Source organism: Mesorhizobium caraganae (assembly GCF_016836705.1).
In the GTDB taxonomy this organism is placed as follows: Bacteria; Pseudomonadota; Alphaproteobacteria; order Rhizobiales; family Rhizobiaceae; genus Mesorhizobium; species Mesorhizobium caraganae.
The window spans coordinates 1-97247 of record NZ_JAFCGY010000021.1 but is presented as its reverse complement, the minus strand read 5'-3'; the positions used below and the strand labels follow the sequence as shown (position 1 = coordinate 97247).

The 97247-nt window shown below is 63.7% G+C and carries 84 protein-coding genes and 1 pseudogene; 58 read left to right on the top strand and 27 right to left on the bottom strand.

All coding sequences use genetic code 11. The annotated features are described in order from the left end of the window. The 5 genes and pseudogenes from JQK88_RS26285 to JQK88_RS36445 form a co-directional block, all read left to right on the top strand. Nucleotides 1–1158 (top strand): hypothetical protein (locus JQK88_RS26285; protein WP_210388385.1); only part of this gene is annotated, 1158 nt, incomplete at its 5' end. A 55-nt stretch (nt 1159–1213) separates the two neighbouring features. Next, nucleotides 1214–1606 (top strand): hypothetical protein, encoded by a 393-nt coding sequence (locus JQK88_RS26280; RefSeq protein WP_203279918.1) that lies wholly within the window; start codon nt 1214–1216, stop codon nt 1604–1606. Between the two features lie 141 nt (nt 1607–1747). Further along, nucleotides 1748–4141: a peptidase domain-containing ABC transporter gene (locus JQK88_RS26275; protein ID WP_203279917.1), complete on the top strand. Its 2394-nt coding sequence runs from the start codon at nt 1748–1750 to the stop codon at nt 4139–4141. Next, on the top strand, nt 4138–5460 hold the full coding sequence (locus JQK88_RS26270; RefSeq protein ID WP_203279916.1) for an HlyD family type I secretion periplasmic adaptor subunit: 1323 nt from the start codon (nt 4138–4140) through the stop codon (nt 5458–5460). The genes JQK88_RS26275 and JQK88_RS26270 overlap by 4 nt, the downstream gene beginning before the upstream one ends. A gap of 58 nt (nt 5461–5518) precedes the next feature. Beyond that, nucleotides 5519–5656 (top strand): annotated as a pseudogene (locus JQK88_RS36445) (HlyD family type I secretion periplasmic adaptor subunit); the annotation flags it as partial. 71 nt (nt 5657–5727) lie between these two features. Here JQK88_RS36445 and JQK88_RS26265 read toward each other — a convergent pair. Then, nucleotides 5728–6375 carry a ThuA domain-containing protein gene (locus JQK88_RS26265; protein ID WP_203279915.1) on the bottom strand — a complete coding sequence of 216 codons (648 nt, stop codon included), beginning with the start codon at nt 6373–6375 and terminating at the stop codon, nt 5728–5730. A gap of 244 nt (nt 6376–6619) precedes the next feature. On the opposite strand from JQK88_RS26265, the gene JQK88_RS26260 reads away from it, so the two are divergent. Beyond that, nucleotides 6620–7276, top strand: a complete 657-nt coding sequence (locus JQK88_RS26260) for a YjbE family putative metal transport protein (RefSeq protein WP_203279914.1) — start codon at nt 6620–6622, stop codon at nt 7274–7276. 13 nt (nt 7277–7289) lie between these two features. Here JQK88_RS26260 and JQK88_RS26255 read toward each other — a convergent pair whose 3' ends face one another. Further along, on the bottom strand, nt 7290–8675 hold the full coding sequence (locus tag JQK88_RS26255; RefSeq protein ID WP_203279913.1) for an FAD-binding oxidoreductase: 1386 nt from the start codon (nt 8673–8675) through the stop codon (nt 7290–7292). 225 nt (nt 8676–8900) lie between these two features. On the opposite strand from JQK88_RS26255, the gene JQK88_RS26250 reads away from it, so the two are divergent. Beyond that, nucleotides 8901–9920 carry a LacI family DNA-binding transcriptional regulator gene (locus tag JQK88_RS26250; protein WP_203279912.1) on the top strand — a complete coding sequence of 340 codons (1020 nt, stop codon included), beginning with the start codon at nt 8901–8903 and terminating at the stop codon, nt 9918–9920. A gap of 92 nt (nt 9921–10012) precedes the next feature. Here the strand turns inward: JQK88_RS26250 and JQK88_RS26245 are convergent, their stop codons facing one another. Both JQK88_RS26245 and JQK88_RS26240 read right to left on the bottom strand, forming a co-directional pair. After that, nucleotides 10013–11161 carry a Gfo/Idh/MocA family protein gene (locus tag JQK88_RS26245; protein WP_203279911.1) on the bottom strand — a complete coding sequence of 383 codons (1149 nt, stop codon included), beginning with the start codon at nt 11159–11161 and terminating at the stop codon, nt 10013–10015. A gap of 267 nt (nt 11162–11428) precedes the next feature. Continuing rightward, nucleotides 11429–12190: a DeoR/GlpR family DNA-binding transcription regulator gene (locus JQK88_RS26240; protein ID WP_112566013.1), complete on the bottom strand. Its 762-nt coding sequence runs from the start codon at nt 12188–12190 to the stop codon at nt 11429–11431. A 162-nt stretch (nt 12191–12352) separates the two neighbouring features. Here JQK88_RS26240 and JQK88_RS26235 point away from each other — a divergent pair, with 162 nt between their 5' ends. From JQK88_RS26235 to JQK88_RS26190, 10 genes are all read left to right on the top strand, one after another. Continuing rightward, nucleotides 12353–13153: a class I fructose-bisphosphate aldolase gene (locus tag JQK88_RS26235; protein ID WP_203279910.1), complete on the top strand. Its 801-nt coding sequence runs from the start codon at nt 12353–12355 to the stop codon at nt 13151–13153. 3 nt (nt 13154–13156) lie between these two features. Continuing rightward, complete coding sequence (locus tag JQK88_RS26230; RefSeq protein ID WP_203279909.1) at nt 13157–14101, top strand: PfkB family carbohydrate kinase; 945 nt, start codon at nt 13157–13159, stop codon at nt 14099–14101. Between the two features lie 92 nt (nt 14102–14193). Next, nucleotides 14194–15339 (top strand): ABC transporter ATP-binding protein, encoded by a 1146-nt coding sequence (locus JQK88_RS26225; RefSeq protein ID WP_203279908.1) that lies wholly within the window; start codon nt 14194–14196, stop codon nt 15337–15339. A gap of 120 nt (nt 15340–15459) precedes the next feature. After that, nucleotides 15460–16707, top strand: coding sequence for an ABC transporter substrate-binding protein (locus JQK88_RS26220; protein ID WP_192256811.1), 1248 nt, complete (start codon nt 15460–15462; stop codon nt 16705–16707). Nucleotides 16708–16848: 141 nt separating this feature from the next. After that, a complete protein-coding gene (locus JQK88_RS26215) occupies nt 16849–17745 on the top strand; it encodes a carbohydrate ABC transporter permease (RefSeq protein ID WP_203279907.1) in 897 nt (298 codons plus the stop codon). 5 nt (nt 17746–17750) lie between these two features. Further along, nucleotides 17751–18593, top strand: coding sequence for a carbohydrate ABC transporter permease (locus tag JQK88_RS26210; RefSeq protein WP_112566025.1), 843 nt, complete (start codon nt 17751–17753; stop codon nt 18591–18593). Nucleotides 18594–18612: 19 nt separating this feature from the next. Beyond that, complete coding sequence (locus tag JQK88_RS26205; protein ID WP_192255955.1) at nt 18613–19434, top strand: sugar phosphate isomerase/epimerase family protein; 822 nt, start codon at nt 18613–18615, stop codon at nt 19432–19434. 4 nt (nt 19435–19438) lie between these two features. Further along, entirely contained in the window at nt 19439–20158 is a 720-nt protein-coding gene (locus JQK88_RS26200) for a ribulose-phosphate 3-epimerase (protein WP_192255953.1), read from the top strand. Next, the gene (locus JQK88_RS26195) at nt 20158–21162 is read left to right on the top strand and encodes an ROK family protein (RefSeq protein WP_203279906.1); all 1005 of its coding nucleotides are present in this window, start codon (nt 20158–20160) and stop codon (nt 21160–21162) included. Before JQK88_RS26200 ends, JQK88_RS26195 begins: the two co-directional genes overlap by 1 nt. Next, nucleotides 21162–21356 (top strand): hypothetical protein, encoded by a 195-nt coding sequence (locus tag JQK88_RS26190; protein WP_192256876.1) that lies wholly within the window; start codon nt 21162–21164, stop codon nt 21354–21356. Before JQK88_RS26195 ends, JQK88_RS26190 begins: the two co-directional genes overlap by 1 nt. 18 nt (nt 21357–21374) lie before the next feature. On the opposite strand, the gene JQK88_RS26185 is transcribed toward JQK88_RS26190, so the two are convergent. Both JQK88_RS26185 and JQK88_RS26180 read right to left on the bottom strand, forming a co-directional pair. Continuing rightward, nucleotides 21375–21653 carry a hypothetical protein gene (locus JQK88_RS26185; protein ID WP_192255949.1) on the bottom strand — a complete coding sequence of 93 codons (279 nt, stop codon included), beginning with the start codon at nt 21651–21653 and terminating at the stop codon, nt 21375–21377. A 94-nt stretch (nt 21654–21747) separates the two neighbouring features. Then, complete coding sequence (locus tag JQK88_RS26180; protein ID WP_192255947.1) at nt 21748–22665, bottom strand: LysR family transcriptional regulator; 918 nt, start codon at nt 22663–22665, stop codon at nt 21748–21750. A gap of 112 nt (nt 22666–22777) precedes the next feature. On the opposite strand from JQK88_RS26180, the gene JQK88_RS26175 reads away from it, so the two are divergent. Both JQK88_RS26175 and JQK88_RS26170 read left to right on the top strand, forming a co-directional pair. Continuing rightward, complete coding sequence (locus tag JQK88_RS26175) at nt 22778–23386, top strand: NAD(P)-dependent oxidoreductase (RefSeq protein ID WP_192255945.1); 609 nt, start codon at nt 22778–22780, stop codon at nt 23384–23386. 127 nt (nt 23387–23513) lie between these two features. Continuing rightward, nucleotides 23514–24245, top strand: coding sequence for an SDR family oxidoreductase (locus JQK88_RS26170; RefSeq protein WP_192255943.1), 732 nt, complete (start codon nt 23514–23516; stop codon nt 24243–24245). On the opposite strand, the gene JQK88_RS26165 is transcribed toward JQK88_RS26170, so the two are convergent. Continuing rightward, the gene (locus tag JQK88_RS26165) at nt 24196–25134 is read right to left on the bottom strand and encodes a LysR family transcriptional regulator (protein ID WP_192255941.1); all 939 of its coding nucleotides are present in this window, start codon (nt 25132–25134) and stop codon (nt 24196–24198) included. The two genes, JQK88_RS26170 and JQK88_RS26165, sit on opposite strands and share 50 nt — an antisense overlap. A gap of 224 nt (nt 25135–25358) precedes the next feature. On the opposite strand from JQK88_RS26165, the gene JQK88_RS26160 reads away from it, so the two are divergent. Beyond that, the gene (locus JQK88_RS26160) at nt 25359–26426 is read left to right on the top strand and encodes a pyridoxal phosphate-dependent aminotransferase (RefSeq protein WP_246750048.1); all 1068 of its coding nucleotides are present in this window, start codon (nt 25359–25361) and stop codon (nt 26424–26426) included. Between the two features lie 31 nt (nt 26427–26457). Continuing rightward, on the top strand, nt 26458–27363 hold the full coding sequence (locus JQK88_RS26155) for an allantoinase PuuE (protein WP_203279905.1): 906 nt from the start codon (nt 26458–26460) through the stop codon (nt 27361–27363). A 27-nt stretch (nt 27364–27390) separates the two neighbouring features. Here JQK88_RS26155 and JQK88_RS26150 read toward each other — a convergent pair whose 3' ends face one another. The 3 genes from JQK88_RS26150 to JQK88_RS26140 all read right to left on the bottom strand — a co-directional run bounded on the left by JQK88_RS26150 (nt 27391) and on the right by JQK88_RS26140 (nt 32650). Next, nucleotides 27391–29811, bottom strand: coding sequence for a GcvT family protein (locus JQK88_RS26150; RefSeq protein WP_203279904.1), 2421 nt, complete (start codon nt 29809–29811; stop codon nt 27391–27393). A 118-nt stretch (nt 29812–29929) separates the two neighbouring features. Beyond that, nucleotides 29930–31567, bottom strand: coding sequence for an ABC transporter substrate-binding protein (locus JQK88_RS26145; RefSeq protein WP_203279903.1), 1638 nt, complete (start codon nt 31565–31567; stop codon nt 29930–29932). 195 nt (nt 31568–31762) lie between these two features. After that, nucleotides 31763–32650, bottom strand: a complete 888-nt coding sequence (locus JQK88_RS26140; RefSeq protein WP_192255932.1) for a LysR substrate-binding domain-containing protein — start codon at nt 32648–32650, stop codon at nt 31763–31765. Between the two features lie 222 nt (nt 32651–32872). Here JQK88_RS26140 and JQK88_RS26135 point away from each other — a divergent pair, with 222 nt between their 5' ends. Genes JQK88_RS26135 through JQK88_RS26095 form a run of 9 tightly spaced genes read left to right on the top strand, consistent with a single transcriptional unit; the run spans nt 32873 to nt 44155 of the window. Continuing rightward, on the top strand, nt 32873–34237 hold the full coding sequence (locus JQK88_RS26135; RefSeq protein WP_312037325.1) for an MmgE/PrpD family protein: 1365 nt from the start codon (nt 32873–32875) through the stop codon (nt 34235–34237). 6 nt (nt 34238–34243) lie between these two features. Further along, nucleotides 34244–35485, top strand: coding sequence for an FAD-dependent oxidoreductase (locus tag JQK88_RS26130; RefSeq protein ID WP_203279902.1), 1242 nt, complete (start codon nt 34244–34246; stop codon nt 35483–35485). 40 nt (nt 35486–35525) lie between these two features. After that, nucleotides 35526–35771 carry a sarcosine oxidase subunit delta gene (locus JQK88_RS26125; protein WP_246750047.1) on the top strand — a complete coding sequence of 82 codons (246 nt, stop codon included), beginning with the start codon at nt 35526–35528 and terminating at the stop codon, nt 35769–35771. Then, entirely contained in the window at nt 35768–38620 is a 2853-nt protein-coding gene (locus tag JQK88_RS26120) for a 2Fe-2S iron-sulfur cluster-binding protein (protein WP_203279901.1), read from the top strand. The genes JQK88_RS26125 and JQK88_RS26120 overlap by 4 nt, the downstream gene beginning before the upstream one ends. Continuing rightward, nucleotides 38621–39202 (top strand): hypothetical protein, encoded by a 582-nt coding sequence (locus JQK88_RS26115; RefSeq protein WP_203279900.1) that lies wholly within the window; start codon nt 38621–38623, stop codon nt 39200–39202. 9 nt (nt 39203–39211) lie between these two features. Continuing rightward, the gene (locus JQK88_RS26110; protein ID WP_203279899.1) at nt 39212–40120 is read left to right on the top strand and encodes a dihydrodipicolinate synthase family protein; all 909 of its coding nucleotides are present in this window, start codon (nt 39212–39214) and stop codon (nt 40118–40120) included. A 10-nt stretch (nt 40121–40130) separates the two neighbouring features. Further along, a complete protein-coding gene (locus JQK88_RS26105; protein WP_203279898.1) occupies nt 40131–41099 on the top strand; it encodes a D-2-hydroxyacid dehydrogenase in 969 nt (322 codons plus the stop codon). A 19-nt stretch (nt 41100–41118) separates the two neighbouring features. After that, nucleotides 41119–42660 carry a trimethylamine methyltransferase family protein gene (locus tag JQK88_RS26100; protein WP_203279897.1) on the top strand — a complete coding sequence of 514 codons (1542 nt, stop codon included), beginning with the start codon at nt 41119–41121 and terminating at the stop codon, nt 42658–42660. Between the two features lie 4 nt (nt 42661–42664). Further along, the gene (locus tag JQK88_RS26095) at nt 42665–44155 is read left to right on the top strand and encodes an N-acyl-D-amino-acid deacylase family protein (protein WP_203279896.1); all 1491 of its coding nucleotides are present in this window, start codon (nt 42665–42667) and stop codon (nt 44153–44155) included. Here JQK88_RS26095 and JQK88_RS26090 read toward each other — a convergent pair. From JQK88_RS26090 to JQK88_RS26060, 7 genes are read right to left on the bottom strand one after another with little or no spacing between them, the layout of a single operon-like run. Beyond that, the gene (locus tag JQK88_RS26090; protein ID WP_203279895.1) at nt 44140–44799 is read right to left on the bottom strand and encodes a cysteine hydrolase family protein; all 660 of its coding nucleotides are present in this window, start codon (nt 44797–44799) and stop codon (nt 44140–44142) included. The genes JQK88_RS26095 and JQK88_RS26090 overlap by 16 nt on opposite strands. Next, on the bottom strand, nt 44796–46073 hold the full coding sequence (locus tag JQK88_RS26085; RefSeq protein WP_203279894.1) for a Zn-dependent hydrolase: 1278 nt from the start codon (nt 46071–46073) through the stop codon (nt 44796–44798). Before JQK88_RS26085 ends, JQK88_RS26090 begins: the two co-directional genes overlap by 4 nt. Continuing rightward, nucleotides 46070–47230 (bottom strand): NAD(P)/FAD-dependent oxidoreductase, encoded by a 1161-nt coding sequence (locus tag JQK88_RS26080; protein WP_203279893.1) that lies wholly within the window; start codon nt 47228–47230, stop codon nt 46070–46072. Before JQK88_RS26080 ends, JQK88_RS26085 begins: the two co-directional genes overlap by 4 nt. Beyond that, complete coding sequence (locus tag JQK88_RS26075; RefSeq protein WP_203279892.1) at nt 47227–48549, bottom strand: Coenzyme F420 hydrogenase/dehydrogenase, beta subunit C-terminal domain; 1323 nt, start codon at nt 48547–48549, stop codon at nt 47227–47229. Before JQK88_RS26075 ends, JQK88_RS26080 begins: the two co-directional genes overlap by 4 nt. Next, nucleotides 48542–49468, bottom strand: a complete 927-nt coding sequence (locus JQK88_RS26070; RefSeq protein ID WP_203279891.1) for a nitrilase-related carbon-nitrogen hydrolase — start codon at nt 49466–49468, stop codon at nt 48542–48544. Before JQK88_RS26070 ends, JQK88_RS26075 begins: the two co-directional genes overlap by 8 nt. Beyond that, complete coding sequence (gene hydA, locus JQK88_RS26065; protein ID WP_203279890.1) at nt 49453–50883, bottom strand: dihydropyrimidinase; 1431 nt, start codon at nt 50881–50883, stop codon at nt 49453–49455. The genes JQK88_RS26070 and hydA overlap by 16 nt, the downstream gene beginning before the upstream one ends. A 24-nt stretch (nt 50884–50907) precedes the next feature. Continuing rightward, nucleotides 50908–51258, bottom strand: coding sequence for a RidA family protein (locus JQK88_RS26060; RefSeq protein ID WP_112566108.1), 351 nt, complete (start codon nt 51256–51258; stop codon nt 50908–50910). A gap of 221 nt (nt 51259–51479) precedes the next feature. On the opposite strand from JQK88_RS26060, the gene JQK88_RS26055 reads away from it, so the two are divergent. From JQK88_RS26055 to JQK88_RS26010, 10 genes are all read left to right on the top strand, one after another. Continuing rightward, the gene (locus JQK88_RS26055) at nt 51480–52727 is read left to right on the top strand and encodes an MFS transporter (protein WP_203279889.1); all 1248 of its coding nucleotides are present in this window, start codon (nt 51480–51482) and stop codon (nt 52725–52727) included. Then, the gene (locus tag JQK88_RS26050; protein ID WP_192255906.1) at nt 52727–53488 is read left to right on the top strand and encodes an SDR family NAD(P)-dependent oxidoreductase; all 762 of its coding nucleotides are present in this window, start codon (nt 52727–52729) and stop codon (nt 53486–53488) included. Before JQK88_RS26055 ends, JQK88_RS26050 begins: the two co-directional genes overlap by 1 nt. Nucleotides 53489–53518: 30 nt before the next feature. After that, a complete protein-coding gene (locus tag JQK88_RS26045; protein WP_192255904.1) occupies nt 53519–54535 on the top strand; it encodes an NAD-dependent epimerase/dehydratase family protein in 1017 nt (338 codons plus the stop codon). Nucleotides 54536–54546: 11 nt separating this feature from the next. Next, the gene (locus tag JQK88_RS26040; protein WP_192255902.1) at nt 54547–55470 is read left to right on the top strand and encodes an allantoinase PuuE; all 924 of its coding nucleotides are present in this window, start codon (nt 54547–54549) and stop codon (nt 55468–55470) included. A gap of 2 nt (nt 55471–55472) precedes the next feature. Next, nucleotides 55473–56807, top strand: a complete 1335-nt coding sequence (locus JQK88_RS26035) for a dihydroorotase (RefSeq protein WP_203279888.1) — start codon at nt 55473–55475, stop codon at nt 56805–56807. Between the two features lie 9 nt (nt 56808–56816). Then, the gene (locus JQK88_RS26030; protein ID WP_203279887.1) at nt 56817–57590 is read left to right on the top strand and encodes an SDR family NAD(P)-dependent oxidoreductase; all 774 of its coding nucleotides are present in this window, start codon (nt 56817–56819) and stop codon (nt 57588–57590) included. Between the two features lie 212 nt (nt 57591–57802). Continuing rightward, nucleotides 57803–59665, top strand: a complete 1863-nt coding sequence (locus tag JQK88_RS26025) for an ABC transporter ATP-binding protein (protein ID WP_203279886.1) — start codon at nt 57803–57805, stop codon at nt 59663–59665. Then, a complete protein-coding gene (locus JQK88_RS26020) occupies nt 59665–61551 on the top strand; it encodes an ABC transporter ATP-binding protein (RefSeq protein ID WP_203279885.1) in 1887 nt (628 codons plus the stop codon). The genes JQK88_RS26025 and JQK88_RS26020 overlap by 1 nt, the downstream gene beginning before the upstream one ends. 258 nt (nt 61552–61809) lie before the next feature. Beyond that, nucleotides 61810–61974, top strand: a complete 165-nt coding sequence (locus JQK88_RS26015) for a DUF3309 family protein (RefSeq protein ID WP_112566134.1) — start codon at nt 61810–61812, stop codon at nt 61972–61974. A 94-nt stretch (nt 61975–62068) separates the two neighbouring features. Beyond that, the gene (locus JQK88_RS26010; protein WP_192255893.1) at nt 62069–63283 is read left to right on the top strand and encodes an NAD(P)/FAD-dependent oxidoreductase; all 1215 of its coding nucleotides are present in this window, start codon (nt 62069–62071) and stop codon (nt 63281–63283) included. Between the two features lie 92 nt (nt 63284–63375). Here JQK88_RS26010 and JQK88_RS26005 read toward each other — a convergent pair whose 3' ends face one another. Together JQK88_RS26005 and JQK88_RS26000 are read right to left on the bottom strand one after the other, a co-directional pair. Then, nucleotides 63376–63798, bottom strand: a complete 423-nt coding sequence (locus JQK88_RS26005) for a hypothetical protein (RefSeq protein ID WP_192255891.1) — start codon at nt 63796–63798, stop codon at nt 63376–63378. An 80-nt stretch (nt 63799–63878) separates the two neighbouring features. Beyond that, a complete protein-coding gene (locus tag JQK88_RS26000) occupies nt 63879–65075 on the bottom strand; it encodes a TCR/Tet family MFS transporter (protein ID WP_192255889.1) in 1197 nt (398 codons plus the stop codon). 163 nt (nt 65076–65238) lie between these two features. Between JQK88_RS26000 and JQK88_RS25995 the strand changes: the two genes are divergently transcribed. Beyond that, nucleotides 65239–65877: a TetR/AcrR family transcriptional regulator gene (locus JQK88_RS25995; protein ID WP_192255887.1), complete on the top strand. Its 639-nt coding sequence runs from the start codon at nt 65239–65241 to the stop codon at nt 65875–65877. Nucleotides 65878–65890: 13 nt separating this feature from the next. Here JQK88_RS25995 and JQK88_RS25990 read toward each other — a convergent pair whose 3' ends face one another. Both JQK88_RS25990 and JQK88_RS25985 read right to left on the bottom strand, forming a co-directional pair. Beyond that, complete coding sequence (locus tag JQK88_RS25990) at nt 65891–67057, bottom strand: MFS transporter (protein WP_192255885.1); 1167 nt, start codon at nt 67055–67057, stop codon at nt 65891–65893. A gap of 94 nt (nt 67058–67151) precedes the next feature. Continuing rightward, complete coding sequence (locus JQK88_RS25985; protein ID WP_192255883.1) at nt 67152–67382, bottom strand: DUF1127 domain-containing protein; 231 nt, start codon at nt 67380–67382, stop codon at nt 67152–67154. A 126-nt stretch (nt 67383–67508) separates the two neighbouring features. Here JQK88_RS25985 and JQK88_RS25980 point away from each other — a divergent pair, with 126 nt between their 5' ends. Next, nucleotides 67509–69026 (top strand): winged helix-turn-helix domain-containing tetratricopeptide repeat protein, encoded by a 1518-nt coding sequence (locus tag JQK88_RS25980; protein WP_246750046.1) that lies wholly within the window; start codon nt 67509–67511, stop codon nt 69024–69026. Between the two features lie 196 nt (nt 69027–69222). On the opposite strand, the gene JQK88_RS25975 is transcribed toward JQK88_RS25980, so the two are convergent. The 4 genes from JQK88_RS25975 to JQK88_RS25960 form a co-directional block, all read right to left on the bottom strand. Beyond that, on the bottom strand, nt 69223–70323 hold the full coding sequence (locus JQK88_RS25975) for an alcohol dehydrogenase family protein (protein ID WP_192255881.1): 1101 nt from the start codon (nt 70321–70323) through the stop codon (nt 69223–69225). A gap of 8 nt (nt 70324–70331) precedes the next feature. Then, on the bottom strand, nt 70332–71711 hold the full coding sequence (locus JQK88_RS25970; protein ID WP_203279884.1) for an aspartate aminotransferase family protein: 1380 nt from the start codon (nt 71709–71711) through the stop codon (nt 70332–70334). 32 nt (nt 71712–71743) lie between these two features. Next, complete coding sequence (locus JQK88_RS25965) at nt 71744–73237, bottom strand: NAD-dependent succinate-semialdehyde dehydrogenase (protein ID WP_203279883.1); 1494 nt, start codon at nt 73235–73237, stop codon at nt 71744–71746. Nucleotides 73238–73367: 130 nt separating this feature from the next. Continuing rightward, complete coding sequence (locus tag JQK88_RS25960) at nt 73368–73859, bottom strand: Lrp/AsnC family transcriptional regulator (protein ID WP_203279882.1); 492 nt, start codon at nt 73857–73859, stop codon at nt 73368–73370. Nucleotides 73860–73942: 83 nt separating this feature from the next. Here JQK88_RS25960 and ehuR point away from each other — a divergent pair, with 83 nt between their 5' ends. The 10 genes from ehuR to doeB all read left to right on the top strand — a co-directional run bounded on the left by ehuR (nt 73943) and on the right by doeB (nt 83977). Beyond that, a complete protein-coding gene (gene ehuR, locus JQK88_RS25955; RefSeq protein ID WP_203279881.1) occupies nt 73943–75328 on the top strand; it encodes a MocR-like ectoine utilization transcription factor EhuR in 1386 nt (461 codons plus the stop codon). 124 nt (nt 75329–75452) lie between these two features. Beyond that, on the top strand, nt 75453–76238 hold the full coding sequence (gene ehuA / locus JQK88_RS25950; protein WP_210285109.1) for an ectoine/hydroxyectoine ABC transporter ATP-binding protein EhuA: 786 nt from the start codon (nt 75453–75455) through the stop codon (nt 76236–76238). Between the two features lie 64 nt (nt 76239–76302). Continuing rightward, complete coding sequence (ehuB, locus tag JQK88_RS25945; protein ID WP_192255870.1) at nt 76303–77154, top strand: ectoine/hydroxyectoine ABC transporter substrate-binding protein EhuB; 852 nt, start codon at nt 76303–76305, stop codon at nt 77152–77154. Between the two features lie 246 nt (nt 77155–77400). Then, nucleotides 77401–78060, top strand: a complete 660-nt coding sequence (ehuC, locus tag JQK88_RS25940; RefSeq protein WP_181061064.1) for an ectoine/hydroxyectoine ABC transporter permease subunit EhuC — start codon at nt 77401–77403, stop codon at nt 78058–78060. After that, nucleotides 78060–78719 (top strand): ectoine/hydroxyectoine ABC transporter permease subunit EhuD, encoded by a 660-nt coding sequence (gene ehuD, locus JQK88_RS25935; protein ID WP_112566166.1) that lies wholly within the window; start codon nt 78060–78062, stop codon nt 78717–78719. Before ehuC ends, ehuD begins: the two co-directional genes overlap by 1 nt. 8 nt (nt 78720–78727) lie before the next feature. Then, nucleotides 78728–79504 carry an ectoine utilization protein EutA gene (gene eutA, locus JQK88_RS25930; RefSeq protein WP_192255868.1) on the top strand — a complete coding sequence of 259 codons (777 nt, stop codon included), beginning with the start codon at nt 78728–78730 and terminating at the stop codon, nt 79502–79504. A 183-nt stretch (nt 79505–79687) separates the two neighbouring features. Further along, complete coding sequence (gene eutB / locus JQK88_RS25925) at nt 79688–80677, top strand: hydroxyectoine utilization dehydratase EutB (RefSeq protein WP_203279880.1); 990 nt, start codon at nt 79688–79690, stop codon at nt 80675–80677. Beyond that, entirely contained in the window at nt 80674–81666 is a 993-nt protein-coding gene (locus JQK88_RS25920; protein ID WP_203279879.1) for a cyclodeaminase, read from the top strand. The genes eutB and JQK88_RS25920 overlap by 4 nt, the downstream gene beginning before the upstream one ends. Before the next feature lie 131 nt (nt 81667–81797). Beyond that, nucleotides 81798–82976 (top strand): ectoine hydrolase DoeA, encoded by a 1179-nt coding sequence (gene doeA / locus JQK88_RS25915; protein ID WP_203279878.1) that lies wholly within the window; start codon nt 81798–81800, stop codon nt 82974–82976. 5 nt (nt 82977–82981) lie between these two features. After that, entirely contained in the window at nt 82982–83977 is a 996-nt protein-coding gene (gene doeB, locus JQK88_RS25910; RefSeq protein ID WP_203279877.1) for a N(2)-acetyl-L-2,4-diaminobutanoate deacetylase DoeB, read from the top strand. A gap of 43 nt (nt 83978–84020) precedes the next feature. Here the strand turns inward: doeB and JQK88_RS25905 are convergent, their stop codons facing one another. Further along, on the bottom strand, nt 84021–85148 hold the full coding sequence (locus JQK88_RS25905) for a serine hydrolase domain-containing protein (RefSeq protein WP_203279876.1): 1128 nt from the start codon (nt 85146–85148) through the stop codon (nt 84021–84023). Nucleotides 85149–85736: 588 nt separating this feature from the next. Between JQK88_RS25905 and JQK88_RS25900 the strand changes: the two genes are divergently transcribed. The 5 genes from JQK88_RS25900 to JQK88_RS25880 all read left to right on the top strand — a co-directional run bounded on the left by JQK88_RS25900 (nt 85737) and on the right by JQK88_RS25880 (nt 93808). After that, nucleotides 85737–87956, top strand: coding sequence for a mechanosensitive ion channel family protein (locus tag JQK88_RS25900; protein WP_192255857.1), 2220 nt, complete (start codon nt 85737–85739; stop codon nt 87954–87956). A gap of 266 nt (nt 87957–88222) precedes the next feature. Continuing rightward, nucleotides 88223–89671 carry a TolC family protein gene (locus JQK88_RS25895; protein ID WP_203279875.1) on the top strand — a complete coding sequence of 483 codons (1449 nt, stop codon included), beginning with the start codon at nt 88223–88225 and terminating at the stop codon, nt 89669–89671. 37 nt (nt 89672–89708) lie between these two features. Then, a complete protein-coding gene (locus tag JQK88_RS25890; RefSeq protein WP_203279874.1) occupies nt 89709–91841 on the top strand; it encodes a type I secretion system permease/ATPase in 2133 nt (710 codons plus the stop codon). 46 nt (nt 91842–91887) lie between these two features. After that, on the top strand, nt 91888–93177 hold the full coding sequence (locus JQK88_RS25885) for an HlyD family type I secretion periplasmic adaptor subunit (RefSeq protein ID WP_192255851.1): 1290 nt from the start codon (nt 91888–91890) through the stop codon (nt 93175–93177). Further along, the gene (locus tag JQK88_RS25880; RefSeq protein ID WP_192255848.1) at nt 93167–93808 is read left to right on the top strand and encodes a ribbon-helix-helix domain-containing protein; all 642 of its coding nucleotides are present in this window, start codon (nt 93167–93169) and stop codon (nt 93806–93808) included. The genes JQK88_RS25885 and JQK88_RS25880 overlap by 11 nt, the downstream gene beginning before the upstream one ends. 27 nt (nt 93809–93835) lie before the next feature. Here JQK88_RS25880 and JQK88_RS25875 read toward each other — a convergent pair whose 3' ends face one another. Beyond that, nucleotides 93836–94780 carry a transglutaminase-like cysteine peptidase gene (locus tag JQK88_RS25875; protein WP_203279873.1) on the bottom strand — a complete coding sequence of 315 codons (945 nt, stop codon included), beginning with the start codon at nt 94778–94780 and terminating at the stop codon, nt 93836–93838. 324 nt (nt 94781–95104) lie between these two features. On the opposite strand from JQK88_RS25875, the gene JQK88_RS25870 reads away from it, so the two are divergent. Then, a partial coding sequence (locus tag JQK88_RS25870; protein WP_203279872.1) for an Ig-like domain-containing protein occupies nt 95105–97247 on the top strand: 2143 nt, incomplete at its 3' end.

Here is a 97247-nt window from a genome sequence, read left to right as displayed (position 1 = left end):
ACGCTGGCGTCGGGCGCAGTGCAGATGAGCGTCACCCGTACCGACGGCGACGGCGACACCGCCACCGACTCCGGCAACGACATCGGCCTGCTCGTCAAATTCGACGATGACGGGCCGACCATCGCGGTCAACGACATCACGAACGGGACCTACGCCGCAGGCGGGAGCAGCACTTGGCCCAACGCTCTTGGCGCGGACGGGTTCAAGTCGCTGAACGTGACTTTCAACGACTACACAATCGACGCCCACTCCACTGTGCCCGTCAACACCTCGCTCGGGACGCTGACGACAACCAATGCGAGCGGGAACTATGTCTTCAACGGGACGATCACCGACGACTTCACTAACGACGGCATCGTCAACCCTCAGTCGGTGGCGTTCCAGCTGACATTCGATGCGGTCGATCCGGGGTCCGGCACCTACAACATCCAGCTGACAACCCCGCCCGGGGCGATAACGACGATTTCGAGCGCGAACGGAAGCCTCGATGCGGGCGGGCCGGATCCGGTGCGGACGCTGACAATCGGAACCCGGTCAATTGTGTTCTCGGCCGTCAACGCCACTGCGGCGGTAGGTGATATCGAAGGCAATTTCAACAAGACCGAAGCCCAAATCCAGACCAACCCGCTCCCGGCCTATATCAGCTCGGCAGCGATGAACGTCAGCACCTCGGGCATTGGGCTGGCCAACAACAACTTCGACGGCAACGCCCTTGCCGGCGTTGACGGCCAGACGACACAGGGAGGTGCCTTCGACGAGAGCTTCGTCATTGACCCGACGGCTTTCCTGGTCAGCAGCATGAAGGTCTTCATCGACAATTCGGTCGGCGGCTACGACCCCACGACCGAGGGCATCTTCTACAGGACCTACACCCGCAACGCCGACAACTCGATCACCGTGGGCGCGATTACCAAGGTGACGACTGTCACTTCAGAAGCCGGCGGGCAAAAGAGCTTCGTCATCCCCTCCGTCAACCAAACGAATGACTTGGACGCGGTCCAGCTCTTCATGGGTTCGGGCACCGTGAAGATCCCGGTGATCGAGTTCAGTATTTCCAACACGTTCAACCCGGAGCCGCTCGACATGAACTTCACGGCAACCATCGCCGATGGCGATAATGATGCCAAGAGCGACACGTTCCACGTCGCGATTGCTTAACGCGCATGCGCAGCGGCCGGGCCGAAAGCCCGGCCGCCTTTTTTGGAGTAGGTAAATGGACGTGGTGCCCGAAACCTTTGTCGACGCGTTTGGCGAGATCTCGCTCAAGCATGGCATGATCCGCATCGAGCTGGTGTCGCTGTCGGGCTCCGAGCCGCGCGTGACGCAGCGGCTGATCATCAGCCTGCAGGCCTTCTCTCAAATGCTGCAGGCGCAGAACGGCATGCGCGAACAGCTCGAGAAGGCGGGCGTGATCCGCTCGCCGCAGCCATTGCCGGGAGCCGAGCCGGGCTCCCAGCCCACGTCTCCCCCGCCAGCAGGGGAGGAAATGGGAGGTGGAGCAACGGTGGTGCGGCTGATGCCGCAGCCGGCATCGCCTGCGGCGGCAACACCCGCGGCAACAGCGCTGCGGCTGCCGAAATCGCCAAATTTCAGCGACGAGCAATAGCGAAATGCGTCAGTACCTCATGCCGAACAGAGCCCCTCGCCGGCCTTCATGGCGCAGCGGAAGCGGGAGCACGCCGAGGCCCGTTAGCGTCACGGCGCCCGTCCACGCGCCGACCAGCCAACACGCCGCGGAGCGAGAGCCATGAACGATCTCTACGGCGAACTGAATCGCTGGTTGTCGGATGCGCTCGCCACGCTGGTTGCCGCCGGGCACGGCCTTGTCGAGTGGAGCGCTCCCGGTCTGCACAGATTGAGCGACCTGGCCGAGTGGCTCCACAGGCCGAGCCCCCCGGTTCAGTTCCTGTGTACGGTGCTCGTATGGCTCATCCTGGCCTGGACGACCCGAACGCGTTCGCCCGCCGTCAAGGCTGTCACTACGAGTTATCTGCCCGGCAACGTGGAAGGATCTCCAGTCGAAACCGCACTGCAGTGCCTTGTCGCCATCGGGCGGCACTACGGCATCGATCTTTCCCCCGAGCGCATCAAGCACGACTTTGCGCTGAGGCCCGACGACGACATCACCCGGCTGCTGCCGAAGATCGCCCGCAGCAGCGGCATGCGCAGCCGCAAATTGAAGGTCGGCTGGAAAGATCTCCAACGCCTCGGCGACGCCTATCCGGTGATCGCCCGGCTGACAAACGGCAACAGCGTCGTCCTGCTCGGATTCAACGAGAACAAGGTCGGGGTCCTCGACCCCCTCGCCGACCGCCTCGCGGTATTGCCCCTCGACCAGGCGACGTTCTGCAGGAAGTGGACCGGCGAGCTCCTGCTGCTGCGCCGCTCATTCGCGCTGACGGATGAAAGCCGGCCCTTCGGCTTCACCTGGTTCCTCCCGGAAGTCGTCCGCAACGGGGCGATGTTCCGCGACATCGCGGTGGCCGCGGTCGCGCTGCAGGTGCTGGCGCTTGCCCTGCCGATCTTCATCCAGATCACGGTCGACAAGGTGCTCGTGCACCAAGCCTATACGACGCTCGCTGTGCTCGCCATCGGGGTCAGCGCCGCGGTCCTGTTCGACGCGATTTTCAACTATCTGCGGCGCATCCTGCTGGTCTACGCCTCGGCGCGGATCGATGTGCGCACCTCGATCCGCACCTTCGCGCGTCTGCTGTCGTTGCCGATCGATTTCTTCGAGCGCGCCTCGGCCGGCGTCATCACCAAGCACATGCAGCAGGTCGAGAAGATCCGGGAGTTTCTGACCGGCCGCCTCTTCCTGACGTTGCTCGACGCCACCTCGCTGCTGGTTATCGTGCCGCTGCTGTTCCTCTACAGCAGCCGCCTCGCCATAATGGTGCTCGGCTTTTCCGCCCTCACCGCTTGTGTGATCGGCGGGCTGATCCCGCTCTACCGCCGCAAGTTGCGCGTCCTTTACGAGGCCGAAGGGCAGCGTCAGGCCTATCTCGTCGAGACCATCCACGGCATGGAAACGGTCAAGGGGTTGGCGACCGAGCCCTTGCGCCAGCGCGACTGGGACGCGCTCTGCGCCCAGGCCGCCGAGTCGCGGTTCGACGTTGGGCGGATTTCGACCTCGGCGCAGGCGGTGATCGGGCTTCTCGAAAAGCTACTGACGGTTGCGGTCGTCGGCTTCGGCGCCCTGCTGGTCTTCGACAACCGGATGACGGTGGGCGCGTTGATCGCGTTCAACATGCTGTCGGGCCGGGTCACCACGCCGCTTTCACAGATCGTCGGTCTGGTGCAAGGCTACCAGGAGGCCGGGCTCTCGGTGCGCATGCTCGGCAACATCATGAACCGCAGTCCGGAGCGGCCACCGAATGTGCGCGGCCTGCGCCCGCCGATCGCGGGCACTGTCGAGTTCGAGCATGTGATCTTCCGCTACAGCGAAAGCGCTCCGCCGGCCCTGAACGACGTGTCGCTGACCATCCCGGTCGGTTCGGTTTTCGGCATCGTTGGGCGCAGCGGCTCGGGCAAGTCGACATTGACGCGGCTGATGCGCGGCACGTACCCGATCCAGCACGGCTCGGTGCGGATCGACGGTCATGATATTCGCGAGCTCGACCTCCCGCATCTGCGCAGCAATGTCGGCGTCGTGATGCAGCAGTGCTTTCTGTTCCGCGGCACCGTGCGCGAGAACATCGGGGCGACCAGGCCAGATGCGACCCTGGAGGAGATCGTCCACGCCGCGACGATGGCGGGCGCCGACGAGTTCATCAAGCTTCTGCCGCAGGGCTACGACACCTTGCTCGAGGAGGGCGGCACCAACCTGTCGGGCGGCCAGCAGCAGCGCCTGTCGATCGCCCGTGCCTTGCTGCGCCAACCGCGCATCCTCATCCTGGACGAGGCGACCTCCGCGCTTGATCCCGAGAGCGAGGCGATCGTCCAGGCAAACCTTGCTAGCATTGCCGAGGGGCGAACCGTGGTCATGGTTTCGCACCGTCTGTCCTCGCTCGTCGCAGCGGACGCCATTGTCGTGCTCGATCGCGGCCGGATCGTCGATCACGGGAAACATGGCGAACTCCTGTCCCGCTGCATGACTTACCGACAGCTATGGAACCAGCAGAACAGGCATCTTGCCCGATGAGCACGCTCCTTCCAGCAGTGAGAGACTTTCAAAGCGATGCCCGCAAGATCGACGAGCGGCGCCCGCCCTGGGTCGTGGGGGCCACGCTGTACGTACTTGTCGCGGTCATCATGGTCGCAGGCATTTGGGCGTCGGTGGCCAAGGTCGACCAGATCGTGGTCGCACGAGGCAAGCTGGTGACGACGGCCTCGACGATTGTCGTGCAGCCGCTCGAGATCTCGACCGTGCGTAGCATCGACGCCAAGGTGGGCGACATCGTGCGGAAAGGCGACGTATTGGCGACCCTCGACGCGACTTTCAGTGAAGCCGATGCCGACCAATTGCGGGGAAAGGTCGCGAGCCTCGCCGCGCAAATCGGGCGACTCGAGTCCGAGCTCGACGACCGGCCGTACAAGCCCCAAAACCTGGATGACGAAGCGCGCCTGCAGACGACGATATGGATCCGGAGGATCGAGGAGAACAAGGCGAAGCTGGCTTCTTACGATCGGCAGATCGGTAATGTTCAAGCCCAGATGGCGACCAAGAGCGCCGATCGCGAGGCGTTGGAGCTCCGCCTTGGCGTGGCAAAGGATCTTGAGACGATGCGGGACGTTCTGGTGAAGAGGGAGGTCGGCTCGAAGGTCGACTATCTCTCTGCCAAAGGTCAGCGGCTGCTGGTCGAGCAGGAATTTCTGCTTGCGGGCAATAACATGGCTGAGCTCGAGGAGAATGTGGAGCGCTTGAAGGCCGAGGAAGCGGCTTACCTCGCAGAGTTCCGCCAGAAGACCGCTGAGGACCTGGTCCAAGCGCGCCGCGACCACGATGCCGCGGCCAGAGAACTCGACAAGGCGGTGCGGCGGAAGGCTGTCACGGTGCTAACCGCACCCGCCGACGCGATCGTGCTCGAAGTGGCGCAGCGCTCTGTTGGCTCGGTCTTGAAAGAAGCAGAGCCGCTCTACACCCTCGTTCCTCTGGGCTCTCCGTTGGAGGCAGAAGTCTCTGTCGAGGGGCTCGATGTCGGCCATGTCGAGCCCGGCAGCGAAGTTCGCCTGAAACTCGAGGCGTGGCCCTTCCAGAAGCACGGTACCCTGTCCGGTAAGGTTCGAACCGTCTCGGACGACACCTTCACGCCGGATCCGAAGAATGCTGGGCAGCAGCGTCCTTACTACAAGGCACGGGTGGAGTTGACCGCGACCGACCTGCGTGATGTGGCGAGCAGTTTTCGCTTGATCCCCGGCATGGCGGTATCCGCGGAGATCAAGGCGGGCAACCGCACGATCTTGTCATATTTCCTCTATCCGCTCCTGCGTGGTCTCGACGAAAGCATCCGCGAACCCTGAGTCACGAAGCTAACGCGAACCGACGTCCGCCGGAGCGAGCGGTCGCTGATAACGGGTTCTCGCCAAGCTGGAGGGCCGCAAGCTGCTGCCCGGCATGTCGAGCGAGGCGATGATCCGGACAGGTGCTCGCACCGTGCTTTCTTACCTCGCCGAGCCGATCACGCAGAACTTCCGTCGGGCAATGCGGGAAAAATAGCCGCGGGCCGTCCAAGACTTCTTTATCTGACCGGAAAAAGACCGCCGCCCGACTTGACGACAGGCCCGGGATCAGGCCGCCCGGCTGGCCCACAGCACGCCGCGCTCGAAGATGGTGCGCATTTGCGGCACGGAAAACTCATCCGCCGTGTGGCCAAGCGCGCTGAAGAAGACGCGGCCCTTGCCGTAGCGGCGCTTCCAAACCACGGGCATGACGACGCCGTCTACGAAGTCGAGATGCTCGCCGCCAAACGTCGTCGTCGCCAGCACCTCGTTGCTCGGGTCGACATGCATGTAGTACTGCTCGGAACGGTAGGCGAAACCGCCGATGCCCCGCACGATCGGATCATCGCTGGTGATGTCGACGCGATAGTCGATGATGTCGCCGGGATGGGCGACCCATTGGCCGCCGGTCATGAAGTGATAGTCGGGCTCGTTGCGGAAGCTGTCGCCCATGGTGCCGTGAAAGCCGGCAAGGCCGGTTCCACCTCTGACGGCGGCTACAAGGTTTTGCAGCTCCGGTTTCTCGATCGTCGACATTGTGACCACAGGGACGATCAAATCGATTGCCGAAAGCTGCGGATCGGCGAGAGCCGAGGTGCCCTGTTCGATCCGCACGTCGAAGCCGTGGCCGGCCAGCATCTCGCTGACGACAGCGGCACTGCGGGCCGGGGTATGACCTTCCCAGCCGCCCCAGAAAATCAATGCCGTCTTGCCCATGCTCGTTTCTCCTTTGGTCGACGACATTGATAGGCAAGCAGACCGCTTTTGTCTTCCCTTTCCATGGAGCCATTTCTGTCGGCAAGCATCGATCCGGCGATGAATTCCGTGGATGAGGAACGATTGGCCGCGCCTGGCGTCTTGTTTCAATGCCGGGCCGCACTCAAATCAGCTGTCTTCGCGTTTGCGCAGACATCGGTCCGATCCGCCGCAACCAGCCGGAGCCTTCCGGGGAGACCGCTTTATGAGTTTCGACCAGACGACTGTTGCCGCCTATCTGGAAGTCATCACCATCAACCTCGTGCTCTCGGGCGACAATGTCGTGGTGATCGGCATGGCGGCCGCAGGTCTGGCCAAAGCATTGCGCCAGAAGGCGATCGTTGCCGGCATAGCCGCGGCCGCGGTGATCCGCGTCGTCTTTGCCGTGATCGCGGTGCAGCTGCTGGAGATCCCGGGGATCATGCTGGTTGGCGGCATGCTTTTGTTCTGGGTGTGCTGGAACATGTTCCAGGAATTGCGTTCCGCCGGCGGCGATGAAGACAGCGATGCCGACGCCGACCCTGCCGCGACAGCGCTTGCGGCGGTGCGGCCGGCCAAGGCGCTGCGCACGGCGATCCTGCAGATCGTGGTCGCCGATGTCTCGATGTCGCTGGACAATGTGCTGGCCGTGGCGGGCGCTGCCGCCCATGACATGAATGCGCTGGTGTTCGGCCTCATCCTGTCGGTGGTTCTGATGGCCGTCGCCTCGACGCTGGTGGCGGCGCTGCTTGCCAGATACCGCTGGATCGGCTGGCTCGGCCTGGCGATCATCGTCTACGTCGCCGGCAACATGACGCTGGACGGCATCGAGCAGCTGAGAACCGTCGACTTCCACGCGCTGCTTTCGTCAGCTGCGAGCTAGTCCCGCGTAGCATTCAAGCGATGTCGAAAATCCGCCCGGGGTTGAGAATGTTGTGCGGATCGAACGCCGCCTTGAGGCGGCGCATGGCCGATATCTCGGCATCGCTGCGCACCAGGCTCAGCCATTTCTTCTTGTCGAGGCCGATGCCGTGTTCGGCCGAGACGGCGCCGCCGCATGCGGCCACGCCGCGATAGATGATCTCGTAGGCGGCCGCTGGCTCCCTGGTGTCGACCTGATAGTGCAGATTGCAGTCGCCGAGGTGGCCGAAGACGTATATCTCGGCGCTGGCGTCCCTGGCGCGGATCGCCGCTTCGGCGTCGCGCAGGAAAGCCGCCATCGTCGACAGCGGAATGGAGATGTCGACGCCGATCAGGCCCTCGATTGCAAACAGGAAGCGGTTGGCCTCCTCGCGTACGTCCCAAAGCGCTCGAAACTCGCGCGGCGACTGCGAGACGACCACATCGTCGACGATGCCGTCTTCGACGGCCTGCATCAGCACCGAAGCAAAACGTTCGCCGTCCAGCTCGGCCTGGTTGCCCTGGATCTCGGCAAGAACATAGACGGGCGCGCCGGCAGGCAGCGGCGCCGGCGCGTCCATGCCGGCAATCATGGCGCCGTAGAGCGGCGAGAAATTCACCTCATAGGCCGAAAGCAAGGGACCGAGCCGCTGCTTCAGCAGCCCGAGCAGCGCGATTGCCGCCTCCAGCGAGGCAAGTGCGCAGAAGGCGGCGACCTCCGTGGCGGGCTTCGGATGCAGCCTCAGGCAGGCGCGGGTGACGACGCCCAGCGTGCCTTCGCTGCCAATGAACAGCTGGTTGAGATCGTATCCCGAATTGTCCTTGGCCAGGCCGCGCAGCGAGGTCAGGACCGAGCCGTCGGCAAGCACCGCCTCCAGCCCCAGCACCTGGGCGCGGTACATGCCGTAGCGCAGCACGCGGATGCCGCCGGCATTGGTGGCGATATTGCCGCCGACCGTCGCGGTGCCGCGCGCACCGATATCGACGCCGAACATCAGGCCGGCCGCATCGGCGCTTTCCTGCACCATTTGCAGCGGCGCGCCGGCTTCCGCGATGATGGTTGCCGCCTGGCGGTCGGGCGCCTCGACCACGGTCATGCGCTCCAGCGACAGAACCGCTTCGCCCGGCTGCACGCGCGCGGCGCCGGCCAGCCCGGTGCGGCCGCCATGGACGACCAGCTTCTGGCCAAGGCCGCTGCAAACTCGCAGGATCTCGGCGACTTCGCCGGCGATGCGCGGACGCAAGACCAGTTCGGGCCGGCTTCCGTCCTTGCCGGAGAGATCGTCTCCATAGCGCGGATCGACCGCATTGCCGGTGACAACAGCGGCGGCGTCGAGCCGCGGCTGAAGCTGGGAAAGGAGCTGATCGACCTGTTGCGTCATGGTTCCTGGATATTTCGCTTGCTCGCTGCGGTCGAGACTTTGATGCGGGACAATTTTCGCGTCAATTGATTACATTTACGCACGGTATAATTTGTCATTGCGCGTTGAAACGACTGAAGTTTCCTGTAAATTTCGTCTGAGGTTGCGTGGCGGCGCGCCGGCTACAGGACCGTGGGCAGCGCCAAGGGTGACCGAGGTTCTGGCGCCCGCCAGACGAGGGATCGAATGACGAAGCACAGGACGATGGAGGATTTCGCCCGCTCTTGCGGCGTCTCCAGGCCGACACTGTCGAAATATTTCGACGATCCGACCAGCGTCAAACCGGCAACGCGCAAGCGCATCGAGGAGGCGCTGCGCTCATCCGATTACCAGCCCAATCTGTTTGCCCGCAACCTCAATCGCAAGCGTACCCGCAGCATCGGCATCGTCGTGCCGACGGTGACCGATCCCTTCTATTCCGAAATGGTCAGCCGCATCGAGCTCAGGCTGCGAGACGAGGGCTACTGGCCCATCGTCATTTCCTCGCACGGTTCGCGCGAGCTCGAAATCGAGGCGACGCGCACCATCCTGTCGCTGAAAGTCTCCGGCGCGCTGATCGCGCCGCTTGGCTTGCGCTCGGACCGCCACGCGCTGGAGAAGCTGACGCAGACAATGCCGATCGTCTATTTCGACACCTATCTCGAAGGCGGCGCACCCTTCGTCGGCAACAACAACGCCCAGAGTGTCTCGACCATCGTCGACTATCTCTGCCGCTCCGGCGACGCGCCGGTCTATTTCGATATCCCGCACGTCAACCACAATTCGCCGGAACGGCTGAACAGCTATATCGGCGCCATGCAGCGGCTAGGCCAGGAGCCGGTCGTCATCGGCAACACAAGCGACTACACTTGGGATTTCGAGCGCATCGGCTACGAGCAGATGGAACAGATGCTTGGGGCTGGCGGCCTGCCAGGCAAGACCATACTGTGCGCCAATGACCGCCTAGCCTTCGGCGTGATGGCGGCAGCCTTCGCGCAAGGCAAGAAGGTCGGCCGAAAGGCGGACTGCGACCTGCGCGTCGCCGCCCATGACGACCATCCGCTGAGCCGCTACACCTGCCCCGCTCTGACTACCATCGCGCAGGATTTTGCCGCCATGGCGGGGCGCAGCGTCGAGACGCTGCTCGCTTTGCTCAACGAGGACACAGCGAGCTTCGCACCGAAGGTCAGCCTCGACGCCGCCCTGGTGATGCGGCAGTCGGCCTGAACACTTCCAAAGGCGGGGTCGAAGCTGCGCCATACGGCGACCGCGGCAGTAATGATGGCGTCGGCGGCGATATCGTCACTACGAACCTCCCATCAGGCAAGCAGGCTTGCCGCTTCCTCCTCGCCAAGCAGCGGCGGCTGGTCGACCGTGCCGTTGACGGCAACCGAGCCGCGGCTTTCGCCCGAAGCCAGGATCGCTTCCATGATCTCCAGTACATGCAGCGCCAGTTCGCCCGAGGGGCGCGGCTTTCGTCCCGTGCTCAGCGCGCACGCCAGATCGGCGACGCCGAGCATGCGGTAGTTGGCGCGGTCGGGCGCGGCATAGGGCCAGTTGCGGGCGCCGTAGAGCTCGCTCTCGCTGGCGAAATCGGCCCAGTCGGCGCCACGTGCCGACAGCGAGACCGTCCCGCCGAACGTGTCGGGGTCGGGCAGCCTGAGCGAGCCCTCGGTGCCGTGCAGTTCGATCGGGTGGTTGGAATGTCTGAACACGTCCCATGAGGCGCCGAAGGTGACGGTGGCGCCGGAACGGAATTCGAGCAGCGACAATATGTTTGTCGGCGTGCCGACCTTGAACGTCGTGTTCTTGAACGGGCCGTCGGCCGTGATCAGCCTCTCCTCCTGGCCGCGCGTCGCCATCGCCATGACGCGCTCGACCGGACCGAGCAGATTGACCAGCATGGTCAGGTAATAGGGACCCATGTCGAACACCGGACCGCCGCCGGGCTGATAATAGAATTGCGGATTGGGATGCCAGTGTTCCATGCCGCGTCCCATCATGAAGGCGGTGCCGGTCACCGGCTTGCCGATGGCGCCCTCGTCCATCAGGCGGCGGGCGCGGCGTCCGGCGGCGCCAAGGAAAGTATCGGGAGCCGAGCCGATCAGCAGGCCGCGCTTTGCCGCTTCGTCGACAAGCCGGCGGCCGTCGGCGGCGGTAGTAGCCAGCGGCTTTTCGGTGAAGACATGCTTGCCCGCCGAAAGCGCTGACAACGAAATCTCGAAATGCGCCGCCGGAATGGTCAGGTTCAGTACGAGGTCGACATCAGGGTCGGCGAGCAGCGCGTCGACGCCAAGCGCGCGGATGCCATATTCCCTGGCGCGGAGCTCAGCAATATCAGCCGAAATGTCGGCGCAGGCACGCAGCTCGACGCCGCCGAAGAGCGCTGCATTGCGCAGATAGGTCATCGAAATGTTGCCGCAGCCGATGACACCGATGCCGAGCTTTGTCTTTGATTTTCCCTGCATTTCCAGCTTTTCCTCCGAAGCCAATGGCATGCTTGGGGGACCGTCGTAGTGCAGCGGTCCACCTTCACAATCCGCTATACAGGATTTTAAATGTTGACGCGCGTAAAATTTTTATAGAGCATGTGATAATTCTGGCGCAGCGTTGGGAGGCCGCCAGCCTGAGGAGGAGAACATGACTGTCATGAAAAACGGCCGACCGCCGATACGAAGCCCGTGGGTCATGCGCGCATTGGCTCTTTTCCGTCGCGGTCAGAAACCGAGACGGGTTCAGGCATAGATCACCTTGGCCGCGATCTTATCAAGCTGGCTGCGTATTGGACCGGGCAGGCCATCGTCGGTGATCACCACATCGACGGCCGACAGCGAAAATGCCTTGGAGGTTCCGCTGACGCCCCATTTGCTCGAATCGGCGAGGAGGACAACGCGCCGGGCCATGCGAACGAGGTTTCGCTTCGTTCGCGCCATGTCTTCGTTCACGTCGACCACATCCAGTGACGAGTCTATCGCATGCGCTCCAACAAAGACCTGATGCGCTACCAAGCCGCCGAGAGCCGTATCGGCATCGGTGATCAGCGTGCTCACCGTGTCGGGATAGACCCGGCCGCCGATCATATGAACGTCGAGCCCGGGACGATGCATAAGATGCTGCACGATATTCATGGCCGTGGCCGCGACCACGACATTGCTGAGCGGCGGTAACTGCATGGCAAGCTGCATCAATGTCGAGCCGCCGTCGAAGATGACCGATTGGTTGTCCTCGAACAGGTCTACCGCCGCCCGGGCGATGCGCTTCTTTGCATCGAGGTTCGTTTGCATACGCCGGGCGAACGCGGCCGTGGTCGAATCGGTGGTCCGGGTCACCGCCCCTCCACGGGTCTTGGTCAGCAATCCCTTGCGGTCCAGTATCTCGAGGTCGGAACGCACCGTGACTTCCGACACGCCAAACCCGTCCGACAGGTCCTTCGTGCGCACCTGTCCGCTGCGCTGCACCTCACCCAGGATGGATTGGCGTCTCTGCTCCGACAACATTGCCCTGCCCTTGCCTCCCTGCGTCAAGCCACCGCTCTGGCCTCGGCTCACCTTACCAAAAATACGCAAATTCGAAAGCTTTCGAAAGATTGTTTTTCTTTTTTCTTTCGGAAACACTGAGTCCGGGATTTTGAAATCAACCGATCAGGGAATTTTGTACTCATGAGCCTAGGAACCAAGGTGCGTCTTGCGCGCCTCTTCTCGCATCCATCGGGGAACCTTTTTGGCGGCGCGGTCGACCACTTCGTCGGCTATGGCGACGTGCGCAAAGGCGGCCTTGCCGACCTGCCGGGTGCGCTCGCACGCGTCATGGCGGGCAAACCCGACTACGTCAGCATCCAGCCTGGCACCGCGCGCCATCTGTGGCCGCAATATGCGGGCAAAGCTTCCCTGGTGATTCAGGCGGGCTGCTTCACTCCGGACGATCGCATCAGCGAGTTGATCGCAACGCCCGAGGACGCGGTGCGCGCTGGCGCCGATGCGTTGGCCGTGGCCATTCCGGTGCGCGGCGCGACCGAGGGCAAATACATACGCTGGCTGACCGATTCAGTGAATGCGGCGGCCCGCTACGGCATGCCTGTGGTGGCACATATCTACCCTCGCGATTTTACCGACGGAGCAAAAATCGTCTTCACCCCCGACGAGATCGCCTATGCGGCGCGCATCGGCTACGAGTCCGGCGTCGACGTGATCAAAATCGGCTACACGGGCGATTTCGAGTCGTTCCGAGAGACCGTCCGGACTTGCCCGGTGCCGGTTGTGATCGCGGGTGGTCCAAAGACCGACACGCTGCTCGGCGCGCTTCAGCAGACGGCGGACGCCATCCGTGCCGGCGCACGCGGCGCCGTGGTAGGCCGTAATCTCTGGGGGCATGGCGATCCGGAGAAGGCAGCGCTTGCCTTTCGTGGCGTCATCCATGACGGCCTTTCGGCGCAAGACGCCCTGGCGAAGGCGGGGGCCTGAACGATGCCCACCGTCCCCTCGATCCTCGGCTTCGGCGCTATTGCGATCGACGACATCGTCTACGTCGATCAGCCGTTGTCGGCAGGCAAGGGGAAGGTTCTGCAAAGTGCCCGCGCTTTCGGGGGAAATGTCGCGACGGCGCTGGCCGCCGTCGCGCGGCTCGGCGGAACCGCCGGGTTCGTCGGATGGCTGGGCATTGCCGCGGACGACGCCATGCAGCTCGATCTCGTGGCGAGTGGTATTGAAACCGCATTCGCGCCGCGCCATCCCGACGCGCGCCCGGTGCGCTCGCGGATCACCGTCGGCTCGGACGGGGAACGGTTCATCGCGTATGACGACGATGCGATGCTGGGCACCGCTCCGGACTTTCCGGACGATATCCTCAGCCGCGCGACCGTCCTGATCGTCGATGGCTATGCGATCCGGTCGCTGGATGTCGTGGCTCGGGCTCGCGATCTCGGCCTTGCGATCCTCGGCGATATCGAATGGAGCAGCGGCGCAGCCACGGAGAGGCTGATCGCGCTCTGCGACCATCTCATTCTTCCTCTCGGCTTTGCGCGGACTGCCACAGGGTGCCGATCGCCCGCCGAGATACTCGATGCATTGTGGTTGCCGTCGCGGTCCGCCGTGGTTCTGACTGATGGCGGCAGGGGCGTGTACTATCGCGGACGCGACGAGACAGGGCTTTGGCACCTGCCCCCGCATCGGGTTGCGGTCGTCGACTCGACCGGCGCGGGTGACTGCTTTCATGGCGCCTATGCCCTTGCATTGACGCGCGGGGCCGACACCGCGGGCCGGGTCGCATTCGCGGCCGCGGCGGCGGCCCTTTCGATAACGGGGCGTGGCGGGCGCGAGGCGCTTCCCACCGACGACCAGGTCACGGAACTTCTGGCATCGACGAACGCGCCGTCAGCAGTCGAACTGAAAAAAGTGAATGCTGGAGCATAATCTGAAATTATCCGAGGAAACATTTCGCGGACGAGCATAGGCCGAGAAGAATTATAACAATCTGTGGCTTATACACTTGCGGAGGGAGGAATATGGCAGAAGTCATTCTTGAGAACATCTGCAAAACCTACGGGAACAATTTTCGCGCAATCGACCAATTGAACCTGTCGGTCAAGGACGGCGAGTTCTTGATTCTCGTCGGACCGTCCGGCTGCGGCAAATCCACGGCGTTGCGAATGATCGCGGGACTGGAGGACATCACCAGCGGCAGCCTTCGGATCGGCGGAGTCGACGTCGTCGACATGCCGCCCAAGGACCGCGACATCGCAATGGTCTTCCAAAGCTACGCGCTCTACCCGCATATGACGGTGTCCGAAAACATCGCCTTTTCGATGCGGCTGGCAGGCAAGCCGAAGGCCGAGCGCAAGAAGCGCGTGGACGAGATCGCCAAAACCCTTCAGCTGACGTCTTTGCTGGACAGCAAACCCGCGAACCTTTCAGGCGGACAGCGTCAACGGGTTGCCATGGGCCGCGCCATGGTACGCGAGCCGGCCGCCTTTCTCATGGACGAACCCCTTTCCAATCTGGATGCGAAACTGCGTGTGCAAATGCGCGCCGAAATCACCAGCCTGCAAAAGCAGCTCGGCGTAACGACCATTTACGTGACCCACGACCAAATCGAAGCGATGACGATGGGGGACAGGGTCGCGGTGTTGAAAGGCGGCGTGCTGCAGCAGGTCGACACACCCAAGAGGCTCTATGAATCGCCGGTGAACGCCTTCGTTGCCGGCTTCATCGGTTCTCCTTCGATGAACCTTTTCGAGGCGACCCTTACGGGCGACGAACTGATGTCAGGCACCTTCGCCATTCGGCTGCAGGATGCAGCCTTCGTGCGCAGGCCGGGTTTGAAGTCGTATGCAGGGCGCAAGGTCGTGTTCGGGATACGACCGGAGGATCTCTATGACAGCAGCCTCGAATCTGGCCGCAAGTATCAGACGATACCCGCAAAGGTGACCTCGATCGAAGAACTCGGGTCGGAACATATCGTCCATCTGAACATCGACGGGGTCCGGGTGGACTCCGGCGACCCCGACGCGGTGCAGGATTTCGGCCTGACGTCGAATGCGGTGGCGAGATTCGAACCGGACAGCGCAGTCCGCTCCGGTTCGGCGATCCGGTTGGCCCTGGATGATACCAAGCTCCATTTCTTCGATCCCGAGACGCACCTGGCGATCTGAAGATCTGTGGCAGAGCCCGCAGGCGAGGGTGAGGCGCCCGCGAAGTACTCGTAAGAAGACTTCTGAATGAAGCAGACGATCGGTTGCATTGTGCGGTCGATCTTGAAGAAGGAGGAGAAAATGATGTTTCGGATACAACCCGCGATGCTGAAAATAGCCGCGGCCGCATGGTTGCTTGGCGCAACCAGCGCCATGGCGGACACGACGCTGGAATTCACCCAATGGTGGGAGCCCGAATTGCCGGCCGGATCGCTCAGGGCAATCATGAATGACTTCGAGGCTGCAAACCCCGGAATCAAAGTGACGCTGGTCAGCGGCCCCTATGCGACCACGCGAGATCAGATCTCGGTTGGTGCCGCAACTGGAACGCTTAGCGACGTCGTCGGTCTCGACGGCGCCTGGGTGAACAATCTGAACGCGCAGGGTGCGCTGGCCGATATGAACCCGATGATGGAAGCGAGCGGGTTCGACAAGACCCAGGTCGCGGATATCATCAAGGTGGACGGCAAAGCAGTGATGTTTCCTGTGGCTTCGTTCGTCTATCCGGTCTTCGTGAATTTGGACCTCGCCGCCCAGGCAGGCGTGACCAAGCTGCCGTCGACCCGCGCGGAATTTCTCGAAGCCGCCAAGAAGATGACCCATGCCGACAAGAACCAGTATGGCTGGGTGCTGCCCTTGTCGCTGCAAACGCCGTCCGGTGTCCAGAACGACATGATGTCGTGGGTCTGGGCCTCGGGTCAATCGATGATGGCTGACGGCAAGCCGGCTCTCGAGGGCAAGCCGGTCGTCGATATGCTCACCTTCGTCAAATCGCTGAACGACGCCGGCGTCGTCTCGCCCGGCATTGCCACCAAGACCGAGCAGGAAAAGGTCGAGGAATTCGTCAACGATCGGGTCGGAATGATGATCGACTCACTTGCGCATGTGAACCTCATCCGCAAACGCAATCCCAAGCTGAACTTCGATCTCATCCCGGTCCCGGTCGTGGAAAACTATACCGGCAAGCGCGGCCTTCCCTATGCCTCCTGGGGCATCGGCATCTCTGCCGCCTCGAAACATCAGGAAGAGGCCTGGAAACTCGTCCAATATCTGATGAGTGAAAAGGTGAATGCCAAGCTCGTGTCGCTTGCAAACGCCTTCCCGGGCAACGTCAATGCCAAGCCCGATTTCGTGACCTCGGACAAGGCTTTCGCCAAGGCTTTTGAAATCTTCAAGACCGGCTATCTCGCCAACGAATTCACGGGTCTGCCGGTGGCTGAAGACCTGATGACCCAGTTCGACGTGCAAGCCCAGAAGATGCTCGCCGGCGAGCAGTCTCCGGAACAGGCCGCAGCCAACGCTCAAAAGGGCTGGATGGCGAAATTCTGAGCGGCTCATTGCCCGTTTGCTATCTTCCACCGGGTGGCCTGACTTTCGGGCAGGCCACCCGTCAACAACGGATCGGCAATTTGAGATGGACCTGTTTCCGAAGCGCACCTTCGTCTTGAAGGCATACCCCAAGGGTGGCACATGACTCGGCAGAAGCGCTCCCACCATCGACTGAAACGAGCGGTCGCCCCCTATCTCTATCTGTCACCCTCGCTCCTCATAATCGGCCTTCTGATGCTGCTGCCGATGGTGACGGTGATTGGCTATTCGTTCCAGAACAGCGCGGTGCTGCGTCGCGACCCGTCCTTTGCCGGACTGAAACACTACCAGGCGATCTTTGCCGATCCGGTGTTCTGGGCCTCGCTGTGGCACACACTCTACTTCACATGCATGAGTGTCGTCTTCCATATGACCATCGGCATGGTCTTCGCACTCATGCTGAACAGCGACCGCATCAATCCGACGCTGCGCAACATTCTGCGCGTGCTCTACATACTGCCTTGGCTGTTCACCGCGGTGATTATCGCCGTGATCTGGCGCCTCCTGCTTGAGCCGAACGGTGTCGTGAACAGCGTTCTCATGCAGATGGGCATCATCGGCTCCAAGGTCGAGTGGTTTTCCTCGCCCGAGACCGCGCTGCACGCCGTCACCTTCGCCAATATCTGGGCGGGTTATCCGCTTTTCATGGTCAGCCTGCTGGCGGGCCTGCAAGGCATTCCCAAGGATTTCTACGAGGCCGCCTATATCGACGGGGCGAAGGCCTACCAGAAGCTGATCTTCATCACCATCCCGCAGCTGATGCCGATCATCATCAGCATCTCGCTGCTGGATTTCATCTGGACCATGCAGGTTTTCCCGTTGATCTGGATCACGACGGGCGGCGGTCCGATCTACTCGACCGAGGTGCTGAGCACCTACACCTACAAGCTGGCGTTTTCGAGCTACAACCTGTCGCAGGCGTCGGCGAGCGCCGTGGTCATCCTGCTGATCTCTCTCGGCCTGACGCTGTTCTACATCCGCTATCAAAAGGCTCGGTAGTCACCATGAGGAAAAGGCACACGCCGAAAGACAGGCTGATCACCGTCGCGCTCCATGTCGCGCTTGCCGCAGGGCTCTTTTTCGCGGCCTTCCCGATCTATTGGATGCTGAGCAGTTCGTTCAAGTCGAATACCGAAATCTTTGCCCTGCCGCCAACCGTCCTGCCAAAGGCCTTCACGCTGGAAGCGTATGCGGCCATCCTTGGTGACCCGGTAAAGCTGCGCTTCTTCTTCAACAGCTACTTCGTGGCCGGAGCGGTGACCGTGCTGACGGTGCTGATCGCCCTGCTGGCGGCCTATGGGTTCAGCCGTTTCAATTTCCGCGGCAAGGGCAGCCTCAACACGCTTATCATCAGCACGCAGACGATCCCGCCGATCACGCTTTTGATCCCCTTCTTCGGGCTTGTCGTCTCGTATGGCATCTTCGACACCTACGTCGCACTGATCCTGACTTACCTAGTGTTTACGCTGCCCTACGCGATCCTGCTGATGACGGGATATCTGAACACCTTGCCCCGCGATCTCGATGAAGCGGTGGCTGTCGACGGCGGCACCAGCTGGACCGCGCTCTGGCGGGTGATCGTCCCGATCTCGCTGCCTGGTATCGTGGCGACGTCGGTCTACACCTTCCTGTTGTGCTGGAACGAATTTCTCTTTGCGCTGACGCTGACGAAGTCAACGTCCATGCGCACCGTCCCGATCGGCATCCAGCTGTTGATGGGGCAACACGCCTTCGAATGGAACCAGATGATGGCGATGAGCGTGCTGGGCTCGCTGCCGCTCCTGGTCATCTACCTCGTTGCCCAGAGGTTCTTCCTCGCCGGCATGACCGCAGGCTCGGTCAAGTAGGATATCAAGGAATGAAAGGATGACCGTGAAAGACCTCAAAGTCGGCTGCCAGACCTTTACCTGGGAAATGCTCGGAGACCGTTTTGCCGGCGACCCCGACGATCTGCTGAAAGCGATCGCTGATGGCGGCTACGCCGGCATCGAGATCACCGACACGATGATCGGCCGCTATGCCGGCAAGCCTGCGGAATTCGCGGCCGCGCTGAAGGTGTCTGGATTGACGCTTGTCTCCTTCGCGTTCGGTTCGAAGAGCGGTTTTACGCTGCAGGATCAGATCGGCGCTGACCTCGAGACCGCGCAGCGCTGGATCGATTTCGCCGCCGCTTTTCCGGGCGCGCTGGTGTCGATGGGCTCGGCCACCGTCGTCTCCGACGGAGCGCGCGATGACAAGTTCGCCATTGCCGCCGAGGTCTACAACAAAGCCGGCGAGCTCGGGCGCAAGGCTGGCGTCCAGGTCGCGATGCATCCGAGTTCGCACCACAATACGCTGCTGTTCGACCGCACCGACTATGACCGCATCTTCGGGCTGATCGACGCCGCGCTGGTCGGCTGGGTGCCGGACACCGGTCACATCTTGCGCGGCGGTCAGGACATGGCCGATACGCTCACCACCTACCGCGATCGTATCCGCTACGTCCACCTGAAGGATGTCGACGCAAACGGCAGCTGGGCGATGCTCGGCAGGGGCGTCTGCGATACGGCGAAGGTGATCGAGATCGCCAGCGCTGCCCCCAACTTCAACGGCTGGCTGGTGCTGGAGGAAGAGTCCGAGACCGCCGCCGCCGATCCGGCCAAGGCGGTCAAGACCAACCGCCAGACCATGCGCGGCTATGGAGCCTGAAACGATGATGAAATCCCTGTCCGGCCCCGCCGCAATCGCCGCGTTGCCGCGCGACCGTCTGATCGGCGAGTTCTCGCTGTGGTCGGCCGACCTCGCCAATATGGAGCGCGATCTGAAGCGCATCGAGGCCCATGCCGATATCCACCATATCGACGTCGCCGACGCCCGCTTCACCCCGGGCTTCCTGTTCTTCCCGGATCTGGTGGCGCGTATCGCCAAGCTGACGGCGAAGCCTATTCATGTGCATTTGATGGTCGAAGCCGAGATCGTCGAGGCGCAGACGCGGCAATTCATCGAGGCCGGCGCCGACCTGATCAGCGTCCATGCCGAAAATGGCGAGGCTGGCCTGCGCGCTGTGAGACTGGCGCATGAGCTCGGCGCCGAGGCCGGCGTGGTGCTGCGGCTGGAAACGCCGGTCGCGGCAATCACGCCTTTCCTTTCTGAAGTGGCGTTCGTGACGCTGCTCGGCACTTCTATTGGCGTCAAGGGCCAGAGCCTGTCGGAACAAGCCTGCCCCCGCCTGATCGAGGCGCGCGCGCTGATGCGCAAAGCCGGCCGTGAAGCCGACATCGTGCTCGCCGCCGATGGCGGTATTCGCCACGAGACGGTGCCGCTGCTGCGCGCCGCAGGCGCCGAGACCGTGGTGCTGGGCTCACTGGCCTTCGGCGACCCCGACCTTGCGCGGCGCATGGCCTGGCTGCACGGGCTGGAGGTCGCCGCCTGATGAGCAAGCTTGCGCTCGCCTTCGATCTCGGCGGCACGGCGCTGCGCGGCGCGCTGGTCGAAAGCGACGGCAGTGTCGTCGCGCATGCTTCGGCGCCAACGATGGCGGGCGCGGGCTCGGAAGCGGTGATCGGCCAGATCATTGCGCTCGCCGGCGATCTCATATCGCAAAGTCCGCAGGCCGAAATTGCCGGCATCGGCGTCGGTGCGCCGGGGCCGCTGGACCCCAAGGCGGGGATCGTGATTGCGCCGCCAACGCTGGCGGGCTGGCACGACGTGCCGCTGATCGACATTCTGGGGCAGCATTTCGGTTTGCCGGTGCGGCTGGAGAACGACGCCAATGCGGCGGCGCTCGGCGAATGGCGTTTCGGCGCCGGACGCGGCAGTGGATCGCTGGTGTTCGTCACCGTGTCGACCGGCATTGGCGGCGGCGTCGTCGCCGACGGCCACATCTATCACGGCAGGCGTGGGCTGGCGGCCGAGATCGGCCACATGACCATCACCGGCGAAGGCGACCGCTGCTTTTGCGGCGCCATCGGCTGCTTCGAGGCTGTTGCTTCGGGAACCGCGCTCGGACGCCGCGCCACGCGGCTGACCGCAGCGGGTGACGGTTCGCAGCTGCGACGGCTGTCGAATGATGGCGACGTCTCGGCCAGGCATGTTGTCGAGGCAGCCCAGGCCGGCGACGCCAACGCTCTCGAGCTGATCGAGGCGGAAGCGGGATGGTTGGGCATCGGCTTCACCAACCTGCTGCACCTCTATTCGCCCGATTTAATTGTCATGGGCGGCGGTCTTTCCAACGGTTTCGACCTGCTGGCGCCGTCGATCGCGGCGGTCGTCCAGCAGCGGGCCATGCCGGCCTACCGCGACGTGCCGATCGTGCGCGCCGAGCTTGGCGACCGTGCCGGGCTGATCGGCGCCGCCAGCCTGATCCTGTGGGAAGGTGAACCGGGTTTGGCACTGGCGATGGCGCAGGACGACAAGGACCGCGGGCGCGACCGCTGATGCCAGGGAGCGCGGGCGATCTTCTGATTGATGGCGTGCGCGCCAACGACATCGATCCGTCGGAACGTGGCCTCGCCATGGTGTTCCAGGTCCTACGCGCTCTACCGCACTGCACAGCCCGATCGCGCTCGACATCACGCCGGCCGCTTGCCACCTGCTTCGCACGATGGCCGGCGCTGGCAGCGCTGCCTTAGGGAAGCCGTCCGCTCCGCCTATTTCCCGCAATGGTGGTCGTTGATCTTGTTCAGCGCATTCGCGTCCGGTCCGACCCGGTTGTAGGAGCAGGCGCCGGCGGCCGTGGTGGTCAGCATTGTGTCATAGTAACGCGGGCCGCCGAACAGGGCGTAGATCAGGTCGCGATGGGCGGGAACGTAGCGTTGCTCCGGTTCCGGCTGACGATGGCGGTGCTTTTCCTTGGCGATGGCCGTGCTGGACAGGCTGCAGCCCACCGCGAGGACGAGCGCGCAGGTCGCAAGGATCTTGGTGGTCATCGGCAGTACCCTTCTGACGGTTCGGAATCGCAGCATATCCAAAAGCGCCGGCCGAACAAAGGTTCCCTGGCGGCATTGCCGGCTGGCGTAACAATCAGCCCGCAACAGCATTCCGCGCCCGCCGCCTTTCGGCAGCAACGAGCAGGTCGACGAAGGCACGCACCTTGGCCGGCCTGAAGCGCGCCGGCGGAAAGACGGCATGGATGCCGCCGGACGGCAAGGTCCAGTCCGCGAACACCCGCACCAAGCGACCTCGGGCGAGATCGTCGGCGACGCTGTAATCCGGAAAGATGCCTAGCCCAATGCCGGCCAGTACGCAGGACAGCACGCCGGGAGTCTTGTCGCAGCTGACGACCGGATTGAGTTCGGCCACCACCGTCTCCGCCTCCCTGGAAAACAGCCATTGGCCGATGCCGCGCAATTGGGCATTGCCGACCCATGGCAGCGCTTTCGCCTGCCTGGGGCTGGCATCAAGCGGCAGCCCGGCGGCGAGGTCCGGGCTGGCCACGACGAATTGTTCATGGCTTCCCAGCCGACGCGCCAGATTGCTGGAATCGGCCAGCCAGCCGACGCGGATGCCGAGGTCGATCTGCTCGTCGACCAGATTGCTGACGGCATCGTCGAAAATCGTCTCGACCCGCATTTTCGGGTATTTTTTTAGATAGGCGGCGATGGTCGGCGCCACGACCTTTTCGCCATAGTCGAGCGGCGCCGTCAGCCGCAGCATCCCGGTCGGCTTTGCTGCGCTCTGCGAAATGTCGCCATAGGCCGCTTCCGCCTCGTGCAGGATGATGGCCGCCCGGTCGTAGAACAGGCGCCCCTCTTCGGTCAGCGTCACGCGCCTTGTCGTGCGGCGCAGCAGCGTCGCGGCCAGTTCCTGCTCCAGCCTGCCGACCTGATGACTGACCACTGCCTTGGCGACATCGAGCCGGTCGGCGGCGGCGGTGAAGGAGCCGGTCTCGACCACGGTGGTGAAGTAGACGAGCCGGTTGAGGTTCAGAAGCTCGGTCACAGCTGACCCATTGTCTGATCTGATCAGACAGCTTGTATGATTGATCGCCATTTTTCGCAAGCGGTGGCCTTGCCATCTATCGGGAGCAACGAATGGCGAAAGGAAAATCGAAATGAAAATCGCACTCATCGGCGCGTCCGGCCAGGTCGGCTCACGCCTGCTGAAGGAGCTCTCCGACCGCGGCCACACGATCACCGCCATCGCCCGCAATCCAGACAAGATCGCCGCGCTGCCGGGCGTGACCGCCAAAAAGGGCGATGTCTTCGACAGAGACGGCCTCGCCGCCTTGATCAAGGGGCATGACGCTGTGATCAGCGCGGTGCATTTCCTCGACAGCGATCCGGACACGCTGATCGCAGCGGTGCGCGCCTCCGGCGTCAAGCGCTACCTGGTCGTCGGCGGCGCCGGCAGCCTCGACGTCGCGCCGGGCAAGCGCCTGGTCGATACACCGACTTTCCCCGCGATCTACAAGGCGGAGGCGCAGAAGGGCGCCGACTTCCTCGACACGCTGCGGACGATCGATGATCTCGACTGGACCTTGCTGTCGCCGTCGGCGCTGTTCCTCGCCGGCGAGCGGACCGGCAAATACCGCATCGGCAAGGACACGCTACTGACGTCCGACAAGGGCAGCAGCATTTCCTTCGAGGATTATGCGATCGTCATGACCGACGAGATCGAAAAGCCGGCGAATATTCGCCAGCGCTTCACCGTCGGCTACTGACCGGACTGCCGATATTGACGACAAGTGCCATCGGAACGTCCGATGGCACTATCGTTTTCTTCCGTTTCCATTCCTGGCGCCGGTTTGCGACGTCTCGCCCGAAGCAGTTCAGGACAGGACGGAAATCATGGCAGACATCGCAAAATCGAAAGTCATTATCGTTGGCGGCAGCTCCGGAATGGGGCTGGCGCTGGCAAGGCGGTGCCTGGACTCAGGGGCCGAAGTCATCATCGTCGGCCGCAATGAAGCCAAGCTGAAGCGCGCCAGCGAGGTGCTGCGGAACCCTGCCGGTTTGAACACCATCGCGGTTGATATCGCCAGGGAAGATCAGGTCGCCGACCTGTTCGGGCGGATCGGCCGGCTCGACCATATCGTCAGCACCGCCGCCGATATTGAAGGCGCCTACGAGTTGTTGCCTTCAGTCGACCTCAAGGCCGCGCAGAGGGTGGTGGAAAGCAAATTCTACGGGCCGTTGCTGCTTGCCAAACATGGCGCGCCGAAGCTTTCGGCCAACGGCTCCCTCACCTTCACCTCGGGAATCGCCGCCTACCGGCCGGCGGCGCGCGGCTCGGTTGTCGCCGCCGTCAATGCGGCGCTGGAAGGGCTGGTGCGGGCGCTGGCGGTCGAACTGGCGCCGATCCGCGTCAACGCCGTTTCGCCGGGTTGGGTCGACACGCCGATCTGGCACCTCGTTGCCGGCGACAAGAAGGACGAAACGCTTGATGCCATGGCCAAGCGGCTGCCGGTCGGGCGTGTCGGACAACCGGACGACATCGCCGACGCCATCGCCTTCTTGATGGGCAACGGCTTTACGACAGGGACGATACTGCATGTCGAGGGCGGTCACCGGCTGATCTGACCGGCGCGAAAGTCTCACCCGCTGCCGCCAGCAGCAGCTTCAGCGCCGGCGGCTGCACTCGGCGGCGGCGCCAGATCATGACCAGGGAGGCTGCTTGGGCTGAACCCGGCCAGGGCAGCTCGACAATCTCGCCGCGATCGAGCGCCTCGACGACGGCCAGCCGCGGCACCAGGCCCATGCCGATACCAGTCGCCACCAGGCTCGCAATGGCGCCGATGCTGCCGACTTCGGCGGCAAGTTTTGGCGGCGCCATTCCTGTCTCGGCGAACGCTGTGTCAAACAGATGCCGGTAGACGCATCCGGTTTCCGTCACCACGAAACGCATCGCGGCGAGCGCGGCCAGATCGCCTTGTCCTGATGCGGTGGCATTCTCGGCGGACGCGACAAGGACGACCGGCTCGGCCGATATCGTGCGCCGGGCCAGACGCTCATCGAGCCCGCCCTTGTCGAAACAGAAAGCGACGTCGATCTCGCCCTCTTCGAGCTGCCGCAGCAGAACATTGCTGCCGGCGATTTTCAATCGCAGACCAATCTCCGGGTGATCACCTCGAAAGGCCGCCAGCCATTGCGGAAGTTTCACGGCGGCAATCGTCTCCAGTGCACCCACCGTCACCGTCGCGGCGGTCGTTCCCGTCCTTGCCTCGACAGCAATTCGCGCTTCTTCCGCCAGTTGCAGGATCTCTTCGGCATAGGGTTTCAGCGCCTCGCCGGCCGTCGTCAGGTCAAGGCCCTGCCGCGAGCGGGTGAAGAGGGCGACGCCGAGTTCGCTTTCCAGCGACTGGATCTGGTCGCTGACGCTCGACTGCGCCAGATGAACCTCCCGCGCCGCGCGGGTGATGTTGCGGTGCCGCGCCACGGCGAGGAAGGTCTTGAGCAATCTTGGATGCATGCCGTTTCCGGATCTGGTCTGTGTCCGATATTTCGGACCTGGCCGGCTTATTTGCAACCATTGACGCCGGCGAATGCTATTGCGGCAGACAGAAGGGCCAGAATTTCGCAGCCATTGCGCGGCGAGTTTTTGCTTGTGAACGGGCCGGCGGCTTGTAGCTTGCTCGAAAGCCGGTCCGACGGAGGCAATTCGGGGGAAATGAGCGTCATCAGGATTGTTCGCGCATGCCGCTGAAAGCCGCCGCCCATATCGAGGCTATGTCGGCCTTCGCGCTGGCGAATTTTGGCGGCCATGACCAGCCAACCCTTGCCCAGAACGAGAGCGCTTTCCCGCCAAGCCCCAAGGCGATTACCGCCGGCCAGGACGCGATCGCCCGCAGCCATCTCTACCCCGATCCGGACTGGACGGTGCTGCGCGAAGCCATCGCGCAAGCCTATGGCGTCGAACGCGAGCTGATCCTGTGCGGCGCCGGTTCGATGGACCTGATCAGCTGCACCATCGCGGCATTCGCCAGCCTTGGCGACGAGGTGCTGGCCACCGCCTATGCCTATAATTTCGCGGCCTCCGCCACGGCGCGCGCGAATGCCGTCTATGTCAAGGTGGCGGAACGCGACTTCGTCGTGTCCATCGACAGCATCCTCGCCGCCGTCACGCCGGCGACACGGATGGTCTTCGTCTGCAATCCGGGCAATCCGACCAGCACCCTCATCCGCAATGCCGAACTTTTGCGCCTGCGCGCCGCCTTGCGCGGCGACGTGCTGCTGGTCATCGACCAGGCCTATGGCGAGTTCGACGACCAGGATCCTCAACCTGTCTTTGCGCTCGTCGCGCGTGGCGACACCGTCGTGTTGCGCAGCCTTTCCAAAGCCTATGGGCTGGCCGGCGCCCGCGTCGGATGGGGGTTGTTTCCGCCTGAAGTCGCGGCCGAAGTGCGCAAGTTGCAGAACTCGAACCAGGTCACCACGCCAAGCCTCGCCATGGCGGTCGCGGCAATAGAGGACCAGGCCTATATGCGCGAGACGGTGGCGCGCACCGCCGCGATCCGCGATCGCTTTGCGGAGGATCTGAGAGCGGCCGGTTACGGCGTTCCCGAAAGCCGGACGAATTTCGTGCTGATCCGCTTCCCCGACGGTGCCGCAACTTTGACTGCCGATGCCGCCTTGCGCGACGCAGGCATCATCGTGCGCAGCCTCGGCGGCTATGGCCTCACCGACTGCCTGCGCGCAACGGTCGGGCCGCAGGACATGATGGACCGGGCGCTGCGCATCCTGACCGATCTGCGCGGCGGCTAATTCTACTATGATATCCGAGGAGGTTTGAACGATGCCCTATGTGCCGGCCCGCGACTTCATCGGCTACGGCGACAAGCCTCCTGCCGCTGCGTGGCCCGGCGGCGCCAAGCTGGCGCTCAACATCGTCGTCAATTACGAGGAAGGCGCGGAATACAGCATCGACGAGGGCGACGGTGTTTCCGAGACGATCCTGTCGGACCTTGCCGTGTCGCCGGCGGTGCCCGGCCTGCGCAACCGCAACATGGAATCGCTCTACGAATATGGCTCGCGCGTCGGCGTCTGGCGGCTCGCCTCGCTGTTTCGGGACAAAGGCATCATTCCCACCTTCTACGTCGTCGGGCGGGCGCTGGAACTCAACCCGGCCGCCGGCAAGGCGATCGCCGAGCTCGGCAGCGACATCGTCTGCCATGGCTGGCGCTGGATCGACTACGCGCCGCTGAGCGAGGCGGAGGAGCGCGAGCACATTGCGATGACTGTCGACACAGTGCAGCGGATCACCGGCATTCGCCCGCTCGGCTGGTACACCGGCCGGCCCAGCCTCAACACCAGGCGGCTGGTGGTCGAGCATGGCGGCTTCCTGTTTGATTGCGACGACTACAATGACGACCTGCCCTATTTCGTCGACGTCGATGCCAGGCGGCATCTGGTCGTGCCGCACTCCTTCGACAACAATGACAGCCGCTTCTCGCGCGGCTCGGGCCTGGAGACCGGCGGCCAGTTCTTCGACTATGTCAGCGACGGGGTGGACTGGCTATTGGCCGAGGGCCAGACGACACCGCGCATGATGACGGTGTCGCTGCACTGCCGGCTCGCCGCGCGGCCTGGCCGCATGGTCGGGCTCGCCCGCTTCCTCGACAAGATCAAAGACAATCCCGACATCTGGGTCTGCCGCCGCTCCGACCTCGCGCAGCATTGGCTGGATCGGTTCGGCGGCTGAGCGACGACTTGTAGACCGCTGGAAGCCCTACGCCCGCAGCCGCTTGCCTTCAGGATCAAAGGGCGGCTCGCTCAACAGCACCGCGTCGTGCGGCCGGCCGAGGATCGCCACCGACACCTTGTCGCCTGCCTTGGCGGAGCCGGCCTTGACATAGCCCAGCGCCAGCGACTGCTCGACGAAGTAGCCGTAGGCGCCTGACGAGACCTGACCAATCGGCGTGCCGTCGGGCAGGAAGATCGGCTCGCCGCCGGTGGCGTCGGCATCCTTGGCGGCGATCGACAGCATAATCAGTTGGTCGCGCGCCGGCTTTTCGGCGATGGCCGCATAGGCGTCGCGGTTGAGGAACGCGCCCTTGTCCATCTTGACCAGGCGGTCGAACTTGACCTCCTGCGGCCAATATTCGGGGGAGTATTCGCGGCTCCAACTGCCGTAGCCCTTTTCCACACGCAGCGACATCAGCGCGCGCGAGCCGACCGGTCCGGCGCCGACCTCGCTGCCGGCCTTGAGCAGCGCGCCGTAGAGCGCGACCTGATCGGCAACCGGGCAATAGAGCTCCCAGCCGAGATCGCCGGTGAAGGAGACACGCAGCGCCACGACATCGACGCCGCCGACCGTGATCCGCTTCGAGCGCATGAAGGGAAAGGCGTCGGTCGACAGATCAGCATTGGTCAGCCGCTGCAGCAATTCGCGCGACTTCGGGCCGGCAACGTTGAAGCCACCCATCTCCTCCGTGCGCGAGCGGAAGCTCGTGTCCTCGGGCAACGGAACCGCCTTGAAGAACCTCTGATGGAAGCGCTCGGCCATGCCGGAACCGAAGACCATGAACTCGTCTTGGCCAAGCTTCGTCACTGTGAAGTCTCCGGCAATGCCGCCGCGCTTGCCGATCAATGGCGTCAAACAGGAGCGGCCGATTTCGGCCGGCATCCGGTTGGCGAACAGCGAATTCAGCCAGGCCTCGGCGCCCGGCCCTTTGACCTCGTATTTGGCGAAGTTCGAAACGTCGATAATTCCGGCATGCTCGCGCAACATGCGCGCCTCGCGGCCGACCGGGCCCCACCAGTTCTGCCTGGTGAAGCCATTCGTTTCCTCGCATGGCTCGCCTTCGGCGGCGAACCACAGCGGATGCTCCCAGCCGAAATTGAGACCAAAGACGGCGCCCATCTGCTTTTGCATCTCATAGGCCGGGCGGGTGCGCACGGGGCGTCCGGCGGCGCGCTCCTCATTGGGGAAATGGATCTTGAAACGGTGGCTGTACTGGTCCTGCACGCGGGCCTTGGTGAAGGCCTTGCCGGCCCAGTGGCCGAAGCGCGCCATGTCCCAGGCGAACATGTCGAGCGACGGCTCGCCTTCGATCATCCACTCGGCCGCCAGCTTGCCCATGCCGCCGGACTGCGAGAAGCCGGGAATAATGCCGTTGCAGCAGAAATAGTTCTGCAATTCCGGCACCGGGCCGAACAGCACGGCGCTGTCGGGCGACCAGATCATCGGGCCGTTGATGACGCGCTTGACGCCTGCCTTGCCGACCGCCGGGACGCGCGCAATGGCGCGCATCATATTGTCCTCGATGCGGTCGAGATCGTCGGGGAAGAGTTCGTGGCCGAAGTCGAGCGGTGTCCCGTCCTCGGCCCAGAATTTCATGTTGCGCTCATAGGCGCCAATGAGCAGGCCGAGCCCTTCCTGGCGCAGATAATATTCGCCGTCGCGATCGGCGACCGATGGCAGCCGGCGGCCCATGGCGGCGATTTCGGGGATGGTCTCGGTGACGAAATACTGATGCTCGGTCGGGATCAGCGGCAATTGCAGGCCGGCCATCGCGGCGACCTCGCGGCCCCACAGGCCGGCGGCATTGACCACCCATTGCGTGCGGATCTCGCCCTTCGGCGTACGCACGATCCAGCTGCCGTCGGCTTGAGCTTCCGTGGCGATGACCGGGGTGAAGCGATGGATCTCGGCGCCGCGCTGGCGCGCACCGGCGGCGTAGGCCGCGGTGACGCCGGACGGGTCGACATTGCCGCCTTCGGGCTCATACATGATGCAGCGTATGCCGTCGAAATCGACCAGCGGATGCAGCCGCTCCGCCTCGTCGCGCGCGACCTCATAAAAATTCATCTTGTAGCGCCGCGCCTTCGCTTCCTGCAGCCGCAGCTGATGCTCGCGCGCCTCCGTCTGGGCAAGATAGAGCGAGCCCGGCTGGAAGATGCCGCAGCCCTGGCCCGTCTCGGTTTCCAGCTCCTTGTAGAGCGCCATGGTGTAGTGCTGCAGGCGGCTGATGTTGGTCGAGTCATGCAGGCCATGGATGTTGGCGGCGGCGTGCCAGGTCGAGCCGGAGGTCAGCTCGTCGCGCTCCAAGAGGACGACATCGGACCAGCCATGCTTGGCCAGATGATATAGGATCGAGCAGCCGATCAGGCCGCCGCCGATGACAACGGCTCGTGCATGGGTACGCATATCGAGATTTCTTCCCTTTGTGTTCGGCGACTTGTCTTGTTCCAGATCAATGAATTCGCTCTCGTCGCCTTGGCGAAACTCCAAGGGGCGATAAGGCCGCCCCCTGGATGCTGACAGTTCAGGCCTTGTCGAGCCAGACCTTCTCCAGTTGCAGCTCGAATGTCTGATGCATTTTGAGGTTTTTCACATAGGTGGCGTGATGGCGGTAGAGCGAGCGCCAGAATGACTGAACCAGAACGCCGGAATCCTGCAGGATGAACTCGACATCCTTCATCAGTTCCTTGCGCTTGGCCGTATCGGGAATGGCGAGTGCTGCATTGAGCTTCTTGTCGAACTCGGGATTGGCATAGGCCGACTCGTTCCACGCTTCGCCGCTGCGGTAAGCTAGCGCCAGCACCTGTACACCCAGCGGACGCATGCCCCATTCGGTGGTCGACCATGGATATTTCGTCCAGTCGTTCCAGGACGAAGTGCCCGGGATGATCGTCCGCTTCACCTTGAAACCGGCCTCTCGCATCTGCGCGGCAACGACGTCGGCGGGGTCCTTCACATAGTCCGAATCGTAAGAGATAAGCTCGAACTCATGATCCATCTGGCCGGCCTCGGTCATCAGCGCCTTGGCCTTGGCAAGGTCGCGCGGCACTTTCGGCAGTTCGTAATATTCGGGATGGATCGGGCAGACGTGGTGGTTTTCGGCGACCTGGCCGAGACCGCTATAGCCGAGCTTCAGCAACTGGATGGCGTTGCGCACCCGTTTGTCGTCATAGGGCTTGTTGGTGACATTGGTGCGCAGCACGATGGTTCCGGCGGTGACGACGGATTCCTTCTTCAGGCCCATGCCGTCATAGAGGTCCACCGTGCCGCCGACGGTCTGGTAGTTGCAGTCGATCTCGCCGGCCTCGAAGGCGCTGGCGATGGCGGGGTTGGAAGCGTCTGTGCCGTAGTCGGTCCAGTCGACGCCGTCGAGATAGGTTTCACCGCCAAACCAGGTGAAGTCCTTGCGGCGCCGAACCGAGGCCGAGTCGCCGACCTTGTAGGAGATGAGTTCATATGGGCCGGTGCCGGGCGTCTTGGTCATGTCGGCGCCGTTCTTGTCGAAGTCGCGGTGGACGATGATGGCGGGATAGTCGGCGAAGCCCGGAATGATGGTGACATCGGACTGGCCGCATTTCAGCTTCACCGTGTGGTCGTCGACCTTGGTGATGGCGCCGGCGATCGCCTTCTTGGTGGCAGGATCGATCAGCGTGGCCATGCGGCCAGCCATCGAATTGCCCTCGGCCGCCTTGTCGCACCAGCGCTTGATGTTGAAGACGATGTCGTCGGCGTTGAGCTCGTCGCCGTTCGACCACTTCACGCCCTTGCGCACATGCAGCGTGTATTCGGTGGCGTCGTCACTGACCTCCCAGCTCTCGATGAGATGGCCCTCGAAGGTGAAGTCCTGGGTGTAGCGGATCATGTAGTCGTTGCACTGGCGCAGCACGTTGGCCATTTCCGACCAGTCCCATGTGCGCGGATCCTTCATGTCCTTGATGATCATCTGCATCTTCAGGATACCGCCCTTCTTGCCGGGCTCCATCGTTGCAGCTTCGGCCGGCGCGGGAAGGCCGGCCATTGCATAGGCGAACGCCGTCGAGGCGCCCATCGCGCTCGCCATGGCGAGGAATTCGCGGCGGTCCATCCTGCCGCTTCTGACTTCATCTGCGTAGCTTTCGATGACCGCCGGGACGCGGTCACCGTTGCTCCTGAATAGTGCCATTGTTGCTTCTCCGGTTTGGGCTTTCCGCCCGTTCATTCCCCATTACGCAGGGAATGTTAGAGGCGATGCAAAAATCCCGGAAGGGCTCGAGAGCTCACAAACCGCTGAAAACCGGCCCGCAAGACCTAATAAAACGATGCCATTGGCGTCTCAATTTTTTTCGCGTTCGGTCATGCCGATGCCGGCGACCACCCCTCAGGCGCTGTCTTCCTGCGCCCTCGCCATGATCCATTCGCGCACCGTGCGGGCGATGTTGCCCTTGGAGAGATGGGTCTCGGTCAGGTAGTAATTCCAGGGGCTGGGCGGCCGGACCGGAAACGGTTCGACGAGCAGTCCGCGCCGCAGATACGCATGGGCAAGTGAGCGCTGCGTAGCGACGAGGCCGGCGCCCATGGCGGCAAGCTCGAGCGCGATGTTGGACGCATTCGTCGACAGGCCCTTGTCGAAATCCTGCATGTCGACGCCAAGCGCGGTGGCAACGACCTGCCAGTATTCCTGGCGGCCGTGGACGAAGATCCGGTCCACCTTGAGGATATCCCCCGGCGCTTTGACGGCGTGTTCGCCTTCGAGCAGCGAAGGGGCGCACAGCAGCACCAGTTCGTCGTTCCAGAGCGGAATGGCGGCGGGCGGGCGATCATCGAAGCGGCGCGTCGAAATCGTGATGTCGGCGATCTGTTCGCTGAGATCCTCCCAGATCGTGCCGTGCAGCACGATCTCGATTTCGGGATGTTTCTTGCGGAAGGCGGCCATGCAGCCGGCCAGCCAGTTTTCCGCCAGGCTCATCGGACAGGAGACGACCACGGTGCGATTGCGCGACGAGGTGACGATCGCTTCCGTCGCCTGATCGATCTGGTCGAGCGCCTGGCGCAGGGTCGGCAGGAACGCCTCGCCCATCTCGGTCAGCTTGAGGCTGCGCGGATAGCGGATGAACAATTGCCGGCCGATATAATGTTCGAGCGAGCGGACATGCGTGCTGACCGCGGCCTGCGTATAGCCGAGCTCCTTGGCGGCCATGGTGAAACTCAGATGCCGGGCCGAGCTCTCGAACGACCTGATATAGTTCAAAGGCGGGGGTGGCTTCATCGCCGGCTCCTGGGCTGTACCAGAATAGGTAGACCATGGAGCCGCAGGCGTTCAATTGCACGCAGGCGACATGGCATAGATATTTTTGGCCAATGCCGCTGAACTAATTGCGTGAATGCACGATGAACCCAAATTAATGATGGCGTGACGACAGAGGGAGTGGAGCAAGTGGCTGTGTCGCCCCATCGCCGTGAAGGGCCGGACGCAAGCGCTGAGACTGCCGTGCGACTGGCCGACTTCGTCTTACGCCGGCCGGCATCGGTTTTCCCTCAGGCGGTGCTGGAACAGGCCCGCTACCTCTTGCTCGACACGATTGGAGTAGCGATTGCCGCGGGGCCGATGGAGGCCGGCAGGATCGCCAGGGATACCGCGACCCTCCTCTACAATTCGAGCGATCCGAAACATTCCGCCCGCACGCTTTTCGACGGCCGTCGCGCCTCCCTGGCGGGTGCCGCCTATGCCTGCGCGACGCAGATCGACAATCTCGATGGCCATGACGGCTACAGCCCGACCAAGGGCCATATCGGCGTGGTGGTGGTGCCGGCATTGGCGGCACTGGCCGAACAGCTTCCGCAGCTTAGCGGCCCTGACGCGCTCGCAGCCCTGGTCGTCGGCTACGAAGTCGCCGGCCGCGCCGGCATCGCGCTGCATGCGACCGTGTCGGACTACCATACATCGGGCGCCTGGAATGCGCTCGGCGTCGCCGCCGTGGCGGCGCGCCTGCGCAAGCTGAATGACGAGCAGTTGCGCGAGGCGCTCGGCATTGCCGAGTATCACGGTCCGCGCAGCCAGATGATGCGCGAGATCGCCACGCCGACGATGCTGCATGACGGCTCGGGCATGGGCGCGCTGACGGGCCTGTCGGCGGCTGTGCTCGCCGAACGCGGCTTCACCGGCGCGCCGGCGATCACCGTCGAGGCACCTGAAGTCGCAACGCATTGGCAGGATCTCGGCAGCTTCTGGCAGACAGTGCAGCAATATGTGAAGCCCTACCCGATCTGCCGCTGGGCGCATGCGGCCATCGACGCGACGCGCGGGCTGGTGCTTTCGCATCATCTCGCGCCAGCCGACATCGACCATGTCCAAGTCAACAGTTTCCATTATGCCGCGACGCTGTTCGATGGCATGCCGGACACGACGTCGAAGGCGCAGTACAGCCTGCGCTTTGCGGTTGCGAACTTCATCCTGCATGGCCGCATCGGGCTGGAGCATATTTCCGGCGCCGGCCTCGAAGATGCAGCTGTCGCCGAGATGCTGAACCGCATCAGCGTGTCGGAGCAGGAGCGCCACAGCGCCCGCTTCCCCGCAGGCCGCTGGGCCGATGTCGCCATCACCACGACCGATGGACGGGTGCTGACCTCAGGCGACGTCCACGCGCGCGGCGGACCGGAGGCGCCGCTGACATCAGGGGAGATCGAGGCCAAGTATCTGGAGTTTGCGACACCCGTGCTCGGACGGGGCCGCGCCATGGCGATCCGCGACGCTATCCTCTCGCTGACCGATCCCGACAGCCGCTTCTCCGAGCTCTCCGCCCTGCTCTACGATCCTCCTGTGATCAGCAAAGCCCTCCAGCGGCCGGCGTGGTAGACTGACATGCCGCTCGGGCTGCTGAAATACGGTCTCAGCCGGGACTATCCGGTCAGCGAGGACATCCCCGCCACGCCGGCGCTCAAGCCATCCTACGATGTCGTCATTATCGGCGGCGGCGGCCATGGCCTGTCCTGCGCGCATCATCTGGCGAAGTACCACGGCATCACCAGCGTGGCGGTGCTCGAAAAAGGCTACCTCGCCGGCGGCAACACGGCGCGCAACACCACGACGATCCGCTCCAACTACATCACGCCGCAAGGCATCGCCTTCTACAAGGAAGGCGTGGCGCTGTTCGAGACGCTGTCGCAGGAGCTCGATTTCAACGTCATGTTCTCGCAGCGCGGCCAGCTGACGCTTGCGCATTCGGAAGCGACGCTACGCAGCTTCCATGCACGCGCCGAAATGGGCAAGCATCTGGGCACCCGTACCGAAGTGGTCGACCAGAAGGCGGTCCAGGAACTGGTGCCGTCGCTCAACATGGACTATGGCGGCGCGCTCGAAATCCTCGGCGGGCTCTGGCATGCCGATGGCGGCACCGCGCGGCATGACGCGGTGGCCTGGGGCTATGCCGCGCAGGCGTCGCGGCGCGGTGTCGAGATCCACCAGCGCACCGAGGTGCAAGGTTTTGAAATCGCCGGCGACCGGGTCCAGGCGGTGAAGACCAACCGCGGCCGCATCGCCTGCGGCCAGGTGCTGATCGCGACCGGCGGCATGAACTACGACGTCGCGCTGATGGCCGGCGTCGAACTGCCGATCCGCTGCTATCCGCTGCAGGCGATGGTGACGCAGCCGCTGAAGCCGTGGCTCAACACGCTGGTCTCCTCCGTCTCGCTGCACACCTATCTCGTGCAGTCGTCGCGCGGCGAGGTGGTGATCGGCGGCGGCTCCGATCCCTACCAGCTCTATTCGACACGCTCGACGCTCGACATGAAGGAGCATCTGGCCGAAGGCGCGGTGCATCTGTTTCCGTTTCTGCAAGGTGTCAGGCTGCTCAGGCAATGGGCCGGGATTACCGACATGACGCCGGACAACAGCCCGATCATGGGCGCCAGCCCGCTCGACAATCTGTGGCTCGATTGCGGCTGGGGCACATGGGGCTTCAAGGCAACGCCGGTTGCCGGCAAACGCATGGCCGAGACCATCGCCAGCGGCCGCGTTCCCGATATCCTGAAACCGTTCGCGCTGGAGCGCTTCGAGACCTTCCAGCTGCTCAACGAAATGGGCGCGACGGCGGCCAGTCATTGAACATAAAACAACACTGACGATGAAGATCATGACCTGCCCGATGAACGGCCCGCGCAACATCGACGAGTTCCAGTCTTTTGGGCCGGTGCGCGACGAGTTGGATCCTGAACAGACCGCCGACGCGGACTGGTCGCGACACCTGTTCCGCGCCGAGAACCGCAAAGGCGTCGTGGTCGAGTGGTGGCGGCATGTGCCGAGCAATTACTTTTTCCTCGCCGAGCGCGATCTGGTCAGCAACGAGATCATCCGCACCTTCGATGCCTCGCAGCGCAGCGGCCAGTCATGAACCGCCTGCCCGCCCCTTTCGGTACCCGCATCGACCGGACACGCCCGCTGCGCTTCAGCTTCGAAGGCAAAAGTTTCGATGCCTATGCCGGCGACTGCATCGCCAGCGCGCTCGCCGCATCGGGGCAGTGGATGCTGTCGCGCTCGTTCAAATACCACCGCCCGCGCGGCGTCTTCAGCATGAACGGGGCCGAGGCGAACACGCTGGTGCAGCTGCCTTCGGAGCCCAACGTCGCAGCTGACCGCACGCCGGTCAGCGAAGACCTGCAGGTCCGCGCGCAGAACGTCAACGGCTCGCTGGCGCATGACCGCGACGCCATCATCGACAGATTTGGGCGCTTCCTGCCGGTCGGTTTCTACTACCGCACCTTCATGGGACCGCGCCGCGACAGCTGGCTGAAATTCTGGGAGCCGATCATCCGCCGCAAGGCGGGGCTCGGCATCGTCGACACCAAGGCCGCGCAACGGCATTTCGACAAGTCGCATCTTCATTGCGACGTGCTGGTGGTCGGCGCCGGTCCGGCCGGCCTGAACGCGGCGATCGCTGCCGCCGAATCGGGTGCCGATGTCGTGCTCTGCGACGAGAATCCGGAGATCGGCGGATCGCTGACTTACGGCCGCTACGACCCGGCAATGCTTGCGGACCTGACGGCGCGTAGCGAGGCGCTGCCCAATCTGCTGACAATGACCGGCACGCTCTGCAATGGCTGGTACGAGGACAATTGGCTGCCGCTGATCCAGGGCGACCGGCTCTATCGCACACGGGCACGCGAAGTCATCCTTGCCACCGGCGCGATCGGGCAGCCTGCAATCTTTCGCAACAATGATCTGCCGGGGATCATGCTCGGCAGCGCCGTACAGCGGCTGATCCGCCACTATGGTGTGCGCCCCGGGCAAAAGGCCGTGGTGCTGACCGGCAATGATGAGGGTTATGCCGTCGCGCTCGATCTGGTCGAGGCCGGCGTCTCGGTCATGCTGGTCGCCGATCCACGATCCGGCGGCGTGCCGGGTCCGCTCGAAGCCGAACTGCACGGCAGGGGCGTGGCGATCCAGAAGGCGGTGACGGTTGAAGCTGCGGAAGGTCGCGGCGGACACCTGGCCCGGGTTCGCATCGGCGGACGATGGGTAGAATGCGACCTGCTGACGATCGCCGTTGGCGAGGTGCCGGCATGGCAACTGTCTTGCCAGGCGGGAGCCAAGGTCGGGTACGAAGACGTCACCGGATCGATGACGCTCACGCTGGCGCAAGGGTCGGTGCGGCTTGCCGGCTCGGTCGCCGGAGACCATGGCCTCGAAGGCGCTGTTGCCGGCGGCCGTCGTGCGGCTGCAATGTCACTGCAGCGGCTTGGCCATGCGGTTGCGCGAGATACAGTCCTCGACAAAGTAAAGCCATCCTGCCCGGTCCATGTGCAGCCAATCCTGGCCAATGCGAGAGGCCGCGACTTCGTCGATTTCGACGAGGATCTACAGGTCAAGGACCTGCACAACGCCATCAAGGATGGCTATCGCGAGATCGAGCTGGTCAAGCGCTTCACCACGGTTGGCATGGGGCCGAGCCAGGGCCGCCATTCGGCGCTGGCGACGGCGCGGATCGTCGCCGAAGCGACCGACCGGACGGTGGCCGAAGTCGGCATCACGACGGCGCGCCCACCGGTCGGCCCGGAGACGCTCGGCGTGCTTGCCGGCCATCACGAGGTGCTGGAACGGCGCACCGCACTGCACGCCAGGCATCTGGCACTCAACGCCGCGATGAAGCCGGTCGGCGCCTGGTGGCGCCCGTACTTTTATGGCGATACCGGCGACACGCAAAAGGCTATCCGCGACGAGATCATGGCGGTGCGCGAAGGCGTCGGCCTGCTCGACGTCTCGACGCTCGGCAAGCTGGAGCTGCGCGGGCCGGATGCCGGCGAATTCCTCGACCGGCTCTACACCATGGCGCATGCCAACCAGCCGGTCGGGCGCGTGCGCTATTGCCTGATGCTCAACGAGATGGGCTCGGTGGTCGATGACGGCGTTGCCTACCGCCTGGCCGACGACCGCTTCTATGTCACGGCCACGACAGGCGGCGTCGCGCGCGTCTATGCCGACATGCTGTTCTGGAATGCGCAGTGGCGGCTCAAGGTCGATGTCCTCAATCTCACTGGCGCCTTTTGCGGCCTCAACGTCACCGGCCCGAAGGCACGCTCGGTGCTTGAAGCCTTGTCAGGCGATATCGATTTCAGCCGCGAGGCCTTCCCCTATCTCAGCGGCCGCGAAGGCGTCGTCGCCGGCGTGCCGGTGCGCGTCATGCGGATCGGCTTCACCGGCGAACTCAGCTTCGAATTGCATTGCCCATCCAGCCTCGCGCCGGCGCTGTGGGACGCGGTGATGGCGGCCGGCAAGCCGCATGGCCTCATGCCTTACGGGCTGGAAGCGTCGCGTATTCTGCGCCTGGAGAAAGGCCATATCCTGATCGGCCAGGATACGGATGCGATCACCACGCCGGACGAGCTCGGCTTCGGCTGGGCGGTGTCGAAGAAGAAGCCGTTCTTCGTCGGCAAGCGTTCCATCGAAATGCGCGCCAGGCTTGGCCAGGCGCGCAAGCTGGTTGGTTTGCAATTTCCCGCCGGCGCCAAAGACATACCCGGCGAGAGCTGCCTGGTGCTGCGCGGCAACGATCCCGTCGGCCAGATCACCTCGATCGGCTTTTCGCCGACGCTCGGCTGTTCCATCGCTTTGGCCTATGTCCATGTCGACGACTCCAAAGAAGGAAGCCCGGTGATGGTGAAGTGCCGCGATGGCGCGCTGGTCGAGGTGCCGGTTGTCGGCCATGCCTTCTTCGACCCGACCAATGCGCGGCAGGAGATGTAGATGGCGGGCCTCGACGCAATGCCCGTATTTCCATTCATGCAAGGCGGCGCCGCGCACGGCACAATGCTGCCTTCGGGCGCTGTTGCGCTGACCGATCTCACCGCCAGCCCGCGTTTCGGCCTGAAGGGCGGTGGCAGCGCTGCCTGGCTCGCCGCGCATGGTGTTGTCTTGCCCGCGATCAATCGCATCGGCAGCCATCGCGGCATGCGCGTGCTGCGGCTTGGCAATGAGGATATTCTGCTGCTTCGCGAAGATGCCGGTGAGCCGCTGGCCGAACTGCGGGGCGCCTGGGAAAGCGACACCGGGCCGAAAGGCTATTCGTCCTGGCGCGAGGAAGGCTGGGCGTGGATGCGGCTTTCCGGTCCCGCGATTGCGGAAGCGATGAGCCAGCTCTGCGCACTCGATCTGCGCCCCGACAGATTCTGCGCCGAGGACATTGCGCAGACGCGTGTCGGCCATATCGAGGCGGTTACCTTCCGCGCGCCGGCCGGTTTCGATGTACTGTTCGACGTCACCGCGTCGGCGTATTTCGCTCGGACCGTCTCGGCGGTGGCCAGGCACTGCAAGCAACATCAGGCATAGAGGATATAAATGACCCGCCCGCAAGGAACCATCGCCCCGATCCTGACGCCGTTCGAGAACGATGGCCGCATCGCCCGCGACCTCTGGATCTCGCACGCCAAATGGGTGCTGGACCAGGGCGCGCATTTCCTGTCGCCCTTCGGCACCACGGGCGAGGCGCTGTCGCTCTCCCTCAGTGAGCGCATGCAGGCGCTGGAATGGCTGGTTGAAGCCGGTATTTCGCCCACCCGCATGATGCCCGGCACCGGTGTCACCGCATTGCCCGAAACCATTGAACTGTCCAAGCATGCAGTCGGGCTCGGCTGCGCCGGCGTGATGGTGCTGCCATCGTTCTTCTACACCGCTGCCGGCGACAACGGCCAGGCGCGCTATTACAGCGAGCTGATCGAGCGGGTGGCCAATCCGGCGCTGAAGATGATCCTCTACCACATCCCGCAGAACTCCGGCGTTCCGGTGAGCCCGGCCTTGACCGCCCGGCTAAGCGCGGCGTTTCCGGAGACGGTGGTCGCCTACAAGGACAGCGCCGGCGACTGGAACAACACGGCGGCGGTGATTGCCGCGGCACCTGCGGTCGCGGTGTTCCCTAGCTCCGAGGCGCAGCTGACCAAGGGCCTCGCCAATGGTGCTGCAGGCTGCATCTCGGCGACGGTCAACCTCAACGCCGCGGCCATCCGCGCACTCTACGACGAGACGATCGCGGGCAAGGACGTCACGCAAGCGGATGCCGCGATCAAAGCCTTTCGGAAAGTCATCCAGGATGCCGGCCTGATCCCGGCGATGAAGGCGATGCTGGCCGTGCGCTCCGGCGACAGTCGCTGGCTGAACCTGCGCTCGCCGCATGAGAATGCGACGCTGGAACACGGCAAGACGCTGCTTGCCGCGCTCGGTCCCGCAGCCGACCATATTGGCCGCGGCTGAGGCGCAAGACATGTCGGCTCACCCCACCGTCATCCTGCACACCGACCGGCCGGCGGCAGCGATGGCGGTGCTCGGCGAGACGCATCCGGATCTCACCGTCCACGCCTGCGATACTTATGCGGCTTTGCCGGCTCTGATCGAGCAGACGGCCGCCGAGGTGGTCTACACCGTCCGCTTCGACGGCACGCCGCGCTTTCCCCGCCAGGCGCTTGTCGAAAGCGCGACCGTGAAGTGGGTATCGGTCGGTGGGTCCGGCACGGATCATCTCGGGCGCTGGGATCCGGCGCGCGTCAAGGTGACCAATTCGGCCGGCGTCGCCGCCGGCATGCTGGCGGAATATGCGCTGGGCGCCATGCTGTCCTTCTCGCTCGACCTGCGCGGTTTCGAGCGCCGCCAGCAGGCACGCCAGTGGGGCGGTGGCCGTGTCGAGCCGATCGAAGGCAAGACGGTCCTTGTCATCGGCCTCGGCAAGACCGGTACGGCCGTCGCCAGGCGGGCGAAATCCATGGGCATGGAAACGCTCGGCATCCGCGCCCGGCCGAAGCCGATGCCCTGCCTTGACGAGGTGCACGACCCGGATGCTCTGCTTGCTCTGCTCGGTCGCGCCGACTTCATCGTCTGCTGCGTGCCGCTGCAGGCCAGCACGCGTGGCCTGCTCGGCAAGGCGGCCTTCGCGGCGATGAAACCTTCGGTCGTGCTCATCGATATTTCGCGCGGTGGCGTGACCGACGAGGCAGCGTTGCTCGAAGCCCTCGACGGCAAGCGGATCAAGGGCGCGGCGCTGGACGTGTTCAGCACAGAACCGCTGCCGGCGGACCACCCTTTGTGGGGCTACGACAATGTCGCCGTCACGCCACATTGTGCGGCGGTCTACGAGGGCTGGGATATCAAATCGGTGCGGATGTTCGCCGACAATCTCAAGCGCTACCGCAGCGGCCAGACGCTGGAAAACACAGTCAATCCGGAGCGCGGCTACTGAGGCCGGGAGAACGAAACAAATGACGCAGGACAGGCGCGGCGGGGGCCGCAGATCGAAGATCGGACGCAGCGGCGGCGGCATCGCGCAGCTGCCCTGGCAGCATGTCGAGAACCCCTATCCGCCGATGCAGTTGCTGGACGAGGATCGGATGCAGCGTCTGCACGACACCTCGATGCGCATCCTGTCGGAACTCGGCATCCGCGTCATGAGCGAAAAGGTAATGGATCTGTTTGCTGCGGCAGGCGCGATCGTCGACCGCGAGGAAAAGACCATCAGGATCGACGAGAGCCTGGTTACCGAGGCGCTACGGGCGGTTCCGTCCTCTTTCAGGCTGACCAGCCGCAATCCGCAAAAGCAGGTCCATCTCGGCGGCAATTCGCTGGTGTTCGGCCTGGTCGCCGGCCCGCCCAATGTGCATGACCGCATCAATGGCCGCCGCCAGGGCAATCTGTCCGACTATCAGAACTTCATCCGGCTGGCGCACCACTTCAACGCCATCCACATCATCGGCAACCAGGTTGTGGCGCCGATGGAATTGCCGGCCAATGCGCGGCATCTCGATACCTATTACGCAAATCTGACGCTGAGCGACCTCTCCTTCCACTGCACGGCGATCGGCCGCGCCCGGGCGATGGACGGCATCAACATGATGGCGATCGCGCGCGGCATCAGTGTCGAGGAGATGCGGGCTTCGCCCGGCGTGACGACGATCATCTCGATCAACTCGCCGCGCCTGTTCGACGACGCCATGGCCGAAGGCCTGATCGCGATGGCCGAGCACGGCCAGCCGGTGACGGTCACCCCGTTCACGCTGATGGGCGCGATGACGCCGGTGACATTGGCGGCGGCGCTTTGCCAGCAAAACGCCGAAGCACTGTTCGGCGTGGTGCTGACGCAGCTGGTCAATCCCGGCACGCCGGTGATGTACGGCGCCTTCACCTCCAATGTCGACATGAAGTCGGGCGCGCCGGCTTTCGGCACGCCGGAGAACGCCAAGGCCAACATCATCGCCGGGCAGCTGGCGCGGCGCTACAACCTGCCCTACCGCACCTCGAACGCAAACGCTTCGAACGTCGTCGATCTGCAGGCCGCCTATGAGACCGAGATGGCGACGTGGGGCGCGGTACTCGGCGGCGCCAATCTAATCTACCACGCGGCGGGCTGGCTCGAAGGCGGACTGACGGCGTCCTACGAAAAGCTCGTGCTGGATGTCGAGATTCTGCAGAACATGATGGAGTTCCTGCGGCCGCTGCCGTTCCAGGAGGACGATCTCGGTTTCGAGGCGATCAAGTCGGTGCCGGCCGGCGGTCACTTCTTCGGCGCCGAACATACGATGTCGCGCTACACCACCGCCTTCTACCAGCCGATGCTGTCCAACTGGCAAAACCATGGCGCCTGGGAGGAAGCCGGCGGCAAGGATGCGCTGGAGCGCGCCACCGAGCTCTGGCAGCAGGCGCTGCATGATTACGAGGAGCCGGTGATGGATCCCGCAATCCGCGAGGAGCTCGACGCCTATGTCGCGCGCCGCCGCGAGGAGATCGCCGCCAATCCGGACGGCTGACGCGATGCCATACGATCTCGTCATCCGCCATGGCACGCTGATTTCAGGCGACGGTTCCGATCGCTTCGAGGCCGACGTCGCCATCGACGACGACAGGATCGCCGCCATCGGCGACCTGGGCGACGCACGTGGTGGACAAGAGATCGACGCTTCGGGCAAGATAGTCGCGCCGGGCTTCATCGACGTGCACACCCATGATGACGGCGCGCTGCTGGCACCCGATGGCATGGTGCCGAAGATCAGCCAGGGCGTGACGACGGTGATCGCCGGCAATTGCGGCATCAGCCTTGCGCCTTTGCTGCTGGATCGCGCCCCGCCGCCGCCCTTCACGCTGGTCGGCGGCCAGGAGAATTTTCGCTTCGACCGTTTTGCCGATTATATCGCCGAACTGAAGAAGCGCGGCATCGCCACGAACGCGGCCTTGCTCGTCGGCCACACCACATTGCGTCAGCGCTGCATGCCGGTGACGGACCGCCCGGCCAACGAGGCGGAGGCGGCGCTAATGCAGGAGGCGGTCGCTGAGGCGATGGCCGAGGGCGCGTTCGGCCTCAGCACCGGGCTCGACTACCCGCCAGCCGTCAACTCTTCGACGGAAGAGGTCAGGGCGCTTGCGGCGACGGCGGCAAGCCTCGGCGGGCCGTACGTCACCCATACGCGTAACTATTTCGAGACAATGGATGAGGCGATCGAGGAAGCCATCGACATTGCCGGCCATGCCGGCGGCAAGCTGTTCATCTCACATCACCAATGCACGGGCCGTGCCAATTTTGGCAAGAGCGGTCCTTCGCTGAAGCGCATCGACCAGGCGCGCGAGACCATGGACATCGGCATGGATGTCTACCCCTATGCCGCGAGCTCGACGGTGCTTCGGCTGGAGCGGTGCGACACCGGGCTGAAGATCCTTATCACCTGGTCCACGCCGCACCCCGAAATGGCGCGGCGCGAGATCGCCGACATTGCGCGCGAATGGAATTGCAGCGAGCGCGAGGCTGGTGAGCGCCTGCTGCCGGCGGGCGCGGTCTATTTCCAGCTCGACGAGACGGATGTTCGCACCATCATCGCGCATCCACGCACGATGATCGGTTCGGATGGCCTGCCGCACGACATCCACCCACATCCGCGCCTGTGGGGGACATTTCCGCGCGTGCTCGGCCACTATGCCAGGGATGTCGGCCTGTTCAGCCTGGAAGAGGCGGTGTTCCGGATGACCGGGCTTGCGGCGCGTGAATTCGGCATCGCGCAGCGCGGCACGCTGGCGGTCGACAATTTCGCCGACCTGACGATCTTCGATCCGCAGACGATCATCGACACCGCGACCTTCGAAGAGCCGCGCCAACCGGCTGCCGGCATCGAGCATGTCTTCGTCAACGGCGTGTCCGTATGGAGCAGCGGCAAGACGACCGGCGCACTGCCGGGTGCGGTACTCAAGCCCGCTGCCTCAAAGACGATCGTCAGAAGCGCGTGCGGCTGCGGCGCGGATCACAGCGCTTCGTAGAGGCTGTCGACCGTCTCCAGCGTGTAGACAAACTCGACCGGCCTTGTGCAGCGCCAGCCGTCAAAACTCTGACCGGCGAGCGCCTTCAGCGCCTCGGGCATGCGCAATATGCCGCCGCCATAGAGGCGGTTGGCCATGTCGAGCATGCCGGTGCGGTGCATGGCTTCGCTCATGCTGCCGCAGGCGTCCTTGACCAGCCAGACGCGAAACCCCTGATAGACCGCGTCGAACACGCTTTCGGTGACACAGCTGTCGGTGAGCACGCCGGCGACAACAAGGTTTTCGATCTTGAGATCGGCGAGCCACTGCGAAAGATCGGTGCGGCGAAAGGCGCTCGGCCAGTGCTTGTGGATGACAATGTCGCCGGGCAGCGCCGCCACTTCGGCGCAAATGTCGGCGCCCTCACTGCCGGCCACGGCCGAACGAAACTCCTCGGTCAGGATCTCCTCCTGCCTGGCATAGCCGGCGCGCTCTTCCGGCTTGACCCAGGCCTGCGCGTGGATGACCGGAATGCCGGCGGCGCGGGCGGCGGCGATCAGACGGGCGGCGTTGGCGAGCACGGCATCATAGCCGATGACCGGCCAGGCGGCGCCGGGCCGGTATTCGTTCTGCAGGTCGATGACGAGCAACGCGGCACGGTTCATGGCTGGTCCTTGTCGAAGTCGGTGACGAAACGCAGGAGCAGACGGATCGCCTGATCGAGTTCGGCGATCTCCATCGCTTCATGCGGGTTATGGCTGCCGTTTTCGTTGCGCACGAACAGCATGGCGGTCGGAATGTTCGCGCCGGCAAAGGTGGCGGCGTCGTGCCCTGCCCCGCTCGGCACATGCGGCGCCGGCATCTGCAAATCGGCGGCAGCGCGATCCAGCCTTGCGATCAAAGCTTGCGACATGGTCGCCGGCTCCCAAGTGAAGCGTGACCGGGCTTCGAACGTGACGCCGCGCTTCGTTCCCACCTCCGCAAAGAGCGCGTGCAGCCTTGCTTCAATCCGCTCAAGAACAACGGCCTCGGCGCTGCGCACATCGAGGGTGAAACCGAGCTCGCCGAGCACGCGACTGCCGCCATGTTGCGAGGGGTCGGACTGCACGCGGCCGAAGGTGATGGTGGCTTCGTGTCCCTCGCGCTCGAGCGCGTCCCATTCCGCTTCGAGGCCGGCGACCAGATCGGCGAAACCGAGCACGCTGTCATGCCGAGCAAAGCGCGGCTCGGCCCCGGAATGGGCGTAAGCGCCGAAGCATTTGGCATCGACATAGCGGAACCCGCCGGCGATGCCGGTGACAATACCGACCGGCACGCCAGCTGCGACCAGGCGCGGGCCTTGTTCGATGTGCACTTCGACGAAAGCGGCGATGCGAGAGGCATCGATGCCCGGCACGCCCCGCCGCACGGCGTCGGGATCAAAGCCCTCCTCGCGCATGTGATCTGCCAGGCTGCGTCCGCTGTCCGAATGCTTCGCATCCAGCGCTGCAGGATCGAGCAGTCCGAGCGCGGCCCGACTGCCGGGATAGGACAGCGGAAACCACACGGCCTCCTCGGCGCGCGTCACCAGCACGATGAGATCGCGCGGCAATTGTATGCCTTGCCCGACCACCTCGGCCATCACCGCCAGGCCCGCCACGACACCGGCGGCACCGTCAAAATTGCCGCCATGCGGCACGCTGTCGAGATGGGAGCCTGTAACGATTGCCGGCAGGTTGGGATCGCGACCTCTGAGGGTCAGATAGAGATTGCCGGCAGCATCGACGCGCGCGACCGCGCCGAGTTTTTCCGCTTCCTCGCGCATGAGATCATGGGCGAAACGTTCGCCGGAACCGTAGGCGATGCGCGTGACGCCCGGCGCATCGGCGGTGGCTTGCGCCAGTGTCTCCAGCAGGCGCCCGGCCAGTCGGCCGCCGGCCGTCAGTCCGGCATCGCTCATGAAGCAACCCGCGCGAATTGAGACACGCGCAGCCGGTGTGGCGTGAGATCGTCGAGCGACACCCCTTGCCGCGCGACATCATCCGGCATGCCGGTACCGGCGATCAGGCTGGCGCAGACGCGCGACAGTGCCGGCGAGGTCTTGATGCCGTAACCGCCCTGTCCGACCAGCCAGACGAAATCCGGCACTTCGTCATCGGGGCCGACAACGGGCGAACCGTCGGTGACGAAGGTGCGGAGGCCGGCCCAGGAGCGCGACACGCGCTGCACCTCGATGGTGGTGGCCCTTTCGAGACGCTCGGCGCCGATGGCGACGTCGATGTCCTCGGCATAGGCATCCATCGGCGGCGACAGCGTCGCATCGGCCGGCGAGACGAAGAGTTGCCCGGCATCCGGCTTGAAGTAGAACTCGGCGCCGACATCGTGGACCAGCGGCCAGTCCGATATGTCGACGCCCGCAGGTGCGGGGATGTTGAAGGCGGTGCGGCGCTTCGGCTGCAGGCCGACGGGGCGGACGCCGGCCATGACGGCAATCTCATCGCCCCAGGCGCCGGCGGCGTTGACTATGCGCGGCGCAAGAAAGGTTCCGGCCGGGGTGTCGACCCGCCACTGGCCGCCTTGCCGGTCGATCACCTTGACGCCAGCGTTGGTGACGATCCTGGCGCCTCGTGCACGGGCGCCGCGCAGAAAACCCTGGTGCAGGCCGTTGACGTCGATGTCCATCGAATGCGGTTCGATATAGGCGCCGGCGAGATAGTCGGCGCGCAGCACCGGAACGCGCTGGATCGCCTCGGCGGGCGTCATGGCGACGATGGACGGAACCAGCGCTTGAGCCGCCTTCAGATCTTGCGCTAGGAGCTCAAGCTGGTCGGCGCGGGCGACGGTAATCATGCCGCGCTTGCTCAGCAGCGGATAGTCGGAAAAGCCGGCCGGCGGTTCGGTCAGGAACGAGCGGCTTGCCAGCACGATGCGGCGGATGACGCCGTTGCCGTAGTTTTCGGTAAAGCTTGCCGCCGAGCGGCCGGTGGTGTGGTAACCGCAATGGCTCTCGCGCTCGAGCAGCACCACCTTGGCCGACCGGCTGATCTCGAAGGCAGCGCCGGCGCCAGCCATGCCGCCGCCAATGACGATCACGTCCGTTTCTTCAGCGGCACTCATGGACATCCATCCTTCACTATCACGACTTCGCCGCGCGGCACCGGTCGCGGTTCGCCCAGCCGCCCGCGTTTGGCGCGGTCGCGGGCGCCGCGGCCTTCGACGAGATTGTCGGCCAGAGCGTTTTGCCGGGCGCAATCTTCCAGGGCGGTGATGACAGGCACCGGCTTGCCGGCAATCTCGATGCCTTTCAGCCGCGCCCAGACGGCGCGACGCTTGCGTGTCTGATGCGACTGCAGTTCGCCGAGTTCGGCAAAGCTGCTCTTGCGCTTGATCGCCAGCGCGCCGGCTGCGACCGCCGCGTCGAACAGTTCGAGGCCACGCCTGGTGCGCACGATTATGCCGTTGAGGGCTTCGTCATCGACCGCCGGCCCACCATTCAGCCAGGCATCGGACGCGACGATGTCAGCGACCTGGCCGACGGCGTCGGGGCAGATCTTGCAGCGCGGCTGGATCATCCATTTGTCCTCGTCCTCCCAAAGCTGCCGGTAGGTGAGCTGGAAGGCGCGGCCGTCCTTGGTTTCGATCCGGTTCAGCCCGGGATTGCCGTAGCCCCGGTAGCGGAACAGCGCGAGCTCGTCTTCGGCGAGGCCGAAGCGCTGCAGCACCTGTTCGGATTTCGACAGGTCGGATGCGCCGCCGCAGACGAAAGCGAGCGCATAGCTCATGTATTTGTCGACGCGCGGATCGTGCCGAGCCAGATTGCGAACGGCGGTGATATCGCAAGGCTTGGCGATCAGCGCGAAGGGTTTGCCGCGAGCGAGTATCTCGCTGAAATTCTCTAGCGGCGCGACCGGCCCGTAGCGCGAGCCGGCGCCTTCGAGAACCGACGCGGCATCGAAGCTCAGCCGCCGCTCGCTGCGCATCGGGGCGGTCCGCGATGCGGAGACGTGCAGGACGAAGTTGACGCGGCCGGACGTCAGCAGGAACTGGCCAAGCGCCGTCAACACGCCGCCGCTCGATGCCTGGAACCGCACCGCCGGGTCTCCGGCATAGCCGAGGCTGACCCGCTCGGCAGGCCCCCATACCGTGTCTGTCAGCGCGGCTGTAGCCGTTTGCGACGGCGGCGGGCCTGCGATCCGCGTTCCCGGGCAGACGGCGTTGATCCGTGTCAGGGTCGAATGGTTCAGCGCCACGCGGGCGACCGGCCGCAGGCGCCCCTCTGGCGTCATGATCATCGCGATTTCTTGCGGGCCGGCGAGCGACCGGCAGAGCCCGCAACCGATACAAAGTCCGTTCTCGACGATCTCAGCCAGCGATAGCGGAATGGCCGGCGGCGTCGCGATGCACGCGACGGATCGGTCGCGGCCCAAGTCAGACATGCGAACCGACGGGCTCGCTGATGAGGCGATATTGATCGGGGCGGCGATAGAGCGCGAAATCGAAATTCACCTTCCGGCAGGTGGCGATGAGATCGAGGTCGGCGCGATGGACGATGACCTCGTCGCCGAGCGAAATCGCCTGCGCCGCAATCTCGCCGGTCGGCGCGATGATGCAGGAGCCGCCGATCAGCGCCTGGCCATCCTCAAGGCCGGCCTTGGCGGCGGCGGCCACCCACAGCGTGTTCTGGTAGGCGCCGGCCTGCATCGGCAAATGGTTGTGGAACATCCTGAGATGCGCCAGCGCCGGCGCCTCATCGAGCAGCAGCGGCGTGTTGTAACCGAGCACCGCCACCTCCGCGCCGTTGAGGCAGAACATGCGATAGGTTTCCGGCCAGCGGCGGTCGTTGCAGATTGCCATGCCGACGCGGACGCCGCGATAATCGAAGACCGGAAAGCCGAGATTGCCCGGCTCGAAATAGCGCCGTTCCAGATGCGTGGTCGTGCCTTCTTCCGGCTCGGCCGAGCCCGGCACATGCATCTTGCGGTAGCGGCCGATGAAGCGCCCGTCCGGTCCGACCAGATCCATGGTGTTGAAATGGCGCGTGCGGCCGTCTTCCCTAGCGAATTCACAGTAGCCGAGCGCAAAGCCGATCTTGAGACGAGCGGCTGCATCGTAGAGCCGCTGCGTCTCCGGCCCCGGCATCGCGCTCTCGAAGAAGGCGTCGATCTCGGCCTGATCGTCGATACGCCAGCGCGGAAAGAAGGTGGTCAGCGCCATCTCGGGAAAGACGGTAATCTCGGCGCCAGCCGCAGCGGATTGCTCCAGCAGATGGACGAGGCGACCGACCGTTTCGGCACGTGTCGCGCTGCGCTGGATCGGTCCGGTCTGGGCGACCGCAATGGTCAGGCATCGAGCCATGGCGTCGTCTCCTCGACTGGTCTTCCCGAGCGGGCCGGATCAGCGGCGGTGCGCTCCACGAATTGTCCGAAGCCCGGCTGCGCCTTCAGCACACCATCGGCGATCGCCGGCACGCCGCGCACCAGAACGGTGGTCGGTTTGCCGGTCACGCTCCTGCCCTCGTAAGGCGTGAAGTCGACACGCGAATGCAAAGCGGCGTGGCCGAGCGTCCAGGTGGCTGTGGGATCCCACAGCACTAGGTCGGCATCGAGACCGACCGCTATACGGCCTTTACGATCGGCGAAGCCGTAGATGGCGGCGGCATTGCGCGAGGTGAGATCGAGATAGCGGTCGAGCGTCAGCCGGCCGGTCAGCAGCCCCTCGGAGAACAGCAGCGGCAAGCGAGTCTCGATGCCGGGAATGCCGCTGAGTGTCGTGGTAAAGCCAGGTGTTTCCGCCTTGCCGATCTTGTCGGCGAAGTAATAGGGCGAATGGTCGGACGACCAAAGATCGATGCGGCCGTCGATCAGCGCCTGCCACAGATGCTCATGGCTGCGTGGCGAACGTGGCGGCGGCGAAAAGACGAAACGCGCCGCATCGAGCGCCGAGCGGTCGAGATCGGCACCACTGATGAAGAGATATTGCGGGCAAGTCTCGGCGATGGCGTCGACGCCACGCAATCGCGCCCGCGCCACCTCTTCAGCCGACTGCCAGGAGGAGACATGCACGATGGTCATGCGCGCGCCGGTCATTTCGGCGAAGGCGAGCGCGCGGTGCGTCGCCTCGCGCTCCATAGTCTCGCTGTGCGCGACGACGTGGTAGCGTATGTCGGTGCGGCCGAGGTCGATCAGCCGCTGGCGTGTGCGCCTTATCGCGGCGTCGTTCTCGGCATGGACCATGACGATCCAGCCAAGCGTGTGGGCGGTATCGAGCACCTTGAAGAACAGATCATCGTCGACGGCAAAGCCCTGATAGGTCATGAACAGTTTCACCGAGGCAATGCCGCGGCTGGCAAGCGCGGCGAGTTGCTGCTCGACATCGGCGCCGGTGCCCATCGTCACGACGGCATGCAGCCCGTAGTCGATCACCGCACGGCCCGCGGCGCGATCGAGCGCGCGATCAATGGCGCCGATCGTCGACATATCAGGACCCGGCATGCCGAACGGGACGATGCAGGTGGTGCCGCCAAAAGCAGCCGAAATGGTGCCGGATTCGAAATCGTCGGCATTGCCCGCCCCGCCCCAGACCGGCTGGTCGAGATGACAATGGGCGTCGATGCCGCCGGGCATGACCCAGCGCTTAGCTGCGTCGATCAGCGTCTCTCCGGACAAGCCATTGCCGATGGCTGAGATGCGGCCGGCATCGATGCCGATATCGCAGTCGGCCCAGCCGTCGTCGAGCGCGACGCGTCCACCTTTGATGACCAGCTCATGCATTCGGTTTGCCCACCCCAATCGGCCTCAGCCGACCGCCGCCGTCACCATGATCTCGACGCGGTACTGGTCACCGGCGAGCCGCGCTTCCACCGTGGCGCGCACCGGCATGGCACTGCGATCGATCCAGGCGTCCCAGGCCGTATTCATCATCTCGAAATCGGCGATGTCCCTGAGCCAGATCTGGGCGCTGAGGATTTTGGTCTTGTCGCTGCCGGCCTTGGCCAGAAGGGCATCGATCTTGGCGAGGATCTGCTTGGTCTGCGAGGTCGTGTCGCCGGAGAGGTCGTCCGCCGTCAGGCCCGCGACATAGACGGTGCCGTTGTAGCGCAGCACCCGGCAGAAGCGTTGGCCGTTTTCAAGACGTTCGATCGTCATGCAGTTCCTCCTGGCAGCTTCGATAGCGGCAGTTGCCTATGGTATGGACGGCACAAAACCGCTGTAAAGCCCGCCGGAGCCCAAGATGCCGCTTTCCGTCTCCGGCATGGCCAAAAAAATCGAAGCCATAGCCGTATCTATCTTCGTTTGCAGCAATTGCTGCCCCGTGTAGCCTCCTCGTTCAGGGTGGCGTCGTCGACGGCGCCGTCAGGGGAGCAGCCATGAGGTCGATCGCCCAATCCGCGATGCGGCTGTGGCAAAACGCAGAGCGCTCGCGCGCTTTGCTGCCGATCATGGCCGGTATTTGCCTCGCCTGCATCGGCAGCGCCATGCTGACCACCGCCGTGTCGCTGCATCTCGGCAAGCCAGGCATTTCCCCCGATGTCGTCCAGATCGTGCTCACCGCCTATCCCGTCGGCTTTTTCGTCGGCTGCCTGGTCACGCGCCCGGCGGTCGCCCATTACGGCCATGAGCGCACCTTCGTGGTGATCCTTGTGCTGGCGCTGTTGGCGGCGGCAGGCTTCGTCTTCACCGATTTCGTGCCGACCTGGATCTGCTTTCGCCTGCTGGGCGGCATGTCGATGGCGTCGCTCTTCGTCGTCTGCGAAAGCTGGATCAATCTCTATGCCGAGCAGCACAATCGCGGCGCGCTGTTCTCGCTCTACATGCTGACGACGGCGATCGCGGTGCTGCTCGGACAACTGCTCGTCGCTCTGGTCGGGCCGCAATCGCCGCATCTGTTTCCTGTCGCGGCAGCGACGGTGCTGCTGGCGCTGGTGTCCAAATTCATCGGCGGACGCTGGCCGGTGCTGCCTGCCTCTCCCGCCGAACCGGAGCACGCGAGCGGACCGGTCAAGCGCCTCGGTCCCCTGGCGCTGTTCCGGCTGGCTCCGGTGACGGTCGTGGCCATCTTCCAGGGTGGCATCACCAATATGAACATCTTCGTTCTGACGCCGATCTACGGCACCCAGATCGGTCTGTCGGCGGCGACGACGGTCGGCCTGGTGACGACCATCAGCATCGCCGGCATGCTGGCGCAGACGCCCGTCGGCTGGCTGTCGGACCGGTTCGAGCGGCGGCTGATCCTGCTGGCGCAAGGCCTGCTGTCGGTGACGCTTTGCGCGGCAATCGCCTGGCTCGGCAATTTTTCGGAACCGCTGCTGTTCGTGCTGTTTTTTCTTTATGGCGCCACGGCGCTGACCATCTATCCGGTGGCGATGGCGTTCGGCGCCTCGCAGCTGCACAGCCGGCACATGGTCGGCGCCTCCGGCACGCTGCTTCTGCTCTACTCGATCGGCAATGTCGCGACGCCAGGCGTGTCCGCCGGCTTGATGGCGCATATGGGTGCGCCGGCGATGTTCCTGCTGCTGGGCGGCGGCGCGGTTCTGGTGACGCTTGCCGCCTGCTATAATCTGCTGCGCCGTCCGGTCTCCGTGCCGATCGTGCAAGCCGTCGAGGACCGGGTTTGATGACGACCGCCATGAACCGCCTGCAAGACAGCGTCATCCTGATCGCGGGTGCCGCGAGCGGCATCGGCGCAGCGATCGCCAAGCGGTGCATTGCCGAGGGCGCCATGGTCGTCTGTGCCGACTATAATCTCGACCCGGCAACGCAACTTGCCGACACGCTTGGGCCTTCGGCAGCCGCCTGCCAATGCGACGTGACGGATAGCGGCTCCACCAGGAACGCTGTCGAATTCGCGCGACAAAAATTCGGTCGGCTAGACGGGCTGGTGCACAATGCTGCGGCCCCTTCGACCAGCGCCACTGTCGTCGATCTCGACGAGAGCGCGTGGCGGCGCGAACTCGATGTCGGCTTGACCGGCGCGTTCCTGATGAGCAAGTACGCGGTGCCGCTGATCGCCGCAAGCGGTGGCGGTTCGGTTGTCTTCATCGGCTCGCAGTTCGGCCGCGTCGCCACCACCAAGGCTGTTGCCTATTGCGCCGCCAAGGCCGGGCTCATCCATCTCGCCAAGGCGATGGCGGTCGACCATGCGCCCGACAAGGTGCGCGTCAACAGTCTCTCGCCGGGCGCGGTGGCGACGACGCGGCTGTTGCGCCGCTTCGCGGATTTCGAGGCGGCCAATGCCGGGCTCGGGCCGGCGCATCTGCTCGGCCGGATCGCGGAGCCCGAGGAGATCGCGGCGGCAGCCGCTTTCCTTTTGTCGTCGGACGCGTCCTTCGTCACCGGCTCGGACATGCTCGTGGATGGCGGCTATGCGACGCGCTGAATTCTTCAAGTCGATTTCAAAGGAGTTCCCATGACGCTGCTCGTCACCGGCGGCACCGGTTTTGTCATGAGCGTGGTGGCGCGCGAATGGCTGGACCGCGATCCGCACGCCCGCGCCGTTATCCTCGACCGGTCGGGGCTCGACGCGATTGCGGAAAAATTCTTCGCGCCGGTGCGCGACCGCCTAACCGTGCTGACCGCCGACATACTGGATCCCAAGCAATGGGCTTCGGCACTCGACGCGCATGGAATCACGGCAATCGTCCATGGCGCGACGGTGACGCCGAACTCGCGCCCGAGCGACCCGACGCAGCCGCCCGAGGCCAACGATCCGGCGGCCATCGTCGACGTCAATCTGATGGGTACGGTGCGCATGCTGGAATGGGCGCGCGGCCGCCCCGGCATCAAGCGCTTCGTCTATGTCAGCTCCGGTTCGGTCTATCGCCACAACGGGCCGGACTGGAGCGGCGAGCCGCTGCCCGAGGACGGCTATGTGGCGCCTCTGACGCTTTACGGTATCTCGAAATTCGCCGCGGAAATGGTCACCAACCGCTACGCCGACCTGTTCGGCCTGTCCGCCATCTCGGTCAGGTTGTCCTCGGTCTATGGGCCGATGGACCGCGTCACCGGCAGCCGCAATGTTCGGCATTTGCCGAACCGCGTCGCGCATATGGCGCTCAACAGCGAAACGATCCGGCCGAACAGCCTTGAGCCGCTCGGCGACTATGTGCTGTCGAGCGACGTCGCCAAGGCTGTCATGGCGCTGCTCGATGCCGAGACCTTGCGCTATCGCCACTACAACATCGGCAGCGGCGGTACGCAGACGGTCGGCGACTTTATCGGCTGGGCTAGCGAACGCTTCCCCGGCCTGAAAAGTGAAATCAGCCCAACCGAGACGGCGAACATCACCATGAACGCGACGCTGAAGACCGGCATGTGGGGCGAATACGATCTTGCCCGCATCGAGCGCGATACCAGCTGGCGGCCGACGCCGGCGAAGCAGGCGTTCCACGATTACATCGACTGGATCGCTGCCAACGAAGTTTGAGGAGCAAAGCGATGCCGACCGATTTTCAGCAACCGCGCGACTTCGTCGGCTACGGCCCGCATCCGCCCTTCGTGAAATGGCCCGGCGGCGTCAAACTCGCCATCAATCTGGTGCTCAACTACGAAGAAGGCTCGGAATATTCCTGGCTCGAGGACGGCCGCAACGACAATTGGGGCGAGTATAATCTCGTCTCGAGCCCGCCGGTGCGCGACCTCGGCACCGAGACGCATTTCGAATATGGCAGCCGGGCCGGTGTCTGGCGGCTGGCGCGGCTGTTCGACCGCTATGACATCCCGATCACCGTCTCCGCCTGCGCGGTTGCGCTGGAGCGCAACCCGGCGGTCGCCGAATGGATGAACGCGCGCGGTCACGACCTGCTCGGCCATGGGCTACGCTGGATCGACTACACGACGATGGAGCGCAGCGAGGAAGAGCGCCAGCTGCACGAGGCGATTGCGCTCTACGAGAGGCTGATGGGCAGGCGTCCGCTGGGCTGGAACTGCCGCTCGCTGCCGAGCGTCAACACGCGCGATCTGTTGGTGCGCGAAGGCGGGTTTCTCTACCACTCTGATCCCTGCAATGACGATCTGCCGTATTTCCTCGACCATCAAGGCACCGAGATCCTGGTCGTGCCCTATTCCAAGACACTGAACGACAGCCGCTATCTCGTCGCGCCGGGTTACAGCAATCCGCGCGACTTCGCGCAGGATTGCCGCTCGGCCATCGACTACATGCTCGACGAAGCCGACGAGACCGGCGGCCGCATGCTGACGATCGGCATTCATGCGCGCTGGATGGGCCAACCCAACCGTGCCTCGGGGCTGCGCGAGGTGATCGAGCATGTAAAGCAGAAGCCGGCGGCCGCCTTCATGCGGCGCGAGGACATTGCCCGGTTCTGGCTGGAGAACCATGCTGGCTTCGAGCGGCACGGCTGAGTATGTTCGAGACGCTGATCAGGGGTGCGACCGTCGTCAACGCCGAGAGGCAGGAACGGCGCGATGTCGGCATTGCCGGCGGCCGCATCGCGGCGCTGATCACACCCGGTGGAACGGCTGAAGCCGCGACGGTAGTGGATGCCTCGGGCTGCCTGCTCCTGCCCGGCCTGGTCGACGCGCATGCGCATCTGCGCGAGCCTGGCCTCACGCACAAGGAGGATTTTTCCTCGGGCACCCATGCGGCGGCACTTGGTGGCGTCACGACGGTGCTCGACATGCCGACCGACGAGCCATGGACGGCCAGCGCCGAACAGCTCGCCGACAAGATGGCGACGGCGACAGGCCGTCTCCATGTCGATGTCGGCTTCCAGGCCGTGGTCAGCCGCGATCTGTCGCGCATTGCCGGCCTGCTCGCGCTCGCACCGGTGTCGTTCGAATTGTTCACCTCCGATGTGCCGGAGGCCTTCCTGTTTCGCAATTTCGACATGGTTGCCGAGGCACTCAGACATTTCGGCCACGCCGACACGCTGATCGGCATTTCGCCGGGCGATCAATCGATGCTGACCGGCGCCAATGAGCGCAACAAGACGGGGACCATCGCGGCCTTTCTCGACAGTCGGCCACCGCTGGCGGAAGCCGGCGGCGTTGCGCGCGCCGTGCTTGCCGCCGCCGCGACCGGCGCGCATATCCATGTCCGGCAGATCAATTCAGAACCGGGCGTCGAGGCGTGGAGCCGGCTGCGCGACAGGGCCGATGCCAGTGTCGAGACCACGCCGCAGAACCTGTTCTTCACCGCCGACGACTACGAAACGCAAGGCGCCAGGCTGAAGGGGTCGCCACCGCTACGGTCGCGTCAGGATGTCGAGGCCTTGCGCGCTGCGCTGAAGGGTGGGCTGATCGACATCGTCGCCACCGACCACGCACCGCATGCGCCGGCCGAAAAGGCCGCCGCTTACGCTGCTTTCGCCGATATCCCCGGCGGCATGCCGGGGCTGCAGACGCTGCTGCAGGTGATGCTGAAGCTCGTCGATGAGGGGCTGATCACGTACCCCGATGTGGTGCGGATGTGCGCACGCAATCCGGCCGAGCGTTTCGGGCTCGGCCGGCGCAAGGGACGCATCGCTACCGGCTATGACGCCGACCTGCTGATCGTCGACCCACGCCAGTCCAGTTCAATCTCGGACGCCGAACAGGTTTCCCGCGCGGCCTACACGCCGTTCGACGGCTGGAGCGTCAAGGCGCGGCTGACCAATGTGTTTCTGCGCGGGCGACAGATCGTGCGCGATCAGGTGCTGACCGGTCCGGGGCAAGGCAAGGTCGTGCGCCGGGAACATTGAGGAGAAGAGATGGCCCTGCTCAAGGACAAGGTTGCGATCGTCACCGGAGGAAGCTCCGGCATCGGCCGCGCCATCGCGCTGAAATTCGCGGCCGAAGGCGCTGCCGTCGTCATTGCCGATACCGCCGAATTGCCGATCGAAGGCGGCCAGAGCACCGCCGATCTGATCCAGTCGACTGGCGGGACGGCGATGCATGTCGCGACCGACATTTCGGATTGGAACGCGGTCGATGCGCTGGTCGGCGCGACGGCCGAGCGTTTCGGACGGCTCGACGTAATGGTCAACAATGCGGCCATCTACACCAGCACCAACCTAGTCGAGACCACGCCGGAGCAATGGAACCGCGTGATCAGCGTCAATCTGACGGGGTTCTTCTACAGCTCCAAGCGCGCCGTCATGCAGATGCTGACCCAGGCGCCGGTGAACGAGGTTCGCGGCCGCATCATCAACATTTCCTCGCAGCACGGCATGGTCGCCTGCCCCGGCGATTTTCCCTATTCGGTGAGCAAGGGTGGCATCGTGCAGATGACGCGGCAGATCGCCGTCGACCACGCCGATGATTTGATCGTCTGCAACGCCATTGCGCCCGGCAAGATCATCACCGGCAAGCCGGGTGTCGCCAACGATCCCGATGCGCTCGCCTATTCACGCAGCCGCACGCCCTGGCCGCGGCTCGGCACCCCGAATGATGTGGCGGGAGCCGCGCTGTACCTCGCCAGCGACATGGCAAGCTATGTCACCGGCATCAATCTGATGGTGGATGGCGGCTGGATGGCGGGCTGATCGTGCGGAACAATGCCCCGTAATGCGCCATAAGCCACCAAACCTGTAATCTTAGCGTCAGCTCATATGGTCATGCGCCACCCTACAGGCACAGTGCGATGCCGTCATTGGCCCTTGAACGGCCAAAATGGAGGCGTACCATCCCAGCATCTGAAACTGAGTCTGCTTTCATTCGTCCGGGCTAATGTCCGGATCGGGCTGGATATTTTTCCTTGAATACGGATGCAGCCAGCGGCGCGGCGAAGCGCGGCAAATCGTTTGCCCATGTGGCGGAGGCCTCCTGGGGCAAGGGCCTCAGCACGCTGCTGCGCATCGTGCGCATGACGCTGCGCCATCCCTGGCAGGTGGCGATCACCATCGTCTCGACCTTCATCGCCGCAACGCTGCAGCTGTTCATCCCGCGCCTGCTCGGTCGCGCCATCGACCAGGCGCAAGGCGTGATGGCCGCGAGCGGCGGTGCGGCGGCGGAGCAGGCGCTGTGGACGACGGCGCTCACGCTGCTCGTCGTCAGCATATTGCGCGGCCTCTTCACCATGGCGCAGAACTATTATGGCGAGGCCGTCGGCCACCGCACCGGCTATGAATTGCGCCTGGCCTTCTACGAGAAGATCCAGCGGCTGAGCTTCAACTTCCATGACAGGGTGCATACCGGCGATCTGATCACGCTCGGCCTGCTCGACCTCGACGGCGTGCGCATGTTCTTTTCCACCGGCATACTGCGCGTCGTGCTGCTCGGCGTGTTGATCGGCGTCGGCTCCCACCTCCTGATCAGCGCCGATCTCGAACTTGGGCTGCTCAGCCTGAGCTTCGTGCCGTTCGTGGCCTGGCGCTCCTCGGTCACCCAGCTCAGGCTGCGCAGCACCTGGCTGACGCTGCAGGAGCGGCTGTCGGTGCTGAGCCGGGTGATGGACGAGAATCTCGGCGGCATCCGCGTCGTCCGCGCCTTCGCCGCGCAGCGGCATGAGTTGGAAAAGTTCGACCGCGCAAAGCGGTCGGCATTGGAGCTTGCCAATGAGCGCGTCGACATTCGCGTCTCCAACACCAGCGCCATGAATTTCTCCTTCCTGGCGGCCATGGGGCTGGTGTTGTGGTTCGGCGGCCAGAAGGTGATCGCCGGCGAGGTCAGCGTCGGCACGCTGGCCCAGTTCCTCACCTTCATGACCATCCTGCAGATGCCGGTGCGCCAGCTCGGCCTGATGGTCAATTCGTTTGCCCGCGCCTCGACCTGCGGCACCAGGCTGTTCGAGCTGCTCGACGCCGAACTCGACATCGAGGATGCGCCTGGCGCCAAGGACCTCGTCGTCACTGACGGCGTGCTGCGCTTCGACAATGTCGGCTTCCGCTATGCGGGCACAGGCGGCCGGCCGGCGCTGTCGGCCATCTCGTTCGAGGCCAGGTCCGGCGAGACGGTCGGCATCGTCGGCCCGCCAGGCAGCGGCAAGTCGACCATCGCGCATCTGATCCCGCGTTTCTATGACGTGACGTCGGGCGCGATCACCATTGACGGGCAGGATATCCGCGCCGTGACGCTGCAATCGCTACGCAAGGCGGTCGGCGTCGTGCAGCAGGACGCCTTCCTGTTCACCACCTCGATCGAGAACAACATCGCCTATGGCAATCCCTGGGCGCGCGAGACCCGCATCGGGCAGGCCGCCGAGTACGCCCAGCTGCACAACTACATTATCGGGCTTCCCGCCGGCTACACCACGGTCGTGGGCGAGCGCGGCGCCTCGCTTTCCGGCGGCCAGCGGCAGCGCCTGACCATTGCCCGCACCCTGATGCTCAGACCTTCGGTGCTGGTCTTCGACGATTCCACCGCGGCCGTCGACGCCGGCACCGAGCAGCGGATCCGCACGGCGATGAAACGCTTCGCCAAGGACCGCGTGACGCTGATCATTTCGCACCGGCTGAGCTCGCTGATGCATGCCGACCAGATCCTGTTCATCGAGAACGGCCGCATCGCCGAGCGCGGCACCCATCAGGAATTGCTGGCGCTGGGCGGACGCTATCGCGCGCTCTACGACCTGCAGCTGCGGCCGGAGGACGACCTCCCTGTCGCCGTGGGAGCCGCATGATGTCGACACAGAACGACGACGAGAAGGAAGACACCAGCCGCCGGCCGACCAAGGCCGTCGTCGGCTCGCATCGCGACGAAGAAGAGGTCTTCGGCAAGGTCTACGATCCGCGGATCGTGCGCCGCATCTGGAGCTTCGTGAAGCCTTATCAGGGCAGGATCTTCATCTCGGTCGCAGCGGTGCTGGTGTTCACGCTGACGCAGCTGGCGATCCCGCTGGTCATTCGCTACGCCATCGACCACGGCATGGCGGCAGGCAAGGCCGACCGCTCGGTGATGAACTGGGCGATCGGCGCCTTCGCACTGATCATCCTGATCAACTATGCCGCCAGCTATGTGCAGGAAAGCGTCGTCGGCAAGGTGGCCGAGAATGTGCTGTCGGACCTGCGCCGCGCCATGTTCAGCCATCTGCAGCGCGTCTCGCTGAGCTTCATGGACAAGACCGAAGTGGGCCGGCTGATGTCACGCCTGCAGGGCGACGTCAATTCCATGCAGGAGTTCCTCGAGACCTCCGTGATGTCGGTGGGCGACATCGTGCTCTTGTTCGGCATCGTCACCGTTCTGTTGTGGCTCGATTTCCGGCTCGGGCTTTTGACGCTGTCGACCATGCCGGCGCTGTTTGTCGTACGCCTGTTCTGGCTGCCGCGCGCCAAGGTCGCCTTCATGGCCGCGCACGAGACCAATTCGATCGCCAATGGCGCGCTCGCCGAAGGCATCCATGGCGTGCGCACGGTGCAGAGCCTGGAGCGCCAGCACGTCAATTTCGACCTCTATGACGAGAAAGTGCTGGCCAATCTGAGGACGCATTTGACCTCGGCGAAATATGCGCAGGTGATGGTGCCGATCGTCGACACGCTGACCGGCATAGCCATGGCGACCGTCATCGTCATAGGCGGTTCGATGGTGCTGTCGCACAGCCTCGACATCGGCGTCATGGTGGCGTTCCTGTTCTACATCCAGCGCTTCTTCGACCCGATCCGCTCGCTCACCATGCAGTACTCGGTCATGCAGCGCGCCATGGCTTCGGGCCAGCGCATCTCCGAAGTGCTCGACGTGCCGGTCGACGTCAGCGACAGGCAAGGCGCGGTGGCGCTGACGCGCGACATGGACGGCTCGGTCGAGTTCAGGAACGTCACCTTCGGCTACCGGCAGAACCAGCCGGTGCTCAAAAATGTCTCGTTCCGAGTCAATCCAGGCGAGACCGTGGCCCTGGTCGGGCCGACCGGATCGGGCAAGTCGAGCTGCATGGCGCTGGTGCACCGTTTCTACGATGTCTGGTCGGGCGAGGTGCTGGTCGGCGGCCACGATGTCCGCGACGTCACGCAGGATTCGCTCGGCGACCAGGTGGCCATGGTGCTGCAGGAGCCATTCCTATTTTCAGGAACGGTGCTGGAAAACATCCGCTATCACAAGACATCAGCAACCCGCGAAGAGGTGGTGCGAGCGGCGCGGGCTGTCGGTGCGCACGATTTCATCGAGCATCTGCCCAATGGCTATGACACCGAGCTCGAACAACGCGGCGGCAACCTCTCGCTCGGCCAGCGCCAGCTGATCAGCTTTGCGCGGGCGCTGGTCGCCGACGCTAAGATCCTGGTGCTGGACGAGGCGACGGCGAGCATCGATTCCTACACGGAAATGCTGATCCAGAAGGCGCTGCTCACGCTGCTGGAAGGCCGCACCGGGCTGGTCATCGCGCACAGGCTGGCCACCATCCGCGGCGCCGACCGCATCATCGTGCTGCAGAATGGCGAGATCGTCGAAAGCGGCAACCACGACCAGCTGATGGCGGCGAAAGGTCTCTACGCGCGGCTTTACAACATGAACTACGCCTCGTTCGACGATATTGCCGAGGAAGACTTAGGCGCGCCGGCCGGCAAGGCGACGTGAAGGTGGCCTGTTGAGCCCACGGAAACTCGCGGCAAGCGGGGCAGAGCGGGTCAGCGATTCTATCAAACGCCGAGTCCCTCCGAAGCCAACAGGCAGGATTCCTGCTTTTCTTAGCCGTCAAAAGAGACCGTATCACTCCGGCTGCGCTTGCCCTTGGCGCGCAAGGGTTGCAAAGGCATTGGAACAGGATGGCCTGCCGCGAGTTTCTGTCTTCGAGCCGCGCGGCGTGAATGGCGCGGCAGCTCAAGGAGACGGCATATGGGCCTGGGTACCATTCTTATTATCATCCTCATCATCGCGTTGCTCGGCGGCTTCAGCGGCCTCGGCGGCGGACCGTTTTACGGCACCGGTTACTATGGCGGCGGCGGCCTCGGGCTGGTGCTGCTCATCGTCATCATTCTGGTTGTTCTCGGGCGAATATAGCGTCGCCGACAGCGGCCGCCGGACTTCGGCGGCCGCTCTTCGTTTGAAGACATTGGTTAGCAGCTGAAGACATTGCCGGCGCCTGGAGACATTGGTGGCACGCAAACTCGACCTGCGCAGCGGCCGGCCGGTCTGGTTTGCCTATCGGGCTCCATCGGTGCCGACCGAAAGACTGACCCGCGATGTCAAGACCGACGTGTTGATCGTCGGCATGGGGATCAGCGGCGCCATGGCCGCCGAAACGCTGACTGCCGCCGGTCGTTCGGTGATCTGCATCGACAGGCGCGGACCCTTGCAGGGATCGACCGCGGCGACGACGGCTCTGGTGCAGTTCGAACTCGATCAGCCGCTGACGAAACTTTCGGCAATGGTCGGCAAGGCCGATGCCGGACAGGCATGGCGGCGCTCACGCCTTGCGGTGTCCAACCTTAGCGGCCGGATCGCCGAACTCGGCATCGACTGCAACCTGACACCATCTTCCGCACTCTATCTCGCCGGCGATGTGCTCGACCCCTCTGCACTGCGCGACGAGGCGGAGGCGCGCCGGCAGGTCGGCATCGGCGCAAGCTACCTCACCCGCAAGGCACTCACCGACAGCTTCGGCATCGACCGTGCCGGCGCTATTCTTAGCCACGGCAATCTCGCGCTCGACCCGCGCAAACTGACTGCCGGCCTGCTGCTGAAAGCCCTGCAGCGCAAGGCGCGTTTCTATGCGCCTGTACAGGCGACGGCGATCGAGGACAGAAGCGATCAGGTCGTCGTCGCCACCAGCGGTGGCCCGACGATCACCGCGCGGCATCTGGTGCTGGCCACCGGCTACGAACTGACCGACGCCATCCCGAAGACCGCGCACAGCGTCGTGTCGACCTGGGCGATCGCCACGGCGCCGCAACCGAAAAACATATGGCCGGGCTCTGTGTTGATCTGGGAGGCGTCGGAGCCATACCTATACCTGCGCGCGACGGAAGATGGCCGCGTCATCTGCGGCGGCGAGGACGAGGACTTCACCGACGAGGCACGCCGCGATGAGTTGATCGCCGACAAGGCGAAACGTCTGGCGAAGAAGCTGCATCGTTTGCTGCCGCGGCTCGACGTGAGGCCCGAATTCGCGTGGACCGGTTCGTTCGGGACAACCAGCACCGGCATGCCCTGTATCGGCGCCCTGCCCCGGCATCCGCGCATCCATGCCGTGATGGGTTATGGCGGCAACGGCATCACCTTCTCGCAGATCGCTTCGGAGATCGTCGCCTCGGCGATCGGCGGCGTAGAAGATGCGGACGCGAAGCTGTTTTCATTCAGCCGATCCTGATCGGGCGCCTTCGCCCGCCACGCCGCCGCTCAGGCAATGAGTTCTACAGCACCCGCGGATGAAGCTTCCGTCTTCAACCGGGCCAGCGCATTTCAGGGTGTGCAACTGCTGACGCTTTTGAACGTCATTTCATTTCTGCAATCATATTCCGGAGGCCAGTCGTTGCTAATTCTGGTGCAGTATTGGGCGATTATGGCTTCCGCGCTGTACCGGCCAATGAAAATATCGGGCTTTATGGAATTGTCGGTTTGCAGACCGGTGAAAAAGCTGATTTCCGATCCGCTTTTGCAGGCATAACCGATCATCAGATCGTCTTTCATCCGACCGGCAATCTGAGCGCAGCCTGCCGGTCCAGGAAGTGCATCCGAAATTTGAGTAATCTCCAGGCAGGTTCCGTGTTGCGGTTCGCGCCACTTCGAGTTCAAGGCGGGAAGATCATCCGCCAATGACATGGTTGTCGCCGCGCCCAGAAATGCCATCTCGACAATGACAGAAATCAGGAAAGCTTTCTTCATCGATATCTCTCCCTGTTACATCCCGGTGAGTATAGCATATTTGCAAGGTCTGGTGTGTGATCGGCTTTACTTAGGAAGATCTACGCGATCGCTGACTCTGCGGAGCGAGCGGTTCGGGTGCCGAGAAGAACCAGCGGAATTGCGATTGCGTAGACGACCAGCACCGAGAGCCAGACGGCTCCGGGCCACTCTTTCTGGACGACGAAGTAGAAGGTCGAGAAGCCGAGTGGGGCGATGACCGAGGCCAGGCTGACGGCCGATGCCAGCACGCCCTGGAGTTGACCCTGGCGAGCCGGGTCGACCCGCCTTGTGGCAAAGGCCTGGAACGCCGGGGCGCCGATGCCGGCAAGCGCGAAGACCGGCATGATGGCGAACACCATCCAGCCGTGATTGGCGAAAGCCATGGCGAGAAGGGCGATGCAGGCAAAACCTGTGCCGGTGACGACGGCCCAGCGCTCGCCGAGCAATCTGGCTGCCGGGCCGGGCAGGAATGCCTGCACCAGCGTCTGGCAGACACCGAAGGCGCCCAGCGAAAGGCCGATCCAGACGCCGTTCCACTGGAACGTGTCGAAGCCCCACAGCGCCCAGCAGGTGCCGTAGGCTTCTCCGGTGGCGCTCATGATGAAGAACACGAGCACGATCGGCAAAAGCCCCTTCAAAGAGAACACCCAGCGCAACGGCGCAAGCGGGTTGAGTGCGGCCAGATCAAGCTTCTGGCGGGCAGGTGCGCGCGACTCCGGCAGGGTGAAAAAAGCCAGCAGCAGATTGCAGGCGTTGAGCACGGCGGCGGCGATGAAAGGCAACCGCAGCCAGTGGTCGCCGAGCAGACCGCCGAGAACCGGCCCGATGATGAAGCCGGCGCCGAACACGGCGTTGAACAGGCCGAAGCGACGGGCGCGCTTGTCCTCGGGTGAAACGTCGGTGATGTAGGCCATGGCAACGGAGACGTTGGCGCTGGTCAGGCCGGCAATGGCGCGGCCGAGGAACAGCATCCAGAGCTGCGGCGCGAAGGCCATGACGATGTAGTTGATGGCCGCACCGGCGAGCGAAATCAGCAGCACCGGACGCCTGCCGATGTTGTCGCTCAAGGCGCCGAGCATGGGCGCGAAGACGAATTGCATGAACGCATAGAGCGCGGTCATGATGCCGATATAAGGTGCGATGTCAGGGCTGTGCGTCACCTCTTCGAGGAGGCGCGGGAGGATCGGGAAGATGAGGCCTATGCCGACGGCGTCGAGGCCGATCGCGGCGAAGATAGCGGTAAGGGATTTGTTCATGGTGAGATCCAGACGATGAAAAATGGTGAGCCCATGACGCGCGCCTTGCGCTGACGGTCCTGGGTCTCTGCAGTCAGATCGAGCGGAGAAGCTTGCTTTTCGGCTCAGCTCTTACTATACTCGATACAAACTTGTACTCAGTACATATTCAACCAGGAAAGCCATGTCAACCCCGTCCGACCTCCGGGCCCGCAAGCGCCTCGCCACGCGGCAAGCCATCTCCAATGCCGCCACGCTCCTGTTCTTCGAGCGGGGCTTCGATGATGTGACGGTGGACGAGATCGCGGCGGCCGCCGATGTCGGGCGGATGACGGTGTTCAATCACTTCCCGCGCAAGGAGGACATGCTCTTCGACCGCGACGAGGAAGGCCGCGAGATGCTGCGCGAGGCTCTGCGGCAGCGCGATCCAGGCATCGCGCCGATCGAGGCGTTGCGGCTGTTCGCGCATCGCCTGGTTGCCGAACGTAGCCCCGTCGTCGAATTCTCCGCCAGGAGCCAGGGCCTGATCAGGACGGTCGAGGGCAGCGAGACGCTCAAGGCGCGGGCGAGAGCGATACGGGATGAGCTGGCGGACGTGCTGACGGTAGCGCTGACTGAAGGCGCGGGGCGTGATGCCGCCGACCCCGACGCCCGGCTGGGTGCGGCGCTGCTCCTGACGACATGGAGTGTGGCCTTCATCCAGGCGCACCGGACGTTTCGAGAAACCCGCGACAGCGGCCAAGCGAGCGCGGCCTTTCTCGCTCTCGTCGACAAGGGCAGCATCGGCCTGAAAGCCGCAATGGCAGGCACGCCTTACGCCTGAGCAAGGTCTTCGCTCAAACCCGCCGTCTCTGCGCCGTCAGAAACACCACCAGCACACAGCACAGCAGGCCGAGCGACGACGGCAGCCCCTGATGTCCGGTCAGTTGCATTGCCAGCCCGGCCGCGGGCGAGCCGACGATGCCGCCTATGCCCCATACGATTCCGAAGGCGGCATTGCCGGCAATCAAGGCCTGACCGGTGAAACGCTCGCCGAGCTGGATCAGCGACAGCGTGTAGATGCCGAACGAGACCCCGCCCCAGACGAAGAAAAGCGGCCAGATCAGCCAATTGTTGAAGAGCAACGGCAACAGCAGGCAACCGGCCAGGCACACCAGGACACAGAACAGCATCATCCGCGTCGAGCCAAACCGTTCGGCCGCGCGCCCGAGCACGATCTGCAGCACCGCATTGCCGGCGATGAAACAGGTGATGAGCGACGCAATGCGCTGCTCGGCGCTGCCAAGTGCGGCGCCATAGACCGCGAACAGGGAAAGCAGGACCTGCTCGAAGGCGGCAGCGGTGAAAACGGCAAACAACAACAGCGGCGCCAGGGCAAAGAAGCCGCCGACCGACACCGCCTCGCCGTCATGCGGCATGTCGGGCAGGCGCGCTGCGACGGCGAGCACGATCAGGCCGCAGACAAGGAAGGCCGCGCTGCCGATGATGAAGGGCGGCCACCCATGGGTGCCCACAAGGCCGAGCGACAGTGGGCCGAGGCCGAATCCGGCGGAAACAATGGAGGAGTAAAGGCCCATGATGCGGCCCCGGCGCGCGGCGGGCGTGATCGAGACCAGCCAGGTTTCGCTGATCATGTAGAGCGGGTTGGCAAAGAAGCCGAGCAGGAAGCGCAACGGCATCCAGGCCCAGACGTCCTGCGTCCAGGCAATCGCGATCAGGGCGCTCGCTGCCAGGATTGAACACAGAACCGCAAAGCGCGCCGCGCCCACGCGCCGGACCAGCGCCGGCGTGAAGAGCGACGATACGATGAAACCCAGCGGCGTCATTGCCGCCGAGAGGCCGATCAGGCCCGGTGTCGTCCCCTGCCGTTCGAGGATAAAGCTGAGCAGCGGATAGGTCAGCCCCTGCGCGACGGCAAACACCGTGACGGTCGCGATGATGCCGGCCATCGCGGCCCACGGGATGCGGTTCTCGCGCGGTGACGTCGCGTCTTCGGCGCTCATGCAGCCTTCGAAGCAGGATCGGCAAATTCCGGCAAGTGCAAATACCGGCGAAGCGCCGCGGCACGCACAAACGGGCGATGCGGTATCATCCGGCTCACACTTGCCAGAAGCGTTTGACGATCTCTGCCTCGACCTGGCGTCTGGTCAGGCCGATATCGTCGATCAGATGCGGATTGGCCTCCGCCATCTGCGTCAGGTCCCAGCGAAAGCGTATCCGCTCACGCCAGGCCGCAATCATGCTGCGCGGGCCCGTCAGGTACCGGCGCGATGACGCCGCGGGTTTTTCCGGCCAGGCTGCCGGGGCAGAAGCAAGGGTATCGTTCATGGCAACCTCCATTCGGCTTGAGGGGCAAGAGCCCTCGGTTTGAAAGAGGCTGAATTCTGCAGCATGCGGACGGCGCCGTAATTAAGCCTTCCCAAATAGTTCTCAAAACTTCCAAACGGGCTATAGATGCGCGTTATGCAAGGAGTGCGCTTTGCCTTTGGTCCGTTCGTGCTTGATCCGGGTGCGGGAACGCTCCTTCGGGACGATGTCCCCGTCGCAGCCGGTCATCGCGGACTGCAACTGCTGGCGGCGCTCGTCGCCCGGCCCGGCGAGATCCTGGCCAAGGCCGAGTTGATGGACGCGGCATGGCCAGGCACGGCCGTCGAGGAAGGCAACCTCACGGTCCAGATCGCGCAATTGCGCAAGCTGCTGGGTCCGGCCGCGAATGGCGGGGAATGGATATCGACGGTTCCGCGCGTCGGCTATCGCTTCACCGGCGCCATTGAACGGCTCGGCGATGCAAAGCGACAGCCTTTGCCGCTGCCCGCCAAGCCGTCGATAGCCGTGTTGCCCTTCGCCAATTTCAGCAACGACCCCGAGCAGGAAGCCTTCGCCGACGGGTTGACTGAAGACCTCATCACCGACCTGTCCCGGATCGGCGGCCTGTTCGTCATCGCGCGCAACTCGACCTTTGCCTACAAGGGCAAGGCGGTGGATGTGCGCGAGATCGCCAGGGAACTTGGCGTGCGCTATCTCTTGGAGGGCAGCGCCAGGCGTGCCGCCGGGCGCGTGCGCATCAACGCCCAGCTGGTCGACGCACTGAGCGGCGAGCATCTGTGGGCGGACCGCTTTGATCGCGGCCTGGAAGATATCTTTGCCGTCCAGGACGAGGTGACGACCAAGATCGTCGAGGCCCTGCTTGGCCGCCTGCGTGCGCCCCTGCCGCGCAACCGGCCAGGGAATCTCGAGGCGTACGATCTGTGTGTGCGGGCCCGCAAGCTGATCGACGTCTCGCCGGAGACGGCGCGCGAAGCGCATCTGATGCTGACGCGTGCGATTGGGCTCGATCCGGACTATGCCGAGGCCTATCGCTGGCTTGCCATGAACCACTGGATGGGATGGGTGCATTGGGGCGAAGCGATGGAGCCTGCCCGCGGCCTTGCCCTGGACCTGGCGCGCAAGGCCGTGGCGATCGATCCCAATGATGCCGGCTGTCACTGGGTGCTTGCCAACCTGCTTGCCTATGAGCGCAGATTCGATGAGGCGGACGCGGAATTTGCCAAGGCGTTCGAGCTCGACCCGAACGACGCCGACGCCTGGGCGACATTGTCCGATATCACGACCCTGGCCGGCCAGGTGGAGGAGGGCCTCGAGCAGATTCGCAAAGCGTTCCGCCTGAACCCGTATCCGGCAAGCTGGTACTATCTAACGCTCGGCCAGGCGCAATACGCGGCGCGCGACTACGAGGCCGCCGTCGAGACGCTGCGCCGGGACGAGACCTATCGCACAAGCTCACGCCGCTTCCTGGCGGCGAGCCTCGCCCAGCTCGGCCGGCTCGACGAGGCGCGCGCCGAGGTCGCAATGTTCCTCGTCGCCAACCCGCATTTCACAACCCGCCACTGGGTCGAGACCGAGCCATTCCGCGACACTGCCACGCTCGAACATTTCGTCGATGGCTTCCGCAAGGCCGGCCTTCCGGAGTGACGGACCGCCGGCGACCTGCCGAACATCCATTTGTTTGCGCCATCCAGATCACTCACGAAGCCGTCGATCGACATGGACATCTTCAGGATCAAGTCTCTCACGGCTTCCTCCTCGTGGCGGTTCTAACCCAAGGACGGGCCGGATCGACAACACCTCACGATGATTTTCTAACCGCACGAAAGCCCGTCCTGCCAGGTCAGCCATTGACCCACATGGCGTCCGGCACGACCACCAGCTTGCCGACAAAATCCTTGGCGATGAAGTCGGCCTGCGCCTTGTGAAAATCGGACAGTCTGTAGACACCGCCAACCAGCGGCCGGATTTTCTTCGCCTCGATGTAGCGGACGATGCGGCGGAAATCGGCGCGCGTGCCCTGGCTTGAGCCATGCAGCTGCAGCTGCTTGAGGTACATCGTCCTGAGATCGAGCTGGACGACCGGGCCGGCGATGGCACCGGCTGTGGTGTAGCGGCCCTCGGGCCTCAGGATGCGCAACAGGTCGTTGAAGATCGCCCCGCCGACGAGATCGGCGACCACGTCGATCGGCTGGCCGCCTGTCGCTTCGCTGACAGCGGCTGGCAAGTCGGCGACGCCGCGGGTGATGACGGCCTCGGCGCCGATGTCGCGCACCGCCTGTTCCTTGCCCTTGCCGACGACAGCATAGGGTATGGCGCCGCGTGCTCGCGCCAGTTGCACGATGCCCGAGCCGACACCGCCCGAAGCGCCGGTGACAAGCACGCGCTCGCCGGCCTTGAGTGCGGCGCGCTCCAGCATCTGTTCGCCGGTGAGGTAGGCGCAGCAGAAGGTGGCGAGTTCGATGTCGCTCATCTCGGTGTCGACGACATGCGCATTCTCGGCCGGCACCGCCTGGTACTCCGCATAGCCGCCGTCCCGGCCATGGCCCATATAGTCGATGTCGGCGAGCGAATCGTCGTCGCGGTTGTAGATCGAGAAATCGACCATCACCCGTTCGCCGACGCGGTCTGGCGAAATGCCTTCACCGACGGCAGCGATGGTGCCGACCGTGTCGGTGCCCTGGATGCGCGGGAAAACAAGTGTGTTGCCTTGCCGCCGCCAGGTCGACACGGCGGCAGCATCTTCCTCCGTGCCATAGGCGCCCTGGCGCACCCAGACATCGGTGTTGTTCATGCCGCAAGCGCTGACCTTGACCAGCACTTCACCCAGGCCGGGCACAGGCACTTTCACATCGGTGCGATAGACGAGTTTCTCCGGTCCGCCGTGCCCGGTGAGCAGCACGGCGGCCATGGTGGCGGGAACGGTCTTGGTCATGGCATTCATCGTTCGTCTCAAAGATTGGCAAACACGCTGTTGACGGCATCGGCGGTCTTCGAAACGACGATGTCTGCTTCCCCACGGGTCAAGCAGAGCGGAGGCGCGAAGCCGAGTATGTCGCCCTGCGGCATGGCGCGGCCGATGACACCGCTGGCGGCAAGCGCCGTGGCCACCTGTGGCCCGATCTTGAGCGAAGCGTCGAAGAACACCCGGTCGTCCTTGTCGGCGACGAACTCGACCGCCGCCAACATGCCGGCACCGCGCACATCGCCGACATTCTTGTGGCCGCCGACCGCCTTGGCCAGTTCGGCGCGGAAATAGGCGCCAGTCTCGCGGGCGTTTGTCACAAGGTCCATCTCGTCGATCAGTTCGAGATTGGCGACGCCTGCGGCAACGCAGATCGGATGCGCCGCATAGGTCCAGCCATGGCCGAGCGCGCCGAGCTTGTCCGAACCCTGCACCAGCACCTGCCAGACCTTGTCGGCAACGATGACGCCGGACAGCGGCGCATAGGCCGAAGTCAGGCCCTTGGCGATGGTGATCAGGTCCGGCTTGATGCCATAGTGGTCGGAGCCGAACATGGTGCCGAGACGACCGAAGCCCGTCACCACCTCGTCGGCGACCAGCAGCACGTCATACTTCTTCAGCACGGCCTGGATCTTTTCCCAGTAGCCGGCGGGCGGCGGCACGATGCCCCCGGTGCCGAGGATCGGTTCGCCGATGAAGGCGGCGACGGTTTCGGGGCCTTCAGCAAGGATCATCTCCTCGAGCTTGTCGGCGCAGTGCTGCGAGAACTGCTCCTCGCTCATCGAGCGGTCGGCGCGGCGAAAGTAGTAGGGCGCCTCGGTGTGCAGGACCGGCGCGCGCGGCAGGTCGAAGGCGTTGTGGAAGAGGTCGAGCCCGGTCAGCGATCCCGTCATCACGCCAGAGCCGTGATAGCCGCGCCAGCGCGAGATGATCTTCTTCTTCTCCGGCCGCCCAAGCACATTGTTGTAGTACCAGATCAGCTTGATGTTGGTTTCGTTGGCGTCCGAACCGGAGAGCCCGAAATAGACTCTGGACATGCCCTTGGGCGCACGGTCGATGATCATCTTGGCCAGTGTGATCGAGGCCTCGGTGCCGTGACCGACATAGGCGTGGTAGTAGGCGAGGTTCTTCGCCTGGGTGGCGATGGCATCGGCGATCTTCTGGCGGCCGTAGCCGACATTGACGCAATAGAGGCCGGCAAAGGCATCGATGCTCTTCTTGCCATTGTTGTCCCAGACGGTGACGCCTTCACCACCGGCCATGATGCGCGTCGGCGATTCACCGCGCGCATGCGTGCCCATATGGGTCGAGGGATGGAAAAAGTGGTCGCGATCCCAGGCGTTGAGTTCGTTGGACTGGTCGAGCATTTCTTGACTCCTTGAGAGCTGGCCGGACGGACTTATGCGACGTCCAGGCAGAGGTACTTCAGATCGGTGAAAGCCTCCAGCCCGTGGCGCGAGCCTTCGCGCCCGATGCCGGATTGCTTGACACCGCCGAACGGGATCGGCGCGCCGGTGATCTTGACGCGGTTGATGGCGACCATGCCGTAGTCGAGCGCGCGGCCGATGCGCTGCTGACGGCCGCCGTTCTCGGTGACGACATAGGCGACGAGGCCGTATTCGGTGGCGTTGGCGCGGGCGATCACTTCGTCCTCGCTATCGAAAGGCGTGACGGCGGCGACCGGGCCAAAAGTCTCCTCGCGCATGATCAGCGCCTCGTCAGGGACATCGGCCAGCAGCGTCGGCTGGTAGAACAGCGGCCCGGCCTGATGTCGCTTGCCGCCGGCGAGGCACCGCGCGCCGCGAGCGATGGCATCGGCAACCTGTTCCTCGACCTTGATGACGGCGCGCTCATGCATCAGCGGCCCGATGTCGGTGCCGTCGGCAAGCCCATTGCCGGTCCGCAGTGCCTCGATGCGCCTGGCGAAGGCGGCGCAGAAGTGTTCGTAGATCGGGCGCTGGACGTAGATGCGGTTGGCGGCAAGGCAGTCCTGGCCCGATGTGGCGAACTTGGCGTTGATGGCAATGCTCACGGCCTTGTAGAGATCGGCGTCCGCAAACACGATCAGCGGCGCGTGGCCGCCAAGCTCCATCACCAGCCGCTTCATCGTCGGCGCACTTTGTGCGGCGATCAGCCTGCCGATCTCCGTCGAGCCGGTGAAGCTCATGGCACGGACGCGTGCATCCTCACACATGCGGCCGACGATGGTCGCCGCTTTGCCGGTGATGACGTTGAAGACACCGGCGGACAGGCCGGCACGCTCGCCGAGTTCAGCCATCGCCAGTGCCGACAGCGGCGTTTCCGAGGACGGATGCGCGACGATGGTGCAGCCGGCGGCAAGGGCTGCGGCTGCCTTGCGGGTCAGCATGGCGGACGGAAAATTCCATGGCGTGACGATGCCGACGACGCCGAGCGGCTCGCGCCGCACCATCATCTCGGCGTTCGGCAGATGGCTGGTGACGCTCTCGGCATTGAGGCGCTTTGCTTCCTCGGCATACCACTCAACGAAGGAGGCGGCGTAGTCGATTTCGCCAAGCGATTCCTGCAGCGGCTTGCCCTGTTCCAGTGTCATCAGCAGAGCAAGATCGTCTTTCGCGGCGATGATCAGTTCGAACCATTTTCGCAGAATTTTCGAGCGCTCCTGCGACAACAGGGAGCGCCAGGCTGGAAAGGCGCGCGCGGCGGCATCGATTGCTTTTGTCGTTTGCCGCGCATCGAGCGCCGCGACGAAAGCGACAGTCGCACCGGTGGCCGGATCGGTGACCTCGAAACTTTCCGCCGCCTCGCTTGCCGTCCAATGCCCGTCGACATAGGCGAGTTCGCGCAGCAGCCGGCGGTCGGTGAGTCGGTCGAGCGCTTCATGGCGATGTGAGCGAGCGAAATGCGCGGACATGGTCGAGGCCTCCCGGTTCGGACTGATGCGGGAAGCCTATCCGTCATGAGCAGACAGAGAGGCTGTTTGCGTGCCTGGCCGCAGAGAGAGTCTCTCTATTCTGCCGCCTTAGCAGACAATCTCTCCGGCCCTATGCCGACGCCGGTAGTAGGTCAGCTATCGGAAGCACCACCTCTTCCTTCACCGTCTTGGTGACGATGTAGGTGAAGTAGCGATCGATGCCGATCTCGCGCTCGAGCAAGCCGTCGACCAGACGCTGATAGGCGTCGATGTCGCGCGCCATCACCTTCACCACATAGTCGACGCCGCCGCCCACCGACCAGCAGGCGACGATCTCGGGGATGTCCCGAATGACGCGTTCGAAGCGGTCGAAATCGGCCTGGCGGTGGCTGGCCAGCGTCACCTCCATCAGCACGGTGGCGACCGGCGCCACGACGCGCATGGCGATCCTGGCGTGATAGCCCGAGATGATGCCGGCCTTTTCCAGCTTGCGCAGCCGCATCCAGCACGGCGTCGGCGACAGGCCCACCTGCTCGGCCAGCGCCAGCTTGGTGATGCGCCCGTCGCGCTGGATGGCGTCGAGGATTTTCAGGTCGATCGCGTCGAGTTTGGCTGATGTCATCGGCGTGCGCTTTTTTGTCGGCATCACCATGACGGCGCATTATTTCGATTGTCAATTGCACTGATTTCGATCTCTAATAAGTCATGACATTGTGGCAACCCGATCCCGCGCTCCTTCGCCGGCCGGCCTATCAATCGCTGGCCGACCAGTTTGCGCGCGCCATCCATGACGGGCGCCTCGCCAATGGCACGCGGCTGCCGACACACCGCCGGCTGGCAGATGATCTCAAATTGTCGGTGCAGACGGTCAGCCGCGCCTATGAGGAACTCATCCGGCGCGGCCTGATTTCGGGCGAGATCGGCCGCGGCAGCTTTGTCCAGACGCAGCGCCGCGAGCCGGAGCCGCCCTATCTGCCGGAGCGCCTCGGCGAAGTCATCGACCTCTCGATCCTGAAGCCGGTCTGCGAGCCGATGCATCTGGAGCGGCTGAAGCAGGCGCTGGGCTGGCTCGCCGAAAACCTGCCGTCGAGTTCGGCGCTGTCGTTCCGGCCCAACATGGTATTTCCGCGCCACCGCGCGGTGGCGGTGGACTGGCTGAGACTGTGCGGGCTCGACATTTCCGCGCAGAATATCAGTCTCACCAACGGCGCCACCGCGGGGATGACGGTCGCGTTGATGAGCGTGGCGCCGCCGGGCTCGACCGTCGCCACCGAAGCCATCGGCCACCACACGCTGGTGCCGCTGGCGCGTTATCTCGGTTTCAACCTCGAAGGCCTGCCGATCGACGGCAATGGCCTGATTCCGGAAGCGCTCGACGAGGCCTGCCGTCTCGCCGACATTCGTGCGGTCTTCGTGCAGCCTTCGGTGATCAACCCGACGGCCACGCTGATGGATGCGCGTCGGCGCGAAGAGATTGCCGCGGTCGCGCGCAAGCATGACATCGCTATTATCGAGAACGATGTGCTGGGTCCGCTGGTTGAGGACCGGCCGCCGCCGGTCGCCGCCTTTGCGCCGGAGCGCACGCTTTACGTTACGTCCTTCACCAAGATCACCGTGCCCGGCCTGCGCATCGGCTACCTCGCCGCGCCCGACCGCTACGTCGCGGCTGTGGCCAACCGGCATCTGGTGTCCAACTGGATGGCGACGCCGTTGGTGGCCGAGATCGCCACCAAATGGGTCACTGACGGTACGGCGATGGAGCTCGTGCGCTGGCAGCGCGCGGCCTTGCGGCGGCGCCAGGACATCGCGGCCGAAGTGCTGGCCGGGGTCGATTACTGCGCCCGGCGCGACGGGCTGCATATCTGGCTGCAATTGCCGGCCGACCGCGCCGAGGAGAGCTTTGTCGCCCAGGCTCGCCTTCAGGGCGTCGCGATTGCGCCCGGCATGTCCTTCCGCATCTCGGACTCGCCCTGGCATCCGGCGGTGCGCATTTCGCTGGGCTCGACCACCGAAGGGGAACTGCGCGCCGGCCTCGGCGTTGTCACCAAGCTGCTGCTTGGCGATCCGGAGCACCTGCTGCTCGCAATCTGAGCGGAAATTGCCCTGAAATTGTGCGGTCGCGGAAATATTGTCATGATATTATTTTCCCAATTGACATGATTTGGCGCCTTCCGCATCGTTAAGGGCACAGGCTTCTCCAGCAGGGGAAATTCATTTGTCCACACCCATCATCAAGGTCGACGCCATTTCGAAGAGCTTCGGCTCGTTCAAGGTGCTCGACGGCCTGTCGATGCAGGTCATGCCGGGCGAGAAGCTGGCGCTGATCGGCCCGTCCGGCTCGGGCAAGACGACGATCCTGCGCATCCTGATGACACTTGAGAAGATCGACGGCGGCCATATCCAGATCGATGGCGAGCAGCTCTATCACATGGAGCGCAATGGCCAGCTGCTGCCCGCCGACGAGCGGCATTTGACCAAGATGCGCCAGAAGATCGGCATGGTCTTCCAGCTGTTCAATCTCTTTCCGCACAAATGCGTCATGGACAATGTCACCCTGGCGCCGATGCTGACCAAGGGCACGCCGCGCGCCGCTGCCGAAAAGCGGGCAATGGAACTGCTCGACATGGTCGGCATGGCCGACAAGGCGAAGTCGATGCCGGCGCAATTGTCCGGCGGCCAGAAGCAGCGCGTGGCGATTGCGCGTGCGCTGGCGCTGTCGCCAAAGATCATGCTGTTCGACGAGGTGACGTCGGCGCTCGATCCGGAGCTGGTCGAAGAGGTGCTCAACGTCATGCGCAAGCTTGCCGCCGAGACCGACATGACCATGCTGCTCGTCACCCACGAGATGGGCTTTGCCCACGACTTCGCCGACCGCGTGCTGTTTTTCGACCGCGGCAGGATCGTCGAGGAAGGCAAGCCCGACGAGATTTTCCGCCATCCCAAGCAGGAGCGCACACAAGGCTTCCTGAAGAAGATCATCGCGGCCGGGCATCGTGTCTGACCGCTTTGCGGGGCGGAAGACTGCCCCAGACAAAACCAAGAAGACAAACAAGGAGTTGGGAACAATGAAGAAACTTGGCATTCTGGCCGGCGTCGCCGGTCTCGCACTGACGGCGGTACTCGTGGCTTCAAGCACCGGTTCGGCCGATGACAGTAAGCTCGAGCAGCTGAAGGCGCAGGGCTTTGCCCGAGTCGCGATCGCCAACGAGCCGCCCTATACGGCGGTCGCCGCCGACGGCAAGGTTTCGGGCGCGGCGCCCGACGTGGCCCGCGAGATCTTCAAGCGTCTCGGCGTTGGCGACATCGTCGCGTCGATCTCAGAGTATGGCGCCATGATCCCCGGACTGCAGGCCGGCCGCTTCGACGTCGTCACCGCCGGCCTGTTCATGAAGCCGGAGCGCTGCGCGGCGGTCGTCTATTCGGAACCGGTGCTGTGCGACGCCGAGGCGATGCTGGTGAAGAAGGGCAATCCGAAGGGCTTCAAGAGCTACGAGGATGTCGCCAAGGACACGTCAGCCACGATCGGCGCGCCGGGCGGCGGCACCGAAGAGAAGCTGGCGCTCAACGCCGGCGTGCCGCGCGAACGCGTCATCGTCGTGCCCGACGGCCAGAGCGGCCTGAAGATGCTGCAGGACGGCCGCATCGATGCCTACTCCCTGCCCGTTCTGTCGATCAACGACCTCGTCAAAAAGGCTGCCGACCCGAACCTCGAGGTCATTGCGCCTGTGCAAGGTGCGCCGGTCTATTGCGACGGCGCCGCCTTCAAGAAGGGCGATGAGGCATTGCGCGATGCCTTCGATGTCCAACTGGCCAAGCTGAAGAAATCCGGCGACTTCGCCAAAATCATCGAGCCCTACGGCTTCTCGGCGGCAGCAGCGATGTCAACGAGCCGAGACAAGCTCTGCGCCGCGAAATAGCGCGCCTCTTTGCCTTCTCCCGTATACGGGGAGAAGGTGCCACGAAGTGACGGAGAGGGGCGGCGCTTTCCCTTGAGAGGCTGGCTCTGCCCCTCAACTGCCTGCCGGCATCGCCCTTCGCTATGCTACGGGCGCTCGTCATTCGAAAAGCCAAGCAATTGGCTTTTCATCCGCTCTGCGGACCACTCCTCGCCCCCGTGAACGGCGAGAAGGATCCTAGAACCAAACGTGGGAACCTCTAACCGAATGACCCAGTGGTCCGGCTATCTCGGCCTGATATTGCAGGGAGCGCTAGTCACCATCGAGCTGACGCTGATGGGGTCGGTGCTTGCGCTGATCATGGCCTTCCTTGCCGGCATGGGGCGCGTGTCGCGCTTCTTTGCGCTGCGCTGGCTGGCAACCGTCTACATCGAATTCTTCCGCGGCACCTCGATCTTCGTGCAGCTGTTCTTTGCCTATTTCGTGTTGCCGTTGATCGGCCTCGAGCTGACCCCGCTGCAGGCCGGCGTGCTGGCGCTGGGCCTCAATGTCGGCGCCTATGCGGCGGAAGTGGTGCGCGGCGCCATCCAGTCGGTCGGTCGCGAACAATATGAGGCCTGCATCGCGCTCAATCTCGGCCGCTGGCAAGGCATGCGCCACGTTATCCTGCCGCAGGCGCTGCTGATCATGCTGCCGACCTTCGGCAACAACGCCATCGAATTGCTGAAGGCGACTTCCGTGGTGTCGCTGATCTCGCTCGCCGATCTCACTTTTCAGGCGCAGGTCGTGCGCTCGCAAACTGGCAACACGCTGGTGCCGTTCACCACCATCCTGATCATCTATTTCGCGCTGGCGCTAATCATCTCCTGGGGCGTGCGTTCTCTGGAACGCCGCATGGCGCGTGGCCTCGATGGGGTGCGCGTCTGATGGAGTGGGATTGGAACTTTGTCTGGGAGATCATGCCGACGCTGATCCAGGGCGTGAAGATCACCATCCTGGCGACGCTGCTCGGCTCCGTGCTGGCTGCGATCGTCGGCCTGGGCATCGCGTTGGCGCGGCGCTCGCCCAACAAGGTTCTGTCACGCACCGTCGGCTGGGCGGCTGAATTCATCCGCGGCACGCCGCTTCTGGTGCAGCTCTATTTCATCTTCTACGTGCTGCCGGATTTCGGCATCCTGTTGCCGCCGCTGGTCGCAGGCGTCATCGGGCTTGGTCTGCACTACGGCACCTACACTGCGGAGGTTTATCGCGCCGGCATCGACAACGTGCCGCGCGGCCAGTGGGAAGCCGCCAAGGCCTGCAATCTGAGCGCCACGCAGACCTGGACCAACATCATCATTCCGCAGGCCATCCCGCCGATGATTCCCGCGCTGGCCAATTATTTCATCGCCATGTTCAAGGAGACGCCGCTGCTGTCGGCGATCACCGTGCTGGAGCTGATGAACCAGGCCAAGAGCGTCGCCAACACCTATTATCGCTACATCGAGCCGATCACGCTGGTCGGCGCTTTCTTCCTCGTCATCAGCCTCTTTTCGGTCGTGCTGTTGCGCTGGCTGGAACATCGCTACGGCAAGATCGAAAGGTAATTCTCAAGATGAAACCGCTGCCCGAAATCAGGCTGATGCCGGCAAGGCCGGCGCTCGACGCGCGCCCGCTGGAAAAGCGCGTCGGCCTGATCATCCTTGCCACCGACCACACCAGCGAGCCGGACTTCCGCCGCATGGTGGCGAGCGAGCGGGTCGGTGTCTATGTCGCGCGCATCCCCTACAAGAACCCGACCACGCCGGAGAATTTGCGCAAGATGCAGCCGGAGCTGGCGGCCGGCGCGGCACTCATCCTGCCCGACGAGAGCCTCGACGCCATCTGCTATTCCTGCACCTCCGCCTCTGTGGTGATCGGCGACGCCGAGATCGAGGCGGCAATCCAGTCTGCCAAATCAGGCGTTCCCGTCGTCACACCGCCGATGGCCGGCGAGCGCGGACTGAAGGCTTTGGGCGCCAAGAAGATCAGCATCCTCACCCCTTACACCGTCGAGACCTCTAGGCCGATGGCCGCCTATTTTGCGGCGCGGGGTTTCGAGATCCTCAGCTTCACTTGCCTCGGTTTCGAGGATGACCGCGAGATGGCGCGCATTGCGCCGGCATCCATTGTCGAACTGGCGCGCGAGGCGACGCACGCTGAAGCCGATGCGCTGTTCGTATCCTGCACCGCGCTGCGCGGCGCGCTCGCGGTTCCCGGCATGGAAGAGGCGATCGACCGCCCGGTGGTGACCAGCAACCAGGCCAGCGCCTGGAATTGCTTGCGGCTTTGCGGCGACGGGACACCGCGCCCTGAGTTTGGCCGCCTGATGATGCTGCCGCTGGGACAGTAAGATCATGTCCCGCATTCACGAGCGACCCCTTCTGGCGTGCCGGCCATCTCCCCCTCAAGGTGGGAGATTAGCTGCTGCCACGCCTTCGCCAATCATCGACGTTGCAGGAAGAGCGGCAACGCTGAGGCTGCCGATCTTCCCCCTTGAGGGGAAGATGGCCGGCAGGCCAGAGGAGGTCGCCCCATGACGCGCGCCGTCACCCTGGCGGACATCCATGCCGCCCGTGAGCGTATCGCCAACAAGGTTGTGCGCACCCCAACCGTATTGTCCCACAGCCTGTCGGGACGCTTCGGCGTCCCCGTCCACCTCAAACTCGAACATCGCCAGACCACCGGAAGCTTCAAACTGCGCGGCGCCTCGAACGCCGTCGCTTCGCTGAGCGCTGAAGAGAAGGCGCGCGGTGTGGTCGCGTCGTCGACCGGCAATCATGGCCGTGCGCTTGCCCTTGCGGCAAAGCTCGAAGGCATGCACGCGGTGATCTGCATGTCGCGGCTGGTGCCGCGGAACAAGCTGGACGAAATCCGTCGGCTTGGCGCTGATGTTCGCATCGTCGGCAACAGCCAGGACGAGGCGCAGCAGGAGGTCGAGCGGCTCGTGGCACAAGAAGGTCTCGTCATGCTGCCACCTTTCGACCATCCCGCCATTATCGCCGGGCAAGGCACGCTCGGCCTGGAGATCATCGAGCAGGTTCCGGACGCCGCTCTCGTTCTGGCGCAGCTCTCCGGCGGTGGCCTGGCCTCGGGCATCGCCGCCGCCGTCAAGGGAGTCAGCCCCGACACAAAAGTGATCGGCGTTTCGATGGCGCGTGGTGCTGCGATGAAGGCGAGCCTCGATGCCGGCCGCCCGGTCGAGGTCGAGGAGTTGCCGACGCTGGCGGATTCGCTCGGCGGCGGCATCGGCCTCGACAACCGGCTGACCTTCGCCATGTGCCGCGATCTGCTCGACGACGTGGTTCTGCTTAGCGAGGACGAGATCGCCGCCGGCATCCGCCATGCCTACGAACAGGAACGCGAGATCGTCGAAGGCGCCGGCGCGGTCGGCATCGCCGCGCTGCTCGCCGGCAAGGTCAGAGTGAACGGGCCGGTCGTGGTTCTGCTGTCCGGTCGCAACATCGATATGAACACGCATCGCAAGATCATCTGCAGTGACGCCATTGCGGAGCCCGCGGCATGAGCCGGATGACGATCCTCACCGAGAAGGAACTGCGCACAATCGTGACGCTCGATCTCGATGCTGTTGCCTGCGTCGAAAACGCTTTCCGTGCGCTTGCCACGCTGCCTGTCGCGATGCCGCCGATCCTGCGGCTGGATATTCACGAGCATCGCGGCGAGGTTGATGTGAAGTCGGCCTATGTGCCTGGCATAGATGGCTTCGCCGTCAAGATAAGTTCCGGCTTCTTCGACAATCCGAAACTCGGTCTGCCCAGCGGGGGCGGCATGATGGTGCTGCTCTCGGCAAGAACCGGCGTGGTCGAAGCGCTGCTGCTCGACAATGGCTATCTCACCGACATCCGTACCGCCGCTGCCGGGGCGGTCGCGGCGAAGCATTTATCGCGGCCGGATTCGTCTGTTGCCGCGATCTTCGGCGCCGGCGTGCAGGCCGGACTGCAGCTCGAAGCGCTCATGCTGGTGAGGCCGATAGCCGAGGCGCGGATCTGGGCGCGCGATGCGGCAAAAGCGGAGGCAACGGCAGGCGCCCTGCGTGAGAAGCTTGGCATCCTCGTGCGCGCCGAACCGGACGCGGCAAAGGCTGTTGGCGGCGCCGACATCATCGTCACCACCACGCCGTCGACCGAGCCGCTGATCAAGGCCGGCTTTGTCGTTGCCGGCCAGCACGTCACCGCCATGGGCTCGGACGCCGAGCACAAGAACGAGATCGCGCCGGCGATCCTGCGCATGGCCGATCTCTATGTCGCCGACAGCGCCACGCAGACACGGCGCCTCGGCGAACTGCACCACGCCATCGCATCGGGCGTGATGAGCGCTGATGCCGAGATTACCGAACTCGGCCAGATCATCGCCGGCGAACGTCATGGAAGGGGCCAAGCCAGCGACATCACCATCGCCGACCTCACCGGCACCGGCGTGCAGGACACGGCGATTGCAACATTCGCCCGCGACCGCGCACGTGCGGCCAAGTCAGGAACGATTTTCGAAAGCTGATGCTGGCCGAAGCGTGATCCGGAAAAGTGGGAACCGGTTTTCCGAAAAGATCACGCTCAAACAAGAACGACGAGCCTGTTTCAACAAAGTTGAAACAGGCTCCAGGCCCAACAAACGAGGACCCAAGAACAATGCAACCGAACCTGAAATTCTCGCGCGGCGAATTTGCGGAACGCCTCGCCAAGACACGGCAAGCCATGGAGGCGAAGGGCGTCGACCTCCTGATCGTCAGTGACCCCTCCAACATGGCCTGGCTGACCGGCTATGATGGCTGGTCGTTCTACGTGCATCAGGCGGTCATCGTGCCGCCGTCGGGGGAGCCGGTCTGGTATGGCCGCGGCCAGGACGCCAACGGCGCCAAGCGCACAGCCTATCTCGCGCATGACAACATCGTCGGCTACGCCGACCACTATGTGCAGTCGACCGAGCGCCACCCGATGGATTTTTTGTCCAGCGTGCTTGCGGATCGCGGCTGGGGCAAGCTGACCATCGGCGTCGAGATGGACAATTACTGGTTCTCGGCCGCCGCCTTCGCTTCGCTGCAGAAACACCTTCCCAATGCCCGCTTTGTCGATGCCACAGCTTTGGTCAACTGGCAGCGCGCGGTGAAGAGCGCGACCGAGATCGATTATATGCGCAAGGCGGCCCGCATCGTCGAAGCCATGCACCAGCGCATTGTCGACAAGATCGAGGTCGGCATGCGCAAATGCGACCTTGTCGCCGAGATCTATGATGCCGGCACGCGCGGCGTCGATGGGATCGGCGGCGACTATCCGGCGATCGTGCCGCTGCTGCCGTCGGGCGAAGACGCTTCGGCACCGCATCTGACCTGGGACGACAAGCCGATGAAGTCCGGCGAAGGCACTTTCTTCGAGATCTCCGGCTGCTACAACCGCTATCACTGCCCGCTGTCGCGCACCGTCTTTCTGGGCAAGCCGACGCAGGAATTTCTCGACGCCGAAAAGGCGACGCTGGAAGGCATGGAGGCGGGGCTTGCAGCGGCCAAACCCGGCAACACCTGCGAGGACATCGCCAACGCCTTCTTCGCCGTCTTGAAAAAATACGGCATCGTCAAGGATAACCGCACGGGTTATCCGATCGGCCTGTCTTATCCGCCGGACTGGGGCGAACGCACCATGAGCCTGCGCCCCGGCGATCGCACCGAACTCAAGCCCGGCATGACCTTCCATTTCATGACCGGCCTGTGGCTGGAGACGATGGGACTGGAGATCACCGAATCCATCCTGATCACCGAAACCGGTGTAGAGTGCCTGGCCAATGTGCCGCGCAAACTGGTGGTGAAGAATTGAAAACGATGTCCCGCCCATCCCCGATCGCCCCGACCGTCGATTTCGACAAGGATGGCGTGCAACACGGTTTCCTGCGCTTGCCCTACAGTCGCGACGACTCCGCGTGGGGCTCGGTGATGATCCCCATCTGCGTCATCCGCAAGGGCAAGGGGCCGACTGCCCTGCTCACCGGCGGCAATCATGGCGACGAGTATGAGGGGCCGTTGGCGCTCTACGACCTCGCCCGCACACTTGATCCCAAACAGGTCAGCGGCACGGTGATCATCGTGCCGGCGATGAATTATCCGGCCTTTCGCGCCGGCACCCGCACGTCGCCGATCGACAAGGGCAATATGAACCGCAGTTTCCCGGGAAGGCCGGACGGCACGGTGACGGAAAAGATCGCCGACTACTTTCAACGCGAATTGCTGCCCCGCGCCGACCTCGTCTTCGACTTCCACTCCGGCGGCAGGACGCTGGACTTCGTACCGTTCTGCGCCGCCCACACTTTGTCCGACAAGGCGCTGGAGCAGAAAGCCTTCGACGCGGTCGCGGCATTCTCGGCACCGTTCTCGATGCGCATGATCGAGATCGATTCCGTCGGCATGTACGACACGGCGGCGGAGGAGATGGGTAAGGTCTTCGTTAGTACCGAGCTTGGTGGCGGCGGCACCTCGCGTGCGCAAACGGTGCGGATCGCGCGGCGCGGCATCAGCAATGTGCTGCGCCATGCCGGCCTTGTTGAGGGTGCGGTCGAGACAGGCACGACCCAATGGCTGGACATGCCGTCGGGCGATTGCTTCTCCTTCGCCGAGGATGACGGCATGATCGAAACCATGGTCGATCTCGGCGAGCCCGTGAAAGAAGGCGCGGTGCTGGCGCGTATCCACTCCACCGGCCGCACCGGCATCGCGCCGCAGGAAATCAGGGCAAAAATGTCCGGCATGCTGGCGGCGCGGCATTTTCCAGGTCTGGTCAAAGCCGGTGACTGTGCCGCGGTGGTTGGCGCTCTGGTCTCCTGATGTTCGGAACCAGCGAAATCAATGACCAGCGTGTGTGCTTACATCAGAGCGCGTCGTAAACGGCGTCGATCAAACCTTTGCGGCGTGGATCGAGGTCGTCGAAACCGAGCATACGGTTGGTGACATAGCCGAACCCGACACCGGCGGCGGGATCGGCAAAGCCGATGGCGCCGCCCCAGCCGCTATGGCCGAACGTTTGCGGCGACGCGCGGCTGGTATAGGTGGGATCCTCCATCTGATAGCCGGCGGCAAAGGCTGTCGGCGCCGCGAAGCTGTCGTCCATGCCGCGAATGCGAGGTCGTGCCGCTACTTCGACTGCGGTACGGCCGATCAGAGGCTTGCCCTCCCAAACGCCGCCGGCCGCCATCATACCGTAGATGCGTGCCAGTGCGTGTGCCGTCGACTGTCCATTGCCGCCCGGCACCTCGGCGGCGCGCCAGGCGCGGTCGTTGGGCGCCGTTGCCCGGGGTGTCGGATTGTCGCCTGCGTGGGGAAAGGGCGAGGCGCGGACAAACTCGACCCAATCGGAAGCCTTTGGACCTTCAATCATCTCTGCGACCCTGGGATCCTCGCTGGCTGGCAGACCGACGTGAAAATCAGCGCCAAGCGGGCCTGCGATCTCTTCTGCGATGAAGCGGCCCACGCTGCGTCCGTCGACGCGACGCAGCACCTCGCCAGTGAGATGGCCGTAGGTAAGGGCGTGATAGATGCAGCGGCTGCCCGGCTCCCACAGGGGTGACATGGCGGCAAGCGCATCGACAAAGGGCGTCCATGCCAGAAGCCCTTCCTCGTCCATCGGTACGGCGAGACCGTTCAGCCCGGCTTGATGCGACATCACGTGATCGAGCGTGATGCGCTCCTTGCCGCCGGCCGCGAACTCCGGCCAGTAGCGCGCAACGGGGGCGGCATAGTCGAGCTTGCCGCGTTCCACCAGCATGGCAATGGCCAAGGCCACAACGCCCTTGGTGCAGGACCAGACATTGACCAGCGTGTCCTGCCGCCACGGACGGCTGCGCGCAGCATCCGCATGACCGCCCCACAAATCAACGACGGTCCTGCCTTGGACCACGACCGACACGCCGCCGCCATGCTCCAGCCCTTGCGCGAAACACGTGGCAAACGCGTCGCGCACACCGGCAAAGCGTGGATCGCAGGTACCCTCGATGTTCATGTGCAACTTCTCATTCGGTTCCTCAACGCGGTGCAGTTTCCGTGGCTGCCCCTGGATTGGCAACCAAGCTCTGGCGGTCAGCACAGGGACATGGTGCCGCAGTCAGTTCCGAGGGCAATGGCGTGCCTGCCAACACGTCTTGCCACCCATGCATCGATCGCACGGCGGGTGACGAGCGCGTCTTCCTTGGAGATACGGTCGGGTTCTGGACGACGCTGACGGTGTGGCCTTCCTTGGTGAGGATGTCGTAGGACGCCCTTCCATCCTGTCACGGTCAGCTCGTTATATTAAGGATATTGTACATCCTTGTGGATATACAATATCCTTAATTCGGAACTGGAAAGTCCTTCCGACATAAGGGACAGACAAATGCCTTGCCGGTCGCCAGGTGCCCTGCCCAACGGACTAGCCAGGAACGATGAGACTTGCACCACAACATCGGCTTGTTCAAGGTAGGAGCAACGACGGACCTAGCTGTCTTTCTCGCCGATTTGACCGGAAGGTTACCGCACGATGCCACTCATGAATCGACGATTTGGAGCCAAGACTCCGGCGCGCCCGGCACAGCGTCTCGGAGACCTGGCGGCGATGCTTGTCCTGATTGCCAGGCCGTTCGTCCTCGGAATCGCCCTTTTGTTGGCTGGTCAGGCACAGGCGCAGGCGCCGGCGACCGTTCCGCCTGAAAGGGTCAAACAGCTGTTCGAGCTTCTCGATGATCCGTCAGTGAAGGCCTGGGTGGCCGAACAACGAAATCAGGACGCCGGGTCAACGCCTGCCGAGACGGGAGCTTCGCCGACCGACGGGTCGTCCGACCCTGTGGCCGCACCGGGCCAGATGAATACGATGGCATCCTCGACGCTCGATCGGATCAGGCATCATATCGAAAGGATCGTGCGGACTTTGCCCCTGCTGCCAGGCCAGTTCGCGCGCGTTCGCGCCGAGACCATGCAGGATATGTCCAGCAAGGGGCCCGTCAGCGTACTTATTCTGATTGCGATGTTCATCGCTGCCGGCCTGGCGCTCACCTGGGCAACGTACAAGGTCACCCGTCCATTTCGTCTTTGGATTATCGCGCAACCGAAGGATACGCCCATCGGGCGAGCCAAGAAGATTGGCGGTCGCGCGCTTTATTCCAACATGCTGCTCGTCTCGTTCGCACTGGGCAGCGCCGGTGCGTTCATGTTGTTCGACTGGCCAATGCTTATCCGCGAAATTGTGCTGACATTTCTGATGGCGGCGGTCGTTACATGGGGTGTGCGCCTGTACGCCATGGCCACGCTCGTCCCGTCCTTCATGGAGGTCGAGAACGCCGTCGAGGTTCGTGCTTTGCCGATCACCAACGAGACGGCTGACCATTGGTCCTATTGGTTACCCCGGATCGTTGGGGTCTTCGCCTTCTTCGGCGCCGCGTTTATCCTCTTGCCGGGCCTCGGCATCGATCAGGACGGAATGATGGTCCTGTCACTGGGCGCCGATTTCGTGTTGCTGGTGCTCTTGCTGCTCGCCATTTGGCGTCGGCCAAGAACGCAGCGAGACGGTGCGCGCCATGGCGGTCACACGGAAACGACGTGGTTGTTGACGACTTATTTCGTCGTCCTGTTCCTGCAGCGCATCGCCGGCCTTTATACCTACTTCTGGTTTACCTTCGCCGCATTCTTCCTGCCTTTGGCAATCGTGCTGACGCAGCGCGGGGTCAATTTCGTCCTGCGGCCGGGTTCGGAAGACGCCGGCCGGCCTACGGTCCCGGCGGTGACGATCGCCGTCATCGATCGTGCAATCCGGATGATTTTCATCCTGGCGGCGGCATACTTTCTCGCGCGCGTCTGGGGTCTGAACATGCAATCCATGCGCGACAACGATACGACAACGACGTTCATATTGCGCGGCTTGATCAATGTCGTGGTCATTGCGCTTGCAGCCGATTTCGGCTGGTCGATTATCAAGGCTTTGATCGAACGAAAGCTGGGCATCGAAGCACCGCACCCTGTGATCAGCGACGAGGAGGTCCCGATCCTCGATCCGCAGCAGGCGCGGCTGCACACGCTGTTGCCGATCCTCCAGAACATCCTGCTCGCATCGATCATCGTGATGGCGGTGCTGATGATGCTGGCGTCGCTGGGTATCCAGATCGGCCCGCTGATCGCCGGCGCCGGCGTCGTCGGCGTCGCGGTGGGCTTTGGAGCACAAACCATCGTCAAGGACATCATTTCGGGCGTGTTTTTTCTGCTCGATGATGCGTTTCGTGTCGGCGAATATATTTCGTCGGGCAATTACAAAGGTACCGTGGAAAGCTTTTCGCTGCGCTCGGTGAAGCTGCGCCACCATCGTGGTCCGCTGTTCACGATACCGTTCGGTGAACTCGGGGCAGTCCAGAACCAGAGCCGTGACTGGGTTATCGACAAATTCAACATCACCGTCGGCTATGACACCGATATCGACTTCGCTCGCAAGCTGATCAAGCGAATCGGTCTCGAACTGGCGGAAGATCCCGAGTTCAAAAACTGGGTGCTCGACCCGATCAAGATGCAGGGGGTACAGGAGTTCGGCGAGTACGGCATCGTATTGAGGGTGAAGGCCATGACCAGACCCGGAGGCGCCTTCGGCATGAAACGCAAATTCTATGTGCGCCTGCGCCAGGTCTTCAAGGAGCAAGGCATCGAACTGCCATTTCCGACGGTCCACGTCCAAGGGCTGCAGAACACGCATGAGGCAGAGAATGCGCCGTTGGAGATCACACCCGAGTTGCAGATGGCCGTCGCGCAGTCGCACACCAATCGGCGCAGAAAAAAAGCTGGCACAACGGAGTAGGAAAGCTGGGCTCCTCGGTCACAGGGCGGGACTTCCACCTGGGCGCCGTCAGCTCCAGGGTCGCAGACCATGGAAATAGGCGCACGTGGTCGGCAGCGCTTAACCGGAGGGCGTCCGGGCATTCTTTGTGCTATTTTTGCTACATTGCGTAAATTTGTGGCTTGAATCCAGCGTTTTAGTGTCCCCTAAATTGTAAGTTTGTAGACAATTGTGCTTGGGTCGTAGCGCTTGGAATAACGTGCAGGGGGAATGTTGGGGTGGGTAAAATGAATTCAACAACTATGTGGGCCATATGCAAGCGCCTTGGCCTGCTGACGACGGTTGCCATATTGAGCTGCGGGAATGCTCACGCGCTCACTCTTAAAGAGGCGATGGCGGTCGCGGTGGAGTCCAATCCCGAGATTGGCCAGGCAATCGAAAACCGCGAAGCAATCGAATTCGAACTGCGCCAGGCGAAGGGGCTTTATCTTCCCAGCGTTGACCTGGAAGCGTCGGCGGGGGCTCGCCGCCTCGACAATCCGGACAGGCGCTCACTTTCCATCGAGAATGACACGCTCTATCCAGCTGAAACCGACCTCACGGTTACGCAGACGCTCTACGACAGCGGTGCAAGGCGCGCCGAACTAAACCGCCAGGCCTCGCGCGTCGACGGTGCCTCGTTCCGGGTTCTGGAACGGTCCGAATTCATCGGGCTCTCGGTTGTCCAGGATTACCTCGAAGCCATGTTGCAGGCCTCGATCGTTGTCGAAGCAAAGAAGAACCTCGGATTCCATCAGGGAATTCTCGGCGACATCCGGCAAGGCATTGCCGGCGGCGCGCTGAACGAGGCCGATCGTCAGCAGGCTGAGGAGCGGCTGTTCGCCGCCAAGGCCCGTGTGCAGGAAGCCACCGAGGAACTAGAGGCAGCAAAGATCCGGTTCTTCAAGACTGTCGGTAAGCCGCTGACCAGCGCCTCGAGGCCGGGCGATGTGTCTGCCGCGCTGCCGAGATCGCTTGACGAAGCAATCGGGCTGGCACGACAGAACAATCCGCGCGTGCATATGGCCAACAGCGATATCGACGCGGCGGCTTCCCTCGTGGATGCCGCACGGGCAAAATTCGGGCCGTCGATCACCGCCGAAGGTATCGCCCGGGCAGGATCCGACATCGATGGCAGTGACGGCGACACGAGCGACCTTCAGGCAAGGGTCGTGCTGCGCTGGAACCTTTATCGCGGCGGCATCGACAAGGCCAACGAGCAGGAGCAAATCCGCCGCACCAGCGAGCAGCGCCTTGTCCTGCACCAAGTCCTGCGCGAGATCGAGGAAGCCGTCCGTACGTCATGGGATCGACGCTTCCGGCAGGCCGACCTGGCCAAGACGCTGAAGCTTCAGGCAGCCGCCAGCGAAAAGTTGGTGGGGTCCTATCGCGAGCAGTTCAAGGTCGGACAGCGCTCGCTGCTCGACGTGCTTGACGCACAGAACACCCGGTTCAACACAGCGACGCTTGCCGACACCGCGTCCTACGCGTCGCTTTTCGCCCAGTACCGGCTGCTGGCGGCAACCGGACAGTTGCTGAAGACCATGGACCTTCAGCCGGCCAAACAAGCAACCGCCTACGCCAAGGCCGAGTTCAATGCACCGGAAACGGCCGACACCGAAACCTATGCACGCACGCCGTCGGAGCAAAAGAACGATCTGCCTTTTGACATCCTCGCGCCGGTAAGGAAAAAGTAGGAAGGCCAAGGTCGAACGATAGTCCTGCGGGCGGATCGTGAACCCACAACCTAAAATCCTGTCCCCAAAGGAGGCCTTCAAGGCCTGCTTTTCGGCTGTTGCCGGCTACCTGGGCAGGCCGAGTGCCGAGACCGTGCTGTTTGCCGGCGTGCCGCTGTCGGATACCCAAATCGATATCGACGCCATTCGGCATCTTGCCGAACGCGTCGGCCTTGAAATCACGGAGTTCAGCCATCGCGATTTTCTTCGCGGACGCATCGACCTCCCCGCCATCCTGTTTCGCGTCAGCCAATTGCCAGTTGCGCTGCTTGCCGAGACAGAGGACGGTGGATTTACGACCGCTGCCCAGGAGGACGGGCGCACAACCATCAGCAAATCCGAACTTGCCGGAAGCTACATAAGCGGCGGCGTTTCCTTCTCGATAACCTATGCCAACGCGGTCGAGGGGATGAGCATCGGTTCTGCGGCCAAGATTGAGCGGCGACATTGGTTGACCGGAACGATGGGGCCATTCTGGCGCACCTATTCGAAGGTCATCCTGTCGGCGGTATTCATCAATCTGTTGGCCCTTGCCTCGCCGATCTTCACCATGAATGTCTACGACAGGATCTTGCCGAACAAGGCGATATCGACGCTCTGGGTGCTGTCGATCGGGATCGGCGCGGTCATTCTGTTCGACCTGCTCTTGAAGACCGCCAGAGCGTCGCTGATCGACTATGCCGGGCGCAAAGCCGATCTTCGCATTTCCTACATGCTGTTCGAGAAGGTGCTGAACTCGTCCTTGTCGGCACGGCCCGGCTCAACCGGCGAATATGCAAATCGGGTGACGCAGTACGAGTTCGTACGCGAGTTTTTCACATCGAACACCGTCAGCGTCTTCATCGACACTGCATTCGTCTTCGTCTTTCTTCTTGTCATCTATGCGATAGGCGGCTGGCTGGTCATCATACCGGCCATTGCCTTTGTCGCCTCCGTGATCGTCGGGCTGATCACACAACGGCGTATCGGCAAACGCGTTGCCGCGTCCATGAACGAGGCTTCGCAACGCCAGGCCCTGCTGGTTGAATCCATCTCCACGCTTGAGACGATCAAGTCGTTGCGGGCAGAGGCGTATCTTCTGCGAAAATGGGCAGAGCATTCCAAGAACGCATCAAACACCTCCGAGAAGATCAAGCAGCTTTCGGCTGCTGCCGGCAACATAACGCAGGCCATCCAGCAGTTGGTGACCGTCGCCCTGATCGTGGCCGGCGCTTATGCCTTTTCGGAAGGGCATGTCTCCACCGGCGCCATCATCGGCACCGTCATGCTGGCGGGCCGGGCGGTGGCTCCGCTTGGGCAGATCGCTATCACCTTGTCCAGACTTCGTCAGGCAATGCTATCCTTGCGAATTGTCAATTCGATCATGGCGCAGCCGGAGGATCGGCCGGACACGGTTGGTTTCGTCAACCGCCCCATTCGCAATGGCGCGATGGCGTTCAGGAACGTCGGCTTTGTCTATCCGGGTTCTGAAAACGAAGTTCTGACCGGCGTGAACTTCTCGGTGAAGCCCGGCGAGCGGATCGGCATCATCGGCCGCATAGGCTCGGGAAAGACGACCATGGGTCGGCTGATCGGCAGGCTCTTCCTGCCGACCTCCGGCGAGCTGCTGCTGGACGGCATCGACATCCGCCAATACCACCCGTCGGAGGTTCGCGCCGCGGTCGGTATCGTCGCGCAGGCCAACGATCTGTTTTCGGGCACCATCAAGGAAAATCTCCTGATGGCGTGTCCGGAGGCGACCGATGAACAGATCGTCGAAGCGGCCAAGGCTGCCGGCGTCGACGATTTCGTCTCTCGCCATCCGCGCGGCTACGACATGAATGTCGGCGAGCGCGGCACCAATCTCTCGGGCGGCCAGAGGCAGACAATGGCAATTGCCCGCCTGTTGCTGACCAAACCGAAAATCGTCTTCCTGGACGAGCCGTCCGGCTCGATGGATCTGGCTTCCGAGCGCCAGCTGATCAAGCAGCTCAAGGTGGCCTTCGATCGCAGCACGACGCTGATCGTTTCGACGCACCGCTTCAGCATGCTAGAGTTGGCCGACCGCCTGATTGTCATCGAGCAGGGCAAGATCGTTGCTGATGGACCGAAAGACCAAGTGATACAGGCGCTGCAGAGAACGAGCGCCTGACAGAAACAGACTTGTTGAGTGCATTCAATACGTTGGGGCATGGGAAATGCTTGCCAGGGAAGACCGCCCGCCGCTTTTTGCGTCGGCGTCGATATTCATCATCGGAGCGCTTTTTGCGAGTTCGGTCGCCTGGGCGTCCTTTGCCGAGGTCGATGAAATCGCACGCGGCGACGGCAAGATCATACCCGCGTCGAAGACCCAGATCATCCAGGCCAGCGAGCCCGGCGTTGTTCAGGAAATCGCTGTGAAGATAGGGCAGATCGTCAAGAAGAACGACCTCATCATTCGCCTCGACAACACCTTCAACACCTCAAGCCTTGGCGAGCAGCAGGCCAAGGCGCGGGCGCTGCAGACGCGCATTGCACGGCTCAAATTCGAACAGACCGGCAATCTCGAGGGCGCATTTCCCTGCCCGTCCGAGATCCAGAAGGTCGCGCCGGAAATCTGCGACAACGAGCAGAAGCTGCTCATCGCGCGCCGCGACAACTTCGAAGTCAAGCTATCGGTTCTCAAGTCGCGCCTCGATCAGCGCGAGAAGGAACTGGATGAGGCCAACGCCAATGCCGATCGCCTCACCAAGAATCTGGCCGTCAGCGACCAGGAGGCGAAGCTGGTCGAAGCGATGGTCAAGAAAGGCCTGATGGCGCGAACCGAGCAACTCCGCGTCGAGCGCGAGCAGACCGAGCTCAATGGTCAGCTGGCACTCGCCGGCGAAACCATCAAGAAAGCCAAGTCGGCCATCACGGAAGCCCAGCTTCAGGTCGATGAACTCGGCCTGCAGCTGCAACAGGAAGCGCTCAGCGATCTGACACAGGCGCTCGCCGACCTCTCGGTGGTGGATGAGACGATCCGCGGCGCCACCGACAAGGTGGCGCGCACCGACATACGGTCGCCTGTCGACGGTATCGTCAACACGCTCGACATCAACACGGTTGGCGCTTTCGTCCAGCCCGGCGCCGTCGTCGCGGGCATCGTGCCGACCTCCGAGACCCTGCTGGTCGAAGCGCGGGTTTCACCGCGAGACGTCGCCTTCATCCGGCCGGGGCAGGATGCCCTGATCAAGGTGACTGCCTATGACTTCTCGATCTTCGGCGGCATCGAAGGCAAGGTCTCGAACATCACCGCCGACAGCCTGGTCGACCAGAAGACTGGCGAACCCTACTATCAGGTTCGCGTCGCCACCGACAAATCGACGCTGACACGCGACGGCAAGACCTATTCGATCATCCCCGGCATGATCTGTTCGGTCGACATCAAGACCGGACGCAAGACGATCCTCACCTACCTGATGAAGCCTATCAACAAGGCGCGTGAGGAGGCGATGAGTGAGCGGTAGTGCGATCTCCCCTCCTGCCGATCGCGACCGGCTGCTGCCGCCGCTGGTGGCAGAGGATTTCGGACTGGAGTTCCGGGTCGTGGCGCGTGGCGGCACGCGCCGCGGCATTCGTCTGGAGCGTGCGTTCTGGACCTCGTTGAAGCAAATGGCCGAAAACCGGAAATGCACGATCGGCATGCTGATCGAAGAGATCGCCGAGAGCCACGCCAACACCGGAAACCTGACATCGGCAATCCGCGTAGCCTGCATGCGTGGACTGGCCGACGAGAACCTAACCTTGCAGCGGCTGGCGTCGATCAAGACCATCAACGCCATTCTGGTCGCCTGTCCCTCGCCGGCCTTTGCCCTGTCATCGTCGAAGAAGATCCTGACCTTCAATGCGCCGTTCCAGCAACTGGTGCGTCGTCAATTGCCGGCGGCGCCGAACGAGGACACGCGCCACGACCTCAAGCTGGCGCTGGACCTCCATGTCGCCGACATATTCGCCAGGCTTGAGGCCAATGGCGAGACGCCGGTCGCCACCGGTTTCGTCATCGGCGCCGGTGACCGCCGCTACCGGGGTCAACTGAACGCGGTGCGGGCGCCGGTGGTCGAGCCGGAACTGCTGATGGCGTTCGTCTTCGGCGGCTAGGGCGCCCAAGACACCCTGACGGCATACTTACTGTTGCAGACCTTCGCCCGGCGCGACCGTCGAAAGGCCGCCCTTGATATCGGCGATTTGCGCAGAGCCGGTCTTTGCGCCATGGATCCATGCGCGGTCGGTGCTGAACGAATACAGCGGCACGTAGCTCGGCAGATCGCTGTCTCGCGAAACGACATTGCTCAGACTGTCGAGAATGAAGACGCCACTGCCGGTGCTGACCGACAGCACGGCATGGAAGAAACCGCGCTTGCGATCCTGCAAGACAACCAGCGACATGCTCTGAGCCGGGATGCCCGCACGCAGCAGCGCCGCCATCTTGAGGATAGCGAAATCCTCGCAGTCCCCTGCCCGGCGCTCGAGGATTTCCGAGGGCTTGGCCCAGTAGTCGAGCTTGCCGTAAACCACGCTGTCCTTCTTGTAGGCGATCGCGCGATTTATACTTGAGTTGACGAAGGACAGCTTGTCGATGAAGCGCTTGTCCCGGGCTGCCTCGACGATCCCGGCAAAGGTGCTGTTCTTGCGCTCGCATGCACTACCCGCGGTGCACTCGACAATTGCCTTGTAGACAGGCGCCCAGCGCGCCGAGACCGGGAAATTGCGCATCGACAGGGCAACCGAACCGAACACGCCGGGAATGATCGCCGCCGTCTGGATCGGGTCGATTCCGGCGTCGTCCTGTGCGATCGAAGGATCTCGCTTTTCATTAACGGCAACAGGACCATAGCTGCCGAAAATCATGCTGATCCTGTAGGCCGAAACAGGCTGCCAAGGCTGCTGCCGCAGCAGCGAAACGCCGCCGAGACTGGGCGGGGTTTCGACCGCCGCCAGCATTCCAGCGACAGCCCCGGCATCCGCGGCAACGGCACTCGCGGATGATGGCTGCGGCAGGCTTGCGATGCCCATTGCCAGCAGGAGCAGCTTGAGCCCGGTTATCCCCGGGGCAGATTTTTCTTTTTTCATAACGCCCACCTTTGACTGTGGACGCTACCAATCTTGTCTCAAATTACTGGAAAGGAAGGTGGATAAGTTTCTGGCAAACCGGAACATCTATTTTGCATAAAATTTTATTCAATTTTATACTACTTTTTACCAACCCATCCCGACCGGCGGATATCAAACGGGGCCACGGCCCTGCCGTTGTATATCAGGTTATATGTTTGGTGTTTACCACGTGGAAAAAATGCCGAGACAGTTATACCAGAATATATGAAAGTGATTACAGGATAGTTGCAAAGCAGAGGCCGTCACTGTCTCTTTCCGGGAAATGCCGGAGGGGTTTTGGCTATGACGAACAGTAACGAATTGGACACCGTCTCGAATTCCTGGGACGAGCACTCGGCCTCTGAACGTGGCGGCTCGCCGTCGCAGGCAGGGACGCAGATAGCGCAAGCCGCCCAGCCGGCGCCTGCCGAGCCCGTACCCGTCGATGTCGGCGGCGGCGCGCCCGTCAAACAAGATGCACCTGCGGAGGCGAAGGCCCCGGCGGCAGCTGCGCCCCACGAATACGTGGCCGACGCCAGCAACGTGGTAAAGCTTCCGGCCGACGTCTCGATCGACAACATCAAGGTCGACGGCCACAACCTCGTGCTCGAACAGGCTGATGGCTCGGTCATTGTGATCAAGGATGGCGCCTTGAACGTGCCGACGTTCATCATTGGCGACGTCGAGGTACCGCGCGTTGCCCTGATCGCCGCGCTCGAGGCCAGCCACGTCGATGTCGCCTTTGGCGCCGACGGCTCCATCTCGGCCGGTCCGGGCGGTTCGAACTCAAGTGCAGGCGGAGACTTTTCGGTTCCCCCCGGCGGCATCGGCGACGGATTCGGTCTTTCGGCGCTGTTGCCCCCGACAGACCTGGCGTTCGGCCAGCCGGATAACCGCGAGTTGTTTCCGAGCGTGCGGCCGGATTCCACACCCTCCATCATCGACCTGACGCCTTCCGTCGATGGCGGCGACACCATCGTCAATGAAAAAGGCCTGCCGGCAAGCTCGGGGTCGGAAGGCTCGGGCGAGGCGCAAGATTCTTCGCCCAACACCGACCAGTCGGAGATCAACACCGGCACCTTCACCATCACCTCGCCCGACGGTGTCGGCTCGCTGACCATTGCCGGCCAGGTGATTTCGGGCGCTGCCCTTGCCAACAGCGCATCGACGCCGATCGACATCACGACGCCGCTCGGCAACACGCTGACCGTCAACGGCTACGACGCCGCGACTGGCCAGGTGAGCTACAGCTACACGCTCGCTCATAGCGCGGCTCACCCCGGCGCGGGGACCGATTCCATCTTCGACGACATGACGGTGACTGTCACCGACACCGACGGAGACGTCTCCCTTCCAGGCACGCTGTCCGTCCAGATCGTCGACGACGTGCCGACCGCGGTTGCCGACACCGACGCGGTGGCGGCGGGCTCGTTCGGGCCAGTCGGCGGCAATGTAATCGACGGCAGCGGGTCCGACGGCAATGCCGCTGGCGCCGACACCAAGGGCGCCGATGGCGCGGCGGTGGTTGGCGTTGCGGCCGGCAATACCAATGCCGATGTCGACGACGCAGCCACGCTTGGCACGCAGATCCAGGGCGCCTATGGCAAGCTGACGCTCGCTGCCGACGGCACCTACAGCTATGTTCGCGATGCCGGCACGTCCGGTGGCGTCAACGACGTCTTCACTTACACGATCAAGGACGGCGACGGCGACACCTCGCACACCACGCTGACGATTTCGATCGGCGATGGAACGCCGACCGTATTGATCCCGGTAGCGGGCGGCGCCGACACGACGGTCTATGAGGCTGGCCTGCCGGCGCGCGCCGGCGAGCCTTCGGGCTCGAACGAGCCTGCGACCTCGGAAACGACCTCGGGTACGATCGGCTTCACGTCGCCGGACGGCCTGACGACAGTGTCGCTGGGCGGCCATGTATTGACCGGTATCCCGACGGCGTTCGCCGACGGGACGACAGGCACGCTGACGGCAAGCTATGTCTACAATCCGGCGACCGGCCTCGGCACGATCAGCTACTCCTACACACTCCTCGACAACACGCTGACCGATCCGTCGAGCACCAGCTTCGCGGTGGTGGTGACCGACGCCGACGGCGATCCGGCGCCGGCCGGCAATCTGGTCATCAATATCGTCGATGACGTGCCGACGGCGGTTGCCGATACGGACAGCATTGCAGCCGGCCAGTTTGGTCCCGCGACGGGCAATGTGCTTGTCGGTGGTACGGACGCGGTCGACGCGAACACCACGGACGGCGTTACCGACACCCAGGGCGCCGACGGCGCGACAGTGGTTGGCGTTCAGGCCGGCGACACCAATGCCGCCCTCGACAACACCGCGACGCTGGGCATCCAGATCCAGGGCCTCTACGGCAAGCTGACGCTGGCCGCCGACGGCACCTACACCTATACCCGCGATGCCGGCTCGGCCG

What these genes read in the sequence shown, in the direction of transcription:
- JQK88_RS26280 (WP_203279918.1), top strand. Translation starts at nt 1,214, where the DNA reads ATGGACGTGGTGCCCGAAACCTTTGTCGACGCGTTTGGCGAGATCTCG.
- JQK88_RS26275 (WP_203279917.1), top strand. Translation starts at nt 1,748, where the DNA reads ATGAACGATCTCTACGGCGAACTGAATCGCTGGTTGTCGGATGCGCTC.
- JQK88_RS26270 (WP_203279916.1), top strand. Translation starts at nt 4,138, where the DNA reads ATGAGCACGCTCCTTCCAGCAGTGAGAGACTTTCAAAGCGATGCCCGC.
- JQK88_RS26265 (WP_203279915.1), bottom strand. Translation starts at nt 6,375, where the DNA reads ATGGGCAAGACGGCATTGATTTTCTGGGGCGGCTGGGAAGGTCATACC.
- JQK88_RS26260 (WP_203279914.1), top strand. Translation starts at nt 6,620, where the DNA reads ATGAGTTTCGACCAGACGACTGTTGCCGCCTATCTGGAAGTCATCACC.
- JQK88_RS26255 (WP_203279913.1), bottom strand. Translation starts at nt 8,675, where the DNA reads ATGACGCAACAGGTCGATCAGCTCCTTTCCCAGCTTCAGCCGCGGCTC.
- JQK88_RS26250 (WP_203279912.1), top strand. Translation starts at nt 8,901, where the DNA reads ATGACGAAGCACAGGACGATGGAGGATTTCGCCCGCTCTTGCGGCGTC.
- JQK88_RS26245 (WP_203279911.1), bottom strand. Translation starts at nt 11,161, where the DNA reads ATGCAGGGAAAATCAAAGACAAAGCTCGGCATCGGTGTCATCGGCTGC.
- JQK88_RS26240 (WP_112566013.1), bottom strand. Translation starts at nt 12,190, where the DNA reads ATGTTGTCGGAGCAGAGACGCCAATCCATCCTGGGTGAGGTGCAGCGC.
- JQK88_RS26235 (WP_203279910.1), top strand. Translation starts at nt 12,353, where the DNA reads ATGAGCCTAGGAACCAAGGTGCGTCTTGCGCGCCTCTTCTCGCATCCA.
- JQK88_RS26230 (WP_203279909.1), top strand. Translation starts at nt 13,157, where the DNA reads ATGCCCACCGTCCCCTCGATCCTCGGCTTCGGCGCTATTGCGATCGAC.
- JQK88_RS26225 (WP_203279908.1), top strand. Translation starts at nt 14,194, where the DNA reads ATGGCAGAAGTCATTCTTGAGAACATCTGCAAAACCTACGGGAACAAT.
- JQK88_RS26220 (WP_192256811.1), top strand. Translation starts at nt 15,460, where the DNA reads ATGATGTTTCGGATACAACCCGCGATGCTGAAAATAGCCGCGGCCGCA.
- JQK88_RS26215 (WP_203279907.1), top strand. Translation starts at nt 16,849, where the DNA reads ATGACTCGGCAGAAGCGCTCCCACCATCGACTGAAACGAGCGGTCGCC.
- JQK88_RS26210 (WP_112566025.1), top strand. Translation starts at nt 17,751, where the DNA reads ATGAGGAAAAGGCACACGCCGAAAGACAGGCTGATCACCGTCGCGCTC.
- JQK88_RS26205 (WP_192255955.1), top strand. Translation starts at nt 18,613, where the DNA reads ATGACCGTGAAAGACCTCAAAGTCGGCTGCCAGACCTTTACCTGGGAA.
- JQK88_RS26200 (WP_192255953.1), top strand. Translation starts at nt 19,439, where the DNA reads ATGATGAAATCCCTGTCCGGCCCCGCCGCAATCGCCGCGTTGCCGCGC.
- JQK88_RS26195 (WP_203279906.1), top strand. Translation starts at nt 20,158, where the DNA reads ATGAGCAAGCTTGCGCTCGCCTTCGATCTCGGCGGCACGGCGCTGCGC.
- JQK88_RS26190 (WP_192256876.1), top strand. Translation starts at nt 21,162, where the DNA reads ATGCCAGGGAGCGCGGGCGATCTTCTGATTGATGGCGTGCGCGCCAAC.
- JQK88_RS26185 (WP_192255949.1), bottom strand. Translation starts at nt 21,653, where the DNA reads ATGACCACCAAGATCCTTGCGACCTGCGCGCTCGTCCTCGCGGTGGGC.
- JQK88_RS26175 (WP_192255945.1), top strand. Translation starts at nt 22,778, where the DNA reads ATGAAAATCGCACTCATCGGCGCGTCCGGCCAGGTCGGCTCACGCCTG.
- JQK88_RS26170 (WP_192255943.1), top strand. Translation starts at nt 23,514, where the DNA reads ATGGCAGACATCGCAAAATCGAAAGTCATTATCGTTGGCGGCAGCTCC.
- JQK88_RS26165 (WP_192255941.1), bottom strand. Translation starts at nt 25,134, where the DNA reads ATGCATCCAAGATTGCTCAAGACCTTCCTCGCCGTGGCGCGGCACCGC.
- JQK88_RS26160 (WP_246750048.1), top strand. Translation starts at nt 25,359, where the DNA reads ATGCCGCTGAAAGCCGCCGCCCATATCGAGGCTATGTCGGCCTTCGCG.
- JQK88_RS26155 (WP_203279905.1), top strand. Translation starts at nt 26,458, where the DNA reads ATGCCCTATGTGCCGGCCCGCGACTTCATCGGCTACGGCGACAAGCCT.
- JQK88_RS26150 (WP_203279904.1), bottom strand. Translation starts at nt 29,811, where the DNA reads ATGCGTACCCATGCACGAGCCGTTGTCATCGGCGGCGGCCTGATCGGC.
- JQK88_RS26145 (WP_203279903.1), bottom strand. Translation starts at nt 31,567, where the DNA reads ATGGCACTATTCAGGAGCAACGGTGACCGCGTCCCGGCGGTCATCGAA.
- JQK88_RS26140 (WP_192255932.1), bottom strand. Translation starts at nt 32,650, where the DNA reads ATGAAGCCACCCCCGCCTTTGAACTATATCAGGTCGTTCGAGAGCTCG.
- JQK88_RS26130 (WP_203279902.1), top strand. Translation starts at nt 34,244, where the DNA reads ATGCCGCTCGGGCTGCTGAAATACGGTCTCAGCCGGGACTATCCGGTC.
- JQK88_RS26125 (WP_246750047.1), top strand. Translation starts at nt 35,526, where the DNA reads ATGAACGGCCCGCGCAACATCGACGAGTTCCAGTCTTTTGGGCCGGTG.
- JQK88_RS26120 (WP_203279901.1), top strand. Translation starts at nt 35,768, where the DNA reads ATGAACCGCCTGCCCGCCCCTTTCGGTACCCGCATCGACCGGACACGC.
- JQK88_RS26115 (WP_203279900.1), top strand. Translation starts at nt 38,621, where the DNA reads ATGGCGGGCCTCGACGCAATGCCCGTATTTCCATTCATGCAAGGCGGC.
- JQK88_RS26110 (WP_203279899.1), top strand. Translation starts at nt 39,212, where the DNA reads ATGACCCGCCCGCAAGGAACCATCGCCCCGATCCTGACGCCGTTCGAG.
- JQK88_RS26105 (WP_203279898.1), top strand. Translation starts at nt 40,131, where the DNA reads ATGTCGGCTCACCCCACCGTCATCCTGCACACCGACCGGCCGGCGGCA.
- JQK88_RS26100 (WP_203279897.1), top strand. Translation starts at nt 41,119, where the DNA reads ATGACGCAGGACAGGCGCGGCGGGGGCCGCAGATCGAAGATCGGACGC.
- JQK88_RS26095 (WP_203279896.1), top strand. Translation starts at nt 42,665, where the DNA reads ATGCCATACGATCTCGTCATCCGCCATGGCACGCTGATTTCAGGCGAC.
- JQK88_RS26090 (WP_203279895.1), bottom strand. Translation starts at nt 44,799, where the DNA reads ATGAACCGTGCCGCGTTGCTCGTCATCGACCTGCAGAACGAATACCGG.
- JQK88_RS26085 (WP_203279894.1), bottom strand. Translation starts at nt 46,073, where the DNA reads ATGAGCGATGCCGGACTGACGGCCGGCGGCCGACTGGCCGGGCGCCTG.
- JQK88_RS26080 (WP_203279893.1), bottom strand. Translation starts at nt 47,230, where the DNA reads ATGAGTGCCGCTGAAGAAACGGACGTGATCGTCATTGGCGGCGGCATG.
- JQK88_RS26075 (WP_203279892.1), bottom strand. Translation starts at nt 48,549, where the DNA reads ATGTCTGACTTGGGCCGCGACCGATCCGTCGCGTGCATCGCGACGCCG.
- JQK88_RS26070 (WP_203279891.1), bottom strand. Translation starts at nt 49,468, where the DNA reads ATGGCTCGATGCCTGACCATTGCGGTCGCCCAGACCGGACCGATCCAG.
- hydA (WP_203279890.1), bottom strand. Translation starts at nt 50,883, where the DNA reads ATGCATGAGCTGGTCATCAAAGGTGGACGCGTCGCGCTCGACGACGGC.
- JQK88_RS26060 (WP_112566108.1), bottom strand. Translation starts at nt 51,258, where the DNA reads ATGACGATCGAACGTCTTGAAAACGGCCAACGCTTCTGCCGGGTGCTG.
- JQK88_RS26055 (WP_203279889.1), top strand. Translation starts at nt 51,480, where the DNA reads ATGAGGTCGATCGCCCAATCCGCGATGCGGCTGTGGCAAAACGCAGAG.
- JQK88_RS26050 (WP_192255906.1), top strand. Translation starts at nt 52,727, where the DNA reads ATGACGACCGCCATGAACCGCCTGCAAGACAGCGTCATCCTGATCGCG.
- JQK88_RS26045 (WP_192255904.1), top strand. Translation starts at nt 53,519, where the DNA reads ATGACGCTGCTCGTCACCGGCGGCACCGGTTTTGTCATGAGCGTGGTG.
- JQK88_RS26040 (WP_192255902.1), top strand. Translation starts at nt 54,547, where the DNA reads ATGCCGACCGATTTTCAGCAACCGCGCGACTTCGTCGGCTACGGCCCG.
- JQK88_RS26035 (WP_203279888.1), top strand. Translation starts at nt 55,473, where the DNA reads ATGTTCGAGACGCTGATCAGGGGTGCGACCGTCGTCAACGCCGAGAGG.
- JQK88_RS26030 (WP_203279887.1), top strand. Translation starts at nt 56,817, where the DNA reads ATGGCCCTGCTCAAGGACAAGGTTGCGATCGTCACCGGAGGAAGCTCC.
- JQK88_RS26020 (WP_203279885.1), top strand. Translation starts at nt 59,665, where the DNA reads ATGTCGACACAGAACGACGACGAGAAGGAAGACACCAGCCGCCGGCCG.
- JQK88_RS26015 (WP_112566134.1), top strand. Translation starts at nt 61,810, where the DNA reads ATGGGCCTGGGTACCATTCTTATTATCATCCTCATCATCGCGTTGCTC.
- JQK88_RS26005 (WP_192255891.1), bottom strand. Translation starts at nt 63,798, where the DNA reads ATGAAGAAAGCTTTCCTGATTTCTGTCATTGTCGAGATGGCATTTCTG.
- JQK88_RS26000 (WP_192255889.1), bottom strand. Translation starts at nt 65,075, where the DNA reads ATGAACAAATCCCTTACCGCTATCTTCGCCGCGATCGGCCTCGACGCC.
- JQK88_RS25995 (WP_192255887.1), top strand. Translation starts at nt 65,239, where the DNA reads ATGTCAACCCCGTCCGACCTCCGGGCCCGCAAGCGCCTCGCCACGCGG.
- JQK88_RS25990 (WP_192255885.1), bottom strand. Translation starts at nt 67,057, where the DNA reads ATGAGCGCCGAAGACGCGACGTCACCGCGCGAGAACCGCATCCCGTGG.
- JQK88_RS25985 (WP_192255883.1), bottom strand. Translation starts at nt 67,382, where the DNA reads ATGAACGATACCCTTGCTTCTGCCCCGGCAGCCTGGCCGGAAAAACCC.
- JQK88_RS25980 (WP_246750046.1), top strand. Translation starts at nt 67,509, where the DNA reads ATGCGCGTTATGCAAGGAGTGCGCTTTGCCTTTGGTCCGTTCGTGCTT.
- JQK88_RS25975 (WP_192255881.1), bottom strand. Translation starts at nt 70,323, where the DNA reads ATGAATGCCATGACCAAGACCGTTCCCGCCACCATGGCCGCCGTGCTG.
- JQK88_RS25970 (WP_203279884.1), bottom strand. Translation starts at nt 71,711, where the DNA reads ATGCTCGACCAGTCCAACGAACTCAACGCCTGGGATCGCGACCACTTT.
- JQK88_RS25965 (WP_203279883.1), bottom strand. Translation starts at nt 73,237, where the DNA reads ATGTCCGCGCATTTCGCTCGCTCACATCGCCATGAAGCGCTCGACCGA.
- JQK88_RS25960 (WP_203279882.1), bottom strand. Translation starts at nt 73,859, where the DNA reads ATGACATCAGCCAAACTCGACGCGATCGACCTGAAAATCCTCGACGCC.
- ehuR (WP_203279881.1), top strand. Translation starts at nt 73,943, where the DNA reads ATGACATTGTGGCAACCCGATCCCGCGCTCCTTCGCCGGCCGGCCTAT.
- ehuB (WP_192255870.1), top strand. Translation starts at nt 76,303, where the DNA reads ATGAAGAAACTTGGCATTCTGGCCGGCGTCGCCGGTCTCGCACTGACG.
- ehuC (WP_181061064.1), top strand. Translation starts at nt 77,401, where the DNA reads ATGACCCAGTGGTCCGGCTATCTCGGCCTGATATTGCAGGGAGCGCTA.
- ehuD (WP_112566166.1), top strand. Translation starts at nt 78,060, where the DNA reads ATGGAGTGGGATTGGAACTTTGTCTGGGAGATCATGCCGACGCTGATC.
- eutA (WP_192255868.1), top strand. Translation starts at nt 78,728, where the DNA reads ATGAAACCGCTGCCCGAAATCAGGCTGATGCCGGCAAGGCCGGCGCTC.
- eutB (WP_203279880.1), top strand. Translation starts at nt 79,688, where the DNA reads ATGACGCGCGCCGTCACCCTGGCGGACATCCATGCCGCCCGTGAGCGT.
- JQK88_RS25920 (WP_203279879.1), top strand. Translation starts at nt 80,674, where the DNA reads ATGAGCCGGATGACGATCCTCACCGAGAAGGAACTGCGCACAATCGTG.
- doeA (WP_203279878.1), top strand. Translation starts at nt 81,798, where the DNA reads ATGCAACCGAACCTGAAATTCTCGCGCGGCGAATTTGCGGAACGCCTC.
- doeB (WP_203279877.1), top strand. Translation starts at nt 82,982, where the DNA reads ATGTCCCGCCCATCCCCGATCGCCCCGACCGTCGATTTCGACAAGGAT.
- JQK88_RS25905 (WP_203279876.1), bottom strand. Translation starts at nt 85,148, where the DNA reads ATGAACATCGAGGGTACCTGCGATCCACGCTTTGCCGGTGTGCGCGAC.
- JQK88_RS25900 (WP_192255857.1), top strand. Translation starts at nt 85,737, where the DNA reads ATGCTTGTCCTGATTGCCAGGCCGTTCGTCCTCGGAATCGCCCTTTTG.
- JQK88_RS25895 (WP_203279875.1), top strand. Translation starts at nt 88,223, where the DNA reads ATGAATTCAACAACTATGTGGGCCATATGCAAGCGCCTTGGCCTGCTG.
- JQK88_RS25885 (WP_192255851.1), top strand. Translation starts at nt 91,888, where the DNA reads ATGCTTGCCAGGGAAGACCGCCCGCCGCTTTTTGCGTCGGCGTCGATA.
- JQK88_RS25875 (WP_203279873.1), bottom strand. Translation starts at nt 94,780, where the DNA reads ATGAAAAAAGAAAAATCTGCCCCGGGGATAACCGGGCTCAAGCTGCTC.